This window comes from Catellatospora tritici (genome assembly GCF_019083965.1).
Classification (GTDB): Bacteria; Actinomycetota; Actinomycetes; order Mycobacteriales; family Micromonosporaceae; genus Catellatospora; species Catellatospora tritici.
Window position 1 is genome coordinate 224,421 of record NZ_JAHRCY010000010.1, and the last position, 113,423, is coordinate 337,843.

Annotated in this window: 107 protein-coding genes (2 of these 107 cut by a window edge); 65 read left to right on the plus strand and 42 right to left on the minus strand. The window is 71.1% G+C overall.

Annotated features, from left to right (window positions below; translation table 11 throughout):
- A protein-coding gene (locus KUA19_RS23620) for a hypothetical protein (RefSeq protein WP_217399035.1) crosses the window boundary here: on the minus strand, window positions 1-10 show its 5' end (the start). Its footprint begins 1,544 nt before the window's first position; 10 of the gene's 1,554 nt are visible here — the first part of the coding sequence; it begins with the start codon at window positions 8-10; its stop codon lies beyond the left edge, outside the window.
- A gap of 208 nt (window positions 11-218) precedes the next feature.
- On the opposite strand from KUA19_RS23620, the gene KUA19_RS23625 reads away from it, so the two are divergent.
- Genes KUA19_RS23625 through KUA19_RS23635 form a run of 3 tightly spaced genes read left to right on the plus strand, consistent with a single transcriptional unit; the run spans window position 219 to window position 2,549 of the window.
- Window positions 219-875, plus strand: coding sequence for a DUF998 domain-containing protein (locus KUA19_RS23625; RefSeq protein WP_217399037.1), 657 nt, complete (start codon window positions 219-221; stop codon window positions 873-875).
- Window positions 876-911: 36 nt separating this feature from the next.
- On the plus strand, window positions 912-1,283 hold the full coding sequence (locus KUA19_RS23630) for a YciI family protein (protein WP_217399040.1): 372 nt from the start codon (window positions 912-914) through the stop codon (window positions 1,281-1,283).
- A gap of 39 nt (window positions 1,284-1,322) precedes the next feature.
- Entirely contained in the window at window positions 1,323-2,549 is a 1,227-nt protein-coding gene (locus tag KUA19_RS23635; RefSeq protein WP_308167602.1) for an RNA polymerase sigma factor, read from the plus strand.
- Window positions 2,550-2,583: 34 nt separating this feature from the next.
- Here the strand turns inward: KUA19_RS23635 and KUA19_RS23640 are convergent, their stop codons facing one another.
- Window positions 2,584-2,922 carry a hypothetical protein gene (locus tag KUA19_RS23640; protein WP_217399042.1) on the minus strand — a complete coding sequence of 113 codons (339 nt, stop codon included), beginning with the start codon at window positions 2,920-2,922 and terminating at the stop codon, window positions 2,584-2,586.
- 334 nt (window positions 2,923-3,256) lie between these two features.
- Here KUA19_RS23640 and KUA19_RS23645 point away from each other — a divergent pair, with 334 nt between their 5' ends.
- Window positions 3,257-5,284, plus strand: a complete 2,028-nt coding sequence (locus KUA19_RS23645) for a lipase family protein (RefSeq protein WP_217399044.1) — start codon at window positions 3,257-3,259, stop codon at window positions 5,282-5,284.
- A gap of 161 nt (window positions 5,285-5,445) precedes the next feature.
- Here the strand turns inward: KUA19_RS23645 and KUA19_RS23650 are convergent, their stop codons facing one another.
- Entirely contained in the window at window positions 5,446-6,102 is a 657-nt protein-coding gene (locus tag KUA19_RS23650; protein ID WP_308167603.1) for a class I SAM-dependent DNA methyltransferase, read from the minus strand.
- Between the two features lie 83 nt (window positions 6,103-6,185).
- Between KUA19_RS23650 and KUA19_RS23655 the strand changes: the two genes are divergently transcribed.
- The gene (locus tag KUA19_RS23655) at window positions 6,186-6,920 is read left to right on the plus strand and encodes a neutral zinc metallopeptidase (RefSeq protein ID WP_217399048.1); all 735 of its coding nucleotides are present in this window, start codon (window positions 6,186-6,188) and stop codon (window positions 6,918-6,920) included.
- A 1-nt stretch (window position 6,921) separates the two neighbouring features.
- Here KUA19_RS23655 and KUA19_RS23660 read toward each other — a convergent pair whose 3' ends face one another.
- The gene (locus KUA19_RS23660) at window positions 6,922-7,866 is read right to left on the minus strand and encodes a sulfite exporter TauE/SafE family protein (RefSeq protein ID WP_217399050.1); all 945 of its coding nucleotides are present in this window, start codon (window positions 7,864-7,866) and stop codon (window positions 6,922-6,924) included.
- Between the two features lie 308 nt (window positions 7,867-8,174).
- Here KUA19_RS23660 and KUA19_RS44025 point away from each other — a divergent pair, with 308 nt between their 5' ends.
- Window positions 8,175-8,405 (plus strand): ATP-binding cassette domain-containing protein, encoded by a 231-nt coding sequence (locus KUA19_RS44025; RefSeq protein ID WP_217399052.1) that lies wholly within the window; start codon window positions 8,175-8,177, stop codon window positions 8,403-8,405.
- Window positions 8,406-8,612: 207 nt separating this feature from the next.
- Window positions 8,613-10,049 (plus strand): NADP-dependent phosphogluconate dehydrogenase, encoded by a 1,437-nt coding sequence (gene gnd, locus KUA19_RS23670; RefSeq protein ID WP_217399054.1) that lies wholly within the window; start codon window positions 8,613-8,615, stop codon window positions 10,047-10,049.
- A gap of 54 nt (window positions 10,050-10,103) precedes the next feature.
- Here gnd and KUA19_RS23675 read toward each other — a convergent pair whose 3' ends face one another.
- Together KUA19_RS23675 and KUA19_RS23680 are read right to left on the minus strand one after the other, a co-directional pair.
- Window positions 10,104-10,625 (minus strand): DUF4142 domain-containing protein, encoded by a 522-nt coding sequence (locus KUA19_RS23675; protein WP_254550024.1) that lies wholly within the window; start codon window positions 10,623-10,625, stop codon window positions 10,104-10,106.
- 137 nt (window positions 10,626-10,762) lie between these two features.
- Window positions 10,763-11,698 (minus strand): hemerythrin domain-containing protein, encoded by a 936-nt coding sequence (locus KUA19_RS23680; RefSeq protein ID WP_217399058.1) that lies wholly within the window; start codon window positions 11,696-11,698, stop codon window positions 10,763-10,765.
- 315 nt (window positions 11,699-12,013) lie between these two features.
- Here KUA19_RS23680 and KUA19_RS23685 point away from each other — a divergent pair, with 315 nt between their 5' ends.
- The 8 genes from KUA19_RS23685 (at window position 12,014) to KUA19_RS23720 (ending at window position 20,612) form a co-directional block, all read left to right on the plus strand.
- Entirely contained in the window at window positions 12,014-12,442 is a 429-nt protein-coding gene (locus KUA19_RS23685; protein WP_254549961.1) for a CBS domain-containing protein, read from the plus strand.
- Between the two features lie 179 nt (window positions 12,443-12,621).
- Window positions 12,622-14,259, plus strand: a complete 1,638-nt coding sequence (locus KUA19_RS23690; protein ID WP_217399060.1) for an ABC-F family ATP-binding cassette domain-containing protein — start codon at window positions 12,622-12,624, stop codon at window positions 14,257-14,259.
- Between the two features lie 259 nt (window positions 14,260-14,518).
- Window positions 14,519-14,944 (plus strand): DoxX family protein, encoded by a 426-nt coding sequence (locus tag KUA19_RS23695; protein ID WP_308167604.1) that lies wholly within the window; start codon window positions 14,519-14,521, stop codon window positions 14,942-14,944.
- A gap of 88 nt (window positions 14,945-15,032) precedes the next feature.
- A complete protein-coding gene (locus KUA19_RS23700; protein WP_217399064.1) occupies window positions 15,033-15,662 on the plus strand; it encodes a TetR/AcrR family transcriptional regulator in 630 nt (209 codons plus the stop codon).
- A complete protein-coding gene (locus tag KUA19_RS23705; protein ID WP_217399066.1) occupies window positions 15,656-17,392 on the plus strand; it encodes an ABC transporter ATP-binding protein in 1,737 nt (578 codons plus the stop codon). The genes KUA19_RS23700 and KUA19_RS23705 overlap by 7 nt, the downstream gene beginning before the upstream one ends.
- A complete protein-coding gene (locus KUA19_RS23710; protein WP_254549962.1) occupies window positions 17,389-19,338 on the plus strand; it encodes an ABC transporter ATP-binding protein in 1,950 nt (649 codons plus the stop codon). The genes KUA19_RS23705 and KUA19_RS23710 overlap by 4 nt, the downstream gene beginning before the upstream one ends.
- Before the next feature lie 87 nt (window positions 19,339-19,425).
- Window positions 19,426-19,821 (plus strand): CBS domain-containing protein, encoded by a 396-nt coding sequence (locus KUA19_RS23715; RefSeq protein ID WP_217399068.1) that lies wholly within the window; start codon window positions 19,426-19,428, stop codon window positions 19,819-19,821.
- Window positions 19,822-19,910: 89 nt separating this feature from the next.
- Complete coding sequence (locus KUA19_RS23720) at window positions 19,911-20,612, plus strand: ATP-binding protein (protein WP_217399070.1); 702 nt, start codon at window positions 19,911-19,913, stop codon at window positions 20,610-20,612.
- Between the two features lies 1 nt (window position 20,613).
- On the opposite strand, the gene KUA19_RS44630 is transcribed toward KUA19_RS23720, so the two are convergent.
- The 3 genes from KUA19_RS44630 to KUA19_RS23735 all read right to left on the minus strand — a co-directional run bounded on the left by KUA19_RS44630 (window position 20,614) and on the right by KUA19_RS23735 (window position 23,974).
- Complete coding sequence (locus KUA19_RS44630) at window positions 20,614-21,969, minus strand: cytochrome P450 (RefSeq protein ID WP_217399072.1); 1,356 nt, start codon at window positions 21,967-21,969, stop codon at window positions 20,614-20,616.
- Window positions 21,970-22,153: 184 nt separating this feature from the next.
- Window positions 22,154-23,233 (minus strand): Gfo/Idh/MocA family protein, encoded by a 1,080-nt coding sequence (locus KUA19_RS23730; protein WP_308167605.1) that lies wholly within the window; start codon window positions 23,231-23,233, stop codon window positions 22,154-22,156.
- An 18-nt stretch (window positions 23,234-23,251) separates the two neighbouring features.
- Window positions 23,252-23,974, minus strand: a complete 723-nt coding sequence (locus KUA19_RS23735; RefSeq protein WP_217399074.1) for a hypothetical protein — start codon at window positions 23,972-23,974, stop codon at window positions 23,252-23,254.
- 130 nt (window positions 23,975-24,104) lie between these two features.
- On the opposite strand from KUA19_RS23735, the gene KUA19_RS23740 reads away from it, so the two are divergent.
- The gene (locus KUA19_RS23740; RefSeq protein WP_217399076.1) at window positions 24,105-24,878 is read left to right on the plus strand and encodes an SDR family NAD(P)-dependent oxidoreductase; all 774 of its coding nucleotides are present in this window, start codon (window positions 24,105-24,107) and stop codon (window positions 24,876-24,878) included.
- 51 nt (window positions 24,879-24,929) lie between these two features.
- Here KUA19_RS23740 and KUA19_RS23745 read toward each other — a convergent pair whose 3' ends face one another.
- The 3 genes from KUA19_RS23745 to KUA19_RS23755 all read right to left on the minus strand — a co-directional run bounded on the left by KUA19_RS23745 (window position 24,930) and on the right by KUA19_RS23755 (window position 27,004).
- Window positions 24,930-25,895 carry a hypothetical protein gene (locus tag KUA19_RS23745; RefSeq protein WP_217399077.1) on the minus strand — a complete coding sequence of 322 codons (966 nt, stop codon included), beginning with the start codon at window positions 25,893-25,895 and terminating at the stop codon, window positions 24,930-24,932.
- Window positions 25,888-26,379 carry an RNA polymerase sigma factor gene (locus KUA19_RS23750; RefSeq protein ID WP_217399079.1) on the minus strand — a complete coding sequence of 164 codons (492 nt, stop codon included), beginning with the start codon at window positions 26,377-26,379 and terminating at the stop codon, window positions 25,888-25,890. Before KUA19_RS23750 ends, KUA19_RS23745 begins: the two co-directional genes overlap by 8 nt.
- Window positions 26,380-26,638: 259 nt before the next feature.
- Window positions 26,639-27,004 (minus strand): ATP-binding protein, encoded by a 366-nt coding sequence (locus tag KUA19_RS23755; RefSeq protein WP_217399081.1) that lies wholly within the window; start codon window positions 27,002-27,004, stop codon window positions 26,639-26,641.
- Window positions 27,005-27,256: 252 nt separating this feature from the next.
- Between KUA19_RS23755 and KUA19_RS23760 the strand changes: the two genes are divergently transcribed.
- On the plus strand, window positions 27,257-27,544 hold the full coding sequence (locus tag KUA19_RS23760) for a hypothetical protein (protein WP_217399083.1): 288 nt from the start codon (window positions 27,257-27,259) through the stop codon (window positions 27,542-27,544).
- A 5-nt stretch (window positions 27,545-27,549) separates the two neighbouring features.
- Here KUA19_RS23760 and KUA19_RS23765 read toward each other — a convergent pair whose 3' ends face one another.
- Window positions 27,550-28,431, minus strand: a complete 882-nt coding sequence (locus KUA19_RS23765) for a LysR family transcriptional regulator ArgP (RefSeq protein ID WP_217399280.1) — start codon at window positions 28,429-28,431, stop codon at window positions 27,550-27,552.
- Between the two features lie 77 nt (window positions 28,432-28,508).
- On the opposite strand from KUA19_RS23765, the gene KUA19_RS23770 reads away from it, so the two are divergent.
- The gene (locus tag KUA19_RS23770; RefSeq protein WP_217399085.1) at window positions 28,509-29,105 is read left to right on the plus strand and encodes a LysE/ArgO family amino acid transporter; all 597 of its coding nucleotides are present in this window, start codon (window positions 28,509-28,511) and stop codon (window positions 29,103-29,105) included.
- A 180-nt stretch (window positions 29,106-29,285) separates the two neighbouring features.
- On the opposite strand, the gene KUA19_RS23775 is transcribed toward KUA19_RS23770, so the two are convergent.
- Window positions 29,286-29,837: a cysteine hydrolase family protein gene (locus tag KUA19_RS23775; protein ID WP_217399282.1), complete on the minus strand. Its 552-nt coding sequence runs from the start codon at window positions 29,835-29,837 to the stop codon at window positions 29,286-29,288.
- Between the two features lie 129 nt (window positions 29,838-29,966).
- Here KUA19_RS23775 and KUA19_RS23780 point away from each other — a divergent pair, with 129 nt between their 5' ends.
- Both KUA19_RS23780 and KUA19_RS23785 read left to right on the plus strand, forming a co-directional pair.
- Complete coding sequence (locus KUA19_RS23780; protein WP_217399087.1) at window positions 29,967-30,677, plus strand: TetR/AcrR family transcriptional regulator; 711 nt, start codon at window positions 29,967-29,969, stop codon at window positions 30,675-30,677.
- A gap of 6 nt (window positions 30,678-30,683) precedes the next feature.
- Window positions 30,684-31,811, plus strand: a complete 1,128-nt coding sequence (locus KUA19_RS23785) for an FAD-dependent oxidoreductase (protein WP_217399089.1) — start codon at window positions 30,684-30,686, stop codon at window positions 31,809-31,811.
- Window positions 31,812-31,865: 54 nt separating this feature from the next.
- Here the strand turns inward: KUA19_RS23785 and KUA19_RS23790 are convergent, their stop codons facing one another.
- From KUA19_RS23790 to KUA19_RS23820, 7 genes are all read right to left on the minus strand, one after another.
- Window positions 31,866-33,290, minus strand: coding sequence for a pectate lyase (locus tag KUA19_RS23790; RefSeq protein ID WP_254549963.1), 1,425 nt, complete (start codon window positions 33,288-33,290; stop codon window positions 31,866-31,868).
- A 118-nt stretch (window positions 33,291-33,408) separates the two neighbouring features.
- Window positions 33,409-34,722: a pectate lyase family protein gene (locus KUA19_RS23795; RefSeq protein ID WP_217399092.1), complete on the minus strand. Its 1,314-nt coding sequence runs from the start codon at window positions 34,720-34,722 to the stop codon at window positions 33,409-33,411.
- 179 nt (window positions 34,723-34,901) lie between these two features.
- Window positions 34,902-36,017 (minus strand): Gfo/Idh/MocA family protein, encoded by a 1,116-nt coding sequence (locus KUA19_RS23800; protein WP_217399095.1) that lies wholly within the window; start codon window positions 36,015-36,017, stop codon window positions 34,902-34,904.
- On the minus strand, window positions 36,014-37,378 hold the full coding sequence (locus KUA19_RS23805; protein WP_308167606.1) for a mannitol dehydrogenase family protein: 1,365 nt from the start codon (window positions 37,376-37,378) through the stop codon (window positions 36,014-36,016). Before KUA19_RS23805 ends, KUA19_RS23800 begins: the two co-directional genes overlap by 4 nt.
- A complete protein-coding gene (locus tag KUA19_RS23810; protein WP_217399099.1) occupies window positions 37,375-38,655 on the minus strand; it encodes an enolase C-terminal domain-like protein in 1,281 nt (426 codons plus the stop codon). Before KUA19_RS23810 ends, KUA19_RS23805 begins: the two co-directional genes overlap by 4 nt.
- Window positions 38,652-40,115: a glucuronate isomerase gene (gene uxaC, locus KUA19_RS23815; RefSeq protein WP_217399101.1), complete on the minus strand. Its 1,464-nt coding sequence runs from the start codon at window positions 40,113-40,115 to the stop codon at window positions 38,652-38,654. Before uxaC ends, KUA19_RS23810 begins: the two co-directional genes overlap by 4 nt.
- On the minus strand, window positions 40,108-41,433 hold the full coding sequence (locus KUA19_RS23820) for a Gfo/Idh/MocA family protein (protein ID WP_217399103.1): 1,326 nt from the start codon (window positions 41,431-41,433) through the stop codon (window positions 40,108-40,110). Before KUA19_RS23820 ends, uxaC begins: the two co-directional genes overlap by 8 nt.
- 223 nt (window positions 41,434-41,656) lie before the next feature.
- On the opposite strand from KUA19_RS23820, the gene KUA19_RS23825 reads away from it, so the two are divergent.
- The 11 genes from KUA19_RS23825 to KUA19_RS23875 all read left to right on the plus strand — a co-directional run bounded on the left by KUA19_RS23825 (window position 41,657) and on the right by KUA19_RS23875 (window position 51,166).
- On the plus strand, window positions 41,657-42,703 hold the full coding sequence (locus KUA19_RS23825) for a LacI family DNA-binding transcriptional regulator (RefSeq protein WP_217399105.1): 1,047 nt from the start codon (window positions 41,657-41,659) through the stop codon (window positions 42,701-42,703).
- 6 nt (window positions 42,704-42,709) lie between these two features.
- Window positions 42,710-44,068 carry an ABC transporter substrate-binding protein gene (locus KUA19_RS23830; protein ID WP_217399107.1) on the plus strand — a complete coding sequence of 453 codons (1,359 nt, stop codon included), beginning with the start codon at window positions 42,710-42,712 and terminating at the stop codon, window positions 44,066-44,068.
- 91 nt (window positions 44,069-44,159) lie between these two features.
- Window positions 44,160-45,140 (plus strand): carbohydrate ABC transporter permease, encoded by a 981-nt coding sequence (locus tag KUA19_RS23835; protein WP_372451834.1) that lies wholly within the window; start codon window positions 44,160-44,162, stop codon window positions 45,138-45,140.
- A complete protein-coding gene (locus tag KUA19_RS23840) occupies window positions 45,137-45,970 on the plus strand; it encodes a carbohydrate ABC transporter permease (RefSeq protein WP_254549964.1) in 834 nt (277 codons plus the stop codon). Before KUA19_RS23835 ends, KUA19_RS23840 begins: the two co-directional genes overlap by 4 nt.
- A 1-nt stretch (window position 45,971) precedes the next feature.
- The gene (locus KUA19_RS23845) at window positions 45,972-46,550 is read left to right on the plus strand and encodes a hypothetical protein (protein WP_217399111.1); all 579 of its coding nucleotides are present in this window, start codon (window positions 45,972-45,974) and stop codon (window positions 46,548-46,550) included.
- A gap of 368 nt (window positions 46,551-46,918) precedes the next feature.
- Window positions 46,919-47,608 carry a DUF429 domain-containing protein gene (locus KUA19_RS23850; RefSeq protein WP_217399113.1) on the plus strand — a complete coding sequence of 230 codons (690 nt, stop codon included), beginning with the start codon at window positions 46,919-46,921 and terminating at the stop codon, window positions 47,606-47,608.
- A gap of 443 nt (window positions 47,609-48,051) precedes the next feature.
- On the plus strand, window positions 48,052-48,960 hold the full coding sequence (locus KUA19_RS23855) for a hypothetical protein (protein WP_254549965.1): 909 nt from the start codon (window positions 48,052-48,054) through the stop codon (window positions 48,958-48,960).
- A gap of 163 nt (window positions 48,961-49,123) precedes the next feature.
- On the plus strand, window positions 49,124-49,417 hold the full coding sequence (locus KUA19_RS23860; protein WP_217399117.1) for a DUF6959 family protein: 294 nt from the start codon (window positions 49,124-49,126) through the stop codon (window positions 49,415-49,417).
- The gene (locus KUA19_RS23865; protein ID WP_308167607.1) at window positions 49,414-49,908 is read left to right on the plus strand and encodes an anthrone oxygenase family protein; all 495 of its coding nucleotides are present in this window, start codon (window positions 49,414-49,416) and stop codon (window positions 49,906-49,908) included. Before KUA19_RS23860 ends, KUA19_RS23865 begins: the two co-directional genes overlap by 4 nt.
- A 127-nt stretch (window positions 49,909-50,035) precedes the next feature.
- Window positions 50,036-50,542 (plus strand): hypothetical protein, encoded by a 507-nt coding sequence (locus tag KUA19_RS23870; RefSeq protein ID WP_217399119.1) that lies wholly within the window; start codon window positions 50,036-50,038, stop codon window positions 50,540-50,542.
- A 72-nt stretch (window positions 50,543-50,614) separates the two neighbouring features.
- Window positions 50,615-51,166: a hypothetical protein gene (locus tag KUA19_RS23875; RefSeq protein ID WP_217399121.1), complete on the plus strand. Its 552-nt coding sequence runs from the start codon at window positions 50,615-50,617 to the stop codon at window positions 51,164-51,166.
- A gap of 102 nt (window positions 51,167-51,268) precedes the next feature.
- On the opposite strand, the gene KUA19_RS23880 is transcribed toward KUA19_RS23875, so the two are convergent.
- Entirely contained in the window at window positions 51,269-52,102 is an 834-nt protein-coding gene (locus KUA19_RS23880) for a slipin family protein (RefSeq protein ID WP_217399123.1), read from the minus strand.
- 216 nt (window positions 52,103-52,318) lie between these two features.
- Window positions 52,319-53,074: a DUF6807 family protein gene (locus KUA19_RS23885; protein ID WP_217399125.1), complete on the minus strand. Its 756-nt coding sequence runs from the start codon at window positions 53,072-53,074 to the stop codon at window positions 52,319-52,321.
- A 201-nt stretch (window positions 53,075-53,275) separates the two neighbouring features.
- Between KUA19_RS23885 and KUA19_RS43040 the strand changes: the two genes are divergently transcribed.
- Both KUA19_RS43040 and KUA19_RS23895 read left to right on the plus strand, forming a co-directional pair.
- Window positions 53,276-53,890 (plus strand): cysteine hydrolase family protein, encoded by a 615-nt coding sequence (locus KUA19_RS43040; RefSeq protein WP_308167608.1) that lies wholly within the window; start codon window positions 53,276-53,278, stop codon window positions 53,888-53,890.
- Between the two features lie 142 nt (window positions 53,891-54,032).
- Window positions 54,033-54,491 carry an ankyrin repeat domain-containing protein gene (locus KUA19_RS23895; protein ID WP_217399129.1) on the plus strand — a complete coding sequence of 153 codons (459 nt, stop codon included), beginning with the start codon at window positions 54,033-54,035 and terminating at the stop codon, window positions 54,489-54,491.
- Here the strand turns inward: KUA19_RS23895 and KUA19_RS23900 are convergent.
- Entirely contained in the window at window positions 54,488-55,411 is a 924-nt protein-coding gene (locus tag KUA19_RS23900) for a PHP domain-containing protein (protein ID WP_254549967.1), read from the minus strand. The genes KUA19_RS23895 and KUA19_RS23900 overlap by 4 nt on opposite strands.
- Before the next feature lie 306 nt (window positions 55,412-55,717).
- Between KUA19_RS23900 and KUA19_RS23905 the strand changes: the two genes are divergently transcribed.
- Both KUA19_RS23905 and KUA19_RS23910 read left to right on the plus strand, forming a co-directional pair.
- A complete protein-coding gene (locus tag KUA19_RS23905; RefSeq protein ID WP_217399133.1) occupies window positions 55,718-56,755 on the plus strand; it encodes an RCC1-like domain-containing protein in 1,038 nt (345 codons plus the stop codon).
- Window positions 56,756-56,859: 104 nt separating this feature from the next.
- The gene (locus tag KUA19_RS23910) at window positions 56,860-58,020 is read left to right on the plus strand and encodes an RCC1 domain-containing protein (protein WP_217399135.1); all 1,161 of its coding nucleotides are present in this window, start codon (window positions 56,860-56,862) and stop codon (window positions 58,018-58,020) included.
- A 72-nt stretch (window positions 58,021-58,092) separates the two neighbouring features.
- Here KUA19_RS23910 and KUA19_RS23915 read toward each other — a convergent pair whose 3' ends face one another.
- On the minus strand, window positions 58,093-59,118 hold the full coding sequence (locus tag KUA19_RS23915; RefSeq protein ID WP_217399137.1) for a LacI family DNA-binding transcriptional regulator: 1,026 nt from the start codon (window positions 59,116-59,118) through the stop codon (window positions 58,093-58,095).
- A 184-nt stretch (window positions 59,119-59,302) separates the two neighbouring features.
- Between KUA19_RS23915 and KUA19_RS23920 the strand changes: the two genes are divergently transcribed.
- The 5 genes from KUA19_RS23920 (at window position 59,303) to KUA19_RS23940 (ending at window position 67,768) form a co-directional block, all read left to right on the plus strand.
- A complete protein-coding gene (locus KUA19_RS23920) occupies window positions 59,303-61,204 on the plus strand; it encodes a glycoside hydrolase family 127 protein (protein WP_217399139.1) in 1,902 nt (633 codons plus the stop codon).
- A gap of 65 nt (window positions 61,205-61,269) precedes the next feature.
- Entirely contained in the window at window positions 61,270-62,559 is a 1,290-nt protein-coding gene (locus tag KUA19_RS23925) for an ABC transporter substrate-binding protein (protein WP_254549968.1), read from the plus strand.
- Between the two features lie 58 nt (window positions 62,560-62,617).
- Complete coding sequence (locus KUA19_RS23930; protein ID WP_217399142.1) at window positions 62,618-63,511, plus strand: carbohydrate ABC transporter permease; 894 nt, start codon at window positions 62,618-62,620, stop codon at window positions 63,509-63,511.
- Between the two features lie 12 nt (window positions 63,512-63,523).
- The gene (locus tag KUA19_RS23935; protein WP_217399144.1) at window positions 63,524-64,333 is read left to right on the plus strand and encodes a carbohydrate ABC transporter permease; all 810 of its coding nucleotides are present in this window, start codon (window positions 63,524-63,526) and stop codon (window positions 64,331-64,333) included.
- Between the two features lie 132 nt (window positions 64,334-64,465).
- Window positions 64,466-67,768, plus strand: a complete 3,303-nt coding sequence (locus tag KUA19_RS23940) for a galactose-binding domain-containing protein (RefSeq protein WP_217399146.1) — start codon at window positions 64,466-64,468, stop codon at window positions 67,766-67,768.
- Between the two features lie 54 nt (window positions 67,769-67,822).
- Here KUA19_RS23940 and KUA19_RS23945 read toward each other — a convergent pair whose 3' ends face one another.
- Together KUA19_RS23945 and KUA19_RS23950 are read right to left on the minus strand one after the other, a co-directional pair.
- On the minus strand, window positions 67,823-69,019 hold the full coding sequence (locus KUA19_RS23945) for a hypothetical protein (protein ID WP_217399148.1): 1,197 nt from the start codon (window positions 69,017-69,019) through the stop codon (window positions 67,823-67,825).
- A 188-nt stretch (window positions 69,020-69,207) separates the two neighbouring features.
- Complete coding sequence (locus KUA19_RS23950; RefSeq protein WP_217399149.1) at window positions 69,208-69,936, minus strand: hypothetical protein; 729 nt, start codon at window positions 69,934-69,936, stop codon at window positions 69,208-69,210.
- Window positions 69,937-70,832: 896 nt separating this feature from the next.
- Between KUA19_RS23950 and araB the strand changes: the two genes are divergently transcribed.
- The 8 genes from araB (at window position 70,833) to KUA19_RS23990 (ending at window position 80,501) form a co-directional block, all read left to right on the plus strand.
- A complete protein-coding gene (araB, locus tag KUA19_RS23955; protein WP_217399151.1) occupies window positions 70,833-72,485 on the plus strand; it encodes a ribulokinase in 1,653 nt (550 codons plus the stop codon).
- Window positions 72,482-73,159, plus strand: coding sequence for an L-ribulose-5-phosphate 4-epimerase (locus tag KUA19_RS23960; protein ID WP_217399153.1), 678 nt, complete (start codon window positions 72,482-72,484; stop codon window positions 73,157-73,159). The genes araB and KUA19_RS23960 overlap by 4 nt, the downstream gene beginning before the upstream one ends.
- Window positions 73,160-73,269: 110 nt before the next feature.
- Entirely contained in the window at window positions 73,270-74,262 is a 993-nt protein-coding gene (locus KUA19_RS23965) for an ABC transporter substrate-binding protein (RefSeq protein ID WP_217399155.1), read from the plus strand.
- Window positions 74,263-74,336: 74 nt separating this feature from the next.
- Window positions 74,337-75,863 carry a sugar ABC transporter ATP-binding protein gene (locus tag KUA19_RS23970; protein WP_217399157.1) on the plus strand — a complete coding sequence of 509 codons (1,527 nt, stop codon included), beginning with the start codon at window positions 74,337-74,339 and terminating at the stop codon, window positions 75,861-75,863.
- Complete coding sequence (locus KUA19_RS23975) at window positions 75,860-76,918, plus strand: ABC transporter permease (RefSeq protein ID WP_217399159.1); 1,059 nt, start codon at window positions 75,860-75,862, stop codon at window positions 76,916-76,918. Before KUA19_RS23970 ends, KUA19_RS23975 begins: the two co-directional genes overlap by 4 nt.
- A complete protein-coding gene (gene yjfF / locus KUA19_RS23980; RefSeq protein WP_217399161.1) occupies window positions 76,915-77,904 on the plus strand; it encodes a galactofuranose ABC transporter, permease protein YjfF in 990 nt (329 codons plus the stop codon). The genes KUA19_RS23975 and yjfF overlap by 4 nt, the downstream gene beginning before the upstream one ends.
- A gap of 24 nt (window positions 77,905-77,928) precedes the next feature.
- Window positions 77,929-79,431: an L-arabinose isomerase gene (gene araA / locus KUA19_RS23985; protein ID WP_217399163.1), complete on the plus strand. Its 1,503-nt coding sequence runs from the start codon at window positions 77,929-77,931 to the stop codon at window positions 79,429-79,431.
- Window positions 79,432-79,475: 44 nt separating this feature from the next.
- Window positions 79,476-80,501 (plus strand): LacI family DNA-binding transcriptional regulator, encoded by a 1,026-nt coding sequence (locus KUA19_RS23990; RefSeq protein WP_217399165.1) that lies wholly within the window; start codon window positions 79,476-79,478, stop codon window positions 80,499-80,501.
- A gap of 43 nt (window positions 80,502-80,544) precedes the next feature.
- On the opposite strand, the gene KUA19_RS23995 is transcribed toward KUA19_RS23990, so the two are convergent.
- The 3 genes from KUA19_RS23995 to KUA19_RS24005 all read right to left on the minus strand — a co-directional run bounded on the left by KUA19_RS23995 (window position 80,545) and on the right by KUA19_RS24005 (window position 82,116).
- Window positions 80,545-81,078 (minus strand): hypothetical protein, encoded by a 534-nt coding sequence (locus tag KUA19_RS23995; RefSeq protein ID WP_254549969.1) that lies wholly within the window; start codon window positions 81,076-81,078, stop codon window positions 80,545-80,547.
- A 124-nt stretch (window positions 81,079-81,202) separates the two neighbouring features.
- The gene (locus KUA19_RS24000; RefSeq protein WP_217399169.1) at window positions 81,203-81,481 is read right to left on the minus strand and encodes a DUF7336 domain-containing protein; all 279 of its coding nucleotides are present in this window, start codon (window positions 81,479-81,481) and stop codon (window positions 81,203-81,205) included.
- On the minus strand, window positions 81,478-82,116 hold the full coding sequence (locus KUA19_RS24005) for a hypothetical protein (protein WP_217399171.1): 639 nt from the start codon (window positions 82,114-82,116) through the stop codon (window positions 81,478-81,480). Before KUA19_RS24005 ends, KUA19_RS24000 begins: the two co-directional genes overlap by 4 nt.
- Window positions 82,117-82,323: 207 nt before the next feature.
- Between KUA19_RS24005 and KUA19_RS24010 the strand changes: the two genes are divergently transcribed.
- The 3 genes from KUA19_RS24010 to KUA19_RS24020 all read left to right on the plus strand — a co-directional run bounded on the left by KUA19_RS24010 (window position 82,324) and on the right by KUA19_RS24020 (window position 86,099).
- Window positions 82,324-84,801 carry a glycoside hydrolase family 127 protein gene (locus tag KUA19_RS24010; RefSeq protein WP_217399173.1) on the plus strand — a complete coding sequence of 826 codons (2,478 nt, stop codon included), beginning with the start codon at window positions 82,324-82,326 and terminating at the stop codon, window positions 84,799-84,801.
- Between the two features lie 186 nt (window positions 84,802-84,987).
- On the plus strand, window positions 84,988-85,560 hold the full coding sequence (locus KUA19_RS24015; protein WP_302563207.1) for a helix-turn-helix domain-containing protein: 573 nt from the start codon (window positions 84,988-84,990) through the stop codon (window positions 85,558-85,560).
- An 11-nt stretch (window positions 85,561-85,571) separates the two neighbouring features.
- Window positions 85,572-86,099 carry a GNAT family N-acetyltransferase gene (locus tag KUA19_RS24020; RefSeq protein WP_217399177.1) on the plus strand — a complete coding sequence of 176 codons (528 nt, stop codon included), beginning with the start codon at window positions 85,572-85,574 and terminating at the stop codon, window positions 86,097-86,099.
- A gap of 112 nt (window positions 86,100-86,211) precedes the next feature.
- Here the strand turns inward: KUA19_RS24020 and KUA19_RS24025 are convergent, their stop codons facing one another.
- On the minus strand, window positions 86,212-86,805 hold the full coding sequence (locus KUA19_RS24025; protein WP_217399179.1) for a hypothetical protein: 594 nt from the start codon (window positions 86,803-86,805) through the stop codon (window positions 86,212-86,214).
- Between the two features lie 156 nt (window positions 86,806-86,961).
- On the opposite strand from KUA19_RS24025, the gene KUA19_RS24030 reads away from it, so the two are divergent.
- From KUA19_RS24030 to KUA19_RS24040, 3 genes are all read left to right on the plus strand, one after another.
- Entirely contained in the window at window positions 86,962-87,303 is a 342-nt protein-coding gene (locus tag KUA19_RS24030; RefSeq protein ID WP_217399181.1) for a hypothetical protein, read from the plus strand.
- 64 nt (window positions 87,304-87,367) lie between these two features.
- Entirely contained in the window at window positions 87,368-87,865 is a 498-nt protein-coding gene (locus tag KUA19_RS24035) for a SigE family RNA polymerase sigma factor (RefSeq protein ID WP_217399183.1), read from the plus strand.
- The gene (locus KUA19_RS24040) at window positions 87,852-89,183 is read left to right on the plus strand and encodes a WD40 repeat domain-containing protein (RefSeq protein WP_217399185.1); all 1,332 of its coding nucleotides are present in this window, start codon (window positions 87,852-87,854) and stop codon (window positions 89,181-89,183) included. The genes KUA19_RS24035 and KUA19_RS24040 overlap by 14 nt, the downstream gene beginning before the upstream one ends.
- Before the next feature lie 10 nt (window positions 89,184-89,193).
- Here KUA19_RS24040 and KUA19_RS24045 read toward each other — a convergent pair whose 3' ends face one another.
- The 3 genes from KUA19_RS24045 to KUA19_RS24055 form a co-directional block, all read right to left on the minus strand.
- Window positions 89,194-89,349: a hypothetical protein gene (locus KUA19_RS24045; protein ID WP_217399187.1), complete on the minus strand. Its 156-nt coding sequence runs from the start codon at window positions 89,347-89,349 to the stop codon at window positions 89,194-89,196.
- Between the two features lie 102 nt (window positions 89,350-89,451).
- Complete coding sequence (locus tag KUA19_RS24050) at window positions 89,452-89,640, minus strand: hypothetical protein (RefSeq protein ID WP_217399189.1); 189 nt, start codon at window positions 89,638-89,640, stop codon at window positions 89,452-89,454.
- An 88-nt stretch (window positions 89,641-89,728) separates the two neighbouring features.
- A complete protein-coding gene (locus KUA19_RS24055) occupies window positions 89,729-91,648 on the minus strand; it encodes a Xaa-Pro dipeptidyl-peptidase (RefSeq protein ID WP_217399191.1) in 1,920 nt (639 codons plus the stop codon).
- A 47-nt stretch (window positions 91,649-91,695) separates the two neighbouring features.
- Between KUA19_RS24055 and KUA19_RS24060 the strand changes: the two genes are divergently transcribed.
- From KUA19_RS24060 to KUA19_RS24075, 4 genes are all read left to right on the plus strand, one after another.
- Window positions 91,696-92,529: a PHP domain-containing protein gene (locus tag KUA19_RS24060; protein ID WP_254549971.1), complete on the plus strand. Its 834-nt coding sequence runs from the start codon at window positions 91,696-91,698 to the stop codon at window positions 92,527-92,529.
- 310 nt (window positions 92,530-92,839) lie between these two features.
- Window positions 92,840-94,015: a PP2C family protein-serine/threonine phosphatase gene (locus KUA19_RS24065; protein WP_308167611.1), complete on the plus strand. Its 1,176-nt coding sequence runs from the start codon at window positions 92,840-92,842 to the stop codon at window positions 94,013-94,015.
- Window positions 94,012-95,634: a sensor histidine kinase gene (locus tag KUA19_RS24070; protein ID WP_308167612.1), complete on the plus strand. Its 1,623-nt coding sequence runs from the start codon at window positions 94,012-94,014 to the stop codon at window positions 95,632-95,634. The genes KUA19_RS24065 and KUA19_RS24070 overlap by 4 nt, the downstream gene beginning before the upstream one ends.
- On the plus strand, window positions 95,631-96,083 hold the full coding sequence (locus KUA19_RS24075; RefSeq protein WP_254549972.1) for a response regulator: 453 nt from the start codon (window positions 95,631-95,633) through the stop codon (window positions 96,081-96,083). The genes KUA19_RS24070 and KUA19_RS24075 overlap by 4 nt, the downstream gene beginning before the upstream one ends.
- Before the next feature lie 47 nt (window positions 96,084-96,130).
- On the opposite strand, the gene KUA19_RS24080 is transcribed toward KUA19_RS24075, so the two are convergent.
- The 6 genes from KUA19_RS24080 to KUA19_RS24105 are packed head-to-tail and all read right to left on the minus strand — an operon-like array spanning window position 96,131 to window position 102,853.
- On the minus strand, window positions 96,131-97,516 hold the full coding sequence (locus tag KUA19_RS24080; protein WP_217399195.1) for an FAD-binding oxidoreductase: 1,386 nt from the start codon (window positions 97,514-97,516) through the stop codon (window positions 96,131-96,133).
- A gap of 14 nt (window positions 97,517-97,530) precedes the next feature.
- On the minus strand, window positions 97,531-98,706 hold the full coding sequence (locus KUA19_RS24085) for a substrate-binding domain-containing protein (protein WP_217399197.1): 1,176 nt from the start codon (window positions 98,704-98,706) through the stop codon (window positions 97,531-97,533).
- Between the two features lie 58 nt (window positions 98,707-98,764).
- Window positions 98,765-99,586, minus strand: a complete 822-nt coding sequence (locus KUA19_RS24090) for an ABC transporter permease (RefSeq protein WP_217399199.1) — start codon at window positions 99,584-99,586, stop codon at window positions 98,765-98,767.
- Complete coding sequence (locus KUA19_RS24095; protein ID WP_308167613.1) at window positions 99,583-100,344, minus strand: ABC transporter ATP-binding protein; 762 nt, start codon at window positions 100,342-100,344, stop codon at window positions 99,583-99,585. The genes KUA19_RS24090 and KUA19_RS24095 overlap by 4 nt, the downstream gene beginning before the upstream one ends.
- Window positions 100,341-101,603 carry an amidohydrolase family protein gene (locus tag KUA19_RS24100; protein WP_217399201.1) on the minus strand — a complete coding sequence of 421 codons (1,263 nt, stop codon included), beginning with the start codon at window positions 101,601-101,603 and terminating at the stop codon, window positions 100,341-100,343. The genes KUA19_RS24095 and KUA19_RS24100 overlap by 4 nt, the downstream gene beginning before the upstream one ends.
- Window positions 101,600-102,853 (minus strand): ABC transporter substrate-binding protein, encoded by a 1,254-nt coding sequence (locus KUA19_RS24105; RefSeq protein WP_217399203.1) that lies wholly within the window; start codon window positions 102,851-102,853, stop codon window positions 101,600-101,602. Before KUA19_RS24105 ends, KUA19_RS24100 begins: the two co-directional genes overlap by 4 nt.
- Before the next feature lie 230 nt (window positions 102,854-103,083).
- Here KUA19_RS24105 and KUA19_RS24110 point away from each other — a divergent pair, with 230 nt between their 5' ends.
- Genes KUA19_RS24110 through KUA19_RS24120 form a run of 3 tightly spaced genes read left to right on the plus strand, consistent with a single transcriptional unit; the run spans window position 103,084 to window position 106,615 of the window.
- Window positions 103,084-105,528 (plus strand): sensor histidine kinase, encoded by a 2,445-nt coding sequence (locus KUA19_RS24110; RefSeq protein ID WP_217399205.1) that lies wholly within the window; start codon window positions 103,084-103,086, stop codon window positions 105,526-105,528.
- Between the two features lie 33 nt (window positions 105,529-105,561).
- Window positions 105,562-105,987 (plus strand): roadblock/LC7 domain-containing protein, encoded by a 426-nt coding sequence (locus KUA19_RS24115; RefSeq protein WP_254549973.1) that lies wholly within the window; start codon window positions 105,562-105,564, stop codon window positions 105,985-105,987.
- 34 nt (window positions 105,988-106,021) lie between these two features.
- On the plus strand, window positions 106,022-106,615 hold the full coding sequence (locus KUA19_RS24120) for a DUF1349 domain-containing protein (protein WP_217399207.1): 594 nt from the start codon (window positions 106,022-106,024) through the stop codon (window positions 106,613-106,615).
- A gap of 66 nt (window positions 106,616-106,681) precedes the next feature.
- Here KUA19_RS24120 and xylA read toward each other — a convergent pair whose 3' ends face one another.
- Complete coding sequence (gene xylA / locus KUA19_RS24125; protein WP_217399209.1) at window positions 106,682-107,827, minus strand: xylose isomerase; 1,146 nt, start codon at window positions 107,825-107,827, stop codon at window positions 106,682-106,684.
- Window positions 107,828-107,962: 135 nt separating this feature from the next.
- On the opposite strand from xylA, the gene KUA19_RS24130 reads away from it, so the two are divergent.
- Together KUA19_RS24130 and KUA19_RS24135 are read left to right on the plus strand one after the other, a co-directional pair.
- Complete coding sequence (locus KUA19_RS24130) at window positions 107,963-109,174, plus strand: ROK family transcriptional regulator (protein ID WP_217399211.1); 1,212 nt, start codon at window positions 107,963-107,965, stop codon at window positions 109,172-109,174.
- A 348-nt stretch (window positions 109,175-109,522) separates the two neighbouring features.
- A complete protein-coding gene (locus KUA19_RS24135; protein WP_217399213.1) occupies window positions 109,523-110,419 on the plus strand; it encodes a bile acid:sodium symporter family protein in 897 nt (298 codons plus the stop codon).
- Window positions 110,420-110,495: 76 nt separating this feature from the next.
- Here KUA19_RS24135 and KUA19_RS24140 read toward each other — a convergent pair whose 3' ends face one another.
- A complete protein-coding gene (locus KUA19_RS24140) occupies window positions 110,496-111,014 on the minus strand; it encodes a pyridoxamine 5'-phosphate oxidase family protein (RefSeq protein WP_217399214.1) in 519 nt (172 codons plus the stop codon).
- A 172-nt stretch (window positions 111,015-111,186) separates the two neighbouring features.
- On the opposite strand from KUA19_RS24140, the gene KUA19_RS24145 reads away from it, so the two are divergent.
- Both KUA19_RS24145 and KUA19_RS24150 read left to right on the plus strand, forming a co-directional pair.
- Window positions 111,187-112,512, plus strand: a complete 1,326-nt coding sequence (locus KUA19_RS24145; RefSeq protein ID WP_254549974.1) for a ThuA domain-containing protein — start codon at window positions 111,187-111,189, stop codon at window positions 112,510-112,512.
- A gap of 311 nt (window positions 112,513-112,823) precedes the next feature.
- Window positions 112,824-113,423, plus strand: partial view of an AfsR/SARP family transcriptional regulator gene (locus KUA19_RS24150; RefSeq protein WP_217399215.1) — the 5' portion only. The gene runs 288 nt beyond the window's last position; the window shows 600 of its 888 coding nt (coding positions 1-600); its start codon is at window positions 112,824-112,826; its stop codon lies off the right edge, out of view.

Here is a 113,423-nt window from a genome sequence, read left to right on the forward strand (position 1 = left end):
GGTCGGTCATCGGCGACTGGCTCCATGGATGGGCGGCTGCGGCGGTAGAGCAGAGCAGAGCAGAGCAGAGCAACAGGATGGCCGAGGCCGTGCCGGCGGTGCCAGCAGATTCCGACCTGGGATTTCGTACCCTCGAAAAAATCTTGGAAGGGTGTGTCGGATCCGGTGTCGGCCGTTCGAGGAGCAGGTGTAGGCAACGAAACCGAAGGAGAACCGAGATGACCACCGCTACCGCCACCTGCCCGCCACTGCCGGTCCGGATCACCAAGTCGCTGCTCGGGTACGGCGTGATCGCCGGTCCGAGCTACCTCGTGGTCGGCCTGGCCCAGGCGCTGACCCGCGACGGCTTCGACCTGTCCCGCCACGCCTGGAGCCTGCTGGCAAACGGCGAGGGCGGCTGGATCCAGGTCGCCAACTTCGTCGTGGCCGGGCTGATGACCGTGGCAGCCGCCGTCGGGCTGCGCCGCGCCCTGCCGCAGGGTCGCCGCTTCTGGGCCCCGCTCCTGCTCACCGGGTACGGCCTGAGCCTGGTCGGCGCCGGGATCTTCCACGCCGACGCGGTCCAGGGCTTCCCCGTCGGCGCGCCCGAGACCGGCACCATCAGCTGGCACGGCATGCTGCATCTCATGCTCGGCGGGATCGGTTTCGGCTGCCTCGTCGCGGCCTGCTTCGTGCTGGCGCGCGGCTTCGCCCGGGCGGGCGAGCGCGGCCTGGCCTGGTTCTCGCGGATCACCGGCGTGGTGTTCCTGGCCGGGTTCGCGGGCATCGCCGGCGGCTCGCACGGCCCGACGACCCTGGCCTTCCTCGCCGCCGTGGCGACCGCCTGGGCCTGGCTGGCCACGGTCAGCGTCCACTACTACCGCAACGCCGCCTGAGTCACCGACCATCGAAACATCCAGGAGGATCACGTCATGCGCTACCTCATGCTGCTCAAAGGCCACCGTCCCGACACCCCACCGCCGCCCGGACTGATGGACGCCATTCTCAAGCTCGGCGCCGAGGCGTCGGCCGCCGGTGCCCTGCTGGACACCGCCGGTCTGGCCCCGAGCGGGGCCGGAGCCCGGGTCGGCCTGTACGGCGGGGCGCTGTCGGTCACCGACGGCCCGTTCGCCGAGGCCAAGGAGACGATCAGCTACGCGCTGTACCAGGTGCGCTCGAGGGAGGAGGCCGTCGAGTGGGCCTCGCGGTTCCTGGGTCTGCACCGCGACCTGTGGCCGGAGTGGGAGGGGGAGGCCGAGGTGCTGAAGGTCTTCGGACCGGAGGACTTCGGACCCCCAGCCTGAACTGGGGGTATCACCGCACCCGTGCGAGGATCGGTAGCCGTGGCTACCGATCCTCGTCGCGTCGTGGAGGCGGTCTGGCGGATCGAGTCCGCCCGGATCGTCGCCGCCCTGGCGCGGCTGGTGGGCGACGTGGGGCTGGCCGAGGAGCTGGCGCAGGACACGTTCGTCATCGCGCTGGAGCAGTGGGCCGAGGGCGGAGTGCCCGAGCACCCGGGCTCCTGGCTGATGGCCACCGCCAAGCACCGCGCCGTCGACCTGCTGCGGCGGCAGAGCACGTACCGGCGCAAGCTGGCGGAGGTCGGGCGGGCCACCCCGGAGGCCGAGGACCCGGACCTGGCCGCCGAACTCGACGACTACGTCGGTGACGACCTGCTGCGGCTCATCTTCACCACCTGCCATCCGGTGCTGTCGACCGAGGCTCGGGTGGCGCTCACGCTGCGGCTGCTGGGCGGGCTGACCACCGAGGAGATCGCGCGGGCGTACCTGGTGCCCGAGGCGACCGTGGGCCGGCGCATCACCCGGGCCAAGCGGACCCTGGCCGAGAAAGAGGTGCCGATCGAGCTGCCACCACCGGGTGAGGCGGCACAGCGGTTGGCCTCGGTGCTGGAAGTGGTCTACCTGATCTTCAACGAGGGGTACGCGGCCACGGCCGGAGACGACTGGATGCGCCCCGCCCTGTGTGAGGAGGCGCTGCGGCTGGGCCGGGTCCTGGCCGCGCTCGCGCCGCCCGAACCGGAGGTGCACGGGCTGGTCGCGCTGATGGAGTTGCAGGCCTCGCGCACCCCGGCGCGCACCGGGCCGGACGGTGCCCCGATCCTGCTACAGGACCAGGACCGGCGTCGATGGGACCGGCTGCTGATCCGGCGCGGCCTGGATGCGCTGGGCCGGGCCGGGGGCACGTTCGGGCCGTACACGCTGCAGGCGGAGATCGCGGCCTGCCACGCCCGCGCCGCCACCGCCGAACAGACCGACTGGACCCGCATCGCCGCCCTGTACGAGGTGCTCGCCCACGTCTCGCCGTCGCCGATCGTCGACCTCAACCGGGCCGTCGCGGTGGCCAACGCCGGAAGCGCCGAGGAGGGGCTGCGGATCGTCGACACGCTCACCCTGCCCGGCTACGCGCTGCTGCCCGCGGTACGCGGCGACCTGCTCGCCCGCCTCGGCCGCGCCGCCGAGGCCCGCGCGGAGTTCGAGCGCGCCGCCGCCATGACCCGCAACGCCCGCGAGCGCGAGCTGTTCCAGGCCCGCGCCGCCGCGCTCACCTGATCGCCGGTGCCCCTCCCGCGAGCGCCGCGGCCGACTAGTCCAGCAGCCAGACCCGCAGCCGGTCGCCGTACGGGGACAGGTTGACCGCCAGGTAGACGACTCCGGACAGCGCCGAGGCGACCAGCAGCGGGTGGGCCCGCCGGGCGGCGACGGCAGCCATGGCCGACCATGCGCTCAGCGGGACGATCACCAGCCAGCCGAGCAGGGCGACGATCACCACGAGCACGTGCAGGATGAGCAGCGGTCCGGTGAACAGCACGTCCTTCGGATCGTGCGAAGCGTCCAGCGAGTCCCAGCCGTACTTGCCGGCCAGGTACGCGTGGCGGCCGACGGTGCCGACGAGGTACAGGCCCACCAGCAGCAGGTTCGCCACGGCGGCAGCGTAAGTCAGCCTGCCCGGTCCGGGCACGGTTGCGGGAGCGGAGGTCTCAGCCATACCGCGATTGTCTCTGTCCTGCCCCGCTCAATCTGCCCCGAACCCCGGTTCAGGCGCCGGATTCCCGTTCAGTCGACCTTGGCATCCACAAAGGAACCGGCATCGCCTGAGCGGCGATAGGCAGGCCCGCTCGGCGTGGGACCTGTGGCGGCGGAAGGCCGGCATCCGCTGATAGACGGATGTCTTGCCGCCGGACGGGCGACTGTGCTGGAAGGGCGAACGGGTGACGATATGGTGACTGCGGCGCCCGGTCGATCTTGATGGAGGCTCGGTGGCGGATTCGGCGGCTCAGGGCAGTGTGGCGGGCGACGGGCCGCGTGAGTGCGATGTGGCGGTCGTGTTCGTGCACGGGATCGGCGACCAGGCGCAAGGGACGACGTTGCTGAGCTGGTCCGAGCCACTTCAGGAGCTGCTCGTACATTCTGGACGTTCGCACGGGTTCGCGACTCGCGTCGTGTCCTCGAAGGACCTCCATGGCGACGGCGCGGAGGTGATCCTCGAGGTCACCCGCGACGACGGTCGCCAGGCAAGCTGGCTCCTGACGGAAGCTCGGTGGGCCGATGACTTCCATCCCTCCTCGGCGTCCGATGTGCTGAGCTGGGCGGCGAAGTTCACCGGGCGTGCCGCTCGCCGCGGATTGGTCGCGCTGGCCGGACTGCTCTGGTTTGTGATCAGGCACCAGGTCGTGCCGACGGTTCGCAGGCTGTTTCCCCGGGAGACGGGCTGTATCGGGCTACTCGTGACACCCCTGGTCTGGGCGGTGATGCTGCTGCTTTACTGGGTGCTGCTCTACGCCCTTGTGGCGCCGTACGTCCTGCTGGCCGTCGCCCTGTTCGTGGGGGCTCCAGTACTGGCAGTCGTAGCCGTGGCCGCACTCGGCTTGCTCCTCGTGCTACAGCGGGTCCCCGTGCTCGGCGGCCGGGTGAAACCGCTGGTTGCCGACTTGGTGACCTCCATCGGTGACGCGCAGGCCTACCGGGAACGTGCCATCCAGGCGGCAGCCATGCGGGAGCAGGTGCTCAAGCGCGTCACCGAGGCGCGCGCACGGGCCAAACGCGTCGTCGTGGTCGCGCACTCTCAAGGCGCGGCCATCTCCTGCCGTGCGTTCCTGGAAGGCCTGGCGCCCTGGCCCGACCACCTCGTCACCGTAGGCGCGGGCACCACCCTGCTCAACGATGGTCGATCCGTCGACCAGTGGCGCAGCATGGGCTGTCCGCACTGGGTCAACGTGTGGACGTCTTTCGACCTGGTGCCGGCCGGTCCGCTCGGCGACAGCCCCGCGCAGGTGCGGGACAGACTGGTGGAGACGGTCTGGCACCACACGTCTGACGGCGGCTTCGAAGCGACATCGGCAGCTGGGCTCCGAAGGCTCCGCTGGACGCCCGGACGCGGCCCCGAGTGCTGGGCCGGCAGCGACGACCTGGTTGAGCAGGCGCGGATGTCCAGGGGCTACACGATCAGCAAGACGGCCGTCGCCATCCCGGGGACGGAACCGGTCACGGTGCCGCTGGAGCGCAGGGAGGCGACCCTCATCGCCGCCTCGCTGCTCGGGTTTCCTCGCGGCGAACGGCTGGTCTGGGTGGACACCCCGCTACCTCGCGAGTTCGGTGCACCGGGCCCCGAGGAGTCGCCGGTTGCCAACCGCAACTCCTTCCTGAGCGACCACACGACGTACCCGCAGAACCTCACCCAGGTTCAGCAACCCCTCGCAAGGCTGCTGCTCGACCTGAGTGAGCAGACGGCAGGAGCGCTCCCGCCGAACTCCGAGCGCGCAGAGGAATCGCACGTCGTACGGGTCCGGGCGCTGGCAATGTCACGCCTGGTCGCCGCCGTCACCGCCGCCGCGACGGTCGGGCTCCTCGTCGAGCGGGAAGTCAATGCGCCGCTGTCGAAGTTCGTAAACTGGGCCGCGGACCATTGGAGCTTCGGCTGGATAGTGGCCTGGCTCGGCACGGGCGTCGGAGCCTCGATAGTCCTCGCGGTGCTGGGTGTCGCGGTGTATGCCGCACTCAGCGGACTCATGGGGGCCGCGTGGCGTAGCTGGCACCACACGGAAAGCCTTCGCCTGTGTGCTGACGCGGACGGCCCGCGCTTCCGCCCAGGATTCACCGGCTCGGTGTTCGGGCTGGTCTACGTGTTCGCGCTGGGTTTCTCCTTCATATGGTTGGGGTCGCACTTCACCGACACCCTCAGTTATCTGGAACTGCTGGTCGCCCTCCTCGTGCCGACGTACCTGCTCTGGGCAGTGTTCTGGCCTTTCCATGGCCTGCGCCCCAGCCGCCTGCCCGCGCGGTCCTGAGCGCGAGGTCCCCGAGCGCCTTGAAGCGTCCAGCCCTGTCCGAACGACAGGGCTGGACGGCCGGCTTGGGGACTCGCCTGCCTGACCGGCGCGGCGATAGGTCGGCTACCAGGACCAAGCCGTGTGTGCCTGCCGGACGACCGGATGCGGAGTTAGGCCGGTCATGCTGCGGCCTTGGTGGCCAGCAGGTACGCCTGCGAGCGCTTCTCCGGCGTGCCCGGCCCGGGTTCGCGCCGGACCTGGGTGTGCACGGGCAGCCCGGCTCCGGCGAGCAGGTCGGCGACCAGCTCGGGGGTGCGCAGGTACACGTCGAACGGCACGTCGTGGCCGTACGCCCGGTCGAGGTGGACCGGTTGCGTGCCGATCTGGAAGGCGACGACGAGGTGCCCGCCGGGCGCGAGCACCCGGTGGAACTCGGCGAACACCTTCGGCAGGTGCTCGGTCGGCGTGTGGATGAGCGAGTACCAGGCCACGATCCCGGCCAGCTCACCGTCGGGCAGGTCGAGCTCGGTCAGGGTGCCGACGTCGAAGCGCAGGTCCGGGTAGGTACGCCGGGCTACGTCGATCATCCTGGGGGACAGGTCGACGCCGAACGGCGTGAGCCCGTGCCGCAGCAGGTGACCCGAGATCCGGCCCGGCCCGCAGCCCAGGTCGGCCACCGGACCGCCGCCCGACTCGCGGACCAGCTCGGCGAACAGCGCCAGCACCGACCGGTCCACCGGCCGATGGTCCAGCTCGTCCCTGAACAGCTCGGCGTAGTCCTCGGCGACGGCGTCATAGCCGGCGCGCGCACGGTCCAGATGGGTGGTGTCGGTCACGGGGCAGCAGCCTAGCCGCCGCGTGCGTGCGGTGGCGCCCATCGGGTATGACGGAAGCACCCCCGTACCGAAGGAGTGGCGTGATGCCCACCCGCCCCCGCACCCTGCTCTCCCTCGCGCTCGCCGCGGCCGCCGTCCTCACCCTGGGCTGCGGCGCGCTGCCGCTGCCCGACCCCGACCCGGCACCCGCCCCCACCAGCGGCGGCACCCGGCCCACGGCCGAGCCGAGCGCGGACGTCGACGGCACCATGACCGTCGACGAGTTCGAGAAGGACACCGAGACGGCGGTCGACACGGCGGCGGAGTACTGGGCGGCGGTGTTCGCCGACTCGGGGCTGGAGTTCCGGCCGGTGGGCCGGATCTTGCCGTATCTGCGCGAGGGTGAGGTCGCCTGCGGCGGGGAGCCGATGCCCGCCAACAACGCCGCGTACTGCCCGGACGGCGACTTCATCGCCTACGACGCGGACTGGGCCGTGGCCGCGTTCCGGCAGGTCGGCGACGCGTTCCTGTACTACCTGATCGGCCACGAGTACGCGCACGCGATCCAGGACCGGCTCAACGTCACGCACCGGTACACCATCGACCACGAACTGCAGGCCGACTGCATGGCCGGGGCGTACCTGGGCGACGAGGTGCGCTCCACGCGGCTGGGGCTGGGCGACGGCGATCTCGACGAGCTGCGCAACGGGCTGATCGCGGTCGCCGACGACCCGGACCAGCCGTGGTTCGCCCCGGGCGCGCACGGTACGGCGCAGCAGCGGTCGCAGGCGTTCTTCAACGGGTACGAGAACTCGTTGGAGGCCTGCGACCTGAGCTGACCTAGTTGCTGACGCCGACCGGTTCCGGCTCCGCCGGGGCCGGGGTGCGGCTGGGCAGGGCGGGCAGGCCCGCGCCGCGGCGCAGCAGGATCCAGGCGAGGGGCAGGACGATCAGCAGGGCCAGCGCGATCCCGCCGACGGCCTGGGTGCTCGCGCCCAGCAGCTTGGCGCCGCTGGCGACCAGCACCACGGTGAGCGCGCCGCGGATGAGGCCCGCGGGGGCGCGGGTGGAGATGGCGGCGCCGAGCAGCACACCGGGCACGGCTCCGGCGACGAGGGTGGCCGTGAGCCCGAGCTTGAAGTCGCCGAACAGCAGGTGGGCCAAGGCGGCGGAGGCGACCAGCGGGACGGCCTGGACCAGGTCGGTGCCGACCAGGCGGTGCGGGTGCAGACGCGGGTAGAGCGCCATCAGCGCGATCACGATGAGGGAGCCGGAGCCGACCGAGGTCACGCCGACCACCAGGCCGCCTATCATTCCGACCAAAACCGTCGGAATTATGCGTACACGAACAGGAGCGTGGTCGTCCGCGACGACCTCCGCGAGTCCGGCGGCGGCGCGGCCCTGCGTCCGGATGCCCAGGTAGACCTTGATGATCAGGCCGGAGGCGGCCAGCAGCAGCGCGCCGCCGAGCGCGTACTGAATGGTCTGCTCCAGGCCGTCGCCCTTCATCCCGCGGGCGATGAACACCCCGGCGAAGGCGGCCGGGATGCTGCCCGCGCACAGCCAGCCGACCAGGGCCTTGTCGACGGTGCCGCGGCGCAGGTGCACGGCGCCGCCGAACGGCTTCATGATCGCGCTGGCGACGAGGTCGCTGGAGACGGCGGCCAGCGGGGCCACCCCGAACACGAGCACCAGCAGCGGCGTCATCAGCGCGCCGCCGCCCATGCCGGTGAGCCCGACGATGACGCCGACGACGAAGCCGCCCACCCCGACCCAGAGATCCATCAGAAGACCGTACCTGTGACCGGGGGATATGTCGTGTGTCGGGTGCGGTCATCTCACGGGGCGGTCGGCTCATCCCGATTTGTGGTCGCCGAGAGTGACAGGTGGGGCTGGTGGGTTCAGGCCAGCACGGTCGGCCGCGGGCGGGGTTGTCCGGGGCGTGCACCGCCGGTCGCGCAGGGGGGTCTCGCGGCGGGAGGGGAGGGCGGCCGGCGCGGCGGCGCCATCGCCCAGCAGGGCCTCCTCGGCGTCGTCCAGGAATGACAGGTCGGCGCTCACGTGGCGGCCGCATGTTGGCGGAGGAGTAGACCATGACCGCGCTGACGCCCACCGGCGCGAGTGTCGCCGTCACCGGGCCGACCAAGCGGTTCCGCACCGGCGGTGTCGAGATCACCGCTGCGAACGGGCTGAGCCTGCAGCTCGCGCCTGGTGCGCTGGTGGCGGTCACCGGACCGTCCGGATCGGGCAAGTCCACGCTGCCGCACCTGATCGGGGAGCCGCCCGAGCCGACCCTGGCCCGCGCCAACAGTCTGCGGCCGTGAGCCCACCGTCGCGGTGCCGCCGGTGAGCACCGGGGCGGTGGCGGGAAAGCCGGAAAAGTGGGACGGTCGGGGTGCGGTCAGCAGTCCGGAAACTAGGATGAGGATGATCGTTCAGATCGAACCTACGGCCCTGCCGGCGAGCCGCGGCCCGTGGCGCGCAGCGAGGCGCACCCGATCCCGGCTGCCTGGCGCTGAGGAGTCTTCAGCATGACAGCAGCAGCACAGATCGGTGTGACCGGGCTCGCCGTGATGGGCGCCAACCTGGCCCGCAACCTGGCCCGCAACGGATACACGGTGGCGGTGCACAACCGCACCCGGTCCCGCACCGACGCCCTGATCGAGCAGCACGGCGACGAGGGCACCTTCGTGGCCGCCGAGACGCTGCAGGACCTCGTCGACGCGCTGGAGCGCCCGCGCCGCGTCCTGATCATGGTCAAGGCCGGCAAGCCGGTCGACGACGTGATCGAGGAGCTGGTCCCGCTGCTCGACACCGACGACATCATCATCGACGCGGGTAACTCGCTCTATCACGACACCCGCCGCCGCGAGGCCGCGCTGGCCACCAAGGGCCTGCACTTCGTGGGCGTGGGAGTGTCCGGTGGCGAGGAGGGCGCGCTCAAGGGCCCGTCCATCATGCCGGGCGGTTCGAAGAAGTCGTACGAGTCGCTCGGGCCGATGCTGGAGAAGATCTCCGCGCACGTCGACGGGCAGCCCTGCTGCTCCTGGATCGGCACCGACGGTGCCGGCCACTTCGTCAAGATGGTCCACAACGGCATCGAGTATGCCGACATGCAGGTCATCGGCGAGGCCTACGACCTGCTGCGCTCCGGCGCCGGCATCGAGCCCGGCGAGCAGGCGAAGATCTTCGCCGAGTGGAACAAGGGCGACCTGTCCTCGTTCCTGATCGAGATCACCGCCGAGGTGCTCGGCCACGTCGACGCGAAGACCGGCAAGCCGTTCATCGACGTCGTCGTCGACCAGGCGGGCCAGAAGGGCACCGGCGGCTGGACCGTCATCGCCGCGCTGGAGCTGGGCTCGCCGGTCACCGGCATCGCCGAGTCGGTCTTCGCCCGCTCGCTGTCCTCGCAGTCGGCGCAGCGCCCGGTGGCGCGGCAGGTGCTGGCCGGGCACGAGGCGAAGGTGGAGCTGTCCGACACGTTCGTCGAGGATGTGCGCCAGGCGCTGTACGCGTCCAAGCTGGTCAGCTACGCCCAGGGCCTGGACATGCTGGTGTCGGCGTCCAAGGAGTACGGCTGGGACCTGAACCTGGCCGCGATCGCCTCGCTGTGGCGCGGCGGCTGCATCATCCGGGCCTCGCTGCTGCGCGACATCACCGACGCGTACTCCGGCGACAACCCGCCCGCGAACCTGCTGCTCGCCCCGGCGTTCGCCAAGGCGATCGGCGACGCCGTCCCGGCGTGGCGGCGCGTGGTGGCCACGGCCGCGCAGTTGGGCATCCCGGCGCCGGTGTTCTCCTCGTCGCTGGCCTACTACGACGGCCTGCGCCGCGACCGCCTGCCCGCCGCGCTGACCCAGGGCCTGCGCGACCTGTTCGGCGCGCACACCTACAAGCGGGTCGACACCGACGGCGTGTTCCACACCCTGTGGGCCACCGACGACAAGGCCGAGGTCGAGCAGGACTGAGCGGGAAACCACCCGGCGGTCGGACCCGGTCCGGCCGCCGGGTGGTCTCCCGGCTCACTGCGGCACCGGCAGCCCCAACTGCGGGGCGATCTCCTTCAGCTCCGCGATGTGCGTCGCGATGGCCGCGACCGCCTTGTTGGCCAGGGCCACGGCCTGCGGGTGCTGACCCGACTTGACCTCGTTCTGGGCGGCCTGCAGCGCCTGCTGGTGACCGGCCACGTTCGTGTTGAACCACTGCTGGTCGAAGGCGGCGCCGTTCAGCAGGCCCAGCTTCTGGATCGCCAACTGCTGCTGCTCGTTGGGCAGGTTCGGCAGGCTCACCTTGAGCTGCTGTGCGACCTGTTGGAGTTCGTCGTCCAGCGTCTGGTGGCCCTTGGCGAAGTCGGCGGCAAGCTGCTTCACCTGCGGCGACTCGGCGTTGTTGGCGGCCATCTTGCCGAACGCGATCTCGGTCAGATTCACCTGGTGCAATGAATTCAGCCAGTCCTGGTCCTGGTCCACCGCCGCCGAGGCGGGCGCCTGCGCGGCGACCACCGCCAGCGCGAGTGCGGCGACGAGCAGGTACATCCGTCGCATGATCTTCACGGCCGTTCCCCCTCCGAGCCGGGCATCCGCGACGCGGAATGCTCCGTCCTACCCGTTCCCGAGCCCCGACCAGGCAAAACATTGGCGCCCCGCCCTCCCCACCGGGCGGACGGGGCACCAACGCGGGATCAGCGCAGCGCCTCGCTCAGCGCGTCGCGTACGCGCTCGGCGATGGCGGTCGGTGGCCCCTGGGTCGGGCTGGCCGGGGCGATCCGTTCGGCGGCGCGCGCGGCCGAGGCGAGGCTCGCCAGCTGTTCGCGTGGCATGGCCTCGCGCAGGTAGCCGAACTCCTCGTCCTCCTCCAGCTCGGCGTGCTCGATCACGGCGTCGCGCAGCTCGGCCAGGCGGGTCTCGAACTCCGGATGGTCGACACCCATCTCGTACAGCTCGGACAGGTCCTCGGTCGCCTGCTCCTCCTCCTGCACCCGGGACTCGATCAGGTCCGGTCCGTCGGGCAGGCGGCGCTGTGCCATCGGGTGCACCAGCTGCTGCTCGATCGTCTCGTGGATGGCGATCAGCCGGGTGAGCTGCTGGAAGGTCTCCTGCCGGTGGGTCGCCCCCGCCTTGCCGACCAGCGCGAACAGCGCCTTGATCTGCTCGTGGTGCGCCAACAGCACGTCGATGATGTCCTCGTGCTCGATCGCCTGCCCGGACACCGCGATCTCGTCGACGCGCGAGCGCTGCTCGGTGCGGCCGGCGGTGCTCCTGGTGCTGTCGATCTCGGTATGGCTGCTGGTCCCAGCGTGGCTGCCGGTCTTCGCGTGGGTGGTGCTCTTCTTGGCGGTCGGCGCGGTGGCCGTGCCGCCGGCGGTGCTCTTCTTGCCGGTGGGGATGCTGCTGCCGGTGGTCGTCGCCTGGTCCGAGCGCATCGTTTTGACGGTGGAGACCAGCTCCGCCTTGCGCATGCCGGACGTGCCGGTGACGCCGTGGTCCTTGAGCCAGCCCCGCAGCTCGGTGACGCTCATCGTGGCGATGTCGCCGGGCGCGCCCGTCGCGTCGCCTTCCGAGTGGCTCGTGGGACGGCGCGTGCCGCCGGACGGGGCGTCGCTGCTGTGTTCAACCATGGCGCTTGCCTTTCTCCTGTCGGGCGTCCTTCCCCATCCTGGTGTAATCACCCAGCTCACGGGCCTGAACGCAGAACTGCGCCCCGAGTGACTCTCCCCGCCGCCCGGCCCCGCCCGCCGGTCTTTCCCAAGGCGTCGGCCTATCCCGCCCTTACGCGTAATGGGCGGCGTTCGTCCAAGGACTGGGTCGTGTGGTGGTCTTTTAGATGGGTATGGGAGTTTGTGGCGGCACAGGGGGAGAACAGAAGGTTTGCGGCGACCGGGAGCGGGAAGGGGAATGGTGAATCCGTACCAACCATCCCGAGGGGGTGCAACATGACCACAGCTCAGCTGGTTCGTGACGTCATGACTGTCAACCCGGTGTGCCTGCCGGACACCGCCAGCCTGATGGAGGCGGCCGAGCAGATGTCCCAGCGCAACATCGGCGACGTGCTCGTGCTCGACGCCGACGGCCGTCTGGAGGGCATCGTCACCGACCGCGACATCGTGGTGCGGGGGCTCGCCGGTGGGCGTGAACCCAGCACCGTGCACCTGCATGACATCGTCAGCGACCGCCTGGTCATGGTCGGTGCCGACGAGCCGGTGACCGCGGCGGTGGACCTCATGCGCGAGCACGCGCTGCGCCGCCTGCCGGTGACCGCCGACGGACGGGCCGTGGGCATCGTGTCGCTGGGTGATCTGGCCGTCGACCGCGACCCCAACTCGGCCCTGGCCGACATCAGCGACGCCCCGCCCAGTCGCTGACGGCACCGAGCGCCCGGCGGCCGGACAGGGCGGCCGGGCGCCGGTCGATCGGGAACCTGTGGCGATGACACACCGTCGAGCCGTGCCATAGGTTCATGATCGACGCGGAGGTGGGCGGGGGTGGGGGCGGCGCTGCGGGTTAGGCTGCGCGGCGTGAGGTTTGTCGACGGCGGTGCCTGGTGAGCGCCACGCTGGTGGTCCGGGGCCTGGCGGCCGGTCACGGCGAGCGGGTGCTTTTCAGTGATCTCGACCTGGTGGTGGCCCCGGGTGACGTGATCGGTCTGGTCGGGGTCAACGGCGCGGGCAAGTCGACGCTGCTGCGGCTGCTGGCGGGGCTGGCTCCGGCTGAGGCCGGGTCGATGGTGCTGAACCCGCCGACGGCCAACGTCGGCCACCTGCCCCAGGAGCCCGAGCGCCGGATCGGGGAGTCGGTGCGTGACTTCCTGGAGCGCCGGACCGGGGTGAGCGCGGCGCAGCGGGAGCTGGACGCGGCCGCCGAGGCGCTGGCCGAAGGCACGCCCGGCGCCGACGACCGCTACAACGAGGCGCTGGAGCGGTGGCTCGCGCTCGGCGGCGCGGACCTGCCCGAGCGTGCCGAGGCGGTCGCGGCCGAACTGGGCCTGGACGTCGATCTCGACCACCCGATGACCTCGCTGTCCGGCGGCCAGGCCGCGCGGGCGGGCATGGCCTCGCTGCTGCTCAGCCGGTATGACATCTTCCTGCTGGACGAGCCCACCAACGATCTCGACCTGGCGGGCCTGGAGCGGCTGGAGCGCTTCGTCACCGAGCTGCGGGCCGGGACGGTCCTGGTCAGTCACGACCGCGAGTTCCTGACCCGGGTCGTCAACAAGGTGCTGGAGCTGGACCTGCACCAGCAGCAGGTGCGCCTGTACGGCGGCGGCTACCTGCCCTACCTGCAGGAGCGCGAGATCGCCCGCCAGCACGCCCGCGACGACTACGAGGAGTACGCCGACACGAAGTCCGCGCTGGAGGCGCGGGCCCGGCTGCAGCGCTCGTGGATGGAGAAGGGCGTGAAGAACGCCCGGCGCAAGGCCAGTGACAACGACAAGATCGGCCGCGCCTTCCGGACCGAGTCGACCGAGAAGCAGGCCGCCAAGGCCCGCCAGACCGAGCGGCTGATCGAGCGACTGGAGGAGGTCGAGGAGCCGCGCAAGGAGTGGCAGCTGCGCATGGAGATCGCCGCCGCGCCGCGCTCGGGCGCGGTGGTGGCCACGCTCAACGCCGCCGTCGTCGAGCAGGGCGCCTTCACGCTCGGACCGGTGGACCTGCGCATCGACTGGGCGGACCGGGTCGCGATCACCGGCCCGAACGGCTCCGGCAAGTCGACGCTGCTACGGGCGCTGCTGGGCCGGGCGCCGCTGGCGTCCGGGCACGCCTCGCTCGGGCCGGGCGTGGTGGTCGGCGAGGTCGACCAGGCGCGCAACCGCTTCCTGGGCGCCGAGCGGCTGCTGGACGCCTTCGAGGCGGAGGTGCCGCAGCTGAACCCGGCCGACGTGCGGACACTGCTGGCGAAGTTCGGGCTGCGCGCGGCGCACGTGATGCGCCCGGCCGCGACGCTTTCGCCCGGCGAGCGCACCCGGGCGGCGCTGGCGCTGCTGCAGGCGCGCGGGGTGAACCTGCTGGTGCTCGACGAGCCCACCAACCACCTGGACCTGCCGGCGATCGAGCAGCTGGAGTCGGCGCTGGAGTCGTACCAGGGGACGCTGTTGCTGGTCACCCACGATCGGCAGATGCTGCAGGCGGTGCGGACCGATCGGCTGCTGACGGTCGAGTCGGGCCGGGTCACCGTGGCCTGAAAACGATCCCTACTTCCCGGAAACCGGCACAATCACAGCATTTTTGAAGTTGCCCGGCGGCCGCGGGCACCAGATGCTGTGCGTACGTGCGCCGCCCGAGGCGGTGTGGTCGCGCAGTCCGTCGGATCGACGGGCGCGTTTTCTGGGCAGAGTTAACGCATTCGACGCAGTCGGCGCTTCACGCTGCCCCTGGCCCGTGCGTAATCTCATCGATAATCATCACTATCGGCGGTGATGAATGGAACGAAGGGGTTTCGCTGTGTCCGTCGGACGTCTGCCCGAGTTGACCACCACGCTGTTCCGGCTGGTCCTGGGCCTTTTGTTCACCCTGCACGGAGCGTCGTCGCTGTTCGGCGCCTTCGGTGGGGCCCGTGGCACCGGCCGCGCGGTCGAGTTCGCCGTCTGGCCCGGCTGGTGGGCCGCACTGATCCAGTTCGTCGGCGGGTTGCTGGTCGTGGCCGGTCTCGGCACCCGGGTGGCCGCGCTGATCTGCTCTGGCTCGATGGCCTACGCCTACTTCGTGGTGCACCAGCCCATGTCCCTGCTGCCGCTCAACAACGGCGGCGAGCTCGCGGCCATGTTCTGCTGGTCGTTCCTGCTGATCGCGGTGCTTGGCCCCGGTGCCTGGTCGCTGGACGCGCTGCTGTTCCGGCGGTCCAGGACCGACGCCCGCCAGACCGCCTGACCGACCGCGAAGCCCCGGTCACCTGATCCGGTGACCGGGGCTTCCGTATCCCCAGGGTGGGGGGCCTGGTGGGGAAATCGGTTGCGGAGTGAGTGCTCACTCATTTAGTGTCTCGGCCGTGAACGACGCCTCCCCCAGGCGCCGAGTGGCACCCCTGGCCCCCGAAGAGCGGCGGACCGCGATCATCGCGGCCACGCTGCCCCTGCTGCGTGCCGAAGGTCTGCACGTCAGCACCCGTCGGATCGCCGAATGCGCCGGTGTGGCCGAGGGCACGCTGTTCCGCGTGTTCCCGGACAAGGCCGCGCTGCTGGCGGCCGCGTTGGCGCACGCCTTCGACCACGCCCCCACGGTCGCGGCGCTGCGCGCCCTGGGCGGCGTGCCCGATCTGCGCTTCCGGCTCAAGACGGCGGTCAAGGTTCTCGCCGCGCGGTTCCGCGACAACATGCCGCTGATGATCGCGATGCGCAGCAGCGGTCTACCCCCGGGTGTGCACCTGCCCGACTCGCGCGACGGCTTCACGCGCGTGGTCGACGCGTTGGCCGAGCTGATCGCTCCCGATCAGCACCGGCTGCGGCTGCCCGCCGACACCGTCGCCTCCATGATCACTTCGATGATCATGTTCAGTAACCGAACCGACAATCTGCCCGTCGAGGAAGTCGTGAACGCGGTCCTCGACGGAGTGCTGTATCCCGAAGTCAAGGAAGAGCCCGCATGCTGATCCGACTCGTACGCCGCCATCTGCGGCCGTACCGGCAACAAATCTCCCTGGTGGTGCTGCTGCAACTGGTGCAGACCATCGCCACCCTCTACCTGCCCACCCTCAACGCCGACATCATCGACAAAGGCGTGGTCAAGGGCGACACCGGCTACATCCTGCGCATCGGCGCGCTGATGCTCGCGGTGTCGCTGGTGCAGATCATCTGCTCCACCGGCGCGGTGTACTACGGCGCGCAGACGTCGATGGCCCTGGGCCGCGACATCCGGGCCGCGATCTTCGCCCGGGTGCAGGACTTCTCCGCGCGCGAGGTCGGCCACTTCGGCCCGCCGTCGTTGATCACCCGCACCACCAACGACGTGCAGCAGGTCCAGATGCTGGCCCTGATGACGTTCACGATGATGGTCTCCGCGCCGATCATGATGGTCGGCGGCATCATCCTGGCCCTCAACCTCGACCTGCAGCTGTCCGGGCTGCTGCTGGCGGTCATCCCGGCCCTGGTGCTGGGCATCGGCGCCATCGTCATCCGGATGCGCCCGCTGTTCCGGATGATGCAGGTCAACATCGACAGCGTCAACCGGGTCATGCGCGAGCAGATCACCGGCATCCGGGTCATCCGGGCGTTCGTCCGCGACAAGCGCGAGCAGGAGCGCTTCGCCGAGGCCAACGCGGACCTGACCAAGGTGTCGCTGGCCGTCGGCAAGCTGATGGCGTCGATGTTCCCGCTGGTCATGCTCATCATCAACATCTCGACGGTGGCCGTGCTGTGGTTCGGCGCGCACCGCATCGACAGCGACGGGATGCAGGTCGGCGCGCTGACGGCGTTCCTCAGCTACCTGATGCAGATCCTGATGGCGGTCATGATGGCCACCTTCATGTTCGTCATGATCCCGCGGGCCGAGGTGTGCGCCGAGCGCATCGAGGAGGTGCTCGGCACCGAGCCCAGCGTCGTCCCGCCCGCCGCGCCGCGGCAGCTCGACGGCGGCGTACGTGGGCACCTGGAGCTGCGCGACGTCGAGTTCAGCTACCCCGGCGCCGAGGAGCCGGTGCTGCGCAACATCGACCTGATCGCCCGGCCGGGCGAGACGACCGCCATCATCGGCAGTACCGGCAGCGGCAAGTCCACCCTGCTCAACCTGGTGCCGCGGCTGTTCGACGCCACCGACGGGCAGGTGCTCGTCGATGACGTGAACGTGCGCGAGCTCGACCCGCAGGCGCTGTCGCGGGCGGTCGGCTTCGTGCCCCAGAAGCCGTACCTGTTCTCCGGGACGATCGCCAGCAACCTGCGCTATGGCAAGGCCGACGCCACCGACGAGGAGCTGTGGCAGGCGCTGGAGACGGCGCAGGCCCGCGACTTCGTCGAGGCCATGCCCGAGCAGCTCGACGCCCCGATCGCCCAGGGCGGCACCAACGTCTCCGGCGGCCAGCGCCAGCGCCTGGCGATCGCCCGCGCCCTGGTCGCCCGCCCGGAGATCTACCTGTTCGACGACTCCTTCTCGGCGCTGGACTACGCCACCGACGCCGCGCTGCGCACGGCGCTGGCCCGTGAGACGTCCGAGTCGACCGTGGTGATCGTGGCCCAGCGGGTCAACACCATCCGCGATGCCGACCGCATCGTCGTGCTCGACGACGGGCAGGTCGTGGGGACCGGCACCCACACCGAACTCATGCACAGCAACGTCACCTACCGGGAGATCGTGCTGTCCCAGCTCACCGAGGAGGAAGCGCGATGACGGCCCCCGCTCCCCGCCGCGACAGCAATCCCCGCTTCGGCCCGGCCGCGATGATGGCCGGTCCGTCGATGACCAAGCCGCTGAAGTTCAAGGAGTCCAGCCGCCGTCTGCTGCGGCTGCTCAACCCGTACCGGGCGCTGGTGTGGGTGGCGGTGGCGCTGGGTGTCACCGGCGTCGGCCTGGCCGTGGTCGGCCCGAAGATCCTCGGCCACGCCACCAACATCATCTTCGAGGGCGTGGTCGGCAAGAGTCTGCCGCCGGGCGTCAGCAAGACCGACGTGGTGGCCGGGCTGCGCGCCCAGGGCCACGGCAACATCGCCGACATGGTCGCGGCGATGAACGTGGTCCCCGGCAAGGGCATCGACTTCGACGCCGTCGGCCGGGTGCTGCTGGTGGCGCTGTGCGTCTACGCCGCCGCCTCGCTGTTCTCGCTGTTCCAGTTCCGGCTCATCACCACCGTGGTGCAGCGGGCCGTCTACAACCTGCGCGAGCAGGTCGAGCACAAGCTGTCGCGGCTGCCGTTGAGCTACTTCGACGGCCAGCAGCGCGGCGAGGTGCTGAGCAGGGCGACCAACGACATCGACAACGTCGCGCAGACCATGCAGCAGTCGTTCAGCCAGCTGATGAACTCGGTGCTCACCATCGTCGGCGTGCTGGCGATGATGGTCTGGATCTCGCCGCTGCTGGCGGTGATCGCCCTGGTCACCGTGCCGCTGTCGGTGTTCGTGACGATGCGGATCGGCAAGAAGGCCCAGCCGCAGTTCATCGCCCAGTGGGGCGTGACCGGCAAGCTCAACGGGCACATCGAGGAGATGTACACCGGGCACTCGCTGGTGAAGGTGTTCGGGCGACAGGCCGAGGCGGCCGAGCAGTTCCGCGAACACAACGAGGCGCTGTACACGGCGGGCTTCAAGGCGCAGTTCATCTCCGGGCTGATCCAGCCCGCGATGTTCTTCATCGGCAACGTGAACTACGTGCTGGTCGCCGTCGTCGGCGCGCTGCGGGTGGCCTCGGGTTCGCTGTCGCTGGGCGACGTGCAGGCGTTCATCCAGTACTCGCGCCAGTTCAGCCAGCCGCTGAGCCAGGTGGCGGCCATGTCCAACCTGGTGCAGTCGGGCGTGGCCTCGGCCGAGCGGGTGTTCGAGCTGCTCGACGCCGCCGAGCAGAGCCCCGAGCCGGTCCCGGCCGCCACGGTCGACCCGGTGCGCGGGCAGGTGAGCTTCGAGCACGTGTCGTTCTCATACTCCCCGGACAAGCCGCTGATCACCGACCTGTCGCTGACCGTCGAGCCCGGCCAGACGGTGGCCATCGTCGGCCCGACCGGCGCGGGCAAGACCACGCTGGTCAACCTGCTGATGCGCTTCTACGACGTCAACGGCGGCCGGATCACCCTGGACGGCGTCGACGTCAACACGATGACCCGCGAGGACCTGCGCTCGAAGATGGGCATGGTGCTGCAGGACACCTGGCTGTTCGGCGGCACCATCGCCGACAACATCGCGTACGGCGCGCACCAGCCGAGCCAGGAGCAGATCGTGGCGGCGGCGAAGGCGACGCACGTCGACCGGTTCGTGCGTACGCTGCCCAACGGCTACGACACGGTCCTGGACGAGGAGGGGACCAACGTCAGCGCCGGTGAGCGGCAGCTGCTCACCATCGCGCGGGCGTTCCTGGCCGAGCCGAGCATCCTCATCCTCGACGAGGCCACCAGCTCGGTCGACACCCGCACCGAGGTGCTGATCCAGCGGGCGCTGGGCTCGCTGCGGCAGGGGCGCACCAGCTTCGTCATCGCGCACCGGCTCTCCACGATCCGCAACGCCGACGTGATCCTGGTGATGGAGCACGGCTCGATCGTCGAGCACGGCTCGCACGACAAGCTGATCGCCGCCGGTGGCGCGTACGCCCGCCTCTACGAGGCGCAGTTCGCCGCCGCGGTCACCGAGTAGCCGACCGCACCCTGGCGCCGGTCGGATGGCGGATCACCGCCATCCGACCGGCGTTTTCCGTATCGTGAGGTGCGAGGGGGGTGGCCCATGGACATTCTCGTGGTCCGTGACGTCATGACCGGGGCGTCGATCCACGTGGACCGGCAGGCCCCGATGGTCGACATAGCCCGGCTGATGCGGGAGCACGGCATCGACGACGTGCTGGTCACCGACGAGGACAAGCTGCTCGGGGTGGTCAACGCGCGGGACCTGGTGCTGGCCCTGGCCGACGATCTCGACCCGCACAACACCATCGCCGAGGACCTCGTCAAGCAGGACGTGGTCGCGGTGCACGCCGACGACGGCGTCAGCGAGGCGATGCGCCTGATGCGCTCGCACGCGCTGCACCGGCTGCCGGTGCTGGAGGCCGAGCGGGTCGTCGGCGTCGTCACCTGGATCGACGTCGACCAGCCGGGAGGTGGCGCACCGCGCGGCGTCGGGTGACCGACCCGGGCGGGACGTGACCGGGCATACGGTCGTTAACCTCGTCGATGCGGGATTAACCGCGTGCCGCCCCGGGGAATTCAGGAGACATGTCGACGCTGGTGTGCCATGTCCGGTGCCACCTGCCGATCGCGGAGATCGCGGTGGCGGGCACCCTCGACGACTCCACGGTGATCCATGTCGGTGCCGCGCTCACCGACTGCCTGGCCGACCAACCCGACGCGGTGATCCTCGATCTGGCCGAGATGACCTGCCATGACGATCGCCTGCCGTCCTGGCTGCACGGATGGGGACGCACGGCACACCGCTGGCCGGGATCGCCGTTGCTGGTCGTCGCGCCGGGGGTGGACCTGCCGAGCGAGGACGGCATCGTCGGGTACGGCGACGTCGGCTCGGCCAAGGAAGCCGCGAACGCCGTGCCCCTGTCCCTGCGCCGCAGCATCGACCTGCCACCACTGCCCAGCAGTTGCGCCGCCGCCCGCGACCTGGCCGAGCAGGCCTGTCGCGACTTCGGCGCACCGCGACTGGCGCAGCTCGTCCGGCTGCTGACTTCGGAGCTGACCGCCAACGCGGTCGTGCACGCGCGCACCCGGCTGCGGGTCAGCCTGCGGCGCCAGGGCGGCAGCGTCTACGCGGCCGTCCGCGACGGCGACCCGTTCCTGCCCCAGCTGCCCGGACCCGACGATCCCGGCAGCAGCCTGGAGCTGGTGATGGCGCTCGCCTCGGACTGGGGCAGCTTGCTGATCAGCGACGGCAAGGTGGTCTGGGTCCGCGTCGACCTGCCCGCCTGAGCTACTCGGCCAGGCGGAACCGCAGGCCGAAGTGGTCGAGACCGACCGGCAGCGGCCGGTCCGGGCTCAGTTTGGCGTACGACAGCAGCCGTGGCTCCCGGTCGCGCAGCAGCGCCGCCAGGATCGCGGTGGTGGTCAGCAGCACCAGGTTGCGCCCGGGGCAGCGGCCCGGACCGGCGCTGAACGACACGGTCGACCACTCGTCGTGGCCGTTGGCGTCGATCCAGCGCGCCGGCTCGAACCGGTGCGCGTACGGCAGGGTCTGGTCGTCGCGGTGGAAGAACGGGGTGTACACCAGCAGCGAGGTCCGCGCGGGCAGTCGGCCGCCGTCCCACCGCGTCGGGGTGCCGCTCTCGCGCAGGATCGCGGGCGTGGTGGGCCAGAGCCGCAGCGTCTCCAGCACGCAGGCGCGCAGCCGGGGCAGCCGGTGCGGCGACTCGCCCGAGCGCAGGTCGGCGGCGGACCAGAGCCGCTGCACCGGGTGCGTGGACAGCATGGCCAGGGTGCGGAACACGGTCGCCCCGGCGGCGTCGTACGCGAACAGCCAGTGCGGCACCTGCCCGTACGGGTCCATCACCGGCTCGGGCGGCGGCAGCAGCGAGGCGAGGCTGCCCGGCTCCCGCCGGGCCAGGTGCGCGTCGAGCCGCTGGCGGAACCGTTGCCGCAGCCGGTCGTTGCGCGGTCGCAGGCCCGCCCAGTTGGCGTCGCGGCGCAGCATGGCCAGCAGGTCCAGCAGTTCGTCATCGTCGTGGGCGGCGTCGCCGAGCACGATGCGCCGTACCGCCCGCCAGTAGGCCGTGGCGAACCGGTCCCAGGCCAGCCGCCCGCCCATCTGGTCGCGCAGCGGGGCGATCTCCTCGGTGATCTTGGCGGTGATCGAGGCGGCCAGGTGGTGCACGGGCAGGTCGGCGTCCAGCGCGTGCTCGTTGACGGCCCGGCGTGGCGCCCGCAGCCCGCCCCGGGTGATCAGCACCCCGTGCGGCTGGAAGTGCGACAGCGCGGCGATCTTGTCGACCGTGGCCGGGCTGTAGGGCTCGGTGTCGGCCAGCACCACCCGCACCGCGTCGGTCGACAGCGCCAGGGCCCATTTTCGGCCCGGGTTGCGCAGCAGCAGCGCGCCGCCGCCGTACCGACCGCGCAGCCGCTGCATCAGCCGCACCGCCCGCGCGTCCGGTTGCCACCAGCGCCCGGCCAGCGTGACCAGCCGCCGCCGGATGACCAGGCCCTGGGCCACCGTCGGCAGCAGGACCGTGCCTGCCACCCGTAGCGTGTCACCCACGCTCGCACGCGACAGTCGCACCTGCTCGGCGCCGACCCCGCCCCCGGACCTGACCCGCTCCCGCTCCTCGACCCGCACGTCACCACGCTATGCGGGCCTGACGACGACCCGGGCGCCTTTACCCGAACCGGCCCCGGCCACCGCGCCGGCCGCAGGCAACGTTCGCGTTCAGCGCCTCGGCCGCAGCGTTAAGAGGGGACCCTTCTACCTCGCAAAGCGATAAGAAGGGGCCCCTCCTTTTCGTTTTGGGCTTGGGCGCCGCTCAGCGTGCCCACGCCTCGGCGCCTACCGGCACCGTCTGCCCGGTGCGGGCCGACTCGTCGATGGCCAGGCTGATCAGGTGGTCCTGGCACGCCTGGGCCAGCGGGTACGGCGGCTCGCCCGCGTCGCGGCACCAGCGGCCGGTCGCCTCCAGGATGCTCGCGATCGCGATCTCCTCATCGGACAGCCGCGCCCCGGCGTAGGCGTTGCGGTACACCACCTGCCCGTCGAAGCTGACGTGGTCGAGGTCGAAGCCCTCCAGGTTGAGGTCGCGGCCGCTGTGGCGGCGGCGCAGCTCGGACTCGACCGGCCGGTGGTCCAACAGCCGCACCACCCGGTCGTCGACCAGTTCGCCGCGACTGCCCCGCACCACCAGGCGGCGGCTGCGCAGCGGGTTCCACCACTGGTTGTCGGTGAAGTCGTAGAGGCCGCTGCGGCCGTCGCCGAAGTCGATCGTGGCCAGCGTGGTGGTCGCCGGGCGCGGGGTGTCGTCGTCGCGCCAACCGGCCGGGACCAGCGGGTCGGCCAGCGGCGCGGTGAACGCCCGCGCCTGCACGCTCGCCGGGCCCAGGCCGACGCCGAGCATGCCGCGCAGGATCGACACCGCGTGGTAGCCGTGCGTCGACGACACCTGCGCCGAGGTGGGGGTGCCGATCACGCCGGTGCGCAGCACCGCCAGCCGGGCCGCGTGGTCGGGCAGCAGCAGGTACTGCTCGGCGACCTGGACCCGCCCCGTGGCGCCGACGCTGTCCCACAGCTTTCGCAGTCCGGCCAGGTCGGGGGCGGGCGGGGTCTCCGAGAGCACCGGCAGGCCTCGCTCGACCAGGGTCTCGACCAGGCCGGGGTTGACGTCCCAGGGCACCGACGTGATCACGTACTCGGGGTCGCCGGTGCGCAGCAGTTCGGCCAGGTCCTGGGTCACCGGCAGCCGCCACTGCGCGGCCACCTCTGCCGCGGCCGCCGCCGATCGGGTCATCACCCCGGTTACCTGGAGCCGGTCCGGCAGCAGCGCCGCCAGCTTGAAGAAGAACTGGGCGCGCCAGCCGCGCCCGATCACCGCGTACCGGATGGGTTCAGCCACCGGCGTACTGTACGGCACTCAGCCGGTGACCGCCGGAACGAGATTCGCGGTCATGGTCGGGTCGGTGCCGCTCGGGTACGGCGGGAACGCCTCCGAATAGGGCATCCGCGCCGGCACCCCGGCCAGCACGCCCCAGTGCTCGGCGATCATGGCGTGCTCCAGCCGGAACAGGTCGTAGAAGGCCGTCGGCTCGCCGCCCACGGTGCCCGTGCACACGGTCAGCGCGAACTCGCCGTCGGCCACCGTCAGGTGCCGCCGCTCGTAGCGGATGTCCTGGTCGCGCAGCTGCGCCCACAGCGCCCCGATGCCGTCGTCCACCCCGGGGCGGTGCTGCACCAGCCCGGTCGTGACGAACCGGCACAGGTGCTCGAAGTCGCGCGGCACCAGCACGTTGTCGATGAGGTAGTCGACCACGCGGCGGCTGGTCGACGACAGCCGCGGCTGCTGCACCGTGCGCGGGCCGGAAATCTCGGCCTGACCGCCCGGCACCGCCACCGGCTGCAGTGCGCTCCAGTGCTCGGCGGGCACGCCGTCGACCAGCCGGAAGATGTCGAAGCCGGTGAAACCGGGCCCCATGTTCGGGTAGAGGCTGTGCACGGCTACCACGTCGCCGCAGGTGAGCACGCGTACGCACACACAGCCGCCGTCGGCGGCCCAATCCGCGAGCAGGTCCCCGGCCGAGGGGGTCACTTCCTGTCGCTGCTGCGTCACCGCGGTACGGGACCGGTGCTCTGCCCTCATCGTGCCTCCCGGAGGGTTCGTCTTGGCGCGTCACGCGGACGGTTACGCAGACGCCTGCGGCGCGTACCCGGCGTGAGCGCGTGCTAAACCCCGTCGGTACGGTTTTCCCTCAAGCTACGTGGAGGAAGCCATGAGCAGCATCTTCGTCACGGGTTCGGCCGACGGCATCGGGCTGGAGACCGCCCGCGCGCTGCTGCGCGACGGTCATCGCGTCGTGCTGCACGCCCGCAGTGAGGCACGGGCGGCGCAGGTGCGCGCGGCGGTGCCCGAGGCCGCGGCGGTGGTCGTCGGGGACGTGTCCGAGCTGACCCAGACCCGGGCCTTGGCGCTGGCCGCGAACGCGCTCGGGCCGTACGACGCGGTGATCCACAATGTGGGCGTCGGCGGCGGGTCGGCCGGACGCGAGGTCACCCCGGACGGCATCGAGCGGATCTTCGCGATCAACGTGCTGGCGCCGTACCTGCTGACCGCCCTGATGCCGCCGCCGTCCCGCCTGGTCTACCTGACCTCCGGCCTGGAGGCGGGCGGCCACGCCGACCTCGACGACCCGCAGTACGAGCGCAAGCCCTGGCGCGGCATGCAGGCCTACAGCGACTCCAAAATGTACGACGTCGTGCTGGCCTTCGCCGTGGCCCGGCGGTGGCCGGACACCCTGAGCAACGCCGTCGACCCCGGCTGGATCAAGACCCGGATGGGCGGCCCGAACGCCCCCGACGAGCTGCCCGACGGCGCCGAGACGCAGGTGTGGCTGGCCTCGGCGCCGGAGTCGGAGGTCGGATTCACCGGCCGCTACCTCAAGCGCCGTCGCGATCTTCCGGCGAACCCGGCCGCATACGACGAATCGGTGCAGGACCGGCTGCTCGCCCTGTGCGCCGAGCTCACCGGTCAGCAGTTGGCAGGCTGAGCGTCCGCCGGGCCGGTCGCGAGAACGCCCACGACCGGCCCGACGGACCGCTCACTGCCGGTAGACGCGCGTGGCGAACGCCGCCCCGGGTTGGGCGTCGGCATCGGGCACGAGTTCGACGGTCAGCGACGTGCCCTTGGCACTGGCGGGCAGCCGCAGCGTGATCTTCTGCGGCGACACGTTGCACCGGAGTTCGGCGCTGTCCGAGGCGGCGCCGAGGCTGATCCGGGCGGTGACGCTGCCCGAACCGGCACAGATGACGTCCAGCCGTAGCGGCCCGGAGGTGATCGTGTTGTCGAGGTCGCGGACCGTGCTGTCCAGTTCGCCCCAGGTGGCGCCGAGGTAGGGGTTCGTGTCGAGGGACAAGACCTGCTTCGCCCGGATGACATTGGGGTTGGTGAACATGAGCGCGATGCCCGCGTGCCCGGCGGCCTGGTCGTCCCCATGCAGCGTGATGGTCACGTCGCCGGCGATGGTCAGCTGAATGGGGCGCTCGGTGATCGTCGCGTCGCAGGGCACCATGACGTCGGTGCGGCCGTCGGGTCCCTGCCACCGCACCCGCACCTCTCCGGCGCCGCCGAGGCACAGTGCCCGCAGCTGGTACTCGCCGACTGGCATCAGCGTCTGGTCCGGTCCGACGAAGCTGTACGTGAAGCCGTTGCTGCCCGAGGTGACCGGCCCGAACATCGTGCCGGGCCGGGTGTGTTCCGGGGTGTAGCCGAGCAGACCCAGCGCCTGCACGCCCAGCGCCTGCATCTGGTCGTCGGTCAGCGGCCGATTCGACGCCGACGCGGCGGGATCGGTCTGGCCGGGGGCGCCCCCGACGCCGAAGAGGTAGCCGCCCGCCACCAGGACGAGCCCGGTGACGACCGACAGCAGCGCCAGCCGGGCGGCGCGGCGCCGCTTGACGGTACGGCGCACCGCCACCGCACCCGGCACCACCACCTCGTGCGGCGCCTCGATCCGGAACTGGAAGAACGCCTCGGCCATCGGGTCGGACTCGGTGAGCTCAGGCATTGCGGACCTCCTCGGCGGTCGGGGCGGACAGCTGCCCGGCCAGGGCCGTACGGGCCCGGTGCAGCCACGACTTCACGGTGCCGGTCGACACCTGCATCGACTCGGCGATGTCGGCCACCGACTGGTCGGCCAGGTAGTGCAGCACCACGGCCTGGCGGGGCTGCGGCGGCAGCGTGCGCAGCGCGGCGAACAGCGCCACCCGGTCCGGGCCGGGCTCGGCGACGTGCTCCTCCCGGTGGCGGCGCCGGAACGCGGCGGCGACCTTCAACCGCCGGAAGTGGGAGGTGGCCAGATTCCAGGCGACCCGGCGCACCCAGGCCACCGGGTCGTCGTACGCGCAGATGTCCTTCCAGCGGACCAGCGCCCGGCAGAACGCCTCCTGGGTGACGTCCTGCGCCTCCTGCCGGTCCCCGAGGTACGCGTAGAGCTGTGTCGTCACCGAGGTGAAGTGCGCCGCGTACAACTCGTCGAAGTCGTGCCCCATGCCTGTCCTCCCCGTGCCCCCGGGAGGCATATCCCCAGGTCGACGGAGGGTACCGTGCGCCCGTGGTGGCGTCACCACCCGCGTTGTCGCGTCCATCGAGGTCGTCCTCGTCCGATTCGTGCCGACCCCCGTCGGGCCGGACGCGGACTACACGGCATCCCCCGGCATCCGGTTGCGGTCCGCGACCAGATTTCGACGGCGATTGCCGCGACCGTGGCGAAGACGGCGATTCCCGCGACCGTGGCGAAGCGGTCACCGGTCACGACAGGCGGTACTCCAACCACACGACCTTGCCGGTGCGGCCCGGCACGACGCCCCAGTCCGCCGAGAGCCGCTGGATCAGCCCGAGGCCGAACCCGCCGTCGATTCCGGCCGGGCGGGGGACGGGCGGTCGCGGATCGCGGTCGGTGACCTCGATGCGCACGCCCGCGTCGGTGCGCACCAGCCGGATCGCGACCGCGCCGCCGCCGTGCTGGACGGCGTTGCCGACCAGTTCGGAGGTCAGGATCAGCACGTCACCGCCCGGATCGGGCAGCGCCCACGCGCTCAGTTGGGTACGCACGAAGTGCCGCGCCATCGTCGCGCTGCCTGCCCCGCCGGGCAGCCGGATGGCCGCGGCGTTCACGGCGCGCCTCCGTCTGTCGGGCCGTGGCCGGTGCGCGTCCGCGCCTCATGCCAAGCCATGTCCGCTACTCCGTCCTTGCTCCTCCACCCGCCAGGAGGGATTCGACGCCCGGCGGGCTTCGGATTGCCGTCGCCTCACCGGCTAATTCTACGCAGATATCGACGCAATTTTGCGAATCGGCTGCGTGGCCCGGTCGGCAGGGCGCACGATCCAGGGGTTGGCGCGAGTCGGGGTGGGAACCGGGAGGTAGCCATGGGATTCGACGAGAAGCTCAGCAACGTGTCGCGGCGGTTCGCCGGTCGCGCCACCCATCTGGCCGGAAGGCTCACCGGCAACACGCACTGGGAGATGTCCGGCTACGCCATCTGGGCGTCGGCGGTCGAGGAGGAGATCCGGGAGAAGGGCAAGGACGCGCACAAGGCCGTGGCCGCCATCGAGCGGTACGAGGACGAGCTGCGCGCCCGCACCCCGGCCGTCGGCGGTCTCACCCCACCCGCGGCCACCCCGGTCGCCCAGTCGACGACACCAGCCGACGCCTGACCCGGTCAGTCCAGCGCGGCTTCGGCGGTGGCCCGCACCGCCTCGGTCAGGGCGGCGAGCACGGCCGACTCCAGCCGCCAGTGCTGCCAGTACAGCGGGACGCTCACGCGACGGCCGGGGATCAGCTGCTCATAGCGCCCGGCGGCGAGATCGTCGGCACAGAAGCGCTCGGGGACCATGCCCCAGCCGAGCCCTAGCCGGATCGCCTCGTTGAAGGCCGTCACGGCCGGGATGTAGTGGATCGGCGGTTCCAGCGGCCGTCTGGTCACCGTACGCAGGAACCGGTGCTGGAGCTGGTCCTTGCGGTTGAGCACCAGCATCGGGGCGGCGGCGAGGGTCTCGGCGGTCACGCCGTCGGCGAACCAGGCGGCGCGCGTCGTCGGGGCGGCCACCGCGACGTAGTGCATCATGCCCAGCCGCTGGACCCGGCACCCCTGCACCGGAACGTGCTGGGAGGTCACCGCCGCCATCACCGTGCCGCTGCGCAGCAGGTCGGCCGTGTACTCCTGGTCGTCGGAGTGCACGTCGAACAGCAGGCGCAGCTCGGCTGGCAGCGCGGCCAGGGCGGGCAGGAACCAGGTGGCCAGCGAGTCCGCGTTGACCACGATCGCGGCCCGGGTCCAGCCGGTGTCGCGGCCGCCCCGCGCGATGTCCAGCGCTTCCCGTTCCAGCACGGCCAACTGCCCCGCCAGGCGCAGCAGCGGCTCACCCGCCTCGGTCGCCTGGCACGGCTTGGCCCGCCGGACCAGCACCTGCCCGGCCGCCTGCTCCAGCGCCTTGATCCGCTGACTGACCGCCGAGGGGGTGAGGTTGAGCGTGCGGGCAGCCGCGTCGAAGCTGCCCTCGCGGACGACCGCCGCGAGGGTCTCCAGCTGCGCCGAGTCCAGGGCCACGTAAGCGATGCTAACGCTTGTTAAGAATCATTAGCTGGAGTGCAGGTCGGGCCGCCCGTACCGTCGAACGGGTGATCGCTTCGCTGCTCGCCGGTTTCACCTCCTCGATGGCGCTGATCGTCGCCATCGGCAGTCAGAACGCCTTCGTGCTGCGCCAGGGCCTGCGCCGCGAGCATGTGCTCGCCGTCGTGCTGACCTGCGCGCTGTCGGACGCGCTGCTGATCACGGTGGGCGTCGGTGGGCTGGGTGCGGCCGTCGCCGCCGCGCCGGGGCTGCTGACGGCGATCCGGTGGGGTGGGGCGGCGTTCCTGCTCGGGTACGCCGTGCTGGCGGCCCGCCGCGCGCTGCGCCCCGGGACGCTGGCCGCCCGCGACGGCCACGGCAGCACCCTGCGCGCCACCATGCTGGCCTGCCTGGCCTTCACCTTCCTCAACCCGCACGTGTACCTGGACACCGTGCTGCTGCTCGGCGGCCTGGCCAGCCAGCAGCAGTTCCGCTGGGTGTTCGCGGCCGGGGCGGCCCTGGCCAGCGCGGTCTGGTTCACCGGCCTCGGCGCCGGTGCCCACCGGCTGGCCCCGGTGCTGGCCCGGCCGCTGACCTGGCGAGTGCTCGACGGCGTGATCGCCGTGACGATGACCGCGATCGCGCTCGGCCTCCTGCTCTCCTGACCCCGCCCCTGCCCCGCCCGCCCCGTCCCCGCCCCGTCGCCGCCGCCGCGGGGTAGGACTGCGGTTTCTGGGAAACTGCACGAATTCCGGCCACGAAACCTGCACTTTCCCCCGAGACTGCACGAATCCCGCGCCAGGTCGAGCACGGATGCGGGCCGGGTCGGGCGCGGACGCGGCCGGTCAGGCGAAGCTGATGTCGGCGGTCTCGACGGTGCCGCCGATGCGGCCGGGCGCCTGCTGGTACTGCCAGTACAGGTTGGTGTGCGCGATGACCTGGTCCGGGCTGGGGGCGCCGTACGCGGTGAGGTCCTCGGTGGTGTGTGCGTCGCCGACCAGGGTCACGTCGTAGCCGCGGGCGAACGCCCCGTGGATGGTCGAACGGATGCACGCGTCGGTCTGGGCACCGGCCACGACCAGGCGGCCCACCCCCCGCTCGGCCAGCACCTGCTCCAGCTCGGTGGCCTCGAACGAGTCGCCGAAGTTCTTGTGCACCAGCGGCTCCGCGTCCTCGCGGACCAGGTCAGGCACGTACTGCCAGGGCTCGCTGTCCTTGACCAGGTCGGCGTCGGAGTGCTGCACCCAGACCACCGGCACGTCCGCGGCGCGGGCCTTGCCCACCAGCGTGCCGATGTTGGCGATCACGTTGTCGCGGTCGTGGGCCTTGGCCACGACGCCGTTCTGCACGTCGATGACCAGCAGGGCGGTGTTGGGCCGGTCGGTCAGCGTGGTCATGTGACTCCTCCTGTGCTCACGGGCGTTCAGTTCCTCACCGTAGACCCGGTCCCCGACAGCCGCGCGCGATGTGGCGAACATGTTCGTGACGAACTTGTTCGCCACGAACATGTTCGTTATGGTGGTGGCATGGCAGAGACACCAGCCCGGCGCAGCCGCCGGGAGCGTCCGGCGAAGGCGGCCCTCACCCGTGACGGCATCGTCGCCACCGCGGTCGAGCTGATGCGGACCGAGGGGCTGGAGCGGGTCACCATGCGCCGACTGGCGCAGGAGCTCGACACCGGCCCCGCCTCGCTCTACGTCTACCTCCGCAACACCGCCGAACTGCACGCGGCCGTGCTCGACGAGCGGCTCGGCGTGGTCGACCTGGGCCCGGTGACCGCGCCGGGCGACTGGCGCGAGCGGCTGGAGCAGGTGCTGCGGTCGTACACCCGGGTGCTGCTCGAACATCCGGGGCTGGCCCAGTCGGCGCTGGTGGCCCGGCCCACCGGCGCCAACTACCTGAACCTGATCGAGGGCCTGCTGGCGCTGCTGGACGCGGGCGAGGTCCCGCCCGCACGGGCTGCCTGGGCCGTCGACCTGCTGCTGCTGCACACCACCGCCAACGCCGCCGAACACGCCACCCGCGCCCGCGCCGGCACTGCCGAGCAGGAGTGGGACGCGCTCACCGAGGCGGTGCGGGGCCTGTCCGCCGACGCCCATCCGCACCTGGCGGCCGTCGGCGACGAGCTGCTGTCCGGGCCACCCGGCGACCGCATCACCTGGGGCCTGCGAGTCCTGATCAACGGCGTGCTGCACACGCCCCGGCCCGGCGGCGACCAACCACCGAACAGGAAGTAGCACCACATGACCACACACCACCCCATCGCGATCATCGGCGGCGGCCTCGGCGGCCTCACCCTGGCCCGCGTGCTGCGCGTCAACGGCATCGAGGCGGCCGTGTTCGACCTCGACGCCGACCGCAACGCCCGCCACCAGGGCGGCATCCTCGACATCCACGACGACTCCGGCCAGGCGGCACTGACCGCCGCGGGCCTGATCGAGCCGTTCCAGGCGATCATCCACCCCGGCGCCGAGGCGATGCGCGTCTACGACCGCCACGGCGTGCTGCACCGCGACGAGGAGGGCGAGTTCGGCCGCCCCGAGGTCCACCGTGGCGACCTGCGTGACCTGCTGCTCGACAGCCTGCCCGAGGGCACCGTGCGCTGGGGCGTGAAGGTCGTCGGCGCCCGGCCGCTCGGTGGCGGCCGCCACGAGGCGGCGCTGGCCGATGGCACCACCTTCACCACGGACCTGCTGGTCGGGGCCGACGGGGCCTGGTCGCGGGTGCGCCCGCTGCTGTCGGCGGCGGTCCCGGCCTACACCGGGCTGTCCTTCGTCGAGGTGCGACTGGAAGCCGCCCGGACCCGGTACCCGGACAGCTTCGCCCTGCTCAGCCCCGGACTGACCTTCGCGCTCGGGGACGGCCGCGGCCTGCTGTCACACCGCGACCCCGACGGCTCGCTGGACGTCTACGTCGCGCTGCGCGCCCCCGCCGACTGGCTGTCCCATCTCGACTTCACCGACCCCGAGACGGTGAGGAAGACGCTGCTGGCATGGTTCGACGGCTGGGACGGGCGGCTGCGGGCGCTGATCGAGCGCGCCGAGGGCGAACTGGTGCCGCGGCAGATCCACGCGCTGCCGGTCGGCCACCGCTGGGACCGCGTCCCCGGGGTGACCCTGCTCGGCGACGCCGCGCACCTGATGTCCCCGTTCGCCGGGGAGGGCGCCAACCTGGCCATGCTCGACGGCGCCGAACTGGGGCAGGCACTGGTCGCGCACCCCGGCGACACCGAGGCGGCGCTGGCGGCGTACGAGGAGCGGCTGTTCCCGCGGAGTGAGGAGTCGGCTGCGCAGTCGGCGGCGAGCCTGGAGATCTGCTTCGCCCCGGACGCCCCGCAGGGGCTGCTGGACATGTTCGCCGCGATGGACTGAGCGGGACCGTGAGCTCCGGGCCGCAGGGAAGGCCCGGAGCTCACGGTGGTGCTGTCAGCGGTAGGTGATGTCGGACGGACTGTAGAAGCAGTTGACCCCGTCCGCGCCGCTGCCGACGTGGGTCGGCTCGCTGCCCTTGGGCGCACCCAGGAACTTGTCGCAGATGACGGTGCTGCTGCCGTACGCGGTGATGCGGGTGAACCGGGCGGTGTCACCCCAGTTGATGTTGATGCCCGCCACCACGCTCGTGCTCTTGGTGATCACGTTGTCGATGACGACGTTGCGCTGGTAGGAGTTGGTGCAGTTGCCGCAGGCGCGGTAGAGCTTGCCCGCGTTCTCCACGTAGAACCCGGAGATGTTGACCGTGCCGTTGCCGTTGTGCTGGAACACCTTGTCCGAGGCCGACTTCGCCCCGCCGCCGATGACGTACGACGTGCCGCCGCCGGTGCCCAGGAAGGTGGCGGCGTCCTCGCCGACGTCCTCCCACCAGACGTTCTGGATGGTGCAGGTGCCCAGGCAGTGGATGCCGTCACCGGCGGGGGAGCCGAGGATGACATTCTTGATGGTCGCGCCGTTGGCCAGCTCGAACATCGGGTCCTGGCTCTCGGACTGACCGCCGTCGCCGATGCAGCAGTAGCGCTTCATCCCGCCGTCGAACGTGCCGCTGACCGAGATGGTGCCGTTGGGCAGCCCGGCGTCACCGGACTTGGTCGGCCAGGTCGGAATCGTGCCGGGGCTCGACGACGGAGCCGGGCCCGACGGCGACGGGGACGGCGCGGACGACCGCGACGCCGACGGGGCGGCGCTGGTCGGCGCGGGACCGGCCGCGTCGGACACCACGACGTCGTCGAAACGGGCCGCGGCGTACGAGGTGACCAGCACGATCCGGCCCGTGCTGAACTGCGAGCTGCTGCCCGAGGCGACCTGCTGGCCGTTGACCCAGCCGGTCAGCGTCGAACCGCTGACGGTCACCTGCAGCGTGTACCAGGTGCCCATGCTGACGGTCAGGTTCGTGCCGCCGACCACGGTGACGGTGCTGCCGTTGACCACCTGCAGTTCGGCCCGCCCGCTGTTGAGCAGCGCGACCTGGTAGCGGGTGGACGAGCCGGTGGACCGGGCGCCCAGGGCGGCGTAGCTGCCCGAGCCGTTGAAGCCGGTCGGCTTCACCCGCGCGCTGACGGTGTAGTTGGTCCACGAGCTGCTGCCCGCGAACTGCCGGGCCAGGGAACTGTCGGTATTGGACTGCTGGAAGACCGACGAGCCGTCGGCCACGACCGTCCAGTCGCCGCCGGACTTGGACCAGCCGGACGCGTCGCCGTCGTCGAAGTTGTCCGAGAAGAGCGTCGCGGCCAGCGCCACGCCTCCGGTCAGGCTCATCAGCGCTGCCAGCACCAACGACAGCAGCGCGGTGCCGCCCGCCGCCACCAGACCGAACCGTCTGGGTCGGCGATGGCGGCCGGGTGTCAACCCGTGTTCCATGGGACCTCCTTGTGGGGGTCCGCACCCGGCGGTCCGGCGCGGGCGCGCCGGAGGGCGCCACCGGGTGCGGTCTTGCGGGAGCGGTTGTTGCGGAGCGGAGCTTGCGGGGTGCCGGGGGTCAGGGCAGCAGACGCCCGGCCCCGGAGAGCAGGGTCAGCAGCGGTACGACCGCGGCGGGCACCGGCCGGTACGCGCGCAGCTCGGGCGTCCAGCCCGCGTCGGGGGCGAAGTCCGGGTCGTGCGCGCCGTTGTAGGCGGCGAGCAGGCTCACCGGCCCGCCGAGGCTGTCACCGGTGCGGACCCAGCTGCCCAGTTCGGTGACCGCGGTGCCCTTCCAGTCCTTGAGCACCCGGTCGGCGGGGATGCCGTCGCGCAGGTCGAAGAAGTTGTTCTCCAGGTACACCGAGGACTGGATGCCCAGGCCGACGCTGTAGTCGTACGGCTCGCGAACGCTGAAGGTGTTGTTGTAGACGTCGACCTGGCCGAAGCGAACGCGGGGCGCGCGCTGGCCGACGCCGTCGAACACGTTGTGGCGCAGCGTGACGCGCAGCTTGCCGACGTCCGGTCCGACGGTGTCGGAGGAGCCGATCAGCATGGTCTTGTCGTGGTTGGTGAACACGTTGGCCGAGACCGTGACCAGGTCGGAGGTGTGCGTGATGTCGAGCGCGCCGTCGTGCACCTGCCACGGGCGGTCGAAGTAGACCGGCTGGGTGGAGTCGGGGTTGGCGCCGTCGCTGAACGTGTTGTGGTCGATCCACACGTTGGTGGAGCGGCGCACCGAGACCAGGTCGTACTCGCTGTTCCAGTTGCCCTCGGCGCCGTCGGTGGGCCGCCAGCGCGGGAAGCAGTCGGCGGCGTCCTCGAAGGCCAGGTTGCGCACGATCACGTTCGGCGCGGTGTCGATCATCAGGGTGAGGTGGCGCAGGGTCGCCCCGGGCAGGCCGAGCACGGTCGTGTTGGGGCCGACGCGCAGCTCGGTGCGGGCCCGCTGGGTGGCCACCGAACGCACCCGGGCCTGCTCGATCGGGCCGGACGGGTCGGTGGCGCGTCCCCACACCGCCGGGTCGTACGCGGCGAGGTAGTCGGTCAGGTTGTAGCCCGGGTCGGCCAGGTCGGCGCAGGTCACCTTGGTGCCGTCGGGCCTGGCCAGGCCGTCGATGGTCCCGGCCACAAAGACGATCTTCGGTTCGGCGCCGGTCAGTGCCGCCGCCAGCTCGTCCCGATCGTGTACGACGAAGACGTGCGCCCCGTCGGCCGCCGAGCCGCCGGTCGTGCCCGCTCCGGCCGCGCCCCAGCCGTCCCCGGTGGCCAGCGGCTGGCGGGCCACCCGCTGCGCCCACCAGCCCGGGGCGCTGTCGGGGGCGGCCGCCGCGGCCGGCGCCGGCAGCAGAACCGCCAGCGCCGCGACCGCGGCCATTCCTCGCATTCGCATCGCTGCTCCAGAGTGTGTCCGATGTGTTACGTCATCAGGCAACATAGGAACTGGCGAATAGTGAAGTCAATGGGTCAGAAAAGCAGGTTTGTTGCAGCGATTCGGGCACAGTATTGCCTGGTCCGACCGCCCTTAGTCGGATATGGAGCGACTATTCGAATGGATCACAACGCGCAATCTCAACCGTTTGCAGAAACAGCCCGAACAGTTGCAGACCAGGGGACCGGAATCTCGTCGAAAAGGGCCCCGTCGGCTGCGCAGCGGCGCAGCGCGGCGTTGACGCCGCGCAGGGTCCTGGTGCCGCCGTCGACCGCGACGGCGTCCCCGGCCACCTCGACCGGGCCCGGTGCCGTCCGCAGCGCCTCGATGACGGCCGTGAACCCGGCGGTGCGCTCGGGCGGGGCCAGCAGCGGCACCCCGGTCCGCCGGTGCTCGACCAGGTTCTCCAGCAGGGTGACCCGGCCCGGCACCGGCTCGACCGCCCCGCCCGGCAGGCGCAGCACGTCGTCCCGGAAGGTCAGCTCGGCCCTGCCGTGGCTGCCGTACACGGTGAGGTCGCCGTCGACGAACTCCTCGCCCGCCAGCGTCACCGCGACCAGCACCCGTACCCCGTCGGCCAGGGTCACCCGCAGCGTGGCGGTGTCCTCGACCTCGATCGGCCGCACCCGCAACCAGGACACCTCCACCCCGACCGGCTCGGCGTCGACCACGGCCAGGGCCTGCATCACCGCGTGCGCGAATGGGTTGGCCAACGCCCCGTCCAGCGTCGGCCGCCCGCCGATCGAACGGCGCCCCGACCACGCCGAGCGCCCCCAGTACGCGTCGTCGCGCTGCCACGCGCCGACCACCGACACCTGCCGCACCGTGCCCAGCGCGTCGGAGGCGATCGCCGCGCGCAGCCGTCCCAGGGCTGGGGAAGCCAGCGCCTGGAAGCCGATCTGCACCGCGCGGCGGGCGGCGTCGCGGGCCGCCACCAGCGCGTCGTGCTCGTGCCGGTCCAGCACGGGCGGCTTCTCCAGCAGCAGGTCCGACCCGGACCGCAGCACGTCGCGGGCCAGGTCCAGGTGCGTGTGCGGGGGAGTGCAGACGATCACCACGTCAGGCCGGATCCGCTCCAGCATCGCCCGGTGATCGGCGAACACCGGCACGTCGGCCGGCGCGTCGACCACCGGCGCCGGGTCCGCCAGCGCCACCAGCCGGGCCACGCCCCGCTCGGCCAGCCCCGCCAGCACCCGCCGATGGTGCAGCCCGTGCCCGTTGGCCCCCACCAGCGCCACCGTCGCCGCCCTGGTCATGGGGTGGCCTCCACGGCGAGGAGGGCGGCGGCGCCGTGGCGGGCCAGGGCGGTGCGCCAGGTGTCGATCTGCTTGCGGTGGGCGGGGTCGGGCACCGGGAGCACGCCGCCGGGGCCGAACAGGGCCTCGGTGGTGAGGTCGGCGCGGACCGTCGCGGCCAGCGGGTCGTTCAGCGGCAGCGGGGTGCCGTCGTCGGCGGCGCCCTCGGCGAACCTGGCCCACGCCGCCAGGATCAGGCAGGTCAGGCGGGGGTCGGGCGCGGCAAGCATCGGCATCACCCGCTGTGGCAGCTTCTGCGTGCCGTCCATCGCCACCTGCAGGCACCGGTGCCCCAGTTCGTGGTTGGCGAACCGCTCCAGCACCTGCTCACCGTACGCGGTGACGCTGACGCCCGGTGGGGGAGTCAGCGACGCGGCGACCTCGGTGGCCACGTAGTGGCGCAGCAGCTCGGTCGCGCCGGGCAGGGTGAGCGCGTCGGCGATGCTTTCCCGGCCCGCCAGCGCGCCCAGGTAGGCCAGTGCGCTGTGCACGCCGTTGAGGGCGCGCAGTTTCAGGTGCTCCCAGGGGGTCACGTCGTCGGCGAGCACGGCTCCGGCCGCGTCCCAGGCGGGACGGTCGGCGGCGAACCGGTCCTCGATCACCCACTGCGAGAACGGCTCGGCCGCCACGGCGGCCAGGTCGGACACACCGAGGTCGGCGCGGGCCAGGTCGAGCGTCTGTGCGGTGGTGGCCGGGACGATCCGGTCGACCATGCTCGACGGGCAGGTGACGCTCTCGGCGTACCAGTCGCGCAGCTCGTCGGGGATCATGCCGGTCAGCAGCCGGTCCAGCGTCTGCCCGTTGGAGGGCAGGTTGTCGCAGGTCAGCAGGGTGATCGGACCGGCGTCGGCGCGGGCGCGGGCGGCCAGACCGGCCACCAGCAGCCGCGGCACGGCCGCGTCGGCCCGGTAGGCCTTCTCGGTGACGGTCAGCGTCACGATCCGTACCCCCGGATCGGCCAGCAGCGCTACCACCGCGTCCGGATCCTCGGCCGCGAGGAGGCTGTCCGCCAGGGCCCCGACCACCCGGGTCCGGCCGCCGCCACCGGACTGCTGCCCGGCGCCGAGGGTGACGACGCTGAAGAGGTGGTCCTGGGCGCGCAGGGCGTCCAGGACCGTGCGGGAGCTGGGGGCGACCGCGGTCACGGCCCAGTCGCCCCCACTGTGCGCCATCGCGGCCTCGGTGAAGACGGCCTGGTGGGCGCGGTGGAACGCGCCCAGACCGAAGTGGACTATGCCGGTACGGGCCGAGCCCGGCTCGATCAGCGGCCGGGCGGGCGCGGGCAGCCGGGCCAGCGAGGCGCGGTCCAGACGGTCGCTCACCGCCACACCGGCCCGTCGGGGAATGAGTACTCCGCGATCGACGACGCCTTGAGGGTGACCGAGTAACCGGGCTGCTGCGGCAGCTGGTACCGACCCTCGACCACGGTGATCGGGTCCTCGAAGTGCTCGTGCAGGTGGTCGACGTACTCCACCATCCGCCCGTCGAGCGAGCGGCCCAGGCGCAGGTAGTCGAAGATCGACAGGTGTTGGACGTACTCGCACAGGCCGACGCCGCCCGCGTGCGGGCACACCGGCACGCCGAACTTCGCCGCCAGCAGCAGGATCGACAGCACCTCGTTGACGCCGCCGACGCGGCACGCGTCCACCTGGCACACCTGGATCGCCCCGGCCTGCATGAGCTGCTTGAAGATGACCCGGTTGGCGGCCACCTCGCCGGTGGCGACCCGGATCGGGGCCACCGCCTTCGCCACCGCCGCGTGCCCCAGCACGTCGTCGGCGTGCGTCGGCTCCTCGATCCAGTACGGGTCGACCTCGGCCAGCACCGCCATGTTCGCGATCGCCTCGTCGACGTCCCAGACCTGGTTGGCGTCCATCATCAGCAGCGCGTCCGGGCCGATCTCGGCGCGGATCAGCCGGGCCCGGCGCAGGTCGTCCTCGATCGGGCCGCCGACCTTCATCTTCATGGCCCGCCACCCCTGCGCGTAAGCCGCCCGGGTCAGCTCCCGCACCTGCTCGTCCGGGTACCCCAGCCACCCCACCGACGTGGTGTACGACGGGAACCCGTCGCGCTCCAGTACCGCCAGCCGCTGCGCGTACCCCTCGTCGACCCGCAGCAGCTCCAGCGCCTCCGCCGGGGTGATCGCGTCGGAGATGTGGTGGAAGTCGATGCTGGCGACCAGTTCCTCGGGGCTCAGCTCGGCCAGCAGGCGCCACATCGGCTTGCCCTCGGCCTTGGCCCGCAGGTCCCACACCGCGTTGACCAGCGCACCGGTCGCCATGTGGATGACGCCCTTCTCCGGGCCCAGCCAGCGCAGCTGCACGTCGGCCGACAGCGACCGCCAGAACGCGACCGGCTCGGCGAAGATCTCATCCAGCGTCCGGCCGACCACGTGGTGCGCCAGGGCCTCGATCGCCGCGCAGGCGATCTCGTTGCCGCGGCCGTTGGTGAAGGTGAATCCGGTGCCGACGGGTCCGCCGTCGGTGTGCAACTCGACGTAGGCGGCCGAGTAGTCGCCCCGGTTGATGGCGTCGGAGCCATCGCCGGCGGCGGCGGTGGGGAAGCGTACGTCGTGCACGACGGCTTCGGTGATCTTCATGCGTGCGTTCCAATCTTGAAGATCTTCTTGGGCAGGTGGTAGGCAAGGTCGGCAATGGTCTCGACCGCCTCGTCGAGACCCAGGCGGTGCTCGGCGACCAGCCGGGCCAGGAACCCGGCGTCGACGCGCCGGGCAACGTCGTGGCGCACCGGGATCGAGCAGTAGGCGCGGGTGTCGTCGACGAATCCGGCCGTGTTGTAGAACCCGGCCGTCTCGGTCACCGCCTCCCGCCAGCGGCGCAGCGCCTCGGGCGCGTCCAGGAACCACCACGGCGCCCCGACGAACATGGCCGGGTAGCCGCCGGCCAGCGGCCCGAGCTCACGGCTGAATGTGTGCTCGTCCAGCGTGTACACCACGACGCGGAAGTCCGGGTGGTGCCCGAACCGCTCCAGCAGCGGCCGCAGCGCGTGGGTGTACTCGGTGGCCTGCGGAATGTCGCCGCCGACGTCGCGCCCGTGCATGGCGTGCAGCGTCCGGTTGTGGTTGCGCACCGCCCCCGGGTGCAGCTGCATGACCAGCCCGTCGTCGACCGACATCGCGGCGAACTCCAGCAGCATCCGGGCCCGGAACGCCTCGGCCTCGGCCGGGCTCGCCGCACCCGTGCGCAGCGCCCGGTCGAAGATCGCGGCGGCCTCGGCCGGGTCGGCGCCGCCGGTGGCGGCGGTCAGGTGCCCGTGGTCGGAGCAGGTCGCGCCCGCGGCGATGAAGTCCAGCCGCCGCAGCCGCAGCGCCTCCAGGAACCCCGCGTACGTGCCGGTGTCCACGCCGGTCATCGCCCCGAGCGCGGCCACTCGCCCGGCCCAGCCGGGCCACTCGAGGTCGACCATGTCGTCGGGCCGGAACGTGGTGATCACGCGCCCGCCGGGGCCGCCCCAACCCTCGGCGGCCAGCCGCGCGTGCCGGGACAGGTCGTCCAGCGGCGACTCGGTGGTGGCCAGCACCTCCAGGTTGAACCGTTTGAACAGCGCCCGGGGCCGGAAGTCCGGCTCGGCCAGCCGCTGCGACAGCTCGTCGTACACCTGGTCGGCGGTCGCCGGGCTCAGCGGGGTGTGCACGTCGAAGACGGTGCGGAAGGTCTGCTCCAGCCACAGCCGCGACGGGGTGCCCCGGAACAGGTGCCAGTTCCGGGCGAACAGCCGCCACACCTGCCGCGGGTCGACCTCGGAGGCGCCGCCGTCGACGCGCGGCACGCCCAGCTCGGCCGGGCCGATGCCCTGGCTGAGCAGCATCCGGGTCACGTAGTGGTCGGGCACGATGATCAGCCGGGCCGGGTCCGGGAACGGGGCGTCGTCGGCCAGCAGGCCCGGGTCGACATGCCCGTGCGGGCTGATCAGCGGCAGACCGCGGACATGGGCGTACAGCTCGCGGGCGATGGCGCGGGTGCGCGGCTCGGCGGGCAGCAGCAGGTCGGCGCCGGTGTCAGGGACGGCGTCGAGATCGGGCAGCAGCAGCTCAGCCATGTTGTGGTTCCCATTCGTCGAGGTCGAGCAGGTCGGCGACGTCCACGCGCCGACCGGTGGCGATGGACTCGTTGGCGGACAGCCCGGTCAGCAGTGATCGGGCGCCGTCGAGCTGAGTCGCGGAGCGGGCCAGGGGGTCTTGCGCACCGCCGAACAACACCGCGGTCATCCGGGCGTCGGCGCCGCCGTGACCGGCGCGGTCGTACGCGGGCACCGGCACCTCCACCGGCTTCTCCCAGTACCGCCGCAGCCGCAGCGACACCCCGCCGGCCTCGGCGGCGGCCTCGGCCCCGTGCAGCGCGGCGCTGTGTCCCTTGACCGCCCCGGCCACCCCCGGCGCGACATGGTCGGACTCGACCACGTCCAACTCCAGCCGACCCCGGCTGCCGTTGAACGCGATCCGGTAGCCCTCCCACGGCGCGTACGCGGTGAGGTGGTACGACATCGTCGCGCCGCTGCGGTAGCGCACCAGCACGGCCATGTCGTCCTCGATGGACACCCCGGGGGCGAACACGTTGACGTCGCGGTGGTAGCCGTCGTGCGACTCGGCGTCGAGATAGAGCTCGGCCAGCGCGGGGTTGTCGGCCAGGTGCAGCGCGAACGGATCGCCGACGGCCGCGTCCGACCCGTGGGCGCGGGTGTAGTCGCGGGCGTAGCCGTGACGGGCGCCGTCGGAGCCGTACAGGAACAGCCGCCCCTCGGCGGTGACCCGCTCGGGAGTGCTGTCCAGCCACCAGTTGACCAGGTCGAAGTGGTGGGTGGCCTTGTGCACCAGCAGGCCGCCGGAGTTGGCCTTGTCGCGGTGCCAGCGGCGGAAGTAGTCCGCGCCATGGCGCACGTCGAGCAGCCATTCGAAGTGGACCGAGCCGACCTCGCCGATCTCACCGGCGGCCAGCAGCGCGCGCACCTGCTCGTGCACCGGATGGAACCGGTAGTTGAACGCCACCTTGACGCTGCCGCCGGTGCGTTTGGCGGCGTCGAGGATGCGGCGGCAGCGCGGCACGTCGACGGTCATCGGCTTCTCGGTGACCACCGAGCACCCGGCCTCCAGCGCGGCCACCACGTACGTGTCGTGCGTGGCGTCGACCGAGCACACCACCAGGGTGTCCACTCGCTCCTTGACCAGCATCGCGGGCACGTCATCGGCGTGGTACGCCACGGCGGGCGGGGCACCGGCGGCGGACAGCCGCCGCTGCTGGGCTTCGATGCGGGCGGGGTTGACGTCGGCGAGCGCGACGAGTTCCCCGTACCGGGACAGAGCCTGGGCGAACATCTGGGCCCTCGCCCCGGTGCCGACGATCGCATACCGCTGGGACATCAGGCCTCCCCGTCGTGGACGGCTACAAACGTTTGCAGCAGAACCAACCATCGTCCCCGCGAACCTGTCAATCCCCGGCGGCGAGTCAGTCCTATTTCTTCGCTTTCATCCGGGTGTAAGTGCCGTCGAGGTCCATCCCCGCAACGGGATTGACATCTTCGACCGTTGACACGGGAGCAACCGTTTGCAACATTAGGGCACCACCGAGAGCGAAGGAGCCCCAGTGCCGGTCACGATTCGCGACGTCGCCCGAGCCAGCGGGGTGCACGTCTCCACCGTGTCGCGGGCCTTCTCCGCACCACACCTGGTCAATCCGGAGACCCGCACGCATGTGCTCGGCGTCGCCGAGGAGCTGGGTTACCGTCCGAACCGGGCGGCACGGGCGCTGATCACGGGCCGGACGCACAATATCGGCCTGATCGTGGCCGACATCGCCAACCCGTTCTTCCCGCCGCTGATCAAGGCGGCGGAGAGCCACGCCCGCAGCCGCGACTACCACGTCTTCGTCGCCGACACCAGCGAGGACGCGGGCGTCGAGGAGGAGCTGGTGCTGGCGCTGGCCAAGCAGGTCGACGGCATCGTGCTGTGCAGCCCGCGCATGAGCAACACCCAGATCGAGCAACTGTCTCGCGAGGTCCCGCTGGTCGTGGTCAACCGCCCGGTGCCGGGCCTGCCCGCTGTGGTGATGGATCTCGGCCAGGGCGCCCGACTGGCCGTGGAACACCTGGTGGCCCTGGGCCACCGGCACATCTCGCTGCTAGGCGGCCCGCGCGGCTCGTGGACCAACCGCGAGATCCGCCGCGCGGCGACCCTGGCCGCGCGCACGGCGGGTGCCGAGTTGACCGTGTTGGGGCCCAACCCGCCTACGGAGGAGGGCGGTGCGGCTCAGGCCGACGCCGTTCTGCGGGTGGGGGCCACGGCGGTGCTCGCCTACAACGATCTCATGGCGGTGGGCCTCATCGACGCCCTCGACCACAACGGGGTGAAGGTGCCCGATCAGATCAGTGTCGTCGGCATAGACGACACCGCGCTGAGCCGACGCATCCGCCCCATGCTGACGACGGTGGCCACCCCCACGGGGGCCGCCGGACGGGCGGCCGTCGACATGCTGCTCCAGCATGGCGACGACCGCCGCACCACCGCACTGGTAACGCTGCAGACCGAATTGGTCATCCGCGATTCGTCAGGCCCGGGCCCGCATCGCACTGCGGGCCCGGGTCGGCGGCAGGGGCCGCCACCTGACGGTGTCGCCCTGACAAGCAGGGAGTGATAGCTAATGCACCCAGCGACACCCGCGCCGGCCGGTACGCCGGCGCAGCACCACGGTAGCCTGCCCACGGCCGGCTGGAATCGCCGCCACCTGCTGCGCACGCTCGCCGGCGCGGCTCTGGCCGTTCCGGCGGCAGGGCTGCTGGCCGCTTGTGGCGACGACGAGCCCGCCACGGACCCGAACGCCAAGGTCAACATCTCGTTCTTCTGGTGGGGTGGCGAGGCTCGGGCCAAGCTCACCGAGGAAGCGCTCAAGCTCTACACCTCCAAGCACTCCAACGTCACCATCACGCCGACCTGGCAGGCCTTCACCGGCTACTACGACAAGCTGGCCACGATCGCCGCGGGCGGCAACGCCCCCGACATCTTCCAGCTCGACGACAACGGCCTGGCCGAGTACGCGGGCCGTAACGTCACCCTGGACCTGTCGAAGTACACCGGCAACGGCAAGATCGACGTGTCCAAGCACCCGGAGAGCCTGACCAAGTACGGCCAGCTCGCGGGCAAGCAGGTCGCCATCGCCACCGGCGAGAACACCCCGGCGATCGTCTACGACAAGACCACCCTGGCCGCGCTGGGCGTGGACGCGCCGCAGATCGGCTGGACCTACGACCAGATCATCACCTGGGCGGCGGGCGTCAGCGCCAAGAAGCCCGGCTACTACGGGATGATGGACCCCAGCGCCGACTACAAGGCGCTGTGGCTGTGGCTGCGGGCGCAGGGCAAGGAGTTCTACGACGGCCCGAAGCTCGCCTTCACCGAGGCCGACCTGACCTCCTGGTTCAAGCTGTGGGTCGACGCCCGTGCCAAGGGCGCCACCCCGCCGGCCGACCTCGTGCACGAGGCCGTCGACGGCAGCGTGACCAAGCAGCTCGTGGTCACCGGCAAGGCGGCGGTGTCGTTCATGTGGTCCAACCAGCTCTCCGAGATGCAGAAGGCCACCAAGAGCGACCTGGGCATGACGGCGTACCCCGGTGACCCGAAGGGGCAGTGGGCGCGCGCGTCGACCTACTGGGCGGGCTCGCGCACGACCAAGTCGCCCGAGGTGGTCGCCGACATCATCAACTTCCTGGTCAACGACGTCGAGGCGGGCAAGATCCTCGGCGTGGACCGCGGCCTGCCCAACAACCTGGACGTGCGCAAGGCCGTCTCCGACGGGCTGACCGACCAGAAGATGAAGGACACGGTCGCGTTCGAGAACGAGATCGCGCCCAAGTTCGGCCCGGCCCCCGCGCCGCCGCCGAAGGGCCACAGCGGTCTGCGCAACACGCTGCGCGACATCGCCGAGACGGTGACGTACGGCAAGCAGGCCCCCGAGGCCGCCGCCAAGCAGTTCTTCACCGAGGCTGCCGCCAAGCTGGCCTGAGCCGCCCCCTGATCGGCCACGACCCCTCCCTACGGGGCCGTGGCCGATCAGGGGAGTCCGCTGTCCCATGTTCCTAGGAAGGAGAGGCGACGTGGTTCTCGCCACGGCGACGCGGCCCGAGGCCGCTTCGACCCCGCCCGCGCCGCCCCGCCGGCGATCGCGCGGCAATCCGGGCCGGCGCCAGGAAGGCCTGGCCGGGTACGTGTTCCTGTCCCCGTGGCTGATCGGCCTGATGGTCATCACCGCGTTCCCGGTGCTGTTCTCGCTCTACTTGAGCTTCACCAACTACGACATCCTGTCCAGCTGGGACATGCTGGAATGGGTCGGCACCGCCAACTACGAGAAGATCTTCACCACTGACCCGATCTTCTGGAAGTCGGTGCGGGTCACCCTCACCTACGCCCTGATCGCGATCCCGCTCAAGCTCTCCGCCTCGCTGGGCGTGGCGCTGCTGCTCAACCGGGAGCGGCGCGGCATCGGCCTGTTCCGCAGCGCGTTCTACCTGCCGTCGCTGCTGGGCGGCTCGGTCGCGCTGGCACTGGTGTGGGTCGCCATCTTCAACGGCGACGGCTCGTTCAACAGCTTCCTGTCGCTGTTCGGTATCCAGGGCGAGCCGTGGATCAACGACCCCGACTGGGCGCTGGGCACCCTGATGGTGCTGTCGGTGTGGCAGTTCGGCGGCCCGATGGTCATCTTCCTGGCCGGGCTCAAGCAGGTGCCGGTCGAGCTGTACGAGGCCGCCTCCGTCGACGGCGCCAGCCGCGTCCGCCAGTTCTTCCACGTCACGCTGCCGATGCTGTCGCCGGTGATCTTCTTCAACCTGGTGCTGGAGACGATCCACGGCTTCCAGGGCTTCACCTCGGCGTTCGTCATCAGCAACGGCACCGGCGGACCCGTCTACTCCACCAAGATCTACACCTTGATGATCTACGACAAGGGCTTCACCGACTTCCAGATGGGCTACGCCTCCGCGCTGGCCTGGATCTTCCTGGTCGCGATCGGCCTGATCACCGTGGTCTTCTTCAGCACCGGCCGGTTCTGGGTGCACTACTCCGACGGAGGCGAATCATGACCCGCCTGCGCAGCCTGTCCCGGGTGGCGATGCTGCTGCTCGTGCTGGCCGTGGTGCTGTACCCGCTGATCTGGGTGCTCGGCTCGGCACTGAAGTCGCCCACCGAGATCACCAGCAACCAGTCGATCTGGCCGGAGGAGGTGACCTGGGGCAACTTCACCGTCGGCTGGGGTTACATCCCCGGCGTCAGCTTCGGCCGGTTCTTCTGGAACAGCTTCCTCATCGCCGGGGCGTCGGTGCTGGCCAACTGCGTGTCGTGCCTGCTCACCGCGTACGCGTTCGCGCGGCTGAAGTTCTTCGGCCGGCGCGTCTGGTTCGGCCTGATGATCGTGACCCTGCTGCTGCCGGGACACGTCCTGATCATCCCGCAGTACGTCATGTTCCACGAGTTCGGCTGGGTCGACACCCCGCTGCCGTTGATCGTGCCCAAGCTGCTGGCCACCGAGGCGTTCTTCGTGTTCCTCATGGTGCAGTTCATGCGGGGCATCCCGCGGGAACTCGACGACGCGGCGAAGATCGACGGCAGTGGCCCGTACCGCATCTTCTGGCACGTCATCGCGCCGCTGGCCCGACCGGCCCTGATCACCACGGCGATCTTCTCGTTCATCTGGACCTGGAACGACTTCTTCGCCCAGCTGGTCTACCTGCCCAGCGTGCCCAGCTACACCGTGCCCGTCGCGCTGCGGCTGTTCGTCGACTCCAGCGGCCAGACCTCGCTCGGGCCGATGCTGGCCATGTCGGTGCTGTCACTCCTGCCGGTGTTCCTGTTCTTCCTGGCCTTCCAGCGGTTCCTGGTCCAGGGCATCAGCACCAGCGGACTCAAGGGCTGACATGAACACCACCTCCGGCACCGACTGGCGCGACACCCTGCGTGACGCCGCCGACCTGGCCCTGGCCGGGATCGTCGTCACCGTCGCGGCGCTGCCCGTGCTCACCGCCGGGGCCGCGCTGGCCACCGGTGCCGAGGCCGTACACCTGCGTTTCGCCGAGGGCCGCTGGCCGGCCCTCGGCGACCTGGTGCGGATCTTCGGCCGCCGCCTGCTGCCCGGCGCCGCCGCGGTGCTCGCGGTCCTGACCGCCGCGTCGCTGCTGGCGCTCAACGTGTGGTGGCTGCGGTCGGGCGCCGTGCCCGGCGGTGGGCCGCTGCTGGTCGCGACCTATGCCGTCGGGGTCGCGCTGACCGGCGCGGTCGCCCTCACCGTCCCCCTGCTCGGCCGGGGGTACGGCTACCGCCGGGCCCTGCGCACCGCGTTCACCCGGCCGCCCCTGATCGCCGCCGCGGGCGCGATAGTCCTGCTCGCGGCGCTGCTCGGCACTCTGCTGCCGGTCACCGCCCCGCTGCTGGTCGGCTACGTCCTGCTCGCGCTGTACGCCCTCGCCGCCCGCGACCGCCCGCTCCGCACCGTGTGACCGCGCGTAGGACGTTGCTTCGGCACCGCTTCTCGCCCGGTAAGTGACCGCTGGCAGAGATCTTGCGCCTCTCGCCCTCGACATGATCGCCGCTGGCCGGTCGAAACCTCAGCGATCTCTGACGGCGCCCGGAAACTGACCGACAACCGTGATCTTCGAGCCCTCGCCCCACGTTGATCGCTGTGAGCGGTCAGAACAGCGGGGTTTGGGCGAGGTTCTGACCGCTCACAGCGATCAACCCCGGCCGCCCCGATCTCGCCGACGACCGGCGCCGTCGGACGGCCGTGACCGCCCCGGTCGGGCTGCCGTCTGCGCGGGCGGCGTCGGCGCTCGATCGGCGTGACTGCCTGGCCGGTATCGTCACCGACATGACTGTGCGCGTGCTCGGTGTCGATGCGTGCAAGGCAGGTTGGGTGGGGATCCTGCTGCACGGTGAGCAGGTTTCGGCATGCTTCGGCGTGACCATCGCCGAGCTGGTGGCCGTGGCGGAGGCGGCCGGTCCGGTCGCGGTGGTCGGTATCGACATTCCCGTCGGTCTACCGGACCGCGGCCGACGGGCCGCCGATGTGCTGGCCCGCACCCAGGCCGGGCCGCGCTGGGCGTCGATCTTCATGACGCCGGTCCGCACCGCGCTGGAGGCCGAGGGGCATGCCGAGGCGATCCGGCGCAACCGCGAGGTCGCGGCGGAGGGCGTCTCCGCCCAGGCATACGGCCTGCGTTCGAAGATCCTCGACGTGGACAGCTGGGTACGCGGCCAGGGCCGCCGTGTCGTCGAGGTCCACCCCGAGCTGTCTTTCGCGGCCATGGCCGGCGGTCCGCTCGCCTCGGGTAAGACCACGTGGGCGGGTTCGGAGCAGCGTCGTGCGCTGCTTGCCGGAGCCGGGCTCAATCTCGTCGGTGAGCTGGGACCGGCCGGTCAACTGGCCCGGGTGGACGATGTGCTCGACGCCGCCGCCGCTGCCTGGTCTGCCCGGCGGGTGGCGGACGGCGTGGCCGTCTGCGTGCCCGCCGAGCCGGAGTTCTTCAGCGACGGCCTGCCCGCCGCGATCTGGACCTGAGTCAGAGCTCGGGCAGCCGCTCGCCCGGCCGGGGCGGCCGCCGGTTGTCCAGCCAGAACGCGTACCCGCGCAGTAGGCGCCGAGCCCGTCGGCGAGGTACGCGGCGTAGTCGTCGAGGCCCCGCGCCACCTGCTGACCCGGCCGGGGACGTTGTGCCAGTCGCGTTCGGGCCATCGACCGAGAAGATATTCGTCCAGCTCGGGCCAGAAGATCTGAGTGCCGTTGCGGCCGTGTCCGAAGAGTCGCCCGACTGATCCGGTCACCGCCGTCATCGGATCCCAGTACATCGGGCCTCCCGGCGTCGGAGTGGTGGATCCGGGCCGAGACCTGGCAGTGGACGGCGTCCGGTGCGGTCCGGCGGTGGTCGGGAGCGCACGCTGGAAGAAGACAGGGCCGCCATCAGCCCAAACAATCCATTCATGGCCTTGACTGAAGAAAGATCATTGATCGCTCCGCCCGCGTCCGCGCGCCCGGCCCGGCGCGGTGGGCTCATCGTCGGCAGCGTGGTGGCCGGGCTGGCGCTGGCGGTGCTGTGGTCGTTCGAGTTCGTCGACCACGTCATCGGCGACAATGTCGCCAACACGTTGCTCGGCCACGACGCCAAGGCGACCGCGATCGGCGGCACCGTCGCCGGTCTGGTCTTCGCGTTCGTGTCCGGGCTGGCGGGCACGTTCACCGCGTGCAACATCGCGATGGCCGCCTCGATCGGCCCGATGAGCCAGGCTGGTGGCGCGAGCGCGACCCGGACCGGCCTGCGCGGGCTGCTGCGGCCGATCGGCTGGCTCGCGCTGGGCATGGTGGCGGTCTCCGCCGTGTACGGCTTCGTCGGCGTGCTCCTCGGCGACCGTCTCCCACAGCTGTCCACCGAGGTCGTCGGCGGTCTGCCGGTACGTCTCATCCAGTCGATGGTCGCGTTCGGCGTGATCGGCCTGGCCTTCGTCTACCTCGGTCTGGCCGCGATCGGGGTGCTGCCGGACCCGTTCGCGAACCATCCGGTCGGCCGGGTGGTGACGCTCGGGGCGCTGGTCGGCGGGTTCCTGATCGGACGGCCGTATCCGCTGTTCAACAAGCTGTTCCACTGGGCCGTCGACACCGGCAACCCGCTCTACGGCGCGGGTGCGTTCGTGCTGCAGTCGCTGGGCAACATCCTGCTCGTGTCGGTGCTGTTCGCGCTGGTGGTGCTGGTGACCCGAGGCGGGTTCGTGCGCTGGATCACGGCCAGGCCCGCCCGTACGGCTGCGGTCACCGGGGCGCTGCTGATCGCGCTGGGCGTGTTCACCTTCGTCTACTGGGACGTACGCCTGCCCGCGATGTTCGGCTACGGCTGGTTCCCCAAGATGCCCTACCGCTGACGTGGCTCGCCCCTGAACCGCGGTTTCGGGGAAGCCGCACGAACCCTGCACAGGTTTGGCGCACTTTCCCCGAAACCGCGGTCGGATCCGGGGCACGCGCCGGATCGCGGCGCGTGGGGCGGTCAGCGCGGGGTGCGGGGCCCGGATCTGCGATCATCGTCGGGTGGAGCGACACGAGGTCGAGCTGTTGTCGCGGGACGGCAACTGCGCGGTGACACACCTGCCGGGCCGGAACTTTCCCGGGCTGTATGTGCAGGGCGACACCTTCGCCGAGCTGCGAGGGCTGTTCCTGCGGGCCGCGCGTACGCTGCGCGAGCGGCCCGGCGATCCGGACGCGCTCGACGACCTGGACCACGGCATCCGGGACATGACCGAGATGCTGGAGTTCTACGAGCGGGTGCTGGCCGAGCGCGGGATCAGCCGACCGTACTTCCCATCGGTGGGGGAGGCGGCGTGAGCCTGCTGAGCGAGCTGGTCCTGATCGCCGCGACGGTCGCGATGGGGATCATGGCGGGGGTCTTCGGGCTGTACGCGCACACGATCATGCCCGGCCTGCGGCGCACCGACGACCGCACCTTCGTGGGCGCGTTCCAGGCGATCGACCGCGCGATCATCAACGGCTGGTTCCTGGGCGGCGGTTTCCTCGGTGCCCTGGTGCTCACCGGTGCGGCCGCGCTGCTGTACCTGGGCGCCCCGGACCGGACCGCACTGTGGTGGATCCTCGCCGCGTTCGTGCTGTACCTGGTCACGTTCTTCATCACCACCGCGGTCCACCTGCCGCTCAACAACGCGCTCAAGGCGGCGGGCGATCCCGACGCGATCACCGACCTCGCCGCCGTGCGGACCCGGTTCGCCGAGGCACGGTGGGCGCGTTGGAACACGATCCGGGCGGTGGCCACCACAGCCGCCGCGCTCTGCCTGGCCGTGGCCCTCATCGTCTCACCCTGACCTGCCACGACCCGAGCGTCGCCCGGTGGGACGGCTGCGGTTTTGGGAAACTGCGGCAAGCACGACCGGAACGTGTGGACTTTCCCCGGACCTGCGCGCCGCCATCGCGTCTGGTACAAGGGGGATCGTGGAGTTGATGACAGTGGAGCGCGAGGTCGCCGAGCTGGACGCCGTCTACCGTCCGGTGGCGACGATGCCGGTTGACCTGGACAGGCTTCAGGAACTGGGCGCGCAGACGGCGGCGGCGCTCGCGGCGCTCGGGGTGGACGGTCGGGCCGAGGCGGTCCTGCGTGCCGTCATCGAGCTGTACGGCACCGGTGACGACAGCGTCCGAGCCGCGATCCGGCGCATGTTCGACCGGTACACCTCATTCCGGTGGGCCGCTCAGCTGCCGCGCGAGGAGGAGGGCACCGGCGCCGGGTTCCGGGCCGCGCTGATCCACTTTTCCGCCCGCGACCAGGGCAGCGACACCCGGGACGAGGTGCTCGGCCTGCGGGACCTGTGCGCTCGCGCGCGTCAGGCCGGTGTCGACGTCGATCCGGTGCTGGCAGAGGTGGCCGAGCTGTCCAGCGACGTCGACCGGTACGGCATGGGTTCCACGCGTGCGATCCTGCTTGGACACCTCGGCGGGTGAGCGCCGAACCGGTTGCCGCGGCGTAGACTTCCCGGCACGTCGAGGCGGTTGGGCGAGGGGCGGTGCGAGACGGTGGTGCTGCCGGTCTGGCTACTCGACATCGATGGCGTGATCAACGCGGTCACCGATGATCCGGACACCCGGGTGTGGCCGCGCGACCAATGGGTGCGCACCTCGGCCGTCAGCGCCCACGGGCTCGAGTGGCCGCTGCTGGCCGCGCGGCCGGTGCTGGAGTTCCTGCGCCGGGTGCACGACGAAGGCCGGGCCGAGATCCGCTGGCACAGCACCTGGCAGTCGCACGCGGTGAACGTCGGCACGGCGCTGGGCCTGCCGAGCTGGCCGGTGGCCGAGTGCCCGGAGTTCGCCGAGAGCGACGCCGAGATCGCGTCCCCGCTGGTCGTGGTGCGGCATCGCTGGTGGAAGCTGCCCACCGCCCAGCGGGTCATCGACGACGGTCGCCCGCTGGTGTGGACCGACGACGACGCCCGGCACCAACTGCGCCGCCGGGACCGGGCAGGTTGGGACGCCTGGGCCCTGGTCGTGGCGCCGCCGGTCGAGTCCGGCCTCACCTCGCGCCAGCTGCGCCGCATCGACACCTGGCTCGCCCAGCGGGAGTCCTGGTAGTCCTCGCCGTAGCCGGTCAGGCCACCGAGCCGAGGTTCGCGCCCTGGGTCAGCCACGGAAAACGCGCCTGACCTCGCAGCGGGGTCAGGCGCGTCCGGCCGGTCAGGCCAGCTCGGTGTGCTTGTCGAAGCCGATATACAGCCGCGCCTCGGCGTTGCCGCCCAGCGCGGTCAGGGTCTCCAGCTCGCGCAGCCGCAGCAGCGCCGGGTGCTGCGCGTACGCGGTGGCCGCCGCGGCCAGCGCCTGCAGCGACTCCACCTCGGCCTCGGTGCGGATACGCTGCGCCTGCGCGTCGGCCTGCGCGGCCAGCCGCACCGCCTCGTGCCGCGCGGCGGCGGTGACCTGGTCGGCCTCGGCGCGGGCGCGGGCCTCCAGCACGTCCTTCTCCGCCTTGGTGCGCGCCTCCACCAGCTGCGCCTCGGCCAGCCGCTGTGCGGTCAGCACCCGGTTCATGACCTCCTGCAGGTTGCCCGGGAAGACGATGTCCTTGACGTCGGCGCGCAGGATCTCCACGCCGTAGCCGCGGGCCGCGCCCTGTACGTCGCGCAGGATGTCCTCGGACAGCTGGTTGCGGTTGGTGAGGATGGCCTCCAGCGTCATCGACGCCAGCGACCGGCGCGCGGCCAGTTGCACGTCGCTGTAGAGGCGGTCGGTGTAGTCCTCGACCTGCTCGGTCGCGGCGACCGGGTCGACCACCTTGAAGTGGGTGAGGATGCTGACCCGCAGCGCCACCTTGTCGCCGGTCAGGATCTCCTGGCCCTTGAGCGTGAGCTCGCGCTCGCGCATGTCGACGAGGTTGACCTCGACGATCTCGGGGTGGCGCCGGGTGGGCGACGGCAGCTCGTGGCGGCCCGCCTCGAGCACGTCGGTGAGGCGGCCGTCGACATAGCGCAGGCCGCGGTGGGTGTTCTTGATGATGATCTCGCGCGTACGCACGATGGGCTCCCCGTACACAAAGGATGGACGCCCCGGAGCGGATCCGATACCCAGATTGGCAGTCTGTGCAACAGAGTGCTGTGAGCACACGATGACGGATCGTTGTGAACGTTGTCTGGCTGACACCGTCTGGGAATCCGCCGGGGCTGATCCATGGTCGCGGCACGGATCGCCGCGCCGCAACGCAATTAGGTAGCGGCCTAAGTAGGTAGCGGCCTATGTGTCGGCGAACTCGGCGGTGAACCGGCCGCGCCACGGCACACCCGGCTCGATGACCTGGACCTTGTCGTACGCCCAGGCGGCGCAGACGCCCGGGTAGATGCCGGTGCGCACGAACCAGCGCGACGCCCCGGTCAGGGTGGCCCGCCAACCGGGCACCGCCCACTCCACCCGCTCCCGCGTACACCCGTTGACCTGCTTCTCGCCGCGCAGCTCACCCGCGCTGACCTTCGGGTCGGGCACTGGCGCGAAGCGCAGGAAGCATCCGCCGTAGCCGGCGCCGTCCGGGCGCCCGTTGGTGGCCGGACTGCCCAGCGTCACCCGCTCGGCCGCGGTCAGCTCCCAGCTCAGGCTCAGCCGCCACGCCTCGCTGTGCACCAGGGTCGCGGTGATCTCGCGGCGCTCCTGCAGCAGCACCTCGCCCTTGCGGTCGCGCCAGGCCAGCCGCTGCACCAGCCGGTCGTCGGCGGCCTCGTCGAACCCCTCGTGGGTGATGGTGCCGTGGTCGTCCAGCCAGGTGTAGCCCTGGTCGCGCACGTACGTTCGGCCGCCCCACAGGTTGGTGCCGTTGACGTCCTGGACCGCCAATGACAGGCCCAGATGCCAACGGTGGTCCTCGGGCAGCGCGTCGGTCACCACGGCCCCGGCCAGGGTGCGGACCGGATGCAGGTACGGCCGCGGCGACAGCGTGGGGTCGAGGTCGGGCGCGACGACGTACTCGGCGACGGTCACGCCGCCGACCTTCAGCCTCATGACGTCCCTTCACCGGCGCACCTGGACCTGCCGCTGCACACCACGGCAAACGTTTGCCGCAACGCTAATCCGCTCCCGATCACCCGTCAACGCCCACCCGGGGTAAGGAAGGGCACCTTCTTATCGCTTTTCGAGGTAGAAGGGCCCCCTGTCAACGCGGGCCCACATAGGCTGGCAGTGGGTCTGAGCGGGGGTGACGCCGTGGACAGGTACGACAGCGCGACGACCGGGCTGATCATCAGCGATCCGTACAACGACTTCATCAGCGCGGGCGGCAAGCTCTGGCCGCAGGTGAAGGAGGTCGCCGAGGCGGTCGGGGCGGTCGAGCACATGCGGCAGGTCGCCGCGGCGGCCCGCGCCGCGGGCATCCGGGTCTTCTACTCCCGGCACCGGCGCTGGCAGCCCGGCGACTACGACACCTGGGCCCACCCGACGCAGACCCAGCTGCGTACCGCGGCCAACCAGCTGTTCGCCGTGGGCACCTGGGGCGGGCAGTGGCATCCCGACTTCGAGCCGCAGCCCGGTGACGTGCTGATCAGCGAACACTGGGCGCAGAGCGGCTTCGCCAACACCGACCTGGATCAGCAGCTCAAACAGCACGCGATTCAAAAGATCATCATCGTGGGTATGGTCGCCAACACGTGCGTCGAGTCGACCGGCCGGTACGGCATGGAGCTCGGCTACCACGTCACCCTCGTCCGCGACGCGACCGCGGCGTTCCGGATGGACGCGATGCGCGCCGCCCACGAGATCAACGGCCCCGCCTTCGCCCACCACATCACCACCACCGAACCCCTGGTGGCAGCCCTCGGCTAGGGCAGGGCCGCCGCGCCGCCGGTCGCCCGGTCTGCCGATGATCGCTGCTGGGCCGAGGTCTTCCTGTCGGCTCGTCGGCCCGCCGGCGTGCGGCCTGCCCAGCGCGGCTCGCGCTCGCGCAGCACTGTCTAAGCTGGACGGCGTGAACATCCGGCAGCGCAAGAAGCTCACCAGGCGGCTGATGGAGGCGGTGTTCCGGGAGGACACCGCGGCCGTGCGCGCGCTGCTTCGCGCCGGTGCCGATCCGAACGCGCCCGACCGCGAGCGCACCACCCCGCTGTACCAGGCCTGCGTCCACGGCTCGACCGAGGTCGTGCGGGTGCTGCTGGCGGCCGGCTCGTCCCCCGACGCCGAAAGCGGGCGCGGCCAGGAGGGCACACCTCTGTGCGCCGCCTCGGTATGGGGACACGACGACGTCATACGCCTGCTGCTCGCCAACGGGGCCGACCCGAACCTGCGTGAGGATCACGGCACCGGCTGGGCCCCACTGGACTGGGCCCTGCAGTACGACCGACCGCAGTCGGCCGACCTGCTCCTCGCGGCCGGGGCGAAGCCCGCCAGGCCGCCCGTGCCCAGACCGCCCACAGCGGACCCGGTCTAGCGCCCGGGACGCGTCCAGAAGTCGTACGAGTGCCTGCCCGGCCGGAACCCGTACGCCTCGACCATCGCCACCGCCTCGGCGAACCCGTGCGCCAGCACCGCGGGCACGTGCGCGTCGCTGCCGAAGGTGACCGCCCGCCCGCCCTCGTCGCGCCACCAGCCGACGATCTCCGGGTGCAGCGGCACCTTGGTGTTGACCTCCAGCGCCCGCCCGCTGTCGGCCAGCAACCGCAGCACGTGCCGAAACTCCTCCTCGAACGAGTACGGATCGAACGGAGCGGACCCGGAGCCCATCGAGTACGCGTAGGGATCGGACGGACCCGACCGCATGGGCCAGGAGCGCACCGGGTAGTCGATGTGGGCCAGCACCGAGAACAGGTCGCTGCCGCGCACGAGCCTGGCCACCTCGTCCAGGTAGCGCCGGACGACGTCGGCGGCCGGGTGCCGCCGGTAGAGGGCGAACGGCTCGGTGAACCCCGACCCGTCCGCCACGCAGTGCACCGAGCCGAGCACCCGGTCGAAGCGCCCCGTGGACAGCAGCGCGGCCGCGGCGGTGGCGTGCAGGTGCGGCTCGCCCAGCTCCATGCCGCTGAGGATGCGCAGGTCCGGGAAGCGTTCGCGGCACCGCTCGATCGAGGCCAGGTATCCGGCCGCGTCGAACACCGGTGGGGTCAGGCTCCCGTCGGGCGCCGCGAGGACGGCGATGCGGTCGTCCGGGTTCACGATGTCGAGGGGCACCTGCCAGACAGTGTGGTCGACGTGCTCGGTGAAGGCGATCGCGGGAAGGCCGAGCTCCACCGCCCGCGCGCAGGTGCGTTCCATCGAACCCACCAGCGCCGAGTCCCAGGACCACTCGCTGTGCACGTGGCTGTCGGCGGGCAGCACCGTCAGCTCGCCGCGCTCTGGGACATCACGCCGCAAAGTCTCCCCCGGCCGGTCCCGCCCCGCAACCCCGGCGGTGCGCCTGCCGGTGCTGCCGCGCATCCCGATCGCGCGTCGCTGCCGGTGGCCGACCCCTCGTGCTGATAGACCTGCACATGTCCACTGACCTGCGGATTCAGGGGAATTCGAGAGGTCTATGCATTCATTTCCCGGGGGAACCACGTGCGAACACATTGCATCAGTAGACGAAGGGCAGGGGCGATCGCGCTCGGGGCGCTGCTCGCGCTGCCGGTCGTCGCGAACGCGGGTGTAGGTCCAGCCGCCGCGAACGACATACGGCCGGCGGTGGCCTTCGGCGACAACGCCCACGGACAGCTCGGCGACGGCACGATCCTGCCGCGCCGAGTCCCGGTCGGGGTGAACAACCTGGTCGAGACGAAGCAGGTCTCCGCCGGGGACTTCTTCAGCCTGGCGCTGCTGACCAACGGCACCGTCCGGGCATGGGGTGCGAACGAGTCCGGCCAGCTCGGCGACGGCACGACGACCGAGAGGACCGTTCCGGGCACCGTGGTCGGGCTGTCCGGGGTGCGTGCGGTCTCCGCCGGTAGCGACTTCTCCCTGGCGCTGCTGGACAACGGGAAGGTCATGGCCTGGGGGAAGAACGACGTCGGCCAGCTCGGTACCGGCACGTCCAGCATCAACCCGGTCCCGCTTCCCGTCGTGGTCAAGGGGATCAGCAATGCCCGCGCCATCTCGGCGGGGGGCTTCCACGGCCTGGCGCTGCTGGACAACGGGAAGGTCATGGCCTGGGGGAAGAACGTCGCACCCCAGGCCACGCCCACCCCGTTCCAGGTGGCGAACCTGGACCACGTCAGCGCCGTGGCCGCCGGCTCGTTCCACAGCCTGGCCCTGCTCGAAGACGACACGGTGAAGGCGTGGGGCTCGAACAACCTGGGTCAGCTCGGCAACGGCACCAACTCCGCGCCCATCTTCACCCCGGCCAGGGTCGCCAACCTCGACGACGTCGAGGCCGTCGCCGCCGGGGGGTTCCACAGCCTGGCGTTGCTGGACAACGGCACGGGCAGGGCATGGGGCGACAACTCGGCCGGCCAGCTGGGCATCGGCCTGCCCGGCGGCTTCCGGAACACACCGGCCACGATCGCCGGGCTTTCCGGCGCGCGTGCCGTCGCCGCCGGTCTGGATCACAGCCTGGCGCTGTCCGAGGACGACGACGGCATCATCTTGGGCTGGGGACGCAACAGCTCGGGTCAGCTCGGCGACGGCACGTTGATCAAGCGCGACGCCCTCGTCACGGTGCAGTCCAGCCTGACCCGCGTACGGTCGATCGACGGCGGCATCGAGCACAGTCTGGCCGGCGGCTGACCGGCCGCGCCACAGGAGTTCTCGGCTAGACCTACACATATCTACTCACCTGCGGATTCAGCGGAATCCGAGGGTCTACATGTTCAATTCTCGGGGGGAACCACGTGCGAACACATCGCATCAGTAGACGAAGGGCCGGGGCGATCGCGCTAGGGACGCTGCTCGCGCTGCCGGTCGTCGCGAACGCGGGCGCCGATCCTGCCGCCGCGAACGACATACGGCCGGCGGTGGCCTTCGGTTTCAACAACCACGGACAGCTGGGTGACGGCACGTCCATCCACCGGTTCGTTCCTGTGGGGGTGAACAACCTGGTCGAGACGAAGCAGGTCTCCGCCGGGGGCTTCCACAGCCTGGCGCTGCTGACCAACGGCACCGTCCGGTCGTGGGGCTGGAACGAGTCCGGCCAGCTCGGCGACGGCACGACGACCGAGAGGACCGTTCCGGGCACCGTGGTCGGGCTGTCCGGGGTGCGTGCCGTCGCCGCCGGTTTCGCCTTCTCGCTGGCGCTGCTGGACAACGGCAAGATCATGGCCTGGGGTGCGAACGACTCCGGGCAGCTGGGCATCGGCACGTCCAGCAACGACCCGGTGCGGCTGCCGGTCGAGGTCAAGGGGATCAGCAACGCTCGCGCCATCTCGGCGGGGGGAGCCCACGGCTTGGCGCTGCTGGACGACGGCAAGGTCATGGTCTGGGGGATCGGCGTCGCACCCCAGGTCACGGCGACACCGTTCCAGGTGGCGAACCTGGACCACGTCCGGGCCGTCGCCGCCGGTGATGCCCACAGCCTGGCCCTGCTCGAGGACGGCACGGTCAAGGCGTGGGGCGCCAATGACCGGGGTCAGCTCGGCACCGGCGCCATCTCCGGGCCCACCTTCACTCCGGCCAGGGTCGTGAACCTCGACGACGTCGAGGCCGTCGCCGCGGGCGGAGCGCACAGCCTGGCGCTGCTGGACAACGGCACGGGCCGGGCCTGGGGTGACAACCTGTTCGGTCAGCTGGGCATCGGCTCCTTCGGTGGCCAGCGCAGTACGCCGACCAGGATCGTCGGGCTCTCCCACGCGCGGGCCATCGCCGCCGGCGACGAACACAGCCTGGCGCTGTCCGCCGACGATGACGACGTCATCCTCAGCTGGGGCAGCGACAGCTTCGGCGGGCTCGGCGGCGGGACGTTGAGCCAGCAGGACAGACCCGTCACGGTGCAGTCCAGCCTGACCCGCGTACGGTCGATCGACGGCGGTAACGATTACAGCCTGGCCGCGGGCTGAACCGCCCCATCGGCGGGGTCCTCGGCCGGCGGATGGTGCATGGCCGGGGACCCCGGTCCGTCAGCGGACCGGTCAGGGCTGCTGGGCCGGGCCGGTGGACTCGCGGACGACCAGGCGGCAGGGCTGGCGGATGACGCCGGAGGAGGCGGTGCCGTCCAGGGCCGCGAACAGGTGCATCACCGCGGTCGCGCCCAGCTGCTCCAGGTTCAGGTCCACCGTGGTCAGCGGCGGGCGGCAGTCGGCGGCCATCTCCTCCCAGTTGTCGTAGCCGACGACGGCCACGTCGTCCGGGATGCGGCAGCCGTGGTCGAGCAGCGCCTGGGCCACCCCGGCCGCGATCTGGTCGTTGCCGCAGAAGATCGCGTCGACCTCGGGATGGGCGTTGATGAGGGTACGGGCCGCGTGCCGCCCCCACCGCTGCGACCACTCGCCGTACTGCGGCTCGCCGCCGACCAGCGACAGCCCCGACTCGGCCAGTACCGCCTTGAGTCCGGTGACCCGGTCGCGGGCGGCCCGGTAGCTCTGCGGGCCGGTGATGTGGGCGATGTTGCGCCGCCGCAGCGACACCAGGTGCTCCCCGGCCAGCCGTGCCCCGCCCTCGTCGTCGGCGAGCACCGACAGGTCGCCGGGGTCGGTGGACTGGCCGTACACGTACACGACGGGCACCGGGATGTCGCGGCTGAGCGAGGGGCGCAGGTCGTTGCTGTCGCCGAGGATGATGAACCCGTCGACCTGCCGGGCGAGCAGGGTGCGGATGTAGTGCTGGCGCCGGATCGCGTCGCCGCGGGCGTCGCACAGCAGCACCGACATCTGCTCGTTGCCCAGTGCGTTCTCGGCGCCGAGCAGGATCGGGATGGAGAAGCGGCCGCCGAGTTCGTCGGTGAGCAGCCCGATGGTGCGGGTGCGTCCGGAGATGAGGCCGCGGGCGAGCACGTTGGGCTGGAACGACAGCTGGTTGGCGGCCTGCAGCACGCGCAGCCTGGTGTCGGCGGCGACCTCGGCGCGCGCGTTGAGCGCCTTGGAGGCCGTGGCCACCGACACACCGGCCAGTCTGGCCACGTCGGTGAGGGTGACCGACTGGGATCGCCGCCTGCCCAACTGAAAGCCTTTCGTTCGTTTTTCGACAGTGTGTCGAAGAGTAACGGCGCGCGCCAGCCTTGGCTAGCCTCGATTCACGTTATCGAGATGTAACGCAGTGGGCATCTTGCCGAAAAGGTTTTCGGCGTCCAGAGTGGCTCCAACGTTCAAGTGACCGCGGTCACGGAAGTTGTTGGAGGCGGAGATGACGGTGACGGCGCGGACCGCCGACCTCACCGGAGGTCGGCCCGTGGTGCCGTCGCGGGGAGTCCTGCGACCGCTGGGCCTGGGAGAGGTTCGCATCACGGGGGGCTTCTGGGCGCAGCGCCAGCAGGTGAACGGCCGCCACACCCTGGACCACCATCGGGAATGGCTCGACAAGCTCGGCTGGACCGGCAACTTCACCGCCGAAGCGGGCCAGGGCAGCCGGGAGCGTCGCGGCCGGGAGTTCTCCGACTCGGAGGTGTACAAGCTGGTCGAGGCCCTGTCGTGGGAGAGCGGCCGGGTGGCCGACCCGGTGCGCGAGGCCCAGCTGGACGAGCTGACCGCGATGATCGCCGGGGCACAGGCGCCCGACGGCTATCTGCACACCGCGTTCGGCCGGGCCGGGCAGCGGTCCCGCTACGAGGACCTGGCCTGGGGGCACGAGCTCTACTGCGCCGGGCACCTGCTGCAGGCGGCGGTGGCCCGCGCCCGTACGGGCGGAGGAGAGGCGCTGCTGGACGTGGCGCGCCGGGTGGCCGACCACGTGTGTGAGGAGTTCGGTCCGGACGGGCGTGACGCGGTGTGCGGGCACCCCGAGATCGAGCCCGCGCTGGTGGAGCTGTACCGGGTGACGGGGGAGCGGCGCTACCTGGACCAGGCGGCGCTGTTCGTGGACCGGCGCGGGCGGCGCAGCCTGCCGCCCCACGAGTTCGGCTGGTCCTACTTCAGCGACGACCAGCCGGTGCGCGAGGCGAAGGTGCTGCGCGGGCACGCGGTGCGGGCGCTGTACCTGGCCGCGGGCGTGATCGACGTGGCGGTGGAGACCGGTGACGACGAGCTGTTGGAGACGGTGGCGGCGCAGTTCGACCGGACCCTGGCCCGGCGCACGTACCTGACCGGTGGGATGGGCTCGCGGCACCTGGACGAGGCGTTCAGCGACGACTTCGTGCTGCCGGCCGACCGGGCCTACTCGGAGACCTGCGCCGGGATCGCGGCGATCATGGTGGCGTGGCGGCTGATGCTGGCCACCGGCCGTGAGCGGTACGCCGACGTGATCGAGCGGATCCTGTTCAACGTGGTCGCCACGGCGATCGGCGACGACGGCCGCTCCTTCTTCTACGCGCACACGCTGCACCAGCGCACACCCACCCGGATCCTGCCGACCGATGTCGAGCAGCTGGGTTTCGGGGGCGGGCCGCGGGCGCCGTGGTTCGAGGTGTCCTGCTGCCTGGCCAACCTGGGCCGCCTGCTGGCGAGCCTGTCGACCTACGTGGCCAGCGTCGAGGGCGACACGCTGCGGGTGCACCAGTTCGCCGACGCCGAGATCGACACGGTGCTCGGCGACGGGCGCCGGGTCGCGGTGCGGATGGGCACCGAGTACCCGGACAACGGCACGGTGCGGCTGGACGTGCTGGTCGCGTCCGGTGGACCGTGGACGCTCGCGCTGCGGTTGCCCGCCTGGGCGGCCGGGGCGAGCGTGACCGTGAACGGGCAGGCGCAGCCGGTCGCGGGTGACCGGGTGCTGCTTACCCGCGAGTTCGCCGCCGGGGACGTGATCGTGCTGGAGCTGCCGATGCGGCCCCGGTTCACCCGCCCCGACCCGCGCATCGACGCGGTGCGCGGCTGCGTCGCCGTCGAGCAGGGTCCGCTGGTGCTGTGCGCGGAGTCGCTGGGCGGCGAGCTGGACCTGGACTCGCTGCGGGTCGACGTGGACACCGCCCCCGCCGACGGCGACGCCGTGACGGTACGCGGGCACACCGAGGACCTACCGGACGAGCCTTGGCCGTACGCCGACGCGGGGCCGGTGGGGCGGCGTGATCCGCTCGCGGTGCCGCTGGTGCCGTACCACCGTTGGGCCCGCTCCGGGCCGTCCACCATGCGGATCTGGCTGCCGACGGCCTGATCCCCTCAGACGCACCACCTGATGCACCATCTGAAATCCGCTCATTTGACCGATTAGGAGTGATCATGAGAGTTCGGAAGCTGCGTGGTCTCGCACTCGGTGCGGCCGCGCTGCTGCTGGCGTCGATGACGGCCTGTGGCGGCGACGACCCGGCGGCGCCGGGCGCGTCCGGCACCGACGGCGTCGACGACGGCGCCCAGTTGACCCTGTGGACCCGGGCGGCGACCGAGTCGGTGTCCAAGGCGTACGCCGAGGCCTACAACGCCACCCACAAGAACAAGGTGACCGTCACCTCGTACCCGAACGAGGAGTACCCGGCGAAGCTGGCCTCGGCCGCGGGCGCCAAGGCGCTGCCGGACCTGTTCGGCTCCGACGTGGTGTTCGCCCCGCAGTACGCCTCGCAGGGCCTGTGGGCCGACATCACCGACAGGTTCGCCGCCAGCGGGCTGAAGGACAAGGTGTCGCCCGGACACGTGCGCGCCGGCACCTGGGAGGGCAAGAGCTACGCCATCCCGCACACCGTCGACATGTCGGTGATGCTCTACAACAAGGACCTGTACGCCAAGGCCGGGCTCGACCCGGAGAAGGGTCCGAAGTCGCTGAAGGAGTTCGCCGAGCAGGCCCGCGCGATCAACAAGCTGGGCGGCGACGTGCACGGCACCTACTTCGGCGGCAACTGCGGCGGCTGCGTCGAGTTCACCTTCTGGCCCTCGGTCTGGGGCGCGGGCGGCAACGTCCTCGACGCCGACGGCAAGAACGCGAAGATCGACTCCAAGGAGATGGCCGACGTGTTCGCCATCTACCGCGCGCTGTACGACGAGGGCGTGGCGGCCCCGGCCTCCAAGGACGAGGCCGGTCCGACCTGGCTCGGCGCGCTGCAGAGTGGCAAGATCGGCATCGCCCCCGGCCCGTCGGTGTGGCTGGGCCTCATCGAGGAGAAGGGCGTGAAGATGGGCGTCGCGCCGATCAGCGGCCCGGACGGCGGCGACTCCACCTTCATCGGCGGCGACTCGATCGGCATCGGCGCCACCAGCACCAAGGCCGCCCAGGCCTGGGACTTCCTCAAGTGGACCATGTCCGAGGAGGCGCAGGTCGAGGTCATCGCCAAGAACAAGGGCGTGCCGATCCGCACCGACCTCGCGTCGAACAAGTACTCCGCGGCCGACCCGCGCATCGTGACCATCAACAGCCTGGTCGCCAAGGGCGTCACGCCGTACGCGAAGAACTTCAACGCCTCGTTCAACGACCCGCAGAGCCCCTGGCTGCAGACGGTCCGTGGCGCCCTGTTCGGTGACGCCGCCAAGGCGCTGAGCGAGGGCAACACCGCCATCACCAAGTCCCTCCAGCAGGGCTGATCCGACCCGGCCCGGCCGCCGCCCGGCGGCCGGGCCACACCCCCGAACCGGAGAGTCGATGTCCCCGAAGGCAAGCCGCAGTCGCAGCCGGGCGCGGGCGCTGACCGGCGCCGCGTACGCCGCCCCGACCGCGGTCATGGTCGTGGTGTTCTTCCTCGCCCCGCTGCTGCTGGTGGGCTGGATGTCGCTGCACAAGTGGCCGCTGCTGGGCGCGCCCACCATGAACGCCCCCGACAACTACACCCGCATCGCCGACAACGAGCTGGTCGGCTCGGCGGTGTGGTTCACGCTGCGCTACACGGTCGTGATGACGGTGCTGCTGTTCGTGGTCGCGTTCGGGCTGGCCCTGCTGGTGCAGCACCGGCGGCCCGGCGTGGGCTTCCTGCGTACGGCGTTCCTGCTGCCGATGGCGGTCGGCTTCGCCAGCGCCTCGCTGCTGTTCCTGGGCCTGCTGTCCGACGAGATCGGCCCGGTCAGCGACCTGCTGCGCAAACTCGGCGTCATCGAGGGCTACGTCTCGTGGACCAGCGGCAGTTCCACCTCGGCGCTGGGCTCGACCGTCGCGCTGGTGCTGTGGCGCTTCGCCGGGTTCAACATGCTGATCATCCTCACCGGGCTGCAGGCCATCCCGCTGGAGGTGTACGAGGCCGCCCGCATCGACGGCGCCACCCGCTGGCAGACCTTCCGCCGGGTGACCATCCCGCTGATGCGGCCCACCATCGCGCTGGTGCTGACCATGATGGTGACCGGTTCGCTGCTGGCCTTCGACCAGTTCTGGATCCTGACCCGGGGCGGCCCCGACAACAGCACCACCTCGCTGGTGATGCTGATCTACCGGGAGGCGTTCATCCGCCTCGACCTCGGCTCCGCCTCGGCGATCTCGGTGGCCCTGCTGGCCGTGCTCATCGTGTTCAACGTCGTCCAGCTCGGCGTGCTGCGCCGGCGCGGTTAGGAAAGGCCCCGCATGAACTCGTCGAACGCCGTGAGCCGGTGGAGCTTCTACGTCACCGGTGTCGCGCTGGCGATCCTGTTCCTGTCGCCGCTGCTCTGGAGCGGTTGGGCCTCGCTGCGCACCGGATCCGGCTTCGGGCTGGAGAACTATGACCGGCTGTTCACCTCGGACAACGGCATCCGCCTGGAGCACATCGTCAACAGCGTCACGGTCAGCGCGCTGACCGTCGGCGGCACCCTGCTGGTCTCCACCCTCGGCGGGTACGCCTTCGGCCGGTTCCGGTTCCCGGGCCGTGACCTGCTGTTCCTGCTGACCCTGGCGATCCTGATGGTCCCGTACGCCACCATCCTGATCGCGCTCTACGTCCTGCTCGGCTGGCTCGGCCTGCAGGACAGCCTGATCGGCCTGAGCCTGGTGCTGATCATGTTCCAGCTGCCGTTCTCGATCTTCATGATGCGCAACTCGTTCGAGGCGGTACCACGCGAGCTGGAGGAGTCGGCTCAGGTCGACGGGTGCACCAGCTTCTCCGCACTGATCCGGATCATGCTCCCGGCGGTCAAGCCCGGACTGGTCACCGTCGGGCTGTTCGCGTTCCTGACCTCGTGGAGCGAGTTCTTCGCCCCGCTGATCCTGCTCAACTCCACCGACAAGTTCACCACCACGCTCGCGGTGGTGAACATGCGCACGGCCAGCCACGGCTCCATCGACTACGCCGCCCTGGAGGCGGGCGTGGTGTTCATGGCGGTGCCGTGCCTGCTGCTGTTCGCGTTCATGCAGCGCAGCTACGTACGCGGCTTCACCTCCGGCGCGCTGAAGGGATGACCGCGACGTAGCCGTACCAGCTCCCGGCCGTGCCCTGCGACCGCCTACCCGCGCGGGCACGGCCGGGCCCAACAGACCTCTCACCGCAGCCCAGTTCCTCACCACCGTCCCCCAATTGTGGAGGTGAACCACATGCCATCCATCTTGCGCACCCGGCGCAGGTCGCTGGCAGTCGGGCTCTGCGCCGTGCTCGCCGCCGGAGTCGTCGCCGTCCAGGCGCAGACCCCGGCCATGGCGGCCCAGACCATCGGCTTCCCCACGTTCACCGGAACCGCCCCGCCGGCGGCACCGGTGAGCTACACCGCCGGCAACATGATGCAGGCGATCTACAACGCCGAGAGCTCCGGCACCGACTTCTGGCTCGACCGCATGCTGGCCCGTACGGGCAGCAGCGACCCGGCCGACGCGGACGGCGCGATCCTCATGACCCGCGGCCGCGCCCTGTTCATGAAGACCTACAGTCCCGGCACGATGGGATTCGCCGGACACGTCGCCTACTGGGAGAGCATCAGCGACAACAACGCCTACACCATCACGGCCAGCCCTGGCACGTTCACCGAGCAGGGTTCGCAGCGGGTGCAGACGCCGAGCTACTCGAAGAACGTCTTCACCAGTGGCTCTATCACGATCACGCAGCAGAAGTTCATCACCGACAACAACGTCGCGGTGACGAACCTGTCCATCGCCAACAACGGGTCCGCCTCCACCACGCTGACCCTGCGCGCGGTGTCGCCTTACGCGACCAGCGGTAGCGGCAGCGAGCTGACCGGCTCGACCGGGACGAAGAACAGCCTGACCACTCTCACGACAAAGCTCACCGGTGACAGCTTCACCGTCTCCAGCGGCGGGCTGAACCGGTCGATCACGATCGGCGCCGGAGCCACGGCGACGGCGAAGGTCGTCATGGGCTTCATCGCCAGCGAGATCCCCGAGTCGTCGTCCGAGTACACGGCATACGCCGGCTACTCGAACGCGACCGCCTTCGCGACCCATGTGCGGGCCTACAACCTGTGGTGGGCGCAGAACATCCCCTACTTCAACTCGCCCGAGCCGGCGCTCACGAAGAACTACTACTACCGCTGGTGGCTGATGAGGTTCAACAACCTCGACGCCAACATCCCGGGCCAGACGTTCCAGTTCCCGACCTCGGTCGAGGGCGCGCTCGGCTACAACAACGCGATCGTGCTCACCCAGCCCATGCACATCGACGACCTGAAGTACCTGCGCACGCCGCTGTATGCGTACGGCGACTGGCTCAGCGTCGGTCAGGTGTCCAAGGGCGCCCGGTTCGTGGACAACCCCGGTGACCCGGAGAACTGGTCCAACAGCTACACCCAGTATGTCGCCGAGGCGGCGTGGAAGAGCTACCAGATCCACGGCGGCCAGCCGGCGATCGCGGCCAACCTCGCCAAATACGCCGAGGGCGATGTCAAGGGCCAGCTCTCGTACTACGACACGAACAGCAACAAGCTCCTCGAGTACGACTGGGGCGCGCTGACCGGTAACGACGCCGACGCGGTGTCCTTCCACTGGCGTTCCGGCAAGATGGACCGCGGCGAGGCGGCGTACCAGTACAGCGGCGCCCGTGCGGCGGCGCAGGCCTACGCGGCGATCGGCAACACGGCCAAGGCGAACGAGATGAATACGCTCGCCGACCAGATCCAGGCCGCGTTCACCAGCGTGCTCTGGAACTCCAGCCGCCAGCTGTTCGAGAACCGGATGGTGTCGGACGGCGCGTTCAACCCGTGGAAAGAGATCAACATCTACTACCCGTTCGCGGTGAACGCCATCCCGAACACGACGACCTACAAGGAAGCGCTGCGGCTGTTCGCCGATCCGGCTCAGTACCCCGTGTTTCCGTTCTACACCGCCAACCAGGCGGACAAGGCGGCATCGGGGACAGGCAGCAACAACTTCTCCACCATCAACTCGACCGTGCAGTTCCGGCTCTTCTCCTCGGTGCTGCGCAACTACCCCACCTCCTACATCACTGCGACCGACTACAAGAAGCTGCTCTACTGGAACGCCTGGGCGCAGTACGTCAACGGCAGCATGAACTACCCCGACGCCAACGAGTTCTGGGCTGACTGGAACGGGTCGTCGATCACGTACCGCTCCTGGATCCACCACAACATCCTCGGCAGCAGCAACTGGACCCTGATCGAGGACGTCGCCGGCCTGCGCCCGCGCAGCGACGCGAAGGTCGAGCTGAACCCGATCAACATCAGCTGGCCGTACTTCACCGTCAACAACATCCGCTACCGCAACGCCGACCTCACCATCGTCTGGGACGACCCGGCCGACGGCGTGGTCCGCTACCCCGGCGTGCCCGAGGGCTACTCCATCTACATCAACGGCAGCCGGGCGGCGACGGTCAGCTCGCTGGTGCCCTTCACCTGGGACCCGGCGACCGGCGCGGTCACCACCAGCGGCACGGTCACCTACAACACCGCCGTGTCCGGCCTGCAGGCCCCGAACCAGGTCGTGCAGTCCGACGCCCGGGTGCTGGACGAGCTGGCCAAGGCCGGTATCGACACCACCCTGCCCGCCCTGACCAACCTGGCCACCGGTGCCACCGTCACCGCCTCCTACACCGGGTCGGGCACGACCACGGCCGGTGCGGTCGACGGGTTCCCCACCAACGAGCCGTACTGGGGCGCCGGAGGTTCGGCCAACAGCCAAGACTGGCTGGAACTGAACATGGGCACCGCCAAGACGTTCAACGAGGTGCGGCTCTACTTCAAGGACAGCCGTCCGGCGTCGGCCACCTACCGGGCGCCGTCGGCGTACGACGTCCAGTACTACAACGGCAGCGCGTGGGTGAGCGTGGCCAGCCAGGCCAAGACGCCCAGCACCCCGAAGGGCAACTACAACCTGGTCACGTTCCCGGCGGTCACCGCCCAGCGGGTGCGGGTGCTGGCCACCAACGCCTCGGGCGCCAAGACCGGCCTCACGGAGATCAAGATCTTCAACCGTGGGGGCGTACAGCCACCGGTGTCCACCAACCTGGCCCTGGCGGCGACGCCGAGCTGCTCGTACACGTCCTCGTGGGAGAGCTGCGCGGCGATCAACAACGGGGACGAGCCGACCAGCTCCAACTGGGGCGGCACCAACCAGGGCAACCGCTGGGGCACCTGGCCCAACAGCGGCGCCCAGTGGGCGGAGCTGCAGTGGTCGTCGGCGCAGTCGCTGACCAAGGCCGACGTGTACTTCTTCGACGACGAGGGCGGCATCGACATGCCGGCCTCGTGGAAGCTGCAGTACTGGAACGGCAGCGCGTACGTCGACGTGCCCGGCGCGAGCGCCTACACGCTGACGAAGAACGCGTACAACACGATCACCTTCACCGGGGTCAGCACGACCCGGCTACGGGTGGCGCTGACCAGCAACGGGACCAGTTCGGTCGGTCTGCTGGAGGTGAAGGCGTTCGCCTGACCCGCTGACCGGCGGGGCCGGGCGCTCGGTGAGTCCGCGAGCGCCCGCCCCGCCTCAGTGCGTGCTCGCCGCGGCGGCGGGCCAGGCCGGGAGCCGGTCGCGCGCCGCCGCCGCGGCCAGATCGTGCGCGAGCGTGCGCAGGTACGCCGGGCAGTGGTGCTCCTGCGCCGACCGCAGCAGCCACGCGGCGCGCTCGGGGTCGCCCAGGTACAGCTCGGCGATCGCGCGTACGGCCAGGATGCTGCCGCGTTCGTACTCGTGCCGGAGGTCCAGGCCGACGCTGGGCAGCAGCGTCACCGCGTCGGCGGGGCGTCCCTGCAGGATCCGTGCCATGGCCAGCGCCAGCCGAGCCAGGGCCGACTGCCGTTGCCGCGTGTGGCCGAGCTCGGCCAGCGCGGCAAGCTCGTCGATGTCGGCGGGGCCACCGGCGTGCGTGCCGTCGTACGCGGCGGCCTTGAGGTAGACCGTGCACACCGCGTGCGCCACCACCGCGGCGATGAGCCCACCCGTCGTACGGTCGACGTGCGCCGAGCGGGCCGTGCCGGCGAGCTGGTTCATGGCCTGCGCGAACGCGCCGGGTCCGGCGGCAAGGCTCTTGGTCAGCAACTGTTGCGTGGCGTGCACCAGCAGTTGCGGGTCGCGTCCCGGACTGGCGACCAGAGCCTCGAGCTCGGCGAGGTCCAGGCTTCCGGAGCGCACCTCGACGACAGCGGCCGCCATCTCGCGGTCCGCGTGCGCCCGCATGAGGTTCGTCCGTGCCCTGGTGGGGCGGAAGATCCACCGCAGCATGGCGTAGCCGTCCGACTCCCGGCCACCGACCTTCAGCGGCACCAGGCTCGTCAGGCCCACCGTCATGCCCGCGAGAGTCACCGCCGACAGGACGCTGCCCGCGCCGCTCCTGACGCCTGCGGGCACCATGGCCATCAGGGTGCCCGCCGCCACGACGAAGTTGAGCCACGGACCGAAAGCCGCGTACAGCACCATACGTCGCCGCAGGTCGCGCAGCTCGGGGCCGGGGACCGGGGCGACCTTCGGCAGCGGCCACCAGCGCGGCCGCCGCCGGCTGTACGGCAGCCGCAGCAGCGCCACGGCGAGCCAGTGGCCCAGATCGTGCAGCATCCGATGCACCCAGCAACCGGCGACGAAGACGACCAGGGCCAGGCCCACACTGCCCGGTTGCCAGTGGTCGGTCCGCAGCATGCTGAGCCCGAGGTAGACGCCCCCGAGGCTGGCGCCGACCGCGATGGTCACGCGCGTCCGCGGCCATGTTGAAGATCTCTGCGGCACGATCGGACGGTAGAGCGGTGCCGTCCCACTGACCAGACACGTCGACAACAGTTGGCCATCACTTCACCGGCGGGTCGCCGGGGTGGCCGCCGGCCTGCCCGCGCCGGCGGCACCGGGCGCCACCGAGGTCGGCAGGCGCCCGGTGCGCGGCTTCACTTGTGCGTGCAGACCCGGTCGACGAGGACCGTGTACAGGTCAGTGGCACCCTCGGGCGCGGCCTTCAGCGCGCGGTAGTTCTCGTTGAGGTCGGCGGCCAGCGCCTTGCTCCTGACCGCGTCCATCAGCATCACGTGCACGGTACGCACGCCGATGTTGGCGTCCTCGGCGTGGTCGGGGCGGCCCAGCGGGACGCCGCCCACCCAGAAGCCCTTGTCCTTGCGGTCGATCGCGGCCAGCCACGCGTACCAGTCGCCGCCGCTCTCGACGAAGACCCACATCACCCGGCCGTCGCCCTGCGCGGGGTCGGGGCCGGTCAGCGCGACGGTCGCGCCGACCCGCAGCGCCGGCCCGGCAGTCGGGAGCTGGTCGACGTGAATCTCGACCATGCCGCAGTCCGCTCCGGCCGAAGGCAGCGGACTCGGGGACGGGGACGGGCTCGCGATAGCCGCGGCGCCGGCCGTGACGCTCACGACCGGGCTCGGCGTGGGGTCACCGCCGGGACCCGTCCCTGCACCGGGCGGGAAGTACTGCAGCAGGATGCCACCGACGACGAACAGGGCGCCGATGCCCGCGGCCACCTTGTCGATCGGCTGCTTCTGCGCGGCGTCGGTGCCGGAATCGGGGCGGCGTCCCACATAGAGGTGGTAGCCGAACGCACCGAGTAGGAACAGGCCGCCGACGATGATCAGAATTACCGGTACGTTGGGATTCTCGATGGACACTGCGGACCCTTCGCTCGTGCAGGCGACGTACTGATACTCCGTACAGTTCCCCCGTCGCGGTACTCGCCGACCCCATCGATCGTCAAGCTGATCGATCATCTGTCCGGCCTGCACGTCTGAGTCTCTGCTCGGCCGAACGGACTCACTCATGCTAGGGATGTCCCGCAACGGTCCACTGTGGTTGCAGAGCTATCTTTCGGCACGCCCTCCGGTGGCGGAGACAACCTTCCGCAATTGACTTTCCGAGATTTGTGAATGGTGCTCTCATAGCCATCGCCGACTGGCGGTATGCATGTCGACAAGAGTGCCGAATGGCGAATTCCGGTGAGGGCCCGTGCGATCAGCTGCGCCAGGCAATCATGCGGTCGCCCTCGGGATCCGGGGCCGGTGCGGCGTTCGCCTGGCCGGCTTCGCTGTGCGCAGCCGTTGATGGCTGCAGTTTCCCGGAAAGTGCAGCCAGGCGCGCCAAGATTCCTGCACTCTCCCCGAAAGTGCGGCCACCGGTAGCCGATCGCGCGACGTGCCGGGCGGGTGGCGGCTGTCGATCAGGAAGTTGTGCCGCAGACACGCCGTCGAGCCGTGCCATAGGTTCATGATCGACCGGGTGGGGGGTGGCCGGGGATGGGGCGGGCGGGGGTGGCGCTCTCACCGCATGGAAGTCCACCCCCGCCCGCCGGCTCTGGGTGCCCGTTAGTGTTAACGCGAACATAGCCGCGCGTCAAGATGTTGCGTAAGAACCAGCGCCGCCGTGCAGGTAGCGCATGTGCTGGGTTTCATCTCGTTCCGCCGTAACGCCTCCGGGTCGGCGTCATTACCGAAACGTTGCCAAGCAGCGTCTTGACGGCACTTCATGTTAGCGCTAACACTATCCCCCGAACCTGAGGAGGTGGGCCCGGATGGGCGAAGCGGCAGACCCCCGCGACCGGTACGTCGTGGGTGTCGACTACGGCACCCTGTCGGGCCGGGCACTGGTGGTGCGCGTGTCCGATGGCGCCGAGGTCGGCACGGCGGTGCACCCGTACCGCCATGCCGTGATGGACACGGAGCTGGCCGCCGATGGCAGGGCGTTGCCGCCCGACTGGGCGCTGCAGGATCCCGACGACTACCGCGACGTGCTCCGTCACGCGGTCCCGGCCGCGGTCGCCGCCGCCGGGATCGACCCGGCGCAGGTCGTCGGCATCGCCACCGACTTCACCGCGTGCACGGTGCTGCCGACGCTGGCCGACGGCACGCCGCTGTGCGAGCTGGCCGAGCTGCGCACCCGGCCGCACGCGTACGTCAAGCTGTGGAAGCACCACGCCGCGCAGTCGCACGCCGACCGGATCAACGCGACCGCCGCGCAGCGCGGCGAGCCGTGGCTGGCCCGCTACGGCGGGAAGATCTCCTCGGAGTGGCAGTTCGCCAAGGGCCTGCAGCTGCTGGAGGAGGACCCGGAGGTCTACCACCGGGCCGACCGCTGGATCGAGGCGGCCGACTGGATCGTGTGGCAGCTGTGCGGCGCCGAGACCCGCAACGTCTGCACCGCCGGCTACAAGGGCATCCGCCAGGACGGGCAGTACCCGTCGGCCGACTACCTGGCCGCGCTGAACCCCGACTTCACCGGCTTCACCGCGAAGATCGACGGTCCGCTGCTGGAGCTGGGGGAGCGGGCCGGGTCGCTGACCGCGCAGGCCGCCACCTGGACCGGGCTGCCCGAGGGCATCGCGGTCGCGGTCGGCAACGTCGACGCGCACGTCACCGCGGCCGCCGCGCAGGCCATCGAGCCGGGCCGCCTGGTCGCCATCATGGGCACCTCGACCTGCCACGTCGTCAACGGCGAGAAGCTGGCCGAGGTGCCGGGCATGTGCGGCGTCGTCGAGGGCGGCATCAGCGCGGGTGCCTGGGGTTACGAGGCGGGCCAGAGCGGCGTCGGCGACATCTTCGGCTGGTTCGTCGAGCACGCGGCCCCGGCCGGATACGACTCGCACGAAATTCTGTCCGAGCTGGCTGCTGCGCAGCCCGTGGGCGCGCACGGCCTGGTCGCGCTGGACTGGTGGAACGGCAACCGCTCGCTACTGGTCAACCACGAGCTGTCCGGCCTGATCGTCGGCCTGACCCTGGCCACCCGCCCGCACGAGATCTACCGGGCGCTGCTGGAGTCCACCGCGTACGGCACCCGCATGATCATGGAGGCGTTCGCTGAGGCGGGCGTGCCGGTGACCGAGCTGGTCATCGCGGGCGGCCTGGCCGCCAACAGCCTGCTGATGCAGATCTACGCCGACGTGACCGACCGGCCGCTGAGCCTGATCGGCTCGGCGCAGGGACCGGCGCTGGGCTCGGCGATCCACGCCGCGGTCGCCGCCGGTGACTACCCGGACGTGGCGACCGCCTCGGCGGCGATGGGTCGGGTCGAGCGCGCCGTCTTCCGGCCGGACCCGGAACGCGCCCGCGCCTACGACGCCCTCTACACCGAATACCGCGCGCTGCACGACCACTTCGGCCGGGGCGGCGACGACATGATGCTGCGCCTGCGCGCCATCCGCAACGCGGCCCGGGGGGAGCAGGCATGAGCGAGATCGTCCGCAAGCTGCGCGAACAGGTCGCGGGGCTGCACTCGGAGCTGACCCGGTACGGCCTGGTCGCCTGGACGGCCGGCAACGTGTCGGCGCGGGTGCCCGGGGAGAACCTGATGGTGATCAAGCCGAGCGGGGTGTCCTACGACGACCTCAGTCCGGCCAACATGATCGTCTGCGACCTGAACGGCACGGTCGTCGAGGGCGACCTGTCGCCGTCGAGCGACACCGCCGCGCACGCCTACGTATACCGGGCTATGCCAGAGGTCGGCGGGGTGGTGCACACGCACAGCACCTACGCCACGGCGTGGGCGGCGCGCGGGGAGTCGATCCCGTGCCATCTGACCGCGCAGGCCGACGAGTTCGGCGGGGAGATCCCGGTCGGGCCGTTCGCGCTGATCGGCGGGGACGACATCGGCAAGGGGATCGTGGCCACGTTGTCGGGGCACCGGTCGCCGGCCGTACTGATGCGCAATCACGGTGTGTTCACCATCGGCAAGGACGCGAAAGCCGCGGTCAAGGCCGCGGTGATGTGTGAGGACGTGGCACGGACCGCGCATCTGGCCCGTTCGCTCGGGCAGCCGCTGCCGATGGCCGCCGCCGATGTGGACGCCCTCTACCACCGCTACCAGAACGTCTACGGCCAGGCCGGTCCGCCGGTCGCGCCGTAGGGGGCACAACTCTCACCGCACGCACCACCCAGCACCTCCCACCCCTGCCGCGGACCTCATCCCTTCGGCGGCCGGGACTCGCAAGTGCCACCACCTTTCAAGGAGATCGCATGCTCACCAAGAGCTTCACGCGCCGCGGCCTGGCCGTGGTGACCGCGGGGCTGCTCGTGGCCGGAATGGCCGCGTGCGGCAACAGCGACACCGGCGACAAGCCGGCCGACGACGGCAAGCTGACCCTGGGCTTCTCGCAGGTCGGCGCCGAGAGCGGCTGGCGTACCGCGAACACGAACTCGATCAAGGAGTCGGCCACGGCCGCCGGGATCGAGCTGAAGTTCGACGACGCGCAGGGCAAGCAGGAGAACCAGATCAAGGCCATCCGCAACTTCATCCAGCAGAAGGTCGACGTCATCGCCTTCTCGCCGGTGGTGGAGTCGGGCTGGGACACCGTGCTCAAGGAGGCCAAGGACGCCGGCATCCCGGTGATCCTGACCGACCGCTCCGTCGACTCGGCCGACAAGTCGCTGTTCAAGACGTTCATCGGCTCGGACTTCGTCAAGGAGGGCAAGCTCGCCGGCGAGTGGCTGGTGGAGCAGAAGAAGGCCGCGACCGGCCCGGTGAACATCGTCGAGCTGCAGGGCACCACCGGTTCGGCTCCGGCCAACGACCGCAAGAAGGGCTTCGGCGACGCGATCGCGGCCAACCCGAACCTGAAGGTCATCGCGTCGCAGACCGGTGACTTCACCCGGGCCGGCGGCAAGGCCGTCATGGAGCAGTTCCTCAAGGCCAACCCGAAGATCGACGTGCTGTTCGCACACAACGACGACATGGGCCTGGGCGCTCTTGAGGCGATCACCGCGGCGGGCAAGGTGCCCGGCAAGGACATCACCATCATCACCATCGACGCGGTCCACGACGGCATGCAGGCGCTGGCGGACGGGAAGTTCAACTTCATCGCCGAGTGCAGCCCGCTGCTCGGGCCCCAGCTGATGGACCTGGTGAAGAAGGTCAAGGCGGGCGAGACCATCCCGACCCGCATCGAGACCCAGGAAGGCACCTTCACCTCGGAGCAGGCCAAGGCCGCGCTGCCGACCCGTAAGTACTGATGGAGCCGGGGCCGCCGCGGACGGTCGCGGCGGCCCCTCATCACTTTGTCGAAGCTCATGAAAGGTCTGGTGGGATGTCGGGTAGGCAGCCGGTCCTGACGATGACCGCGATCAGCAAGTCCTTCCCCGGGGTGCGGGCGCTACAGGGCGTCGACTTCCGCCTGTACTCCGGGGAGATCCACGCTCTGATGGGCGAGAACGGTGCCGGCAAGTCGACCTTGATCAAGGTCCTGACGGGGGTGTACAGCACCGACGGCGGCAGCATCGAGCTGGCCGGTCAGCCGGTGTCGTTCAGCGGCCCCATGCAGGCCTCGGCGCACGGTGTCAGCACCGTGTACCAGGAGGTCAACCTCTGCCCGAACCTCTCGGTCGCGGAGAACATCTTCATCGGGCGTGAGCCGCGCCGCCTCGGCATGATCGACTGGCGCCGGATGCGCCGGGACGCGAAGGCCCAGCTGGCCCGCCTCGAACTCGACATCGACGTGACCGCGCTGCTGGGCACGTACTCGCTGGCGGTGCAGCAGATGGTGGCGATCGCACGCGCCATCGACGTGCGGGCCCGGGTGCTGATCCTCGACGAACCGACGTCCAGCCTGGACGCGGGCGAGGTGGCGCAGCTGTTCCGCATCATGCGCCAGCTGCGCGACGAGGGCATCGCCGTCCTGTTCGTCACCCACTTCCTGGACCAGGTGTACGAGGTCGCCGACCGCATCACCGTGCTGCGCAACGGCGGCCTGGTCGGCGAGTACACCACCGCGGAGCTCCCGCAGCTGGCCCTGGTCGAGAAGATGATCGGCAAGGAGCTCGACGTCCTCGAACGCCTCGACGAGCAGCCCAAGCGCGAGCTGGCGGCGCTGGAGGCGAGCACCCCGTTCGTGGAGGCCGTGGAGCTCGGCCGCAAGGGCTCGGTGGCGCCGTTCCACCTGACCATCCACAAGGGTGAGGTGGTCGGCCTGGCCGGGCTGCTCGGCTCGGGCCGCACCGAGGTGGCGCGGCTGCTGTTCGGCGCCGACCGGGCCGACCACGGTCGCCTGGTCGTCGACGGCAAGCCCGCCTCGATCCGCAACCCGGTGGCCGCGATCGACCGCGACATCGCCTTCTGCTCGGAGAACCGGCGCACTGAAGGCCTGGTCGGCGAGCTGTCGGTGCGCGAGAACATCATCCTGGCGATGCAGGCCGCGCGCGGCTGGACCCGGCCGATCCCGCGCCGCCGCCAGGACGAACTGGTGCGCAAGTACATCGAGGCGCTGAGCATCCGCCCGGCCGACCCCGAGATGCCGGTGCGCAACCTGTCCGGCGGCAACCAGCAGAAGGTGCTGCTGGCCCGCTGGCTGATCACCGAACCGCGGCTGCTCATCCTGGACGAGCCCACCCGCGGCATCGACATCGGTGCCAAGGCCGAGATCCAGAAGCTCGTGGTGCAGCTGTCCGACGGCGGCATGGCGGTGCTGTTCATCTCCGCCGAGCTGGAGGAGGTGCTGCGGCTGAGCCACAAGGTCGCGGTCATGCGCGACCGGCAGCTGGTCGCCCAGCTCGCCAACGACGACACCCTGGACCCCGAGCGGGTCATGCACGCCATCGCGAGTGGAGCCGCGGCATGAGCACATGGAGAAAGGCCGCCGCGCACCGGCTGTTCTGGCCGGTCGTGGCGCTGGTGACCCTGCTGGCGGCCAACATCGCCTACCGGCCGAGCTTCGCGACGGTCGAGATGAAGGATGGGCACCTGTACGGCAGCCTGATCGACATCCTCCGGCTGTCGGCGCCGCTGATCCTGGTGGCGCTGGGCATGACGCTGGTGATCGCCACCGGCGGCATCGACCTGTCGGTCGGCTCGATGTGCGCGATCAGCGGCGCCGTGGCGTGCCTGCACATCAGCAAGCAGGCCGACCAGAACAGCGTCAGCGGGGTGCTCACCGGGCTGGCGCTGGCCCTCGGGCTGGCGCTGGTGCTGGGCGCGTGGAACGGCACGCTGGTGTCGGTGATCGGCATCCAGCCGATCATCGCGACGCTGATCCTGATGGTGGCGGGGCGCGGGCTGGCGCAGCTGATCACCGAGGGCCAGATCATCACCATCAACTCCGACCCGTACAAGGCGATCGGGGTCGGCTACCTGCTCACCCTGCCGCTGGCGATCTACATCGCCGCCGCGGTGGTGGTGCTGATCGCCGTCATCACCCGCCGCTCCGCCCTCGGTCTGATCATCGAATCGGTGGGCGGCAACGCCGAGGCCAGCCGCCTGGCGGGCATCCGCTCACGGCGCATCATGTTCCTGGTCTACGTCGTCAGCGCGGTCTGCGCGGCGGTCGCCGGATTCATGATCACCGCGAACGTGTCCAGCGCCGACGGCAACAGCGCGGGCCTGTGGGTGGAACTCGACGCGATCCTGGCCGTCGTCATCGGCGGCACGTCGCTGGCCGGCGGGCGGTTCTCCTTCGGCGGCACCATCCTCGGCGCGCTGATCATCCAGACCCTGACCACCACGGTGTACGCCATGAACATCTCGCCGCAGACGTCGCTGCTGTTCAAGGCGGTCGTCGTGATCGTGGTCTGCCTCATCCAGGCTCCGGCCTTCCGCGCCGCGCTGGCCCGCCGCCGACCACCGGCGGTCCCCCCGACCGCAGCGGTGCAAGAGCAGAAGGAGCAGGTGGCGGCATGACCACGTCCGAATTGACCGTCGGCCGTCCCTGGTGGCGGATCCCGCAGCGGCACGTGCCGGTGCTGGCCACCCTGGCCCTGCTGCTGGTCATGTACGCCGTCGGCGTCTCGCAGTACCGCGCGTTCTCCAACGTCCAGGTCATCTTCAACGTCTTCATCGACAACGGCTTCCTGCTGGTCGTCGCGGTCGGCATGACGTTCGTGATCCTCACCGGCGGCATCGACCTGTCGGTCGGGTCGGTGGTGGCGATGACCGCGATGGTGTGCGCCTCACTGCTGCGGGCCGGCCTGCCGGCACCGCTGGTGCTGGTGATCGCGCTGCTCATCGGCCCGACGCTCGGGTTCCTGATGGGGGCGGTGATCCACTTCTTCGAGGTACAGCCATTCATCGTGACACTCGCCGGAATGTTCTTCGCCCGCGGCATGTGCACGTTCATCGACAAGTCGTCGATCCCGATCACCGACGAGTTCTGGACCGTGGCGGCCCAGAAGCGGATCGGCGACCCGCGCGGCAACTTCGTCTCCATCAGCGTGCTCATCGCGTTCGCGGTGGTGCTGGTCGCGGCGTTCGTGCTGGCGTACACCCGGCTGGGCCGCAACGTGTACGCCATCGGCGGCAACCCGCAGTCGGCGCTGCTGATGGGCCTGCCGGTGGCGCAGACCCGGATCGCGGTCTACACCATCAGCGGCCTGTGCGCGGCGATCGGCGGCATCCTGCTGTCCTTCTACACCCTGTCGGGCGCCCCGCTGATCGCGGTCGGGATGGAGCTGGACGTCATCGCGGCGGTCGTCATCGGCGGCACCGTGCTCACCGGCGGCTCCGGCTATGTCTTCGGCACCGTGCTGGGCGTGCTGGTGCTCGGCGTGATCCAGACGCTGATCACCTTCGACGGCACCCTCAGTTCCTGGTGGACCAAGATCGTGATCGGTGGCCTGCTGTTCGTGTTCATCCTGCTCCAACGCCTCATCGGCATCCGCAAGAGATAGTCCGTCCGTAGGAAGGCGACGCCCATGTCATCGCAGCCCACCCCCGAGGTCTGGTTCCTCACCGGCAGCCAGGGCCTGTACGGCCCCGAGACGCTGCTGCAGGTGGCCGACCAGTCGCGCGAGATCGCGCGCCGGCTCGACGAGTCGCCGGACATCCCCGCCCGCGTGGTGTGGAAGCCGGTGCTCACCTCCAGCGCGGACATCCTGGCCGTGTGCCGGGACGCCGCGGTGCAGGGCGCCGTCGGGGTCATCGCGTGGATGCACACGTTCAGCCCGGCCAAGATGTGGATCTCCGGGTTGGACGCGCTGCGCACCCCGCTGCTGCACCTGCACACCCAGGCCAACGTGCTGCTGCCCTGGGACGAGATCGACATGGACTTCATGAACCTCAACCAGGCCGCGCACGGCGACCGCGAGTTCGGGTTCGTGCAGACCCGGCTCGGGGTCGCCCGCAAGACCGTGGCCGGGCACGTCAGCGACCCCCGGGTCACCGCCCGCGTCGGGGCGTGGACCCGGGCGGCGCTGGGCTGGTCGGCGATGCGCTCGCTCAAGCTGGCCCGCTTCGGCGACAACATGCGCGACGTGGCGGTGACCGAGGGCGACAAGGTCGAGGCGGAGCTGCGCTTCGGCGTCTCGGTCAACACGTACGGCGTCAACGATCTGGTCGCCGCGGTCGACGCCGTCGCCGACGCCCAGATCGACGCCCTGGTCAAGGAGTACGACGACAGCTACCGCCTCGCCGCGCAACTGCGCGTCGGCGGCGACCGGCACGACTCGCTGCGCTACGCCGCCCGCATCGAGGCGGGGCTGCGCGGCTTCCTGGAGAACGGCGGCTTCCGCGCCTTCACCACCAACTTCGAGGACCTGGGCGGGCTGCGCCAGCTGCCCGGCCTGGCGGTGCAGCGGCTGATGGCCGACGGCTACGGCTTCGGCGGCGAAGGCGACTGGAAGACGTCCGTGCTGGTGCGCACCCTCAAGGCGATGTCGGTCGGCACCAGCGGCGGCACGTCGTTCATGGAGGACTACACCTACGATCTGACCCCCGGCAACGAGCTGGTGCTCGGTGCGCACATGCTGGAGGTCTGCCCGACCATCGCCGCCGACACCCCGACGGTGGAGATCCACCCGCTGGGCATCGGCGGCCGGGAGGACCCGGTCCGGATGGTGTTCGACGCGGCGGCCGGACCGGCCGTGGTGCTGGGCCTGGCCGACATGGGGGAGCGGTTCCGCCTGGTCGCCAACGAGATCGACGTGATCGCCCCGCCGCAGCCGCTGCCGAAGTTGCCCGTGGCTCGTGCGGTGTGGCGGCCGCGCCCGGACCTGCCCGGCTCCGCCGAAGCGTGGATCACCGCGGGCGCCCCGCACCACACCGTGCTGTCGCAGGCGGTCGGGGTCGAGGAGCTGCACGATCTGGCCGAGATGAGCCGCACCGAACTCGTCGTCATCGATGCCGACACCACCCCGCGCCGGTTCGCCGACGAGCTGCGCTGGAACCAGGCCTACTACCGCCTCGCCCGCGGTTTCTGACCGGTAGTGACCGAGGATCTAGGATGGCGGCGAGGGAGGGCGGCATGACTCAGCAGCCGACCGCGCGCGCCGCGGTCATGATCGACGTGGCCCGCCTCGCGGGCGTGTCGCACCAGACCGTGTCCCGGGTCCTCAACAACCACCCGAGCGTGCGCGAGGAGACCCGCGAACGGGTCCTGCGCGCCGTGGCGCAGCTCAACTACCGGCCCAACGCGCTGGCCCGGGGGCTGGCCGGACGGCGTTCCCGCGTCATCGGCGTGGTCAGCTTCGACACCATCCTGTATGGCCCCGCCGCGACCCTGCTCGGCGTCGAGCGGGCGGCGCGGCGGGCCGGATACGGCATCAGCATCGTGGCCCTGGAGCAGCTCGACCGGGCCGGGGTCGCCACGGCCGTGGACGCGCTCACCGAGCAGTCGGTGGCCGGGGTGGTCATCATCGCGCCGCTGATGACGGCAGCCGCCGCCGTGCACAGCCTGCCCACGGGCGTGCCCGCGATCGTGGTCGAGGCCGACGCCGCCGGCGAGCTGCCCACCGTCTCGGTGGATCAGGTCGCCGGGGCCCGGCTGGCCGTGCGGCACCTGCTCGACCTCGGCCACGAGACGGTCTGGCACCTGTCCGGCCCGCGCGACTGGGTCGAGGCCCGCGACCGCGTCGACGGCTGGCGCCAGACCTTGGAAGCCGCCGACCGGCGGGTGCCGCCGGTGATCGTCGGCGACTGGAGCCCCCGCTCGGGGTACGAGGCCGGGCAGCAGCTCGCCTCGCGCCCCGACGTCACCGCGGTCTTCTGCGCCAACGACCAGCAGGCCCTGGGCCTGCTGCGGGCCCTGCACGAGCGCGGCATCCGGGTGCCCGAGGACGTCAGCGTCGTCGGCTTCGACGACATCCCCGAAGCCGAGTACCTGTCCCCACCTCTCACCACGGTCCGCCAGGACTTCGACGAGGTCGGCCGCCGCTGCCTGGCCGCCCTGCTGGAACTGCTCGACGCCGACGAACTCCCGACGACCGTCACCCACCCGCGCGTCGCGCCCACCCTCGTCGTCCGCGCCAGCAGCGCCCCACCCCGCCGCTAGGTAAGGCGCCCCACCCCGCCGCTAGGTAAGGAAGGGCACCTTCTTATTGCTTTCCGTGGTGGAAGGGCCCCTTCTCAACCCAGCTCAGCGGGTGTCGCGGGCGGCGTGCGCCGGTGGCGCGGGTGGCGGCGTGCCGCTTGCGCGCCGACGGCGCGGAGGCGGGAGTCGGCTGCGTCCGCTGGGACCGGCGCGGCGTCGCGGCGGGCTTGCGGGCGGCCACCGGAGGCGCGGCGTTGCGGGCGGCGCGGGCGGTTTCCAGCCGCTCGGCCTTGAGCGCCTGCGCGCTCTCACGCGCCACCACCGCGAGGCGGCGACTCACCCTGGCCAGTGCGTCCTCGAACACCTCCGCCTTGTCACGGTTGCGGGTGTTCTTCTCCCCGGCCTTGCCGCGCCCGCCGACGGTGGACACCTTCGCGGCGCCCTGGCGCCGGTAGAGCCCCGTGTACTTGTTGCGGGCGCGCCGCACCCGCGCGTGCAGGTCCAGCAGTTCGTCCTCGTCCAGCCCGGCCAGCTGGTCCACCGCGGTATCGCGTACCAGGAGGAACTCCGCCTCCGTCAGTGTGTTCTCGACCGCCATCACGACCCCCTCCGCTAAGGCTGCCGCCCAGCCGGAGCCGTCGCGGCCACGTCACCACGCATTCTCCGGCAGCCAGGGCCTCGCCCACAGGCGAAGTCACCCTCGTCGATCAGTGGCGCTTCGGTCAGCAGGTGACGAAGCCGGTGGTCCACTCGTCGCGGCCGAGCTCGTATCCGCTGATCTGGAAGCAGTCGGGCTCGTCGCGGAAGCCGGGCTGGGTACGGCCCCGGGCGACGCGCGCCTCGGCTTCCGCCATGGTCGCGTACACGCCGAGGACCTTGAGGTCGTCCCACTCGTTGTGCTGGGGCACGTCCTCGCCGTCGGCGTAGTGCAGGACCACGCCATCGTCGTCGGGCAGGTGGTGGATGTGCCAGACGAGGTAGACCGTCGGCCGCGTCGTCATGCGCGCAGCCAGGCGCGCCAGGTGGCGGGGGTGACCGGGGCGGCCGGGTGGTCCAGGGCCCAGTTGACGTATCCGGCCCGCAGGCCCACCAGCGGGTCGGGGTGCCCGAGTGCCGCCTCGACGAGCCACCGTACCGACGGCTCGTGCAGGGTCCGCGCGACCTTGACGTAGCCGAGGTCCTCACAGCGGTGCTCGCGCCGTACCGCCGCGTCGACCAGGGCCAGCAGGTCGCCGTGCGTGTCCACGGTCGGCCCGTGCTCGGCCAGGGCGCGCAGGAGCAGCCGCTTGGCGGTCCAGCTCTTGGCGTGCTCGGCCCACTCGGCCGGGAACTCGGTCTCCCAGCGCAGGTAGAGCACGGCGTGGCGGGCGAACGGGGCCAGCTGCGCGGCGGGGGCGTCGCTGGTCATGTAGTGCCAGACCGGAGCGGCGAACATGAGGTCGTACGCGTCGCGCATGGCCGCCGACAGCTGATCGTGCTCGCCCACGCGCTGGTGTACGACGCGAGCCTGCGAGCTCAGCCGTGACCACTCCTCCTGGTACATGCGCTCGGTCTCCAGCGCCGTCTGACGGCGCTGCGGATCGGGGTGCACCACGTCGAAGGTCCACGCGAACCCTGCCAGCTGCTCTGCCTGCATGGCGGCAAAGGTGCCAGCCGCCGAGCCCGACCGACAACCCTCTTCCGGTATGCCCGTGTTGTGCGCCACGCCCGCTTTCACGCACGGAAATCAGCAGATTACGCAGAGTGTTCATTTCGATACTGTTGCCGAAAAGGATTTCATAGACAACCATCAGCGATTACGGACTCCGCTCTCGCCGCACCCGTCCCTGAGAAGGGTGAGAACATGTCCGAAATCTCCCGCCGCGCCGTGCTGCGGGCCGGTGCCGTCGGCGCCGCCGCGACGGCCGTCGGCGGCCTGTCCGCCGGGCAGGCGGCGTACGCCGCGCGCACCGACATCGGTGTCTCGGTGTACCCGTTCCCGCTGTCGGCGGTCACGCTGCTGGCCGGGCCGTTCCTGAGCAACGCCGGGCGCACCCAGAGCTACCTGAGCTTCCTGGACGCCGACCGGCTGCTGCACACGTTCCGGCTCAACTACGGCATCAGCTCCTCGGCCGCGGCCTGCGGCGGCTGGGAGTCGCCGACCACCGAGCTGCGGGGGCACTCGATGGGGCACGTGCTGTCGGCGCTGGCCCAGGCGTACGCCAACACCGGCACCACCAGCTACAAGACCAAGGGTGACTACCTGGTGGCCCAGCTGGCCACCTGCCAGGCCCGTGCCACCACGGCCGGGTTCAACACCGGCTACCTGTCGGCGTACCCGGAGAGCTTCATCGACCGGGTGGAGGCGCGCCAATCGGTGTGGGCGCCGTACTACACCCTTCACAAGATCATGGCGGGTCTGTTGGACCAGCACCTGCTCACCGGCAACGCCCAGGCGCTGACGGTGCTCACCGCGATGGCGTCGTGGACGAAGTTCCGCAACGACCGGCTCACCCTCACCCAGCGGCAGAACATGCTCGACACCGAGTTCGGTGGCATGAACGAGGTGCTGACCAACCTGTACCAGCTCACCGGCGACCCCAACCACCTGGCCGCCGCGCAGCACTTCGACCACGCCGAGGTGTTCGACCCGCTGGCCGCCAACACCGACGCGCTGAACAACTACCACGCCAACACGCAGATCCCGAAGATGATCGGCGCGATCCGGGAGTACCACGCCACCGGCACCACCCGGTACCTCGACATCGCCCGCAACTTCTGGGACATCGTGATCGGGCACCACACGTACGCCATCGGCGGCAACTCCAACGGCGAGTACTTCAAGGCCCCCGACCGGATCGCCTCGGAGCTGTCGGACAGCACCTGCGAGTGCTGCAACGTGTACAACATGCTCAAGCTGTCCCGGCAGCTGTTCTTCACCAACCCCAACCGCGCCGACTACATGGACTACTACGAGAAGGCGCTCTACAACCAGCTGCTCGGCGCGCAGAACCCGAACTCCACGCACGGGTTCCACAGCTACTACATCCCGCTGCGGGCCGGCGGCATCAAGACCTACAGCAACGACTACGACAACTTCACCTGCTGCCACGGCACCGGGATGGAGACCAACACGAAGTACGCCGACAGCATCTACTTCTTCTCCGGCGACAGCCTGTACGTGAACCTGTTCATCGCCTCGCAGCTCAACTGGGCCGCCAAGGGGATCACGGTGCGGCAGGACACCACGTTCCCGGAGGCGGCGTCGAGCAAGCTGACGATCACCGGATCGGGCACGTTCACGCTGAAGGTGCGGGTGCCCGCCTGGGCCACCGGCGCCACGGTCAAGGTGAACGGGACCACACAGACTGGGGTGACGGCCGGGTCGTACACGTCGATCAACCGGGTCTGGGCCTCCGGCGACGTGGTCGACATCAGCCTGCCGATGGCACTGACCCGCGAGTCCACTCCCGACAGCTCGACCACCCAGGCGGTCAAGTACGGCCCGATCGTGCTGGCCGGGGCGTACGGCACCACCAACCTGACCGCCCTGCCCACCCTGACGCCGTCGTCGCTGGCCGCGACCTCGACGCCGCTGCAGTTCACCGCGACCGCCTCCACCGGCGCGGTCACCCTGTTCCCGTTCTACAAGATGCACGGCCAGCGCTACACCGTGTACTGGAACGTCACCACGACCACGCCGCTGCCGCAGTTCGTGGCGCACTGGAAGTTCGACGAGACCTCGGGCACCAGTGCCGCCGACGCCACCGGCAACGGCAAGACGGCCTCGCTGGCCGGGGGAGCGACCTGGGTCGCCGGGCGCACCGGCAACGCGGTCAGCCTCAGCGGCACCTCGCAGTACGTCTCCGCGCCGTCGGGCATCCTGGCCGGGGCCACCGCGTTCAGCGCGGCGACCTGGGTGCGGCTGGACACCGTCGCCAACTGGGCCCGGTTGTTCGACTTCGGCACCGGCACCACCGCCAACATGTTCCTCGTGCCGCGCAGCAGCGCGAACACGGCCCGATTCGCGATCACCAATTCGGGCGCGGGCGGCGAGCAGCAGATCAACGCGCCGTCGGCGCTGCCCACGGGAGTATGGACGCACGTCGCGGTCACCATCGGGGGCGGCGTGGGCATCCTGTACGTCAACGGCGCCGAGGTGGCCCGGAACTCGGCGATGACGCTGACGCCGGGGTCGCTGGGCAGCACCACGCAGAACTGGATCGGGCGCTCGCAGTACAGCGGGGACCCGTACCTGGATGGGGCGGTGGACTCGTTCCGGCTGTACAGCCGGGCGCTGACCGCCAGCGAGGTCGCCAACCTGTACTCCACCGGCCAGTGACCCGGCCCTGACCCGCGCGGAGTGGCCGAACTCTCGGCCACTCCGCACCCGCCCCGCGTGTCGATCACGGTGCCGGGGTGGGGACACGCCGACGAACACGGCCTTAAGTTCATGATCAACGGGGAGAGGGGGTGGGGGCTGTTAACGGGGATGTTTCATTTCTGGGATAGTGTCTCTGTTGTGGGAATGGTTGACGGGGCACCGGATTTGTTGGAAGTGCAGCTCGCGGCGCGGTTGGGGGAGCTGCGGGCGGAGCGGGGATGGTCGTTGGACCAGCTCGCGCGCAAGACGGGGGTGAGCCGGTCGACGCTGTCGCGGCTGGAGCGGGCGGAGATCAGCCCGACGGCTTCGCTGCTGGGCAAGCTGTGCACGGCGTACGGGCGGACGATGTCGCGGCTGCTCGCCGAGGTGGAGGCGGAGCCGTCGCCGGTGGTTCGGGCCGCCGACCAGCCGGTGTGGCACGACGAGGAGTCGGGGTTCGTGCGGCGGTCGGTGTCCCCACCGCACGCGGGGCTGCGCGGTGAGGTCATCGAGGGCACGCTGCGACCCGGCGCGGACATCCCGTACGACGCCCCGCCGGTCAGCGGCCTGGAGCAGCATGTGTGGGTGCTCGACGGCGCGGTCGAGATCACCGTCAACGGGCAGGTGCACGAGCTGGCCGGGGGCGACTGCCTGCGGTTCCGGCTCTGGGGCGGCTCCCGTTTCCGCAACTGCGGCGACCGGCCCGCCCGGTACGCCATCCTCTTCGTCGCGCCCTGAGGAGGCCGCGGATGCATCCGATCACGATCACCCGCCTGTCCGCCGAGCGATTCGACGCGGACCTGCCCGGCCTGGCCGAACTGCTGGCCGACGCCGTCGACGGCGGCGCCTCGCTCGGCTTCCTGTCCCCGTACGCGCCGCCGGCGGCCGCCGGGTGGTGGCGATCGCTGTCGGGCGCGGTCGCCGAGGGCAGTCACCTGGTCTGGGCCGCGTACGACGGCGACCGGGTCGTCGGCACGGTCAGCCTGCTGCCCGGTCGCAAGGACAACGGCCGCCACCGGGCCGAGCTGGTCAAGCTGATCGTGCACCGGCAGGCACGGGGCCGGGGATTGGCCAGACGGCTCATGTCGGCGTTGGAGCTGGAGGCCGAGGCGCGCGGCATCGACCTGCTGCTGCTGGACACCGAGACCGGCAGCGACGCCGAGTACCTCTACCACGCGACCGGCTGGACCGCGTACGGCGTCGTGCCCGACTACGCCGCCGACCCCGGCGGCACCCTGCGCGACTGCACCTTCTTCTACAAGCGGCTCAGCGGGTAGCCGCTGCCGGCGGCTCGGCGGCTGGACCAGGGCGGCGAGGACGGCCAGTGGTTCGGCGCGGACCGTCCGGTCCCGGTCGGTGGACGACCGTCGGGTTCGGCCACGGCAACGGTCATGCCGCCCGCCAGAGCTCGGTGCGCTCGTCCTCGGCGAACTCCCGCCGCGACCAGTCCTGCGTGATCGCGACGGCGGCGTCGAGCAGCAGCCGGTCGGCGCGGCTGCGGGGGGCGAACGTCTTGCGTACCACCAGGTGCGCGTCCTCGGGCGCGGCGCCCAGCAGCGGCAGGAGCAGCAGGAAGCGCCGCAGCCGGGGCAGCACGCCGGACCGGCGCGGCACGGTGACCGCGATCTCCAGCAGGTCGTCCCATGCCAGCAGCGCCGCCGGGCAGCCGTCGGCGAGATCGGCCACGAGGGTGCGGGCCCGACCGGCGCTGAGCCGCTCGATGTGCAGGCCCTTGTCGTCGGGGATGTTGCACCAGTACACGGCGTAGTGGCCGCCCTCGTCGAGGGCGACCCGCAGCACGGGCCACCGCTCGGGGTCGTGCAGCCGCTCGTACATGGCGTCCCAGTCGGCCCCGTCGACCTCCAGCATGGACATGAGCTGACGCTCGTCGTGGAGCATGGCCAGGTAGTGCGTCCAGAACGGGGCCTCGTCGGCCAGTTCGTCGCTGCGGACCAGGGGAAAGTCGGCTCGCGTGAACAGCATGTGCTGAGCCTGCCATGTGGACGTTGCGCCCGGGTGACCCGCCCGGGGTGCGTTGTGCGTAAGCGCGCAATCACCCGTTCAGGGAAGATACATCCGATATTTCACCTGATACCGTGCATTTCGGACCTCTTCCCTTCCCCCGGAAAGGTGCGCGAGTTGACCGACCCGATGTTGCGCGACCTCAAGGAGGTCAGCGACGAGACCCTGTTCGTCCGGCTGATCCGCATCCGGCAACGCTTCCCGACCGATTATTCGGCCGAGGACTACGAGTTCCGGCGCGACACCTGGGAACGCGCCAACCGCGCCGTACGCGAGGAGATCACCAGGCGCGACGCCAAGCCGCCGGCATGGCTGCCCCTGCCCGCCCCGCCCCCCGAACCCGTGCGCGAGCAGGCCCCGGGCAACGGCCGGGCCTGGTTCGTCTTCGCCGTCCTGGCCGGAGTCGTGCTGCTCATCCTGGCCATCGGCCGGGCCTTCGCCGCGCTGACCGTCTCCTGAGAAAACCCCGCGTCCCTTCCCTCCAGGCGGCACCCGTCGCGCGTCCTGTGTGGCGGGAGGACGGGTGACCGAGGATTCGTTCGACGAGTACGTGCGGGTGCGGCTGACGTACCTGACCAGGACGGCGTTCCTGCTGGTCGGCGGCAACACGCACGACGCGGAGGACCTGGTGCAGGCGGCGCTGGCGCGTGCCCTGCCCAGGTGGCGCGACATCGCCGACCACGACGCCTACGTGCGCCGCGCGCTGTACCACCAAGCCGTGTCGCGTTGGCGCGCGCTGCGTGCCCGCGTGCCGGAACTGCTCACCGACGCCCCGCCCGAGCGAGGGCGCGAACCGGCCGACGTCGACACGCGGCTGCTGCTGGCCGAGGCGCTGCGGCGGCTCACCCCGCGCCAGCGCGCGGTGCTGGTGCTGCGCTACTACGAGGACCGCACCGAGGTCGACGCGGCGCGGTTGCTCGGCGTCGGCGTCGGCACGGTGAAGAGCCAGACCCGGCACGCGCTGCGGCGGCTGCGCGAACTGGCCCCCGAGCTGATGGAGCTGCACCATGAGCCTGCGTGACCGGATGACCGACCTGGCCGACTCCGTGCCGGTCAACCCGCTGCCCGCCGGATTCGCGCAGCGGGTGCGTCGCCGCCACCGCACGCGCCGCGTCTGCGCCGCCGGCGCCGTCGTGCTCGCGCTGCTCATCGGGGGGTATGCCCTGAGTCCGGCGCTGCCGCCCGCGCCCGCCACCGGCAAGCCCGCCCGGCAGGACCCGGGCCTGCCCGCGCAGGTGCAGCCGCCGTCACGGTGGACCGCCGACCACCGCGAGGACCCGATCGGCCCGGCCGTGGCGCTGGCGGTCGCCGGCGAGGCGGTGCCCGGATACCCGCGGTGGGGCATCGACCCGTCGCAGACCGTCAACTCGCTGCTGGTCAGCCTCACCGGCCACGCGTACCGGTTGTTGCCGGGCGAGGTGTTCCTGGTGTCGCCGGACGGGCGGGCGGTCACCTTCGCCGACGGGCTGCTGCACGACCTGGCCACCGGCGCCCGGATCGGCACGGTGGACCCGCCGGTGGCCTATTCGGAGAACGGCCGTTTCCTGGTCTTCACCCAGCTGTCCGGCATGGCCTACGTACGCCCGCTGGACACCCCGGATGCGGCGGGGCAGTGGCGGGTCGCGACCGCGTCCGACGGCAGGTCGCCGTACCTGTTCGCGGCATCCCCGGACGGGCTGAGGCTGGCCGCCGGATACGGCGACGGCGGTGTCGCCGTGTTCCAGCGCGACGACGCGTCCGAGGAGTACTACGGGTCGCTGGACGGGCGGCTCGGTTGGCGCCGTACTCACGACCGGACGCTGCTCGCGGGCTCGGCGGCCTGGACGCCGAGCGGGCGGGTCGCGGTGTGGCGGTGGGCGCAGAGCGGTTCGTGCGACAACGATCCACGCCGCCGGGGCTGGTCCGGCCGGCCCGCGCCGTGCCCGGTCTCCCTCGGTCTGCTGGACGCCGCCACCGGCGAGCAGGTCAGCGGTCCGGCCTACCCGCTGCTCGACGGGGGAGACTGGGAGGTGGTCGGCTGGCGCGGCGACAGCGCGTACGCGACCGTCAGCCGCGGACCGGACGGCGCGCGGCACGTGGACCTGGTCCGTCTCGATCCCGGCGCGGCCGGACCGGTCACGCTGGTGACCACTCCGCCGGGTACGTACCGGCTGCTGGTGGCCACCGACTACCTGGACCGGATCCGCCCGGCGGGTGCCCCGGAGTCCGGCTTCAACGGGCGCATGGCGTGGGGCTGGGCGGCGCGGGCGCTGGTGCTCTGCGGCATCCCGCTGCTGCTGGTGGCACTACCCGTCTGGCTGCTGCGGTGGCGGCGACGCCGCCGCGCGGCGGCGCGATGAGGCGTGCCGCTCAGGGCCGTCCGCCGTGCACGACGAAGTCCGCGAACGACTGCCAGGCGGGATCGGCGGTGACGTCCTCCGGCAGGTGGTACATCTCCTTCGTGGGCGGCAGAGGGTTTACGGCCAGCTGGATGTACTGGTCGTCGCGCCGCTGCCAGTAGCTCACGTGCGACGGCTCGAACGGCCCGCACCATACGACGCCCGGTCGCTGCCAGGCCGGTGGCACGCACCGGTAGCCGGCCTGCCGCAGCGCCTCGGTGATCTTGTCTTACAGGGCCTGCGGCGGTGCGGCGGACGCGTAGACCCGGTACAGGGAGACGCAGTCGTCCAGGCACATCCGGTTACCCGAAGACGCCTTCTTGGCCAGGAGCACGTCGGTCGGCATGGCCACGCCGTCGAGGGCGTCGCGCTTGCGCGGCGGCCGTGCCGGCGGGGGTCGGCCGTCACCGACCATCATCGATACGGCGGTATGTCCGCAGTGTCGTCAGCCGAGTGGCGGACTCCCCCGACCGGCTCTCGGCGGCCGGGGGAGTCCGCGTTCTCGGTTACTGGAAGCGGGTGCCGGTGCCCACGTAGGACTCCGGCGCGTACACGGTGGTCGGGGCGACGGCGCTGCTGAACCCGGTCAGCGCGCCGACCGGGGCGATCGGCAGCGCCAGCACGCAGGCGGTCTGGTCGACCGTGGCCGTCGCGCCGGTGGAGTGCGACGACACGAACTCGGCGTCGCTGAGGGTCAGCACCAGGCCGAGCCGGTGCCCGGCCGGGATGATCTGGTCCAGCGGCCGCAGCTTCCAGGTGATGGTGTAGTAGGTGCTGGTCGACATGTTGGTGGGGCTGGTCAGCGAGTCGCGGTGCGCCCCGTCCATCCAGCCGCGGGCCAGCACCTGGTAGCTGGCCGAGGCCACCGTCTTGGCGGTGTCCTTGTAACAGGCGTCGTCGGTGCTGGACGACGAGCCCCAGCACGTCTGCGTGGTCAGCGTGCTGATGCCCTCGCCGGAGCTGCGGTAGTTGACCCGGGTCGCGGTGCCGTAGTCGACCAGGCGCGCCGACAGGGTGGTGGTGGACTTGCTCGACCTCACCCGCAGGGTGATCGTCGGGGTGCCGGAGATGCGCAGGTCGGAGGCGAGCACCGCGGTCTGGTACACCTTGCGGCCGGTGCGGGCGGTGGTGGGGGAGCTGACCGCATTGGCCTCGGTCAGCGATGCCGAGTCGGTCAGCGACAGCGAGCCGGAACCGGTGCCGGTGGCCAGCGTCGCCGGGTCGCCGGTGCCCTGCAGCACGTAGTTGACGGTCGAGGTGCCGGTCGGCGGCCACTGGGCGCTGGTCTGCCACACGTCGGCGGCGCGCTCGACGTCGGCCTGCGGCTCGGTCATGATCCCGTTGTCGATGCCCAGCAGCCAGTAGTCGAACCAGCGGTGCAGCGTGTCGACCCAGGCCGAGCGGCGGAAGTCGAACGGGTCGACGTGGCCCTCCTGCGAGAGCCAGATCTTGCGCGGCACGTTGTTGGCGGCCAGCGCGCTCCACCACTGTCCGAAGTGCACCCCCTGCACGTTCAGGTCGTTCTGCCCGTGTACGACGAAGACGCTGGCGCGGACCTTGTTCGCGTTCGGGACGAAGTTGCGGGCGGCCCAGAACGAGTTGTAGTTGCCGGTGCTGGCGTCGGCGCCGGTGCTCAGCGCGTTGGAGACGCTGGTGCAGGTGCCCGACGGGCGGGCGTTGACCAGCGAGTGCAGGCTGGGCACCGAGCTGACCTTGGGGTTGACCAGGCCGTTGACCCGGTTGTAGTCGTACCAGCTGGAGATGGCCGAGATGGGCACGATGGTGGCCAGGCCGTCGACGCCGGTGGCGGCCACGCCGTTGGCGATGGTGCCGTCCCACGACTTGCCGATCATGCCGACCTTGCCGGTGCTCCAGCTCGCGGTGACCACGGTGCCGCTGGCGGTGCGCCCGGTGGCGCGGCCGTTGAGCCAGTCGATGACCGCCTTGGCGCCGGCGACCTCCTCGGCGCCCCCGACGTCCTCGCAGCCCTTGGACTTGCTGGTGCCGGGCAGGTCGGCGGCGATGAAGGCGTAGCCGCGCGGCACGAAGTAGTTGTCGTAGTAGAGCGGGAACTTGGTGACGGTGCCGTCGGTGGCGTAGGCCTTCTTCTCCGACTCGTTGCCGCGGCCGCAGCACTGGTAGTAAGGCGAGGCGTCCATGATGACCGGGATCTTGATCCCGGCGGTGGCGGCCTCGCGGGGGCGGATGATGTCCGCGACGACCTTGTCGACCACGCCGTCGCCGTCGTTGTCGAGGGGCGTGTCGATGTAGACGGCTTCCCGGATGGCGTTGGCGTAGTCGTACACCGGGTCGCTGAGCAGCTGGGCGGCGGCGTTCGGGGCGGCGGAGGCGGCGGGCGGTACGGCCAGGGTGGCGGCGGCGATCGCCAGTGCCAGCCCGGCCGTGAGGCGGCTTCTGAGAGACATGGCGCATCGTGGCATGGCGAAGCGTCGATGTAAATAGGATGATCTCGATGGAGAGCGTAGTTGCGGAACCGGTCCCGGCCGACGGCCACGTGCACACCGAGTGGTCCTGGGACGCCCCGACCGGATCGATGCGACGTTCCTGCGTACGAGCCCGCGAACTGGGCCTGCCCGCGGTGGTCTTCGCCGACCACGCGGACTTCACGCCGTGGACGACCGCGCCGGACGGCCGGCGCCGGGTGGTCGGCGGCCACGCCGCGAGCGGACTGCTCGACGTCGAGGGCTACCTGGACGAGGTGCGGTGGTGCCGCGAACACTTTCCCGACCTGCGCATCCTGACCGGGGTGGAGCTGGGCGAGCCGCACCTGTTCCCGGCCGAGGTCAGCCGGGTGCTGCGCGAGGGCGGCTTCGACCGGATCGTCGGGTCGGTGCACTGCCTGCCCGAAGGCGACGAACTGGTGTACTCCCCGCTGCTGATGGACGGCGACCCGCTGGCGGTGGTGCGCCGCCACCTGGCCGAGACCGCGCGGATGGTCGTCGAGTGCGACGTCTTCGAGGTGCTGGCGCACCTGGATCTGCCGGTGCTGTTCTGGCCCCCCGACCGGCCGCCGTTCGACCCGTACTCCCTGCGTGACGAGTACGCGGCGGTGCTGGAACCGCTGGCGGGCGGCGGCCGGGTGCTGGAGGTGAACACGGCCGGGCCGTGGCCGGCGCCGCCGGTGCTGCGCTGGTGGCGCGACCACGGCGGCACCGCGGTGAGCTTCGGCAGTGACGCGCATGACCCCGCTGACCTGGGACGGGGTTTCCCGGCGGCGATGGCCTGGGCGCGCGCGTCCGGGTTCCGCCCCGGCCGCGCCCCGGCCGACCACTGGGTGCGCGACTGACGCCGAGGCCGCCCGCGAGACGGAACCGATTCCGAGGCCGTGACCTGCGCAAACGTCTCTACTTTGACCCTGCGGTCAAGGAAAGGGGGGTGTGACCCGCACTTATCCGAACCGGCCAAGATCGCGGGTATCCGGCGGCGTGACCCCGAATGCCTTGCCGGGCTGGTGGGGCGGCTTGCACAGGTTGTGCAACGGGAGTACGTGAGAAATGATCGGGAGCGTCCTGCGAGAATGCTTCCTCGTCCCTGTCTCCCCGACCTCGCCGCCGGAAGTAGGCCATCCCCCGATGTTCACGGCTCCTCCTGCTCCGGTGCAGCCGCGTGGACCGGCACGACTGGCCCGGCTGCGCGTCCTGCTGATCGAGGACGATGAGGGCGACGCGTTCCTGGTGGGCGAGCTGCTCGACGAGCAGCAGGCCGCCATCCAGCTCACCGTGGCCAGCAGCCTCAACGAGGCCCGGCCGCTGTTCGACGCGACCGACTGCATCCTGCTCGACCTGGGCCTGCCCGACGCACAGGGCATGGAGGGGCTGCGCCGCGTGCTCGCCGAGGCGCCCGGGGTGGCCGTCTGCGTGCTCACCGGCCAGCAGGACACGCACGTCGGCATCAGCGCCGTCGCCGAGGGCGCCCAGGACTACCTGGTCAAGGGCCAGGTGGACGGCGCGCTGCTGGAACGCTCGGTGCAGTACGCGGTCGAGCGCAAGCACGCCGAGGTCAACGCGGGCAGGCTGCGCGAGGTCGAGCTGCGCCAGGCCGAGTCGGCCCGGCTGGAGCGGGGCCTGCTGCCACAGCCGCTGATGAGCAACGACCGGCTGGCCGTGCACACCTTCTACCGGCCCGGCCGTCACGAGGCGCTGCTGGGCGGCGACTTCTTCGACGTGGTGCAGACCTCCCCGAAGCACGTGCACGCGGTGATCGGCGATGTCAGCGGCCATGACGTGGACGGGGCCGCGCTCGGCGTCGAGCTGCGGGTCGCCTGGCGGGCGCTGACCCTGGCCGGGGTGGCACCCGAGCAGACGCTCGCCGCGATGGAGCAGGTCCTGGTCAGCGAGCGCAGCCATCCGGGCACGTTCGCGACGATGGCGGTGGTCCGCATCGACCTGGACAGCGGCCGGGCCGCGTGCTGGCTGGCCGGGCATCCGCCGCCACTGCTGCTGGCCGGTGACCGGGTCGCGCCGGTCGACGTGCCGTACGGGATGCTGCTGGGCCTGGGTGACGCGCCCCGCACCGGCACCGAGGTCGACCTGTCCGACGGCCCGTGGTCGCTGCTGCTGTTCACCGACGGCCTGGTGGAGGGCCGCACCGGGGATGGTCCGGAACGGCTGGGCTACGACCGGCTCGACGAGCTGTGCCGCGCCCGGCTCGCGGCAGGCGTGCCGATGTCGGCACTGCCCTCGGCCCTGGTCGAGGCGGCGGAGGCGCTCAACGGCGGCCCGCTGGCAGACGACGTGGCGATCGTGCTGCTGAACAAGGAAACGGCATCGTGACGACGAAATCGAACATTCCGCTGCGCCGACTGCGGCTGTGGTCGCTGCGCGCCCGGGTGACGGCCCTGTGCACCGCCGCTGCGCTGCTGCTGGGCCTGCTGGCGATCAGCGCCACGGTGCTGGCGGCCACGAACCGCGAGAACCTCGACGTGGTGTTGAACAAGACCGGCGGGCTGCGGATCAGCGGCGAGCGGTTGGGCGTGGCCTTGATCAACCAGGAGACCGGCGTACGCGGTTTCGTGCTCAGCGGCAATCCGGCCGAGCTGGCGCCGTACACGGCCGGGCGCGAGGAGGAGGAGAGCCTCTACACGGCGATGATCCCGCTACTGGACCAGGACCCGCAGGTGCTCGTCCAGCTTCGCCGGGTCCGGGCCAGCGCCAACGAGTGGCGGTCCCTGGTGGCCGAACCCGCCATCGCCAAGGCCCGCACCGAGGGACCCGAGGCGGCGCAGGGACTGCTCGCCGAGGAGTCGAAGAAGCGGTTCGACCAGACCCGGAACGAGGTCACCGCGCTCCAGCGCGAGATCACCGACCTGCGCGACGCGGCCGTCGCCGCGCTCAGGTCGAGCAGTGACGGCCTGGTGGTGCTGCTGATCGGCGCGGCGTTCATCATCCTGCTGGCCGGGGTCGGGCTGATGGTGCTGCTCAACCGCATGGTCACCCGGCCGGTGCTGGATCTGGCGGCGCAGGTGCAGCACGTTGCGGATGGCGCGTACGAGACGCAGATCGTCGGGCAGGGGTCCCCGGAGCTGAACCGGCTCGCCGAGGACGTCGACGGCATGCGCCGCCAGATCGCGGCCGACCTGGCCGAGGTGCGCCAGGCCCGGCACGCCGTAGAGACGGTCAACGCGCAGCTGCAGGCGCAGGCGTTCGAGCTGACCCGGTCCAACCGTGACCTGGAGCAGTTCGCCTACGTCGCCTCACACGACCTGCAGGAGCCGCTGCGCAAGGTGGCCAGCTTCTGCCAGCTGCTGCAGCGCCGGTACGCCGGCCAGCTCGACGAGCGGGCCGACCAGTACATCGGTTTCGCCGTCGACGGTGCGCAGCGGATGCAGCGGCTCATCAACGATCTGCTCGCCTTCTCCCGCATCGGCCGCAACACCAGCGGCTTCGTCCCGGTCTCGCTGAACGAGGTGATGACGGCGGTCGCCGAGCAGGTCACCAACGACGTGCACTACGACCAGAACACGTTGACCTGGGACGACGACCTGCCCACCGTGCTCGGTGAGGAGGCACTGCTGGGGACGCTGCTGGCCAACCTTATCGGCAACTCGCTGAAGTTCGCCCGCGTCGACGTGCCGCCGAAGGTGCACGTGTCCGCGCAGCGGGTCGAGGACGAGTGGCAGCTCACGGTCCGCGACAACGGCATCGGCATCGAGGCCGAGTTCGCCGAGAAGATCTTCATCATCTTCCAGCGGCTGCACGCCAAGGACGCCTATCCGGGCACCGGCATGGGCTTGGCGATCGCGAAGAAGATCGTGGAGTATCACGCAGGCCGCATCTGGGTGGCCGACACGCAGACCGACGGGGCGGCGATCACGTTCACCCTGCCCGTCGGGGAGGACGCCGACACGGTCGACGTCGACACGCCCCAAACGGATGAGGAGCACGCCGCATGATCTCCATGCCCGACAACGAACGCCCGATCGTCGTCCTGCTGGTCGAGGACGACCCGGGGGACGTGCTGATGACCCGGGAGGCGTTCGAGGAGTACAAGATGCGCAACACCCTCGAGGTCGTCACCGACGGCGTCGAGGCGCTGGCGTTCCTGCGCCGTGAGGGCGACTACGCCGACGCGCCGACCCCCGATCTGATCCTGCTCGACCTGAACCTGCCCCGCCGCGACGGGCGGCAGGTGCTCGCCGAGGTCAAGAACGACCCGGAGCTGTGCCGCATCCCGGTGGTGGTGCTGACCACCTCGCAGGCCGAGGAGGACGTGCTGCGCAGCTACCAGTTGCACGCCAACGCGTACGTGGCCAAGCCGGTGGACTTCGAGCGGTTCATCTCGGTGGTCAAGCAGATCGACGACTTCTTCGTCAGCGTCGTACGCCTGCCCAACCGCGCCTGACCGACCGAGCGGCCCGTGCGTGTGACGCCGTCGGGCCGCTCGGTCGGTCAGGCACTCGGCTCTGGTGGCAGCTTTCCGGGGTTGAGCAGACCGTCCGGGTCGACGGCCGACGCCGCCGAACGGACGGCGGGCAGGGCCGGGCCGCCGAGCAGCCAGGTGTGCGGGTCGATGACGTGCACGCCCAGCGCCCGCAGCCGCTCGACGCCGAGGTAGAGGGTGTCGGCGTCGCGGAACTCTGACAGCAGCAGCCCGCCGAAGCCGCGGCCGCGTGGCGGGTCGGCCGGGTCGAGGAATGTCCGGAGCCCGTCCAGGTGCAGCATCGCGCCGGGCAGGCAGGCGCGCACGGCGTCGGGGTCGGCGGTCAGCGGCTCGCCGCCGACCTGCAGGTGGCACAGGTCCGGCCGGGTCTTGCGGGCCCGCAGCGTGACGTGGTTGAACGACAGCGTGGACAGGTAGCCGACCGCCTCCGGCGTCACCGCCTCGACGTGCCCGCCGTGGCCGGTCACCGCCCGCATCGCCGCGTCGACGGTGCGCGTGTCGACGACCGCGCGCAGGCTGTGCCGCCCTGCGGGCATGGCCGGGTCGGGCGGGTACGTCGCGACCAGCGCGGGCTCGTCCAGCGACACCAGCCGGGGCGCGGGGGCCAGGTGCAGCAGTTCCCGTCCGGCCGCGACCGCGGACGCCCAGTCGGGGAACGAGGCTTGCAGCGCCGTCCAGTCCCGGGCGGGCGACAGCGCCACGGTGGCGGTGGCGATGACCCCGGTGACGCCGTACGCGTGCAGATACGGCAGGCAGGCGGCGCCGGTGACCCGCCGGGGTTCGCGCGGCGGGCAGCCGAGCACGTCGAGGGCGTGCACGAACCCGTCCCAGAGCCAGCCGTGTTCGATCGAGCCCAGTCCGCCCGCGCCGCCGGCGAGAAACCCGCCGATGGTGCTGCCCACGGTGCTGGGCAGCATCGCGATCTCCTGGCCGGTGGCCCGCGCCGCGGCCTCCAGCGCCACGAAGGTGGCTCCGGCCTGGGCGTGGATCCAGCCGTCGCCGACCTCGAGGATCCGGTCGGCCCGGGTCAGGTCGACGACCAGCCCGCCCGCCAGCGGCACCGCCTGGCCGTAGTTGCCGGTGCCCCGGCCGCGCGGCACGACCGGCACGCCGTGGGTGTGCGCCAGCCGCAGCAGCGCGGCCAGCTCGTCGGTGGTGCCCGGCCGGGCCACGACGTCCGCGGGATGCTCCGGCAGCACCGCCGCGAGCAGCGGTGACAGGTGCGCGTAGTCGCGCGACGCGGCGACGCGGGCGGCCGGTGAGGTGGTGTACCGGTCGGGGGGCAGCACGGCGGCCAGGTCGGCGACGAACGCGGACAGAGCCGCCGGGCCGGGGGCCCGGCGGCTCGCCTGTTGCGCGACCTGCGCCAACGGAGGTGTCGTCGGCACGGTCATCGGATGGTTCGCCTTCAGCTCAGCCCGATCGACGGGTCGATGAACTCGTTGGTGACCAGGTCCTGGGCGGTGAGCCCGGCCTTGATCTCCTTGCGCTGGCCGGTGTAGATCGGGCTCACGATCTCGATGACCCGCTTGACCCGGTCGACGTCGAAGTCGCCCAGCGTGGTGTTACCGCCGTTGCTGACGATCTTCAGCTTGAGCTGCTGCTCCACGCTGAACGCGGCCAGCTCCTTGGAGTACGGGAAGCCCTTGTACGCGTCGTTGAGCTTGATGATCAGGTCGTTGGTGGCGGCCGGGTCCTTGATGTAGTCCACCTGCGACTTCTGGATGATCGGGACCAGCTTCTTCAGGCACGCGGCGTGCTCGCCCTTCTTGTCGGCGCGCACGACGATCGCCTCGGGGTAGATCGGGTAGCCGGTGTCGTGGATGAGCTGGAACTTCACCGGCTTCTTCCACTGCGGCAGAGCCTTTTCGTAGACGAACGGCTCGTTGGTGGCGAAGCCCTGCTGGGCGATTTTGCCCTTCTCGGCCAGGAATCGGGTCGGGCTGCCGTCGTAGGCGCCGTCGACCTGGTTGCGGCGCAGGATGCCCGAGCCGAGCAGGTAGTCCATGTACGTGGCGCCGTTGAAGTACAGCACCGGGGTGTCGGTCTTGCCGATGTCGACGATCGAGTTGAAGGTCGGGTTCGCCGCCGGGTCCCACATGATCATGTAGGGCGCGATGTCGAACGGGGCGACCACGCCGACCACGGGCTGCTTGTCCGACAGGCCGATCGCGTCGTCGGTGGCGACCTGACCCAGCATGATGGTCGGGTCGGCGTACATCTGGGCGCCCGCGTTCTGGAAACCGATCGCGGGCCCGCCCGCGCGGATCTCGACGTTGACGCCGGTGCTCTCCCCGCCCGACAGCAGCGGCCCCGACACCTTCTTCTTGTCCGGGTCGATGGTGTTGGTGCTGCCCAGCAGGTGGTAGAGGGCGCCGTGCTCGGCCTCGGGCGTCCACGCCGCCTGGATCACGACCGTGGCCGGGCAGACCGCGGCCAGGTCGAGCGCGCCGCTGCCCGCGCTGGGCGCGGCAGCGGGCTCGTCGGGCTCGGCCGTGCACCCACCCGCGAGCAGGACCGCCGCGAGCGCGGCGACCGCTGTCACGCGACGTAACGGCTGCTGCGGGGCCAGATACAGCTTCATGAAACTCCTTTTTGGACTGTTGTATGACGGTGGTGCGCGAGGGTGTTGCGAGGGACGGTCAGCGGGCGGCACCCGGGCCGGTCGGGGCTGGGTGCTGCTGCGAGTCGTGCCACGCCGTGGCGTAACGGGCCACGGCGCCGAACAGCCAGAACACCGCCAGGCCCAGCAGCGACGCGAGGATCACGGCGGCGAACAGCAGTTCGGACTGCAGGCGGCGCGGGTACAGGTAGATGAGCTGGCCCAGCCCCGGCTGCCCCTGCTGGAAGAAGAAGTCGCCGACGATCGCGCCGATCACCGCGGCCCCGGCGGAGATGCGCAGGCCGGTGAGGATCGACGGCAGGGCCGCGGGCAGCTGCAACTTCACCAGCCGGGTCCAGCGACTCGCCCGGTGCAGCGTGAACAGGTCATGCAGGGCCGGGTCGGTGGAGCGCAGCCCGAACAGGGTGTTCGCGGTGATCGGGAACAGCGCGATCAGCACGCAGGTCAGCACCCGGCTGGGCAGCCCGAAGCCGAACCAGAACCCGAACAGCGGGACCAGGGCCAGGATCGGCACCGTCTGCAGCAGCACCGCGTACGGATACACCGCGCGCTCGATCCAGCGGGCCTGGCTCATCAACGCCGCCAGCAGCAGCCCGACCGCCGCCGCGATGACCAGCCCGATCACCGCGACCTGCGCCGACAGGCCCAGCCCCGCCATCAGCTCGGCCAGGTTGGCCGGGTCCAGCGCCACCCGCACCACCTCGTGCGGCGGCGGCAGCAGGAACCGCCGGTCGGCGTCGATCAGCACGTAGGTGCCCAGATACCACAGCACCAGCACCAGGCCGGACACCGCCAGCGGCGGCAGCGCGGCCCGCAGCCGCCGTACGCTCGCGGCGATCATCGGGCCACCGCCACGGCCTGGTCCACGCAGCTGCCGCGCAGCAGTTCCGTCACGTTCGCGGTCAGCGCGGTGAAGTCCGGCCAGAACCGGACCTGCGGTTCGCGCGGGTAGGGCAGGGGCACGGCCACCTCGCCGACGACGCGTCGGTTCGCCATCACCACCACCCGCTCGGCCAGAAACACCGCCTCGGCGACGGAGTGGGTGACCAGCAGCCCGGCGAAGCGGTCGGCCACGAACAACGACTGCAACTCCTCGCCGAGCCGCTCTCGGGTGATCTCGTCCAGCGACCCGAACGGCTCGTCGAACAGCATCAGCTCGGGCTGCCCGGCCAGGGTGCGGGCCAGCGACACCCGCATGCGCATGCCGCCGGACAGCGTGCGCGGCAGTTGGTCGGCGGCCTCGGTCAGCCCCACCCGGGCCAGCGCCCGCTCGGCGCGTTCGCGCCGTTGCGCGGGCGGTTCCCGGCGCAGCTCCCCGGCCAGCTCCACGTTGCGGCGTACGCTGCGCCACGGCAGCAGGGTCGGGTCCTGGAAGACGAACCCCAGTCGGGCGGCGGACCGCTCGACGGTGCCGCTGGTCGGGGTGAGCAGGCCCGCGGCCAGCCGCAGCAGCGTGCTCTTGCCGCAGCCGGACGGCCCGACGACGGCGACGAACTCACCCGCCCCGACACGCAGCGTCACGTCGTCCAGGGCGGTGGTTCCGGTGGGGTAGTGCATGCCGACCCGCTCGAAGGCGAGGGCCGGACCGTGGTCGGTCACGCTGCTGTTCCTGTCTGTGCGGGTGGGGCGGTGAGGGTGCGGTGCACCGAGGTGCGGGCGACGACCCGTCCGGCGTGGATGACGACGCGCTGGGCACTCGCGGTGGCCAGCGCCTCGCGCAGGCCACCGGCGCGGATGGCCAGCAGATCGGCCGGGGCGCCAGGGCGGATGTCGACCGGGGGCAAGCCCGCCGCGGCGCGGGCGTCGGCACTGACGGCACCGTACGCCGGTTGCGGGGTGTCGTGTCCGGCCAGCACCAGCAGCGCGGCCGTCTCCAGCGGGTCGGCGCGGCCGAGGCAGTTGAACGGATCCTGCAGGTTGTCGCCGCCCGCCGCGACGGTGACGCCTGCCGCGCGCAGCGCCGCCAGCGCGGTGAGTCCGCGCGGTACGGCCCGGTCGTGGTCTCGTCCTTGCAAGTAGAGGTTGGTCTGGGGCAGCGCGGCGACGGCGATGCCCGCGGCGGCGACCCGATCGGCGATGGCGGCGGCCCGCGCCGGCTCCATCGCGCCGAGGCTGACGCAGTGCGAGGCGAGCACGCCGTACGGGAAGCCGGTGGCCAGCACCGCCTCGGCCAGCAGCGCCAGGGTGCACGGCTCGGGCCGCAGCCACTCGTCGACGTGCAGGTCGACCGGCACGCCGTGGTCGGCCGCGAGCTCGAGACAGATCTCGACGCACTCGGCGGGGTCGGCGTCCAGCCCCGGGCAGGCGCCGACGGCGTCGGCCCCGGCCGCCAGCGCGTCGCGCAGCAGGGCGCGGTTGGCCGCCCCCGCCACGCCGGTCAGCGGGTTCGCGGCGAACGCCACCAGCTGCACGTGGCACAGCCCGGCGGCTTCCTCGCGCAGCTCCAGCAGCGCCTCGAGGCCGCGCAGGCCGATGTCGGTGCCGAGGTCGACGTGGGTGCGCAGCGCGGTCACCCCGTTGGCGACGTACGCGTGCAGCGCGGTGCGGGCGGTGGCCAGGATGTCGTCGCGGTCACGCCCCGGCCGGTACGCCAGCCACGCGCCGACCGCGCCGAGCAGGTCACCGGCCGGGTTGGCGACCCGGTCGGCGGTCAGCGCCTTGTCCAGATGTGCGTGGATCTCCATCGGCGCGGGCAGCAGCAGGTAGCCGCCCAGCTCCTCGACCCGGTCGGGGAAGCTGTGCGGATCGGCCGAGCCCGGCCGGTCGACCGCGGCGATGACGCCGCCGCGGACCGTGACGTCGGCGCGGCTGCCGTCGGCCAGCACGGCGCCGCGCAGCAGCAGCGCGTCGCCGGTCACTGGGCGTCCCGGCGGCCCCAGCGGGCCACCGTGATGGCCAGCTCCACCGGGTAGACCAGGCGGAAGTCGTGGAACTGCCACTGCTCGACCACGGCCGCCGCCAGGGTGTTCTGCCCGTCGGGTCCGAACCGGACGCCGTTCCACGGCATGATCATCTGGGTGGCGGGCAGGCTGGTCTGTCGCAGCGCGGTGCGGATCGCGGCCGGATCGCCGGAGCCGGCGGTGTCGACCGCCTTGGCCAGCGTGATCATCGCGGTGAACGCGTCGGCCGCCGCCGCGCTCATCGGCCGGTTGAAACGCTGCTGGTAGAGCCGCAGCACGTCGCGGGCCACCGGGTTGCGCCCGGCGTAGTCCTGCGACCAGGGCATTGCCCGCATCATGGTCGACGCCTCCGGCAGCGGGCGGTCGAACTGGCGGAAGCCCTGGCCCAGTCCGTATAGCGGGATGCCGGTACGGTCGGCGGCGGCGGCGATGGCGGCGGCGCCGCCGGTGCTCTGCGCCCAGGCGAGGACGGCGTCGGCCGAGTCGGCGTCCTTCTCGGTGTCCAGCGTGTCGGGGGAGTCTGTGGCGGACATCTCGATCTGTTTGGCGACGGTCGCACCCGAGCGCGGCACGAGTTCGCGCAGGCGTACCGCCGCGGCGGCGCCCTCGGTGCCGGTCTCGGTGACCAGGACCACCCGGTGCCCGCCCCCGCCGGGCCGCTCCGGCTGGCGTCCCAGCAGCGAGAACGCGCTGTCGGCGAGCTGGCTGTCGCTGGGCCCGGTGCGGAAGTACCAGTCGGCGCCGAGTTCGGTCAGGTAGTCGGCGGTGGTGTGCGCGTCCAGCAGTGGCACCCGCAGCCGCTGCACCTGTGTGCCCGCGACTTCGGTGGATTTGGCGGAGTTCGCGGTGACCAGGCCGATCGCGTGGCGCTCGGTGACCAGCGCCGACACCTGCGTCGACGTGGTGGCGGGATCGCCGGCCGTGTCGGCGGTGGCCAGCAGTAGCGTCGCACCGCCGAGTCCGGGCAGGCCGGCGTCGGCGGCCAGGGGCACCCCCAGCGTCGGGAGGGCCTGGTTGACGACCTCGACCGCCAGCTGCGCGCCGCGCACCGTGTCGGCGCCGGTCTCGGCGGCCGGCCCGGTCAGCGGCGCGAGCACCCCCACGACCAGCGGTTGCGCGGGCGGGGTGACGGAGGTGCATCCGCCGGTGGCAGCAGCGGCCGAGGCCAGGCACCAAACCAGGCACCAGGCCGGGCGCAGCCGAATCATGGACGTACACTCCGAATCGATGGTCTTGCACATGGACATCCGTCGCGCGGACCGGGGTATCTTTTCGTGCCAGACTGAGAGTTTCAAGACCCCGAGTCGGAACTATTCGGTTCGGTAAGTTGATCCACCGCAGACACTTGCTGCAACATTCGTGCTGCCGGTTAGATATGACCCGATGGCCGGGGTCGCTCCGGTTAGGACAGTGTTGTAAGACGGAAGTGGTGACGCCGATGACGGCCGACGAGCCCGGCGAACGGCCCCCCAGCTGGCGGGCGGGCGGCGTCCATCGGCGACCCTCCCCCCTGCGTACGCCGCACTGGCGCGTGCCGACCAAGCTCGCCGCCGTGCTCACGGTGCCGCTGCTGGGCTTCCTCGTGGTCACCGGGGTCCAGATCTCGGACTCGGTCCGTGCCGCCTCCGGCCTCAACGGCTTCTCCCAGCAGGTCAAGCTCGGCGTCGAGGTGACCGGGCTGGTGCACGAACTGCAGCGCGAGCGCGACCGCACCGTCGGCATGCTCGCCGCGCTGTCGGCCCGGCGGTCGCAGCAGCGTGACATCGGCAGCCTCGCCCCGGAGTGGACCGCCGTGGACCGGGCAGTGCAGCAGTTGCGGGCCCGGACCCGGCCGCTGCTGGGCAGCGACGAGGCGCTGACGCTGGCCTTCACCCGGGCCGACGGGCGGCTGACCGACCTGGCCCGGGTGCGCGAGGGCGTCGCGCAGGGCTGGCTGCGTACGCAGGCGGTGTTCGACCTGTACAGCAGCACCATCGCCGACCTGCAGGCGCTGCTGCCCGCGGGCGACCCCGGCGGCGACGCCGAGCTCGGTCGGCAGGTGCGCGGCTTCACCGACCTGGCCCGCGCCAAGGAGTTCGCCGCCCAGATCCGCGGCCAGCTCTACCTGCTGTGCCGCAGCTACGGCAACCCGACCGAGAGCGGTTGGGACAGCCGCATCGCCGACCTGCGCGCCCAGCGCACCGCCGCCCTGACCCGGTTCCGCGCCGACGCCGGGCCCGCGCAGGTGGCCCGCTTCGACGACACCGTCTCCGGCCAGGCCGTCCGCAACGCCGACCGGTTGGAGCAGCTGATCGCCGAGGAGGGCGCGGCCGCCGAGCGCGGCGTCGACGCCCAGCAGTGGTGGATGGCCAGCACGACCGAGCTGCAGCTGCTGCGTACCGTGGAGCAGATCCTGGTCGACGACGCGGTCGTCGCGGTCGGCGGGGCCAGCCGCGACCTGTGGCGCACCACCCTGATCCGCTCGCTCACCGCGATCGGACTGCTGCTCGCGGCCCTGATGCTGTCCGTCGTGATCGGCCGGAACATGGCGTTCACCCTGCGCTCGCTGCGTGAGCAGGCCCTGGTCGTGGCCGAGGTGCGGCTACCCCGTGTGATCGAACAACTGCGTGTCTCCTCCGCCGCGTCCCCGCCGATCCGGGTCGACCCGATCCGGGTGGGCTCCCGGGACGAGGTCGCCGAGGTCGCCGACGCGTTCACGGCCGTGCACCGCAGCGCGGTGCGGCTGGCCACCGAGCAGGCGGCGATGCGCCGCAACGTCAACGAGATCTTCATCAAGCTGGCGCTGCGCAGCCAGAGCCTGGTCGAACGGCAGCTGCAACTGCTCGACGACATGGAGCACGCCGAGGTCGACCCGGACAAGCTGGGCAACCTGTTCCGGCTCGACCACCTCGCCGCCCGGCTGCGCCGCAACGACGAGAACCTGCTGGTGCTCGCGGGCGGCGACACCGCCCGGCACTGGAGTCGCCCGCGTGACCTCAACGAGATCGTGCTGGCCGCCGCCGGGGAGGTCGAGCACTACCAGCGCGTCCACCACGAGATCGGCGACCAGGTGTACATCGTCGGGCACGCCGTCGCCGACGTCATCAACCTGGTGGCGGAGCTGCTCGACAACGGTCTGTCGTTCTCGCCGCCGGACACCCGGGTCGAGGTGCACGGCCACGCCCGCCCCGACGGCACCGCCGAACTGATCATCACCGACGACGGCATCGGCATGACCGCCTTCGCCCTGGCGGAGGCGAACGAGCAGCTGGGCACCCCGGTCGGCATCGACAGCTCTGCCGCCGAACGGATGGGCCTGGTCGTCGTCGGGCACCTGGCCCGCCGCCACGGCATCGGCGTCGGTCTGCACTCCACCGGCCGTGGTGTCACCGTGCGCGTGACCCTGCCCGCGAGCCTGCTCGCACCCGCGCCGGACCCGCTCGACGAACCGCCGCCCCCGCTCGCGGGCCTGGCGAAAGCCCCCACCCCGACCATGGCCGGTGCGACGACCGAGACCGACTCGGCGGAGGTCGAGCGCGTGCCCGAGGGACACCGCCTGGTCCGGATTCCGCCCCAGGCAGGGCCGCGGGATCAGACCCCGGCGCGGACCGATGCGGAGCCGAGTGTGTGGTGGTCGCGAGACGCCCCGGTGCCGGCCGCGCCGCGCGCCGTGCTGACGCCGACGCCGCAGGTCAACGCGCTGACCGAGGCGGGCCTGCCGATCCGGGTCCGGTCCGCCGCCCCGGCCGCGGTCCGACCCGCGCCGATGGGGGACGAGGTCGACCCGGACACGTTGGGCGACACCCTGACCCGCCTGGCGGGCGGCATCCGTCGCGCCGAGGCCGAGGACGAGGCACCGGACGGGACGCGGGCCGAGGCCGTGTCCGTGCCCCCGGTCGGATAGCTCCACAAGGTGCGAAATTGAGGAAGGTAAGCGATGGCGATCAGCACTGCTGCTCGTGACTTCAACTGGCTGATCAACGGATTCACCGAGCGGGTGGCGGGCGTGGTGCACACCGTCGTGGTCTCCGCCGACGGGCTGCTCGTGGCGGCGTCGGACCGGCTGCCGCGCGACAGTGCCGACCAGCTCGCGGCGGTGACCTCCAGCCTGGTCAGCGTCACCAAGACCGCGGCGCACATCTTCGAGGGTGACTCAGTGCGTCAGGCGGTGGTCGAGATGGGCCGGGGTTACCTGCTGGTCATGCCGATCCGCGACGGATCCAGCCTGGCCACGCTGGCGGCGGGCTCGGCGGACGTGGGTGTGGTCGGCTACGAGATGGCCAAGCTCAGCAAGCAGGCGGGCGACGCGCTGACGCCGGCGGTGCGCGCCGAGCTGCAGCAGACGCTGCCGCAGCCGGTCTAGCCGCCGTCAGCCGGGTCTGACATCATCGCCCGCCATGGGCATCATGGATGAGTTGGGCTTGAGCTGGGACGTCGAACCGGAGTCGTGGTCGGAGGCCGACGGCGTCCTGGGGGCGTACGCCGCGGGGCAGACCGACATCTTCGCCAGCCCGTTCGGAGAGATGGTCAAGGGCAGTGCCGCCCGGGCCCTGACCGACGTGCCTGGCGCGCAGTGGCAGCTGACGGCCCGGGTGTGGGTCGGCTTCGGCGGCGACTGGGACGCGGGCGGGCTGCTCGTGTGGTCCGATCCGGACTGCTGGGCCAAGCTCACCTACGAGCAGGGCACCGACGGGCGGCCCGCGGTGTTCTCGGTGGTGACCCGGGACGGCCGGTCCGACGACGCGGTCGGCTGGCCGCTCGGCGGCGACGGGCTGTGGCTGCGGATCAGTGCGCTGGACGGCGGCTACGCGTTCCACGCCGGTGCGGACGGGCGGTCCTGGCAGTTGGTGCGACAGTTCGCGCTGGCCGAGCCGGGGCCGGTGCGGGCGGGACTGGTCGCGCAGTCGCCGGTCGGCACCGGATGCGCGGTCCATTTCGACCAGGTCACGCTGGCCCCGACCCGGCTGGCGCACCTGTTCGACGGGCGCTGACGACAAAGCGAGCGCGGCACGCCCCGGCTGCCCCCGGAACGTGCCGCGCCTGTCATCTCGCCCCGGTCAGCGAGCACCCATCAGGTGCTCGATCGCGAGCTGGTCGAGGCGGGTGTAGTGGTAGCCGCGCGCCGCGGCGGCGTCGAGGTCGAACTCCTCGGACCGCAGCGACTCGTACGACTCGCCCGGCGCCACGGTCGGCACGGCGAGCTCGTCGATGCGCGACGCGCGGATCGCCTCCTGCACGTCCGGGTCGGCCCGGAACGCCTTGGCCCGCTCCTTGAGCAGCAGGTAGGTGCGCATGTTCGCCGCCGCCGAGACCCACACGTCGGCCGCGTCCTCGGTGCGGGTCGGCTTGTAGTCGAAGTGGCGCGGGCCTTCGTAGCCGCCGTGCTCCAGCAGGTCGACCAGGAAGAACGCGCTCTTGACGTCGCCGTGGCCGAAGACCAGGTCCTGGTCGTACTTGGGGCCGTGCTGGCCGTTGAGGTCGATGTGGAACAGCTTGCCCTGCCACAGCGCCTGCGCGATGCCGTGCACGAAGTTCATGCCCGCCATCTGCTCGTGCCCGACCTCGGGGTTGAGGCCGACCATCTCGTGGTGCTCCAGCGTCGAGATGAAGCCCAGCGCGTGGCCGATGGTCGGCAGCAGGATGTCGCCGCGCGGCTCGTTCGGCTTGGGCTCCAGCGCGAACCGGATCTGGTAGCCGCGGTCCTTGACGTATCCGGCGAGGTAGTCGATGCCCTCGCGGAACCGGTCCAGGGCCACTCGCACGTCCTTGGCCGCGTCGGTCTCGGCGCCCTCCCGACCGCCCCAGAACACGTACGTGCTCGCGCCCAGCTCGGCGGCCAGGTCGAGGTTGCGCATCACCTTGCGCAGCGCGTAACGCCGGATGTCGCGGTCGTTGGAGGTGAACGCGCCGTCCTTGAACACCGGGTGGGTGAACAGGTTCGTGGTGGCCATCGGCACGACCATGCCGGTGGCGTCCAGGGCCTTGCGGAACGCGGCGACCGCCTTGTCGCGGTCGGGTTCGACGGCCAGCAGGTCGTCGTCGTGGAACGTCACGCCCCAGGCGCCGAGCTCGGCCAGCTTGTGCACCGTCTCGACCGGGTCGAGCGGGGCCCGGGTGGCGTCACCGAAGGGGTCGCGTGCCTGCCAGCCGACCGTCCAGAGCCCGAAGCTGAAACGGTCAGCGGGGGTGGGAGTAAGACTCACCGGAGTTCTCCTCGACGTCTGTATCAACTGCGTTTCGTCAACTGCCTTGACGAAACAATGAAAGCACCCAGGACTGCAAAAGCCAAGCCGATCGCCCCGGTTCGGCGCGCCGGTCTTACCCATTAGTCTTGTGTCATGACGAATAGTGGCGGCGGACCGATGCGGCCCGGCACGATGCGCGAACGCAACCTCGCCATGCTGCTCGGCGAGGTGTTCGCGCACGAGCCGGTGACCCGGGCCCGCCTGGCCACCCTCACCGGTTTCACCAAGACCACGGTGTCGAACCTGGTCGCCGTGCTGGCCGAGGCGGGCCTGGTACGCGACGGCGAACTGGTGCACGAGGGGGAGCGGGGGCGGCCGGGCGTGGCGGTGGCCGTCAACCGCGACCGCGCCGCCGGGCTGGGCCTGGAGGTGAACGTCGACTACCTGGCCGCCTGCGTGCTGGACCTGGGGCGGCGGGTGCGATACCGGCATCTGGTCGCCGCCGACAACCGCGACCAGCGGCCGGAGCGGATCGTCACCGCGCTGGCCCGCCTGGCCGAGCAGGCTGTCGCCTCGGCCGCCGCGCAGGGGCTGGACGTGGTGGGCGCCTCGGTGGCGCTGCCGGGCGTGTTCGACCGGGCCGACGCGCTGCACGCCCCCAACCTCGGCTGGTCGAACGTGCCGATGGCCGGGCTGCTCGGCGCGGGCCTGCCGTCGCTGCGCCTGCCCGCCGAGCATGACAACGAGGCGAACCTGGCCGCGCTCGGCGAGCTGTGGTTCGGCGCGGGCCGGACCCTGGGCGACTACCTGCACGTCTCCGGCGAGATCGGGATCGGCGCGGGCATCATCGTCGGCGGCCAGGTGTTCCGGGGCGCGCGCGGGTTCGCGGGTGAGCTGGGGCATGTCGCGGTCGCGCCCGGCGGACCACCGTGCCCGTGCGGCGGGCGCGGCTGCCTGGAGCGGGTGGCAGGGCAGGAGGCGATCCTGGCGGCGGCGGGGCTGACCGGCGTGACCGCCGGGTCGGCGGCTGGGCCGCGCGAGTCGATCTCGGCTCTGGTCGGCCTGCTGGAATCCGGGGACCCGACGGCGCTGGACGCGGTCACGGCGGCTGGACGGTCGCTGGGCGCAGCGCTGGCGGCGGCGGTCAAGCTGCTCGACCCGGACACGGTGGTGCTGGGTGGGATCTTCTCGCCGCTGGCCCCGTGGGTGCGGCCCGAGGTCGAGGCGGCCCTGTCGGCGGGGGCGCTCTACGGGGCGGTGCCCGCGGTCGTGGTGTCGCCGCTGGCCGGTGACGCGGCGGTGCTCGGCGCGGCCGGATCGGTGATCGAGCGCGTCCACGCCGATCCGGCGCTGCTGCTGCGCTGAGCCGCTCGGCGCTCCCGGGCCGTTCCCACCTTCTTGCGCGAGCCTTCTTGCGCGAGCCTTCTTGCGCGAGCCTTGTGCGCGAGCCTTGTTGCGCGAGCCTTCGTCTGCGGGCGTCGAGGCCGTGGGCTGCCGGCGGGTGATGATCCGTAATCGTGGACGCTGGGTGTCGCTATAGCAGCATCCAGCGTCCACGATTGCGGATCATCACCTGGCCCTGGCGGTGACCACGGCTCGCGGCCACTCTCGGTATGCGACTTTCGCCCCGTTGCAGGCCTTTTGTCGCGCATAATCGGCGAGACGGGTGCGGCTTGAGAGGCTGAAGCCCGCAGGGAGCCTCGGAGTGAGCCATTGGACACGCTGCAGCTGCTGTTCGACGCGGTCACCGTCGTGTTCATCGCCACCACGATGCTCGCCGCCGGACTGGGTTCGACGATACCGGCGCTGCGGGCGGCGCTGACCAACCTACCGCTGCTGGGGCTGGCCCTGCTGGCGAACCTCGTCGTCGTCCCGCTGCTCGGCTGGGGGCTGGCCGTGCTGTTCGGGCTGACCGCGGCCCCGTTCATCGGATTGGTGCTGGCCGCGTCGTCGCCGGGTGGCCCGTTCGGGGCGAAGCTGGGCATGGTGCAGCGCGGCGACGTCACCACGGGCGCGGCGATGCAGGTGGTGCTGGCCGCGCTGGGCAGCATCACGTTCGCGTTCACCGCCAATGCGGTGCTGCGCGCGGCCGACGTCGGCGGCGGCGTCTCGCTGGACGTGGCCACGCTGGTGCGTACGGTGGCACTGCTGCAGCTCGTGCCCTTCGCGATCGGACTGCTGATGCGCCACTACGGTCCGGAGACCGCGCTGGCCTGGCACCCGAACGCGGTCAAGATCTCCAACGTGACGTTCCTGCTCGTCCTGATCGGGATGCTGCTGGGCAGCTGGCAGGATGTGGCGGCGCTGCTGGGATCGCGGACGCTGCTGGCCGGGTTCCTGTTCGGCGCGGGCGCGTTCGGCGTCGGCGCGCTGCTGGCCACCGGGTCGCCGGAACGGCGCACGACCATGGGCGGCGTCGCGGCGGTACGCAACGCCGGGCCCGTCCTGGCGGCGATCGGCATAGCGTTCGGCGACGACCCCGCCATCCTCGGCGCGGTGGCGGCGCTGCTGATCAGCGGCCTGGCCGCGGTCCTTCCGATCGCGGTGGCGTTCGGTCGCCGCCGTGCACCGGCACAAGCGGTCGCCACCGCCGAGCAGACGCGCACCTGAGCCGCGGCTTGGGCGCGTGGCGCGGCGGGGAGGAGTTCGTCTGGCTGCGCTCGGTGTCGAACCGGGTGGCGCAACGTCAGGCCGGGCGCCGCCGCCAGAACTGGCGCGGGGAGTAGCCGTCGCGGCGCAGCCAGTGCTCGGTGTACACGATCCGCTCGGCCTCGATCACGATCAGCGGCCCGGCGGGCGGCGCATCGAGCGCGCGGGACCGCTCCACATGATCGGACTGCCACCGGAACGCGGGCCAGTAGTGCTCGAACTCGGCGTCGTCGGCGGTCAGCACCCGGGCCTGGCCGAACAGCTGCGCGCCGCGGCTGCTGGCCTGCCCGACCAGCGGCGCGAATACGCCGACCGAGATCCGCGGGTCGGCGGCGAGGTTGCGCATCTTCGGTGAGGTCGCCATCGCGGTGAACATGACCGCGAAGTCGAGGTGGTAGTAGCGCACCGGGGTGGCCAGTGGCCCGTCCGGGCCGGAGGTGGCGAGCACGCACATGTTCTGCGAGGACAACAGGTTGAGGATGCGTTCCTCCAGGCGGGCGCGAGGCAGTCGCCTGATCGGAGACGGTCCGGCCAGCCAGGGGTTGGTCACGGGCATGATCGAGTCTCGCACGGCGGCCGCCGCCGGTCCGCGGTGGCCACGGACGAATTGTTAACCAGTCTTGCAGATCTACGCATCTGCTGTTAAGAATGTTTGCTGAGCGGTTCTCCAGGTGGTCTGGATGGGGCAGAACCCGTTCCGCCGTCATGGGCGGAATTCGGAGGGATCCATGCTCACATCACTGCGCCCTGCCATGAAACGGTGGCTGGCCGCACTCGTCGCCTGCTGCGCCGCCGTGGCGGCCGCGTTCGCCGTCACCCCGGGGACCGCGCAGGCCGCTCCGGCGTTCAAGGTGCTCGCCTTCTACAACGGCACCTGGGACGCCGCCCACATCGACTTCGACAAGGAGGCCAAGGTCTGGTTCCCCCAGACCGCGGCGCAGTACAACTTCTCGTGGGAGGCGACCACCGACTGGAGCCTGCTCAACACGGGCAACCTGGCCCAGTACAAGGTGATCATGTTCCTGGACGACGCGCCGCCGGCGGCTCAGCGGGCGGCGTTCCAGACGTACATGAGCAACGGCGGGGCCTGGATGGGCTTCCATGTCACCGCGTTCAACACCGACCCGAACAGCTGGAGCTGGTACTACAACACGTTCCTGGGCACCGGCGCGTTCGTCTCCAACACCTGGGGCCCGACCAGCGTCACGCTCAAGACCGAGGACCGGGCACACCCGTCGACGCTGCGGCTGCCCGCGACGTTCACCTCGGCGGTCAGTGAGTGGTACTCCTGGCAGCGCGACCTGCGCACCAATCCGGCCATCGACATCCTGGCCTCGATCGACCCGTCCAGCTTCCCGGTCGGCACCGATCCGAACCAGTCCTGGTACAGCGGCTACTACCCGATCATGTGGACGAACCGCAACTACAAGATGCTGTACGCGAACTTCGGCCACAACGCGATGAACTACGACACCAACACCCGGCTGTCGTCGACCTTCGCCAGTGAGGTGCAGAACCGCTGGCTGATCGACGGCCTGCTGTGGCTGGGCGGGGTCACCACCAGCCCCAGCCCGAGCGGCAGCCCGGCGCCGTCGCCCTCGGCGTCGACCGGTCCGATCTCGCCGACCGCCTGGTACAGCGCGGTGAACAAGACCAGCGGCAAGTGCGTGGACGCGCGCGGCGCCGCCTCGGCCAACGGGACGGCGATCCAGCAGTACACCTGTAACAACACCAACGCGCAGTCGTTCCGGTTCACCCCGTCCAGCGGCGGCTACGCGCACGTCGACATCCGCCTCAACGCGGCCCAGTCCTGGGACGTGACCAACGTGTCCACCGCCGACAACGCCCCGATCCAGCTGTGGGCCTACGGCGGCGGCAACAACCAGCAGTGGCTGCCCGTCGCCGAGGGCGGTGGTTACTACCACTTCGTCAACCGCAACAGCGGCAAGTGCCTGGATGTGCCGGCGGCCTCCACCGCCAACAGCGTCCAACTGGTGCAGTACGCCTGCAACGGCACCGGTGCCCAGTCGTTCCGGCTGGTGCAACAGCCCTGATCGATGAGTCGGCCCGAGCACCCTCGCGGTGCTCGGGCCTTTCCCTGCCCGCTGGGCCGCGCGGTCTTATCTGGACGGTGCGCAGGAATGCAAGTGTTTGGTATATTTTTGCGATCGGCCTGCAAAATCTGTATTAAACATTGTCTGACGTCTGATGCCAGGGTGCTCGGGTGTGACGGACGCGAGCGCCGCATGGGCCTGGAAAAGGTGCCGACGGGGAGTGCGCGTGAGGTTTCAGCTGCTTGGGCCGGTCGCGGTGCGCCGCGACGACGAAGAGTTGCCGTTAGGGCCGGGCAAGCAGCGGGCGCTGCTTGCTGCCCCTCCTGCTCGACCGCGGCCGAGTCGTCTCCACCGCGCGACTCACCGAGGCGCTGTGGGACGACGACCCACCCAGCTCCGCTACGTCCAACATGCGCACCTACGCGTCGGGGCTGCGCGCCGTGCTCACCGACCGGCGCGGCCCCCGCATCACCAGCCGTAGCCCCGGCTACCTGCTGACCCTCGACGAGGACGAACTCGACACCGACACCTTCGGTGAGCTGGCGGCCACCGGGTACGCCGAGCTCGCCGCCGGGCAGCCTGCCCGCGCCGCACAGGCGTTCGCGCTGGCGCTGGCGCTGGCGCTGTGGCAGGGCTCGGCCGGGGAGGACAGCGTCCGCTCGCCGTACCTGGACCGGCGGCTGGCGGCGCTGGAGGAGCAGCGGCTGGCCGTCACCGAAGAGTGGATCGGGGCCCGGCAGCAGCTCGGCGAGCACGCCGACCTGGTGCCGGAGCTGCGGCGGTTGACCTCGGGCAACCCGCTGCGCGAGCGGCTGTGGTGCCAGCTGATGCTGTCGCTGTACCGGACCGGCGACGTCGGCGGGGCGCTGGCGGCATATCGGCGCGCCCACGAGATCTGCGTCGACGACCTC

Coding starts and splice junctions, on each gene's coding strand:
- KUA19_RS23625 (WP_217399037.1), top strand. CDS start 219: ATGACCACCGCTACCGCCACCTGCCCGCCACTGCCGGTCCGGATCACC.
- KUA19_RS23630 (WP_217399040.1), top strand. CDS start 912: ATGCGCTACCTCATGCTGCTCAAAGGCCACCGTCCCGACACCCCACCG.
- KUA19_RS23655 (WP_217399048.1), top strand. CDS start 6,186: ATGCCCACCCGCCCCCGCACCCTGCTCTCCCTCGCGCTCGCCGCGGCC.
- KUA19_RS23660 (WP_217399050.1), bottom strand. CDS start 7,866: ATGGATCTCTGGGTCGGGGTGGGCGGCTTCGTCGTCGGCGTCATCGTC.
- KUA19_RS44025 (WP_217399052.1), top strand. CDS start 8,175: ATGACCGCGCTGACGCCCACCGGCGCGAGTGTCGCCGTCACCGGGCCG.
- gnd (WP_217399054.1), top strand. CDS start 8,613: ATGACAGCAGCAGCACAGATCGGTGTGACCGGGCTCGCCGTGATGGGC.
- KUA19_RS23675 (WP_254550024.1), bottom strand. CDS start 10,625: ATGCGACGGATGTACCTGCTCGTCGCCGCACTCGCGCTGGCGGTGGTC.
- KUA19_RS23680 (WP_217399058.1), bottom strand. CDS start 11,698: ATGGTTGAACACAGCAGCGACGCCCCGTCCGGCGGCACGCGCCGTCCC.
- KUA19_RS23685 (WP_254549961.1), top strand. CDS start 12,014: ATGACCACAGCTCAGCTGGTTCGTGACGTCATGACTGTCAACCCGGTG.
- KUA19_RS23705 (WP_217399066.1), top strand. CDS start 15,656: ATGCTGATCCGACTCGTACGCCGCCATCTGCGGCCGTACCGGCAACAA.
- KUA19_RS23710 (WP_254549962.1), top strand. CDS start 17,389: ATGACGGCCCCCGCTCCCCGCCGCGACAGCAATCCCCGCTTCGGCCCG.
- KUA19_RS23715 (WP_217399068.1), top strand. CDS start 19,426: ATGGACATTCTCGTGGTCCGTGACGTCATGACCGGGGCGTCGATCCAC.
- KUA19_RS23720 (WP_217399070.1), top strand. CDS start 19,911: ATGTCGACGCTGGTGTGCCATGTCCGGTGCCACCTGCCGATCGCGGAG.
- KUA19_RS23735 (WP_217399074.1), bottom strand. CDS start 23,974: ATGAGGGCAGAGCACCGGTCCCGTACCGCGGTGACGCAGCAGCGACAG.
- KUA19_RS23740 (WP_217399076.1), top strand. CDS start 24,105: ATGAGCAGCATCTTCGTCACGGGTTCGGCCGACGGCATCGGGCTGGAG.
- KUA19_RS23745 (WP_217399077.1), bottom strand. CDS start 25,895: ATGCCTGAGCTCACCGAGTCCGACCCGATGGCCGAGGCGTTCTTCCAG.
- KUA19_RS23750 (WP_217399079.1), bottom strand. CDS start 26,379: ATGGGGCACGACTTCGACGAGTTGTACGCGGCGCACTTCACCTCGGTG.
- KUA19_RS23760 (WP_217399083.1), top strand. CDS start 27,257: ATGGGATTCGACGAGAAGCTCAGCAACGTGTCGCGGCGGTTCGCCGGT.
- KUA19_RS23775 (WP_217399282.1), bottom strand. CDS start 29,837: ATGACCACGCTGACCGACCGGCCCAACACCGCCCTGCTGGTCATCGAC.
- KUA19_RS23780 (WP_217399087.1), top strand. CDS start 29,967: ATGGCAGAGACACCAGCCCGGCGCAGCCGCCGGGAGCGTCCGGCGAAG.
- KUA19_RS23785 (WP_217399089.1), top strand. CDS start 30,684: ATGACCACACACCACCCCATCGCGATCATCGGCGGCGGCCTCGGCGGC.
- KUA19_RS23790 (WP_254549963.1), bottom strand. CDS start 33,290: ATGGAACACGGGTTGACACCCGGCCGCCATCGCCGACCCAGACGGTTC.
- KUA19_RS23795 (WP_217399092.1), bottom strand. CDS start 34,722: ATGCGAATGCGAGGAATGGCCGCGGTCGCGGCGCTGGCGGTTCTGCTG.
- KUA19_RS23800 (WP_217399095.1), bottom strand. CDS start 36,017: ATGACCAGGGCGGCGACGGTGGCGCTGGTGGGGGCCAACGGGCACGGG.
- KUA19_RS23810 (WP_217399099.1), bottom strand. CDS start 38,655: ATGAAGATCACCGAAGCCGTCGTGCACGACGTACGCTTCCCCACCGCC.
- uxaC (WP_217399101.1), bottom strand. CDS start 40,115: ATGGCTGAGCTGCTGCTGCCCGATCTCGACGCCGTCCCTGACACCGGC.
- KUA19_RS23820 (WP_217399103.1), bottom strand. CDS start 41,433: ATGTCCCAGCGGTATGCGATCGTCGGCACCGGGGCGAGGGCCCAGATG.
- KUA19_RS23830 (WP_217399107.1), top strand. CDS start 42,710: ATGCACCCAGCGACACCCGCGCCGGCCGGTACGCCGGCGCAGCACCAC.
- KUA19_RS23840 (WP_254549964.1), top strand. CDS start 45,137: ATGACCCGCCTGCGCAGCCTGTCCCGGGTGGCGATGCTGCTGCTCGTG.
- KUA19_RS23845 (WP_217399111.1), top strand. CDS start 45,972: ATGAACACCACCTCCGGCACCGACTGGCGCGACACCCTGCGTGACGCC.
- KUA19_RS23850 (WP_217399113.1), top strand. CDS start 46,919: ATGACTGTGCGCGTGCTCGGTGTCGATGCGTGCAAGGCAGGTTGGGTG.
- KUA19_RS23885 (WP_217399125.1), bottom strand. CDS start 53,074: ATGAGGCTGAAGGTCGGCGGCGTGACCGTCGCCGAGTACGTCGTCGCG.
- KUA19_RS23920 (WP_217399139.1), top strand. CDS start 59,303: ATGACGGTGACGGCGCGGACCGCCGACCTCACCGGAGGTCGGCCCGTG.
- KUA19_RS23925 (WP_254549968.1), top strand. CDS start 61,270: ATGAGAGTTCGGAAGCTGCGTGGTCTCGCACTCGGTGCGGCCGCGCTG.
- KUA19_RS23930 (WP_217399142.1), top strand. CDS start 62,618: ATGTCCCCGAAGGCAAGCCGCAGTCGCAGCCGGGCGCGGGCGCTGACC.
- KUA19_RS23935 (WP_217399144.1), top strand. CDS start 63,524: ATGAACTCGTCGAACGCCGTGAGCCGGTGGAGCTTCTACGTCACCGGT.
- KUA19_RS23940 (WP_217399146.1), top strand. CDS start 64,466: ATGCCATCCATCTTGCGCACCCGGCGCAGGTCGCTGGCAGTCGGGCTC.
- araB (WP_217399151.1), top strand. CDS start 70,833: ATGGGCGAAGCGGCAGACCCCCGCGACCGGTACGTCGTGGGTGTCGAC.
- KUA19_RS23960 (WP_217399153.1), top strand. CDS start 72,482: ATGAGCGAGATCGTCCGCAAGCTGCGCGAACAGGTCGCGGGGCTGCAC.
- KUA19_RS23965 (WP_217399155.1), top strand. CDS start 73,270: ATGCTCACCAAGAGCTTCACGCGCCGCGGCCTGGCCGTGGTGACCGCG.
- KUA19_RS23970 (WP_217399157.1), top strand. CDS start 74,337: ATGTCGGGTAGGCAGCCGGTCCTGACGATGACCGCGATCAGCAAGTCC.
- KUA19_RS23975 (WP_217399159.1), top strand. CDS start 75,860: ATGAGCACATGGAGAAAGGCCGCCGCGCACCGGCTGTTCTGGCCGGTC.
- yjfF (WP_217399161.1), top strand. CDS start 76,915: ATGACCACGTCCGAATTGACCGTCGGCCGTCCCTGGTGGCGGATCCCG.
- araA (WP_217399163.1), top strand. CDS start 77,929: ATGTCATCGCAGCCCACCCCCGAGGTCTGGTTCCTCACCGGCAGCCAG.
- KUA19_RS23990 (WP_217399165.1), top strand. CDS start 79,476: ATGACTCAGCAGCCGACCGCGCGCGCCGCGGTCATGATCGACGTGGCC.
- KUA19_RS23995 (WP_254549969.1), bottom strand. CDS start 81,078: ATGGCGGTCGAGAACACACTGACGGAGGCGGAGTTCCTCCTGGTACGC.
- KUA19_RS24000 (WP_217399169.1), bottom strand. CDS start 81,481: ATGACGACGCGGCCGACGGTCTACCTCGTCTGGCACATCCACCACCTG.
- KUA19_RS24005 (WP_217399171.1), bottom strand. CDS start 82,116: ATGCAGGCAGAGCAGCTGGCAGGGTTCGCGTGGACCTTCGACGTGGTG.
- KUA19_RS24010 (WP_217399173.1), top strand. CDS start 82,324: ATGTCCGAAATCTCCCGCCGCGCCGTGCTGCGGGCCGGTGCCGTCGGC.
- KUA19_RS24015 (WP_302563207.1), top strand. CDS start 84,988: ATGGTTGACGGGGCACCGGATTTGTTGGAAGTGCAGCTCGCGGCGCGG.
- KUA19_RS24020 (WP_217399177.1), top strand. CDS start 85,572: ATGCATCCGATCACGATCACCCGCCTGTCCGCCGAGCGATTCGACGCG.
- KUA19_RS24025 (WP_217399179.1), bottom strand. CDS start 86,805: ATGCTGTTCACGCGAGCCGACTTTCCCCTGGTCCGCAGCGACGAACTG.
- KUA19_RS24040 (WP_217399185.1), top strand. CDS start 87,852: ATGAGCCTGCGTGACCGGATGACCGACCTGGCCGACTCCGTGCCGGTC.
- KUA19_RS24050 (WP_217399189.1), bottom strand. CDS start 89,640: ATGATGGTCGGTGACGGCCGACCCCCGCCGGCACGGCCGCCGCGCAAG.
- KUA19_RS24055 (WP_217399191.1), bottom strand. CDS start 91,648: ATGTCTCTCAGAAGCCGCCTCACGGCCGGGCTGGCACTGGCGATCGCC.
- KUA19_RS24060 (WP_254549971.1), top strand. CDS start 91,696: ATGGAGAGCGTAGTTGCGGAACCGGTCCCGGCCGACGGCCACGTGCAC.
- KUA19_RS24075 (WP_254549972.1), top strand. CDS start 95,631: ATGATCTCCATGCCCGACAACGAACGCCCGATCGTCGTCCTGCTGGTC.
- KUA19_RS24080 (WP_217399195.1), bottom strand. CDS start 97,516: ATGACCGTGCCGACGACACCTCCGTTGGCGCAGGTCGCGCAACAGGCG.
- KUA19_RS24085 (WP_217399197.1), bottom strand. CDS start 98,706: ATGAAGCTGTATCTGGCCCCGCAGCAGCCGTTACGTCGCGTGACAGCG.
- KUA19_RS24090 (WP_217399199.1), bottom strand. CDS start 99,586: ATGATCGCCGCGAGCGTACGGCGGCTGCGGGCCGCGCTGCCGCCGCTG.
- KUA19_RS24105 (WP_217399203.1), bottom strand. CDS start 102,853: ATGATTCGGCTGCGCCCGGCCTGGTGCCTGGTTTGGTGCCTGGCCTCG.
- KUA19_RS24110 (WP_217399205.1), top strand. CDS start 103,084: ATGACGGCCGACGAGCCCGGCGAACGGCCCCCCAGCTGGCGGGCGGGC.
- KUA19_RS24115 (WP_254549973.1), top strand. CDS start 105,562: ATGGCGATCAGCACTGCTGCTCGTGACTTCAACTGGCTGATCAACGGA.
- KUA19_RS24120 (WP_217399207.1), top strand. CDS start 106,022: ATGGGCATCATGGATGAGTTGGGCTTGAGCTGGGACGTCGAACCGGAG.
- KUA19_RS24130 (WP_217399211.1), top strand. CDS start 107,963: ATGACGAATAGTGGCGGCGGACCGATGCGGCCCGGCACGATGCGCGAA.
- KUA19_RS24140 (WP_217399214.1), bottom strand. CDS start 111,014: ATGCCCGTGACCAACCCCTGGCTGGCCGGACCGTCTCCGATCAGGCGA.
- KUA19_RS24145 (WP_254549974.1), top strand. CDS start 111,187: ATGCTCACATCACTGCGCCCTGCCATGAAACGGTGGCTGGCCGCACTC.